Genomic DNA, 115,343 nt, shown 5'->3' on the forward strand with positions numbered 1-115,343 from the left:
TTTGGTTGATAACCACGCGTTGGGCGAGGGACATAATGGCAAGGATACCGCCCTCACCATTATGGTCCGCCCGCATGATCAGGATGACGTATTTAACCGTGACAATCAGGATCAGCGTCCAGAAAATCAGGCTGGCAACGCCCAGAATTTCCCACGGGGCTACCTGATGGTGGCCCGAAATAACTTCGACCGTAGAGCGGAAGGCGTAAAGTGGGCTGGTGCCGATATCACCATACACAACGCCCAACACACCCAGCAGAGCGGCAAAGCCAACAGGGGCGGCAGCGTGCTGCGGTTGGTCGGCGTCAAATTCCGTAATGCGCCGCGGTTCCGGCGCTGAAGCCACATGCGGCTGATCTCCTGTAGGGGGAGAACCAGCCGATTTGTTGGCGGGGTCAGTCATGGTGTCTCTGGCTCCACGTCAGTCTTGCAGGGGCACGTTGCCCCGTTCGCCCTGCATAAAGGGCGCAGATAGGTGGAAGCAAGGCATACTGGCCTCCACCCAGAAAATGAAAATCAGGGAGAAGGTGGCCGCGGACCGAAAATTGCGGTGCCAACACGCACAAGAGTTGCCCCTTCGGCAATGGCCTGCGGGTAATCGGCAGACATTCCCATGGAAATAACAGGGAGCCCATGTTCCTGCGCCATGCTGCGCAAAAGCCTGAAATGCGGCACAGGGTCTTGCATGGCGGGCGGAATGCACATCAGGCCTTGCAGTTTGTCCCCAAACTGTTGGCGGCAGGTGCGGATAAAGCTATCTGCTTTTTCACGCGGGACACCAAATTTCTGGGGTTCATCACCTGTGTTGACCTCAATCAACAGCTTAGGCAGGCGGCCTTCTTTATCCGCTGCTTTGAGCAGGGCTTCTGCCAGTTCTGGCCGATCCAGGCTTTCTATCACGTCTGCAATGCGCACCGCATCACGCGCTTTGTTTGTTTGCAGGCCGCCAATTAGGTGCAATCGGAGGTCAGGATAAGTTGCCCGCAGGGCGGGAAACTTGCTGGCGGCTTCCTGCACCCGGTTTTCTCCAAACACACGCTGGCCTGCGGCAAGGGCTTCCTGCACGCTTTCAAGCGGATGGAATTTGGAAACGGCAACCAGCGTAACAGAGGCGGGATCCCGGCCTGCTGCGTGTGCTGATGCGTCAATATTCTGGCGAACGGCAGCAAGCCGGTCCGCCAGAACAGATGAGGGAAGGGTGGATGGTGTTTCCATGAGGCGTCAAAATTCTTGAAGATGTGCACTTGGTCAAGTGCCGCAAACGCCGCATACCTATGTTGAGGTGGGAAGATAGTCTTTTCAGGCGCCTAGAAGGTCTTGGCCTAAAGCGCCTGAAGGATGCCTAGTATAAAAGCAATTTTATACTGCAAGAGAATCGACTGTTAAGATAATTTTACCCAAATGGTGTCCATCTTCCATTGCCTGATGCGCTGCCGCAGCCTGTGCCAATGGGAAAGTTTGATGGATAAGTGGGCGTATTGTGCGGTTGGTCAGCAAAGGCCAGACTTTTGCTTTCAGGTCTTGTGCAATGCGGGCTTTGCTGGCGCTGTCACGTGGGCGCAACGTGCTGCCTGTTACAATAAGCCGGTGCGTCATAATCCGCACCAGATTGGCCTGTTCGGCCTTTGCGCCACCTTGCAGTGCGATAATGATGAGCTTGCCATCGAAGGCAAGGCTTTTGAGATTTCGCTCAAAATAAGGGCCACCCACCATATCAAGAATAACGTTTACGCCTTCGCCTTTGGTGAGCTCCGCAATGCGTTCGGCAAAATCTTCCGTCTTGTAGTTAATGGCCTGCGCACCCAGTTGTTCGCACAAAGCGCATTTTTCATCCGTTCCGGCCGTTGCAAAAGGTGTGCCACCAAAAGCTTTAACAAGCTGAATAGCAGTTGTGCCAATGCCGCTACTGCCACCATGGATCAATACCCGTGCATTTTTAGGCAGCATGGTGGGCATGAAAAGATTGGACCACACGGTAAAAAAGGTTTCCGGCAGGGCCGCGGCCTCTATGGCGTTAAAGCCCTCTGGCCAAGGTAGACACTGCCCGGCAGGCACAAGGCAATATTCTGCATATCCGCCCCCATTGGCCAAAGCGCATATGCGGCTCCCTATAGCGGGCATTGTAACGCCTTCTTGCGGCAGACCGTGTGCAACAACTTCTCCAGCTATTTCCAGCCCCAACCTTGGGCTGGCTCCGGGCGGAGGTGGATAAAGCCCTTTGCGCTGCATGATATCCGGCCGGTTTACGCCAGCAGCCATCACGCGTACCAGCACTTCTCCTCGGCCGGGTTGCGGAACCTGAATGGTTTCCAGGTGCAGGACATCGGGTGCGCCTGCCTGCGTAAAGCAGATGGCTTTCATGGTGGAAGGCAGAAGGGTGGGAGCAGGCATAGATAATTCCGCCGTCTGTAGTGGTTAACCAAAAGCATTTAACGTGGCTGCATACCGTATGGATAACGTATGCAACTTCACGTCCACGCTATAATTAACAGTTTTCTCTGGTTTGTGATGTGCTAGCGCCGGTGTTTTTCTCCGGCGAGCTCTCGGCGGGTGCGTTCCAGTTCTTCTGCATAGCGGCGCAAAACATAGCGTTCACTCAGTATGCCAAGCACATTGTGGTCTGTGTCTGTCACAGCCAAAGCGGGCAAGCCTGTGCGTTCAAATGCAGCCAAAGCGCAGGAGAGACTGTCTTCCGGCGCCAGAACCATGCTGTCTGGCGGCAGCAGGTTTTGTAAGGGCTGATTGGCTGGTGTTATCATGGACTGGACTTGCGCATACTCAACCAGCCCCATGCAATGGTGCTGTCTATCCAGCACAACAATGTAACGGGGTGCGCGGCCCGTAAACGCAGTGCGCGCTTGGGCCACGGGGGTTTCAGCCGGTAGGGTATCGACCTGCGTGCGCATCATTTGCCCCACGGTGAGCGTACGCATCCAGCCAACATCTACGCCAGAGCGAATGTTTTCTCCACGCAGGTGAAAGCGCCATGTGGTGAAGGAGTAACCAAAAATACGCCGTGTGGTGAGGGAGGATGTAATGGCTGCCAGCGCTACTGCTGCTGTCATGTTGGCGCTGTGAGTTGTTTCCAGCGCCAATAGAATCATGGTGAAGGGGCCACCAATAATGGTTGTTGCCAGCGCACACATGCCAGCAACGGTGCAAAGCGTAATGGGCAGAGAAAGAAGAGGTGCTGTAAGCCCCGTAAAAGCTGCTCCCGATAGAACGCCCAGATAAAGCGATGCAAAAAAGAGACCACCACGAAAGCCACTGCCAATGGAAATGGTGGAGGCCAGAGCTTTTAGCAGAAGTAGACCTATGGCCAGCCATAATGTAGGGGGCATAATCAGCCCTTCCCGCATGGCCATGTGCCCAGAAGACAACACAGATGGGGAAATCAGAGCCAGTAACCCAACCAGTAATCCACCTACTGCCGGACGCAACCAAAGAGGGGGCAGAATACGACGGAAAAGGGATTCCGTCAGTGTCACACTTTTCATCAGCCCAACGCCGATAAAAGCTGTGGCAATGCCCAGCAGTATGAGGAACGGGTATGCCAGCGGTGGAATGGTTTGTGGCAATATAAGAGAAAGTTCTGGCAGATTGGCTCCGGCAAGATGCACAACAGCCAAAGCGCAGAGAGATGCGCATGCGACAGGTGCAAGTAAGGGAAAGGCGTAAGAGCCAATAACCAGTTCAAATGCGTAAAAAGCTCCTGCCAGAGGGGCATCAAACGCAGCGCCAATAGCGCCTGCTGCACCACACCCTACCAACAGGCGTATATCTGCACGGTGCATGCGGAGGTTTCGCCCAATGCGAGAGCCAAACGCGGCACCAATCTGGCTGAAACCGGCCTCTAACCCAATAGACGCACCGCAACCGTTTGAAAGAACAGTTTGCCCGGCAACAATCAGGCTGTCTTTCAGGTTCATGCGGCCGCCATGCAGGGCATTGGCCTCAATAGGGTCTACAGGCCGATGGCGTTGGCGTGTAAGGGCGAGATTCCATAATCCAAGTAACAATCCCCCAAAGATGGGAACCAGCAGGGCGTGCAAAGGCGTAATGTGTTGCAGGCCAGAAAGCCGGGAATGACCGGGAGCCAGAATCTGATGAACCAGAAAGGTTGCTTTGGTCATAAGGCTGACGGCAGCGCCAGCCAACAGACCAATAAGAACAGCCAGCACAACAAGCCATAGAGAGTCCGTACGCACCAAGGCACGTAAGGTCAGCAAAAGGCGTGCAGGTGTTTTATGAGTGCGCAGGTGGTCCAGCAATCCTGTCATGGATCGGACATAACAGGACGGCTGAGCAACGTCCAACACATCACATAAGTGTCATGCACTTTTATGAGATATGATGCATGTAGGTTATGGAGCAGGCGGTTTTCCTGCCAAAATAAGATCAGCTTCCTGATCTGTTAACGGATAATGAAAGAACTTGCGATAGAAGACCTGTGTGGCCTTGTGCATATCGGTATCTGTAAAAAGATCTGGGTGCAGTTTTTGTGCAACCCATTGGAGTTGCAGCAGTTCCTCTGCTCCGTATCTGTCCCACGCAAATACGCCCCGTGGGTTTATCCATGCCCGTCCGTTTTTGAAAGCAGCCAGAGATCTTAGGGGAGAAGCCGCATCTGGCATGCCTGCGGAGGCTCCGATAATAATGACATCCGGGTTCCACACAGCAATCTGCTCAAAAGAAACAGGGCGGTGGTTACCGCTGACCGTAGCGGCATTTTGCCCACCAGCGGTTTGTATCCAAGCGTCTATCAGCGTGTCTGTGCCATCAATCTGCAACGGGTTCAGGCGCGCAATATGCAAAACGCGCGGGCGATCTTTGGTGGGTACATTGGCTAAACGGGTGCTTAATTGCTTAAGCGTTGCTTCCATATCCTGCCTGTACGACTGAGCCGCGCTGGAGGCTTCTGGCGTATCCAGTGCTTGGGCTGTCATGTCTATGGATTTTAGCATTTGCGGCAGAGTTGTATATTCCGCACATAAAGTGGGCACACCCATTCTGCGTAATTCTTCGGCCTTTGCGGCTGTTGGCACAAAAGCCAGACCGATGTTGAGAGCCAGCAGATTTTCTGCACTGGCGGTATCTGGCCGCACACCCGTATGGGCGTTTTTCATGACAGGTGCGACCTTGAACAGCCAAGGGCTATCTACCGGGTTTTCAGCAGAAACCCGGATGCGGTCTGCTGCCCCCAGCATGACGGAAATTTCGTTATGGGCAAACCATAGGTCTGCAATGGGTGGGTGGTCATCCTTGATCTCAACGGTATGACCGCTCATATCCGTAACGCTGCGTGCCATGGCGGCAGGGGCAATAAAAGAGCCTAACCCCGTAATCAGCAGGGTGGAGCAGCAAAGACGTGTCAGCAATGAAGCCATGGAATGTATCCTATTTTTATATACGATAGGATACAGATAAATGCACCACAAGCACCATGTTGACGCGGATATGGTGAAGCATTGGAGGAAAGAGCGTGCGGAAGCACAAGGTTATGCTGGGGGATAAACTGCTTTATCAGGCATCTCAGCTTTCACATGCTCAACGCTTTGCAAAGGCACGGCAGGCCGAAGGTGTGCCATGCCACGTTGTGCCAGATGAAACGCCTAAACCACCCCGTAAGGTGAGAATCAATAGCCTCACCGGTAAACCGTACCGCAAGGTGACATCGGAAAAAGCAGAGCGTTAGCTGCTGCGCTCCGTGCAAAAATTATACAAGCACCGAGCGGTTGTTGCGCCATGCCTCTTCCAGCGCATCTGCCGGGTCTGCATGAGGGGCACTCCAGCTTCCTTCCTTATCCGGTGCGTGTGTGAGCGCGCGCCATGTGGCTTCATCAGTCTGACGTTCCAAAGCAATATGCCAGCCCGGTGGAATACGTGTGAGCAAGCGCTCCATTTTCTGCCCGGATGTAAGCGGTTTAGCGTAATTATGTCCCACTATCTTCTCCCGTAGCGTTTACATATTGGAGGGAAGAGTTCTCAAGCGCGTTAGAATTTCAGCAATCACCTCGGCAGGTTCAGGCAGCACGGAAAAAGTGAGAGCCTGTTCATCTGCCTGTGGTGGCTCCAATGTTTGTAGCTGGCTGGGTAGTAAGGAGGCTGGCATAAAGTGGTCGGGCCGTGTTTTTAGCCTTTGTGCCAGAATAGATGTATCTGCGCTTAAATAGATAAATAAAGGTTTTACACCATCTTGCCGAAGTTGATCACGATAAGTGCGGCGGAGGGCAGAACAGGCAAGAATACCGCCTGTTCCGGCTTTTTGTTTTTCTGCCAACCAAGCATGGCAGCGTGTTAGCCAGCCTTGGCGATCTTCATCTGTAAGTGGGATGCCGTGAGCCATTTTTTCAATGCTGGAAGGAGCATGCAGGCTGTCTGCATCCAGCCACGGCCATCCCAACTCATTATGCAGGCCTTCGGCCACAGTGCTTTTGCCAGACCCGCATACACCCATAACAACCAGCAGGTGCCGGGTGATGCCCTGCGCCGCCGGTTGGGTAGGGAGTGTGCTGTCTGTGGGGTAGGCAGAAGCATTCTGTGGCATGGGTGATATTTTAATCCTGTTGCGGGGTGAGGATGCGTATGCCTTCTGGCCCTGCGGTGATGGTCTGGCATGCCATATGCAGGAACAGCCCGTGCTCAACTACGCCAACAATTTCCAGAATGGAGCGGCCCAGTTTTTCTGGTTCCATCATGGGGCCAAATACGCAATCCATGATCAGGTTTTTTTCATCGGTCAGATAGAAAGATCCATCACGGTTACGCCGTGGTGTGACGTGTGCGCCCAATTCACCCAACTGGCGTGCAACGTTTTCCCAACCAAAAGGAATAACCTCTACGGGCAGGGGGCATTTTGCACCCAGATGATCCACGTATTTGCTGGCGTCGGCCACCACAACAAACTGCTTTGCGGCAGAGGCAACAATTTTTTCCCACAACAGAGCGCCCCCCAGACCTTTAATCAGGTTGAGGGTGCGGGGTTCAATTTCATCTGCCCCGTCTATGGCGATATCCAGCTCAGGCTGCTCCCCAAAAGTCGTAAGGGGAATCCCTTCTTCTTTGGCCTGTTTTTCCGTAACACTGGATGTGGGAATGGCACGGATACGCAGCCCGTCTTCCCGCACACGGCGGCCGAGTTCAGCAACAACAAATTTGGCGGTAGAACCCGTGCCAAGGCCAACGGCCATGCCATCCTGCACAAGGGATGCGGCCTTGATGGCAGCCTGCTGTTTAAAGGCGGCGGCGGGATCGGGCGGTGTTGCGGTCATGCCTGTTTGTATCCTGTTAGTTCTGCGGTGCTGAGGCGGCTGGCTGATCTAAAAACCAGATCAGATCTCCTGCACTGGTAATGGCACTGGCGGGGCAGGCGGGGTCTTGCGCTCTCACGCGGGCAACGGCTTCTTTTTTGTCCGCCCCTTCTACCAGAAAAATAACATGCCGGCTGGCATGAATGGCTGGGTATGTCAGTGTCAGGCGTGTGTGTGGGGCAACGGGCGGCACGCAAGGGGCAACCCATGCGGTACGTTCCTGCAATACCGGCTGGCCGGGGAAAAGTGAGGCTGTATGGCCATCAGTGCCCAACCCCAGCAGGTTCACGTCAAAAAGTGGTTTGTCTGCCTGTAGCGCATCTCCCTGATAGATCTGTTTCAAGGTTGCTTCATATTCCTTGGCAGCCTGCTCTGCTGTCCCTTTGTCGGGCATGGGAAAAATGTTTTCTGCAGGCACAGGCACGCGGGAAAACAGTAGGCGGCGCATCATGCCATAATTGCTATCTGCATGATCGTGCGGCACAAATCTGTCATCACCCAAGAAAAACTGCATGCGCTGCCACGGAAAGCGGCTGACATAGGGTTCTTCTGTCATTAGGCGGTAAAGGTGCTGCGGTGTGCTGCCTCCGCTAAGTGCGATGCGGAAGGGTGCTTCCGGGCGCTGGAGTGTCTGTTTTACAAGCCAATCAGCCAGATCATGCATCAGGCTGTCTCGTGTTGCAGAAATGTGCAGGGCACCGTTGGCGGTATTCTGTTCTGTCACGATACTGTCTTTCCTGCCGTGTCTGAGATAGGAGCCACGCGGGGCAATACAAACTGTTCCATAGCTTTGGCCCAGCCATCTTCCGAATTAGGGGCGGTTACGAAATGCGCTGTTTCTGCCACTTCCGGTTTTGACTGCCCCATGGCGATAGAAAGCCCACCAATGGAGAGCATGGGCACATCGTTGTTCATGTCCCCAATGCAGGCCACTTCTTCTATGGAAATATTATAAAAGCTGGCCAATTGGCGCAGGGCATAGCCCTTGTTGGCATCTTTGGGGGTGATATCCAAAAAGCATTGGCAGGAGCGGGCTACGCTGGCGCGGCCTTCAAGCAACTGCCCGATCTCCAGTTCCTGACGCATCAGGGCTTCATAATCGGCGGAAGATCCGGTCACCTTGCCAACATCCTGCCGGTAATCATCAAAGGATGGCACGGCGGTAGGTGTCATGCGCACGGCTTTTGCTTCGGGTTCTACGTAAGCGCCGGTTGCATTGGTTACCAACCATTCGTGCCCACGGAACAGCCAAGCATCAATGTCGTGCACCTTGAGCATATCCAGTGTTTCCTGAACAGCTTCCGGGTCTAATGAAAGGCGAGAGCGAATTGTGCGGTCTGCATTAAAAATGGTGCCACCGTTTAACGCGCCATAAGGCGTGTGCAGGCCCAGCACATCAAAATACATTTCCATGCCACCTGGAGGGCGGCTGCTGACAAGACAAACAGGCACACCGGCCTGTTTGAGAGTTTGGATAGCGGCAATGCTATGGCGTGTGACCTGTTTTTCAGGCGTAAGCAGCGTGCCATCCATATCAGACACAACAAGGCGGATGCGGGAGGCAGGCGGACGGCCCGGGTTGAGTCCGTTCTGTCCGTTATCTGTCATACTTCCCGACTCCTACCTTGTGTCTAAAATGTTATTTTAGTTCTTGTTTTCTACGTGGCCACCAAAGCCAAAGCGCATGGCAGATAGCACTTTTTCTGCAAATGTGTTGCCACTGCGTGAACGGAAGCGCGTGAACAGTGCAGCTGTCATCACCGGCACAGGCACGGATTCTTCAATAGCGGCTTCAATTGTCCAGCGGCCTTCACCAGAATCACTGACTTCACCACTGAATTCAGAAAGCTCACCATTTTTGGCCAGAGCCTGAGCGGTAAGATCCAGCAACCAGGAAGATACCACGCTGCCACGGCGCCAAACTTCGGCAATGTCCGCCATGTTGAGGGAGAAGCGTTCATCTTCTGCCAGCAGTGGGGAATCCTTGCGGTACATCACGTCAAAGCCTTCAGCAAAGGCCTGCATCATGCCGTATTCAATGCCGTTATGAACCATTTTAACAAAATGGCCTGACCCGGCTGGGCCGCAATAGAGGTAGCCCTGTTCTGCACGGGGGTCGAGATCAGCGCGGTCACGGCCCGGCGTGCGCGGGATATCACCAATGCCCGGCGCCAGAGAGGTAAGAATGGGGTCAATATAATCAGCGGCTTCACGCGGGCCGCCATACATCATGCAGTAGCCGCGGTCCAAACCCCACACACCGCCAGATGTGCCAACATCAATGTAATCAATGCCTTTTTCAGCCAGCACTTTGGCGCGGCGGATATCGTCCTTGTAGTAGGTGTTGCCACCATCAATAACGATATCACCTTTTTGCATCAGGCCAGCCAAAGCCATTACGGTTTCTTCCGTAATGGCACCAGCCGGAAGCATGGACCACACAATCTTTTTGGGTCCGTTCAGCTTTTCTACCACATCGGCAAGGTTGCTGGCGGCAACAGCACGACCGGCTTCTGCGCGGGCAACGGTTTTTTCCACCATTGCGGTATCGCGGTCATAAACGACAACGTCGTGCCCGTGCCGTGTCAGGCGGACGGCAATGTTGCCGCCCATTCTGCCCAGTCCAACAATGCCAATCTGCATCATGTTCTCCTGTTTAATATTTTACAGGGCGTCATGCAGGGCAGAAGCAAGCGCTGCAAGGCCTTCTTTGAGATTTCCTTTAATATGCACCCGCAGGGCACGGCGCTTGCGTTCGGCCAGCACATCAAAATCACCACGTGCCTGAGCGGCTTTTACAACGCCAAAGGAATAGCCAGTGCCGGGCACGGGTAGGTCTCGCGCATCATCCGCTGTAATTTGCAGGAACACCCCTGTGTTGGGCCCGCCTTTGTAAGCCTGACCGGTGGAGTGCAGAAAGCGCGGCCCGAACTCTGCCGCCGTGGCAATGGTTTTGGCATCACGCACATGCAGGCGCGCATGCTGGATCCATTCCAGTGTTTCACGGTTGCGTTCAATATAAGCCAGAAGCCCCACGTAATCCCCAGCTTTTACGCGGTCAAAATGTGCTTTCAGGATAGCTGTGGCCGTATCTCCCTTAAGGGCGGCTGCATTTGCCTGATCTGCAAAAAACACCAGCGAGCCGTGCTGCGCAAAGGGTTCTTCTGCGGGCAGTTTGCCAGTTTTTTCGTAAGCTTCCATCAGCTTGCGTGTCTCGATCTTGGTGGATTCAACATCCGGCTGATCGAACGGATCAATATTCAGGAAAGCACCAGCAACAGCGGTGGCAATCTCCCAACGGAAGAATTCCTGCGCAATCTGGCGCTTATTGTGGAAATTGATGGTGATAACAGGTTGCCCGGCATCAATCAGGGTTGAAATGGCTTCGTCCTGCTCATGCCGATGTTCTGTTGCAAGGCGCAGATAAACAAACAACCTATCCTTGCCGTAGCGCTTGGGGCCGCCCAGCGTTTCATCATCAATGGGGATGATGCCTTTGCCATGCTTGCCGGTGGATTCAGCAATAAGCTGTTCCATCCAAGCGCCAAAATCCATGATCTGTGGCGTGGCAATAATTGTGAGCTTATCCCGCCCGAACTGTGTGGCGGCAACACCCATAATAGTGCCGAGCAGCACGCCGGGGTTGGATACGGGCGGCACGCTGCCATCGCACATGCGTACACCACGCAGCGCGTCTTCAAGGAACAGGCGTAGCGGCACACCGGCTGCGGCTGCGGGCACCATACCAAAGTTGGAAAGCACCGAATAACGGCCACCAATTTGCGGGTCACCAGCAAAAATCTTCCAGAATCCTTCAGCCTTGGCATAGGCCTCCAGCTTGGATCCGGGGTCTGTAATGGCTACAAAATGAGAGCCCGCTTTTTCTTTCAGCGCCCGTTTGGCCAGATCCTGAAAATAGGCCAGCATGATATTGGGCTCTAGCGTGCTGCCGGATTTGGAAGCCACAATAAACAGCGTGTGGTGCGGATCTATCTTTTTCTCAAAAGCGGCAACCTGCTGCGGGTCTGTGCTGTCCAGCACGTAAAGATGGCCAAAGCCTTCGTGCTTGCCAAAGGTCATGGCCAGCACTTCTGGCCCAAGGCTAGAACCACCCATGCCCATTAACAGAACCTGATGGAAGCCGCGGGCCTTCACTTCAGCCTGAAAGGCTTCCAGTTCCCCAATATGGTTCAGGCGGTCATCTACCGTGTTCAGCCAGTTCAGCCATTTGGCTTCTGGGCCATTGGTCCAGACAGAGGCATCCTTGGCCCATAGACGGCGAATGGAGCCATCCTTACGCCAAGCGTTTAAGCCTTTATTTACGGCTTCCTGAAAATCAGCTGGCAGGCTTGTTTTCAGGGTGGTGAGCTTATCTCCCAGAAGGGTTGCCTGTTTGGCGGCAACAGAACCCAGCAGACCATCAAAGGCATCTGCAAAGGACTGCACACCTTCATCTACAAGGGTTTTGGTAATACCTTCCAGATCCAATCCAAGGCGCTGTGTATCTTCCATCACCTGTCGGGCGTTGGCGATATCTGTGCCCAGTGTTTCTGCCACGGTGCCGTGGTCACGGAAGGCATCCATGGTGGCGGGCGGCAGGGTGTTAACGGTCTGCGGGCCGATCAGGCTCTCAACATACAGCACATCGCTATAGGCTTTATCTTTGGTACCGGTAGAGGCCCACAGAAGGCGCTGGGTTTGGGCTCCTGCATCTTCCAGCGCTTTCCAGCGCGGTGTCTGCATAATTTCCTGCCAGTACACATAGGCCATCTTGGCATTGGCAATGGCAACTTTACCGCGCAGGGCCTTTAGGGCTGCGGCGTCTTTATCCCCCGCAGCAACGCGCCGCTCAATTTCTGCATCAATTTTGCTGTCAATCCGGCTGACAAAGAAGGAAGCAACGGATGCAACGCGAGACAGATCTCCGCCTTTGGCTTTCAGGTCTTCCAGACCGCTGAGCCATGCGTCCACCACGTCTTTATAAGCATTCAGAGAGAAAATAAGCGTGACGTTGACGTTAATGCCCGCAGCAATGCTTGCCCGAATAGCCGGAATGCTTTCTGGCGTTGCGGGAATTTTAACCATCAGGTTGGGCTCGGCCACATCTGCCCACAGGCGGGCAGCTTCATGTGCTGTGCCTTCCATATCCCGCGCCAGATACGGAGAAACTTCCAGGCTTACAAAGCCATCCTTGCCATGAGCCTGTTCATAAACAGGGGCCAGCACATGGGCCGCTGCCTTAATATCGGCAACTGCCAGCTTTTCGTAAAGCACGCCCGGGGCAACAATTTCATGCGCCAGAATATCACGCATTTGGGTATCATATTCCGTGCCTTCTCCCATTGCTTTTTGGAAGATGGCCGGGTTGGAGGTGACACCACGAATGTCATCATCCTGCACGAGGCGCGCCAGTGAACCATCCTCCACAAAGGAACGACGGATGAAGTCCAGCCAAGGGGACTGGTGGGCTTTTGCAAGTGCCCGTAGCGGATTTGCGCTTGGCGAGGCGGAGGATGTCATTGGTGGTTATCCTTTCTCCATCCTGCCCGATCAAAAACCGGGCAGGCCGATGTCATATAACGCGCGGTGAAAGATCAGGTTTGTTTAGCCTGCCTGCCGCTTGGCAGCTGCCAACACGGCTTCTGGCGTGAAACCAAATTTTTCAAGCAGTTTGCCCGCTGGAGCCGAGGCACCAAAGCCGTGCATGGCAATGATTTCACCCTTCGGTCCGGCATAGCGATCCCAGCCAATGGCGGAGCCTGCTTCTATAACCACACGTCCTGTTACAGCGGCGGGTAGCACGCTCTCACGGTAAGATTGTGGCTGCGCTTCAAAAAGTTCCCAACTGGGCATGGAAACAACGCGGGCCGGAACACCTTCTGCGCTCAGGGCTTCATACGCCCCTACAGCCAGAGAAACTTCGCTGCCCGATGCAATCAGGATAACCTTTGGTGTCTGCTCACTGCTTGCAAGAACATAAGCCCCTTTTGTGAGGCCAGAAGCCGGCGCGTAACGGGTCCGATCAAGCGTAGGCAGATTCTGGCGGCTTAGGGCAAGAGCGGTGGGGCCATTGCGATGCTGGATCAGAAAACGCCATGCTTCGGCCACTTCATTGGCATCGGCTGGGCGTAGCGTTACCAAGCCCGGCGTAGCACGTAGCTGCACTAGTTGTTCGATGGGCTGATGTGTGGGGCCATCTTCGCCCACCCCGATGGAATCATGGGTGAAGATATAAGTGACAGGCAGGCCCATAATGGAAGAAAGGCGGATAGGGGGCTTCATGTAATCTGAAAAAATCAGAAAGCCAGCCGCATAGGGGCGCAGGCCATACAGGGCCATACCATTTACAATGGCCCCCATGGCATGCTCACGCACCCCAAAGTGGAAATTGCGCCCAGCATAGCTCCCACCCCATTGTGCGGGTTGGAAGCTTTTTTCACCTTTTAGCAGTGTTTTGGTGGATGGTGCCAGATCCGCAGATCCGCCCAGCAGCCAAGGCAGACGGCCAGCTACAGCGTTAAGCACTGCACCAGAGCTGGCGCGGGAGGCCTCACCTTTTGCGCTGGTTTCATAAACTGGAATATCAGCATCCCAGCCTTCTGGCAGAGTGCCGTTGAAAATGGCATCCAGTTCTGCAGCCAAAGTGGGGTGCGAGGAATGGTAACTGGCAAACAGTTTGTTCCATGCAGCACTGGCGGCGGCCCCACGGGCACCTAAACCATCCTGGATATGTTGCAGTGCTTCTTCTGGAACAAGGAAGCTGCTGTCTTCCGGCCAGCCGAAAAACTTTTTGGTTTCACGCACTTCTTCTGCGCCCAAAGGTTCCCCGTGGGCGGAGGCCATGCCAGCTTTATTGGGTGCACCCCATGCAATAACCGAATGTGCAATAATAATGCTGGGGCGGCTGGTTTCAGCCTTGGCTTGAGCGATTAGCTGAGTGAAGGCGGCGGTATCATTGGCATCATTCAATTCCAGAACCTGCCAGCCATAGGCGGCAAAGCGTTCTGCCACATTTTCTGTAAATGCAATGTTGGTGCCGCCCTCAATGGAGATACGGTTGGAATCGTAAATCCAGATCAGGTTGCCAAGCTGAAGATGACCGGCAAGGGAGGCTGCTTCGCTGCTGACGCCTTCCATCATGTCACCATCACCACACAGGGTGTAAACATGATGGTTAAACAGCTCGAAACCCGGTTGGTTGAAGCGTGCAGCCAACCATTTTTCTGCCATGGCCATGCCAACGGAGTTACCGCAGCCAGCACCCAGCGGGCCGGTTGTGGTTTCTACGCCGGTTGTGTGCCCATGTTCTGGATGGCCTGGGGTTTTGGAGCCAAGCTGGCGGAACTGCTCTAAATCAGCCGTTGTAAGGGCCGGAGCATTCGTAACCTTGCCATTTGTAACCTGCCGGATGCCGGACAGATGAATCATGGAATACAGCAGGGCAGAGGCATGCCCAATAGAAAGTACAAACCGATCCCGATTGGGCCACAACGGGTTGGTCGGGTCATAGTTTAAGAGGTTTTGCCATAGAGTATAGGTCAGCGGCGCCATGGACATGGCCGCCCCCGGATGGCCAGAATTGGCCTTCTGCACAGTGTCCATGACAAGTGCGCGAATGGTGTTGATGCACAGCGTATCAAGGCTGGATGCGCCACTGCCCTGCGTTTGTGCAGGTGCGCGAACAGGAGTGGGAAGAGAAACGCGCATGCAGACCTATCCTCCAGACTGGGCCGTAATTACGAATTATGGCCGGAAAGTTATGAGCACCCCTAAGCGGTGTGCCTTGTAAGAGTTCCGCACAATTCCACGGTTAGGCGTTTTTCGGCAAGAGATGATGACGCTTGGGCAGCTTTTTATGTTCAACAAGCCTGCTGTCATAACTCTGTGATTTTGTGCCTGAAATGCTCTTTTTGCCTAAGCAGGGAGCAGGCGTGCCACTTGTGCGTTTGCGGTATGGACAAAGGGGCTGATATGGTTCTTTTTCTTAATAACGCGGCAGCGTAAGATAACCGTTGTTGCAAAACCATTCTTTTCCGGAGGTCAGTCATGACAGAAGTTTCTTCCCGGACTCCGTCCGAGCAGGGAACAGCCGCCCCGGCAACCGGTGGTGGCGCACAGGGCTTTACGCGTGAACAGATTGAAGCACTTTTCCTGAACGCTGCGCGGGAAGGGGATGCAGATATGCTGGCCCGCTTTTTACAGGCGGGTATGGACCCGAATCTGCGGGCTGAAAAAGGCTATACGCCGCTTATCCTGGCTTCTTACAATGGGCATAAGGACGCCGTGAGCGTGCTGTTGTCTCATGGTGCCAAACCCGATTTGCAAGATGAAAAAGGGGCAACGGCGCTGGCCGGTGTGGCATTTAAAGGTGATATGCCTATTGCCACCATGTTGCTGGAAGCTGGAGCAGGGGTGGATATTCCCAACGCGGTTGGGCGCACCCCTCTCATTTTTGCCGTGATGTTTGGGCGGGATGACATGGCGCTGTTGTTGCTGAAAGCTGGCGCTAACCCCACAGTGCGAGACGGTGAAGGCCTAAACGCCATAGATCTGGCCCGTAGGCAGGGCAAACCCGCACTTGAAGAAGCACTGAAAGCAGTGGCCGCCAGCCTCTCCTGAAAAAGGAGTGGCGGAATATTTTGGTTTTACACCTTCAGATAAGAAGGGATAAAGCGGCCTGACATCAGGCTGCTTTTGTTTTTTGGATATAGATAGCATGAGTCGTTTCTGGAGCCCGCTTGTTCATAAGCTGACACCGTATGTTCCCGGTGAGCAGCCCAAAATGACCGATCTGATCAAGTTGAACACCAACGAATCGCCTTATGGTCCATCTCCGCGTGCGTTGGAGGCTATTCGTGCTGCGGATAATGACACATTGCGTCTGTATCCAGACCCCGAAGCCTTGGCTTTGCGCACAGCTTTGGGGGCGCGTGTTGGTCTGGGGCCGGAATATGTGTTTGTAGGCAATGGTTCGGACGAGGTTCTGGCCCATGCGTTTCAGGCATTTTTTGCGCATGGTGAACCGTTGCTGTTCCCGGATGTAACTTACAGCTTTTACCACGTGTATTGCGGCCTTTATTCCCTGCCGTTCCGTACGGTTCCGCTTACGGATGATATGCAGGTAAATATTGCAGATTACGCAGGCCCATGCAGTGGGGTTGTGGTGGCCAACCCGAATGCCCCTACAGGCATTGCCCTGAGCTTGGCAGAGGTGCGCAAGCTTCTGGAACTCCAGCCAGACCGTGTTGTGCTGATTGATGAAGCCTATGTGGATTTTGGTGCAGAAAGCGCCGTTTCCTTAATTAAAGATTATCCTAATCTCTTGGTTGTGCAGACTTTCTCTAAATCACGCGCACTTGCTGGCTTGCGGGTTGGTTTTGCATTTGGGCAACCTGAACTCATTGAAGGTTTGGTGCGCATAAAGGATAGTTTTAATTCCTATCCGCTGGATCGTCTGGCGCAGGTAGGGGCAACGGCTGCGGTGGAGGATGAGGCATGGTTTGCCTCCAGCGTGCAGAAGGTTGTTGCCAGCAGAACGGCATTGGCAGAAGGGCTACAAAAACTCGGTTTTGATGTCTTGCCGTCCAAAGCCAATTTTGTTTACACTCGGCACCCGAACCGGAACGCAGCAGAACTGGCCACCCAACTCAGAGAGCGTGCCATTATTGTCAGGCACTTAAGGGGTGAGCGCACAGCTGCGTGGTTGCGCATTACGGTCGGCACAGATCAGCAGTGTGAAAATTTGCTTTCAGCACTGCGGGATATTCTGTGCAGCAATTCGCTTTAACCAGACCTTAAAAGTCTGCTTTTCTTACGCGTATAAAGGGCTTGCCTGCCGCTTTTTGCGGTGGGTGAACGTCTATGTGCGTTTGGCGCAGGTTTTCAACGGGTCATTTCTGCACTGTGCAGGCAGCGCGGCCATAACGTTGGCCGCGCCTTATTTTGTTGTAATGAGGTTCAGCTCATGCGTGCTTATCGTGGCCAGATGTCTGACAACCAGCCTATTCGTCGTTCTCTGCCAGAAAAACAGAAGCAGCTGCGCGATCTGAAGGAAACGCTGGGGGCAATGAAGGCTCATACCTCTCCGGCACTTAAGGAAAGCATACGTAAACGTATTGCTCAGCTAGAAGCCGAGCTTACAGCAGCACCCGTTCTTAAAGCTGTACGTAAGCAGCAGGATGGCACGCGCTCTGCGCGCCCGGCTGGTGGGGGTGCGGGCCGTCGTTCCGGCGGTTTGCAGACGCGATCATAAGTTAAGCATTGGCAAAAGGTGGTTTCCCTGCCTTTTGCCAATTTCTGGCCCATGTTATGCAACCTGACTGGCGCTGGCGCCAAGAACAGGTTTTATTACGCAGCCCGCTTGGGGATATGCCCGTAAGAAAGCAGGGAGACCAGTGATGCCCAACCCACCATCAGCCGGAGCCCTGCCTGATCTTCTTTCTGAAGGAGGCACCCTTTTGCGGGATGGCTTGGTATGGGCCATTTTCTGCCGCCCGGGTAAGGAACCGGTAGAACTGGGGCGTGATGTTGTTACGCAGCGCCTTACCACCGGCAGCTTCCCCCCGGAACTGATGCAAGAGAATGGGTGGGCCTGGTTCCATTTTGATATCGTCCATACCCTTTCTCGCGCGCAGATTGAAAGCATACCTTCGTTACCTGAAGAAGTGCGTCAGGTTCTGACCAACCTGGAACGCAGCACCCGCCTGGAAAGTGAAGGCGATATTGTTTTTGGTGCGCTACCAGCGTTTGATGACACATCGACCGATGATGAAAGAAATGTCAGCACGTGGCGGTTTGCGCTGGAACCTGATCTGCTGCTGACCACACGCAGGCACCCCATTCCGGCATTGGGTGTGGTGTACCACGAACTACAGCGCGGGCTTGTACCCCGTTCTCCTGCCAAGGTGGTGGATAGAGCTCTTCTGGAATTTGCAGATACATTGCGGCGTGATTTTGCCCGGCTGGATGATCAACTGGATCGTGCAGAAGATGTGCTGCTCATGCTGGACCGCGATACAGATCTGGGCCGTATGAGCGGTCTGTTAGGTGTTGCCCGCCGTCGCTCTACGGAATTGCGGCGTGTTCTGGCTCCGGTAGATCGTATTTTCCGTGATGAAGAACTGGAACTGCCTGAATGGGCTGAGGATGATTTGCGAGATCGTTCCCAACGTCAGGTTCATGCAGCACTGGATGACCTTTTGGCCTTGCAGGACCGCGCGCGTTCTTTGCAGGATGAACTCACATCCAATCAGGCGGAAGAAACCAACCGGCGTCTGTATATCGTTTCTGTTGGCACAACCTTGATGCTGCCTGCCACGTTTGTAACCGGGTTTTTTGGTATGAACACGGGCGGCATGTTTCTATCAGGCGGTGCGTGGGACACGGTTATTGCCGGCATTCTGTGTTTTGGCATTATGCTTGGCACATGGTTTGTGCTGAAGCTGACAAAGCTGCTTTAAAAATTATCCGTGCCGTGGGGCCAACAGAATAACGCCAGCACCTAGCAGGCAGATAAGGGCTCCGGTGATTTCCCATTTATCTGGTGTCCGGCCTTCTACACAGCGCATCCATATAAGTGATGCCGTAATATAAATACCGCCATAAGCGGCATAGGCGCGGCTTGCGCTTTCTTCATCTATACGCGTGAGCAAAAGGGCAAACACACATAAGCTGATAAGACCGGGAATAGTCAGCCAGCCTGAGCGGCCTTCCTTGATCCAGAGCCAGACAGCAAAGCAACCTGCAATTTCGGCAAAACCGGCAAGAAGATAGATCCCGAAAGAACGCAGCAGAAAAATAAGTGTATTCATCATTCAGGACCGGTCTTTCTAGGCGTTTTGTTCAGATTCTGTCCGGTATGCATCCATCACAGATTTTACAGGTCCATCCATCCGTATTTGGCCATGCTCCATCCAGATCAGCCGGGTGCACCATTTTTCCAGCACACCCAAGGCATGTGAGGTAATAACCAGAATATCTGTGGAATCCACTACAGAAGCCAAGCGCTTTTCAGCGCGTTCCTGAAAGTGAAAGTCTCCTGCCATAAACCATTCATCCATCAGAAGGATTTGTGGGGTAATGGAGGTGGCAAGGCCAAAACCCAGACGTATGGTCATGCCTGTGGAGTAAAGCCTTACGGGCAAGTCCAAAAAATCATCCAACTGCGCAAAAGCTTCCACGTCTTTTTCAAGCTGGTTGATTTGTGCGGAGTTAAAGCCTTTTTGGTGGCCAAACAGACTTATGTTTTCTCGGCCTGTAAGCTGTGGGTTCATGCCAGAAAGTAAGTCCAGCAACGGGGCTACTTTGCCATGAATATGCACGTTTGGCGCTTCCGGCATGTAAATACCCGCCATGACACGCAATAAAGTAGATTTGCCGGCACCATTATGCCCGATAAGCCCTACACGTTCCCCAGCTTTGATGCTGAGAGAAACATCTCGGAGGGCCTCTACATAAACAGTGCCTGTTTCACCTTGCCCGAGGGTGACAGAGCCACCTGTCTGAAGCCCACGTGCGCTGGCCAGCAGCGATTTGCCGCGTTTGAGCAGCATTTTCTTAAGTGAGCGTGCGCCCCCATGAAAAATGGGAAAGCTGAGCGAAAGGTCTGTGATGCTGATGGAAGCGGGTTCAACCGTAGTTTTTGTGCTCGTAGGCGCAGAAGAACTTGTCATATCCAGAACGCCAGTCTGCTACGGGAGCGGGAGAAGGTGAAGAGCGCCAGAATCCATAAAGTGAGGCTGAAGCCTCCGGCAATCATCCATAGCGTTGGTTCTGGAGCCTGCCCCAAAAACGGACGGCGTACAATTTCCAGCAATGCGTAAAATGGGTTGAAGTATAGCCAGAAAGTTGTGTTCCCGAGCTGTTTGGGCTCCCAGATAACTGGGGTAATGTAAAACATAATTTGGAGAATACTGCCCACAATGGGGGGGATGTCTCTAAAACGGGCGCAGGCACTGCCCAGTAACAGGCAAAGGGCTACGTTGTTGGCGAGCCATATTGCAATGGCCGGTATGGCCAAAAGCATTGTAAGACCCGACCATACGCCCAATACCAGAAACACCACAATAGGCACGATTATGTTGTAACCAAACATAATCCCGCACCGCACCATAGTGCGGAACGCCTGCACGGAATATGGCATATTAACTGAGCGCAGAGTTTCTGCTGCACGCGTGAAGGTGGAGCAGCTTTCCTGAATAAGAGAGGAGAGCCCCGCCTGCCATAGAATAAGCGAAATTGCCAAGTATGGCAGGTAATCGTGCAGAACCAGATGGAAGAGCTGAGAATAGATCAGCCCCATGGAGCCAACCATGACACCGGTAGTGAGTGTAAGCCAGAAAGGGCCGATGCGTGACCCGTTGAATTGTAGCCGGATATCTAGCCAGCCCAATGAAAGGGCCAACCGCCACAGGCGCAGCCCGCCCGCAATATCATTGCAGGCAGAAACAAGGCGAGAGCGCGAAGCCCGGCCTGGTTGTGTGGGTAACCCAGACCCTGAAAACTGCGCGGAAGAACCGGATGTGGCCGTCATGCTTTATGGCCTATCCGATCAATTCGGTCTCTGCAACAGGCAGTATAATGGGGAGAGAACAACAGCAGCGATTTCTTGCATGAGAAACATCCGAGGTATAAATACCAGCATGAGTTTTATGCCAGATCGTCAGGAAATTTTCCCGACAAGCCGGTGCCTTGCCTTCCATGAATGGGATGACCAGATAGCATGACATCCAGACAGATCAGCCAGCATAAGCGGTGTTCTGTGGCATGGCGAGGCAAAAGGCTGGCCCATGCTGCCAAAGGTTCAGTTATTCTGGGGCTTCTGGCTTTGCTTTCTGCCTGTGCAAATCAGCCCAGTGGGGATGATATTACCATGCCTGTGGCAGAAGAAGCTGCACGGTATCGGGCACACGCGCGTTCCTATTACGCACCTCCGGGCACGGCGGAAGATCCTTGGGGCCCCTATATTCAGGAAGCCTCAAAGCGCTTTGATGTGCCGGATGAATGGATACGTGCAGTTATCCAGCAGGAATCGGGTGGGCGGCTTTTCCATAATGGCCAGCTTGTTACATCCGGGCCGGGCGCTATGGGCCTGATGCAGTTGATGCCACCTACATATGATGAAATGCGCCAAGCCTATAATCTGGGTGACGATGCGTTTGATCCGCATGATAATATCATGGCGGGCACAGGCTATATTCGCCAGTTGTATGATGTGTATGGTTCTCCGGGCTTTCTGGCCGCTTACAATGCAGGCCCCGGAAGGCTTGAAGATTTTCTAACGCGCAACCGCACACTCCCGCGTGAGACACGTAACTATGTTGCCTCTATTGGCCGCAGAATTGTTGGTATCTCACCCACTAATCGCTCTCAGGCAGATCTGCTGGTGGCCAGCCATGATAGCATGGCCCAATCTTATCAGCCCATTCAGTCTGTGGGGGAAGTGAACTCCGTTAAGTCCGCATGGGCGCAGCGGAGCGGAAATAGTGGCGCACAGCCCGTGCAATTGGCTGAAGTTGTGGGCAGTGATGGGGATTCTGCAACCACCTCTTACACGCCAGAATGGCAGCCAGTTGCCCGTAAAGGCCGCATTAATGGGCTGACAGAAAGCCCGGCAGATGTACGTGCTGCTTGGGCGCAGCGATTGGGATCTTCTGAAACAGCAGCTTCAACTGCGCCGGTGCAGGTGGCGGATGCGTCTGATCCCATTCCAAACCCGCCAGAACAACCTACAGCACCATCTCGCCTTGTATTGGGGAACACATCTGCCCAACGGCGCATGCAGATGTTTCCTGCCGCACATGCAGAACCGGCACCGTTACTGACACACCGCACACGCGGCGATGAATCAAAAACATGGGCTATTCAGGTGGGTGCTTTTGGCACGCAGTCCATGGCTCAGAGTGCAACCGGGCAGGCCCGTAATCGGGCGGCTCTTTCTGGCGCTCGTGCGCAAATTGCAAGCGTTCAGGCCAAAACGGGCAAATTGTATCGGGCCCGGCTGACCAATCTTTCGCACGAAGAAGCATTGGATGCCTGCCGCAAGCTTAGCGGTTGTGTGGTGATTTCCCCGGGTTCGCGCTCATAAGGTTTCTATTTCTCTGCCTATCTTGAGGGACAAGCAGAGAAATAGATTCATTTTTCTTATGGTAATGCAGAAGGTGCCGGTTGATTGGGCTGGGCTGGGGTCGCAGCACTGCTTGTGCTGTTAGCAGCCTGTGTTGGCTGCGGCTGTTTTGTGCTGGCTTCCGCTAATGGTGCGTTATCCCGTCCAGAATAGCGGCCGATAATCTGTTTAACGGCAGCGGCAGCTTCCTGCGCAGCAGCAACGGCAACATCCCCCCAATAATTATCTAGGGAATGTGCATCAATATCATGCAGCTGTGTTGCTGCTCCGGCTTCCTTGCCGTCCTTGTCCACAACGCGCCAGACAATTTCGATATGTTGCTGAGGGTGCCCAAGTGTCCCTACGGGGCCGGGTGTGATTTTGACGGTGGAGCTGACTGTGAAATCAGCATTTTCCTTTGAATTCTGGATTGTATCTTCACTGTCCCGGAAAGAGGCGGTGAAGGCACGAGCCAAAGATATATTACCATCGCCAGGCGCACCGGTTACACCGGTAAAGTAAACCCGTGCAGCACGATGCTTCAGGCTGTGTGGGTCTTTTTCCATATCATCTGCCTGAATACCCGTCAGCACAGAGGAAATGCGTGGTGCTGCATCCTGCGCAACCAGCGTGAAGAAAGGGGCGTCTCCGGCAGACCACTGTGCAGCAGGCACGGCTTGCCCTTCCTGCGTAGCGCGAATCTGGTTTTTGGGCGTCATGATTGTGTAAATTGGCACAACCTGATCCCCTCTCAATTCCGCCCGCATTTTCAGCCACCAATCTCCGGGCCGTGTGGGTTGGGCAATGGCCGGAATGGTTTGCTGAAGCAGTTCTGATGCAACATCCTTGGCCCATATCTGGGCAGACGCATCCGGCAGCAAGGAATCCGTAGGGGTGGGGATATCTAGGCGGGAAGGGGGCGCATTGGCCGCCAGTTTTGAAGCCCCTTTGCCTGGGTTGGAAAACGGATGTGGCACATCCAAACATCCTGCCAAAAGCAGTAGAGTGGAAAGTGGCAGGGCAGTATGGCGTAAAAGGCGGTTCATCCGTTCCGAGGTCCTGTAGCAATCGCTGAAATCTGGTGTCCAATTTGTCCACCACCCGCCAGAGTGCGGCGGCGATGGCTAAAAAAGCGTTTTTCGTCAGAGAGTGTATCAACGCCTAATGCGGCAGCATTGCGCACACCGGCTTGCTGCAGCCTAAAAACACACCAACCTGCCAGATCAAACTGATAATGGCCGGGGCGTATGCCCGGTGCAAAAAAGCGTGCGGCCTGTTTGTCTGCGGTAGTAATGGCTGTGTGCATATCTTCAGCCGTTTCGTAGCTTTCCTGAGCAATGCAGGGGCCAACAACAGCGCTAATACTTTCTGCGTTGGCGCCAAGGGCCTCCATGGCTTCCAAGGTAGATTCCAAAACACCGGCCAAGGCTCCGCGCCAGCCAGCATGGGCAGCGCCAACAACGGTGCCTTCTGCGTTGGCAAACAGCACAGGTGCGCAGTCTGCGGTAATAACACCAATGGCGATATCTGGCTGATTGGTAACAAGCGCATCGGCTGGCGCGCCGGAGCCGGGCGGCCAAGGTGCTGTGGCGGTAACCACCCCACGGCCATGCACTTGTGTAACGCCTAACAAGTGGTCTGCCTGAACGCCCAGATGGGCTGCAACCCGCCTGCGGTTTTCAGCCAGATTCTGTGGGTTATCGCCAGATTTTGTCGAGCAGTTGAGGCTGGCATAGGGGCCGGTGGAAACACCACCTTCCCGCGTAAAAAATCCGTGGCGTGTGTGCCCGAGCAAAGGGCTGGTGAGAGGTGAGAGCGTTGTGGTCATACGTCCGCTCCTTTCATGAAGCCGGGAGGTGAGGGCAGGCCGGGAGAGGCAAGGGCCATAACACGGAACAGATGCCCCATTTTTTCAGGGGCTGCTAGCCGATGTGCGGCACTGCGCAATATGGCAGCCTCTTCTGTAGTCGCACGTGTGGCCAGTTGTTCGGTACGTTCCATAAGGCCTAATGTGCGCAAAAAAGCACCTTGCGTTTCTGCGCCATAAATATGGGCACCAGCCTGTTGGGCAGTAGCTCCAAAGGCGGTGAAATCAACATGCGCTGTCAGATCGGCCTCTCCGGCAGCTTCCAACGGGTGTGCCGGACGAGCATGACGTAAGGCTTGCAGGGAATCACCCGTTAGGGTGGAATGGTGGCCGTAATCAATAAACAGTGCCACGCCCAGCTGTGCTGCAAAACGTTGCCCCAGATAGCGCGCAACTTCCAGCGCGGGCTCGCATAGTTCTACAATAGTGTCTGGTTCCAGTTTTCTGCCATCTGGCATTACCGGAGCATCACATGGAACAAGGTGAAATGCCTCATCCATAACGTAGCGTTCGTGCCAGCCCGAAGGTGTTTGCACGAACTGGCGGATGGGAAGGGCATCCAGAAATTCATTGCCCAATAGAATAAGCGGGCCAGAAGGAAGGTCTTCTATCCGGTTATGCCATATGGGTTGCACATAAGGCGCAAGGGCCTGCTTTTGTGCCTGCCGCATAAGTGGGGATGTTTCTACCAGATGCACATTCAGCGCACGTGCAAAATCTGGAGCGCAACGTGTAATCAGGCGCAGTGCATCTGCCATAAGTGTGCCGCGGCCTGGCCCTGCTTCAGCGAGAATAACCTGCGCAGGGCAGCCCATATTCAGCCAGACCGTGGCAGCCCAAGCCCCTAGCAGCTCTCCAAAAACCTGAGAGATTTCGGGGGCGGTAATAAAGTCTGAAAGTAAAGGTTTGGATGCATAATAGCGCGCATTGGCGCGCGCCATAAATGCATCTAGCCTTTCAGCTTTTGGAGACAAAGGGGAAGGCATGCGCGTGCTTATGGCTTGGCTTCTGCTTCTGGGGGAATGCCTTCGTAAACAGGGTGGCGGTTGGCATACACCATAAGCGCAATACCGGCTGCCAGCATGGGGCAGCACAACAGTTGCCCCATTGTGATACCACCGGGAAGAAACCCAAGGAATGAATCCGGTTCACGAAAGAATTCGCAAAAGCTGCGGGCGCAGGCATATCCGGCAAGAAACAGGCCAGCAAGAAAACCGGGATGTTGACGGATAGAGAGTTTACGAGAGGCCACAAACATAATCAAAAAGAGCAGGAGCCCTTCTGTAAGTGCCTCGTAAATCTGAGAGGGATGGCGCGGGATTGGCCCGCCATCGGGAAAGATCATTGCCCATGGCAGAGAGGCCGGAGCCTCACGCCCCCAGAGTTCACCATTGATAAAGTTGGCTACGCGGCCCAGCCCCAAACCAATAGGCACGGCAATGGTGACGCGGTCTGCAAAGGCCAGAAAGTTTAGCTTGTGCCGCCATGTAAACAGCATCATGGCGATAATTACGCCAAGTGCGCCACCATGGAAGGACATGCCCCCGTGCCATACTTCCAGCATGGCCAGCGGGTGCGTAATGTAATAGCCGGGCTGGTAAAACAGCACATATCCTAGTCGGCCACCCATCAGAATGCCAAGGGTTACCCAAGCCAGAAAGTCATCTGCCAGTTCTGGTGTGCCTGCACGCGGAGGGAGGTTAACCAACCGCCGCAGCAGCGTAATGCCCAGCACAATGCCGATGATGTAGGAGAGCGCATACCACCGTATGGCAAATGGCCCGACATGCACCAGCACCGGGTTAAACTGAGGAAACATCAGAACAGGAAGCATGATGGGTGATCCGGTATGGCTGGGTCAGAGATAGGGATTATCCGTGGCAAGATAATCTTGCACGTAGCGTTTAACGCCCTCTTCCAGCGGTGTGAACTGGCCAGTGTAACCAGCAGCCCGCAGGCGGGAAAGATCTGCCTGTGTGTAGGATTGATACTGCCCATGCAAGCTTTGGGGCATATCAATAAATTCTACCCGGCGTTCGCAGCCAAGGGCATCACACACGGCATGGACCATATCCAGATAGGTGCGTGCGGTGCCTGTACCGCAATTAAACAGATCTGATACCTCCGGGTTATCATACAGCCAGAGCATAACGTTTACGACATCACCCACCCATATGAAGTCACGGGCCTGCATGCCATCTTCAATATCTGGCCTGTCAGACCGGAACAGACGTGCTGGCTGGCCAGATTTCACTTCATCATATTTTACTTTAACCACAGAGATCATTTTGCCTTTGTGGTATTCGTTCGGCCCGTAAACGTTAAAAAACTTTAGCCCGGCCCATTGCGGTGGCCGTGGTGTGTGCTGATCCAGTGTGGTGGTAACGTGCTGATCAAACACGTGTTTGGACCAGCCGTACAAATTAAGTGGTCTCAGTTGTGAAAGATTGCCCGGATCATCGTTGAACAGTTCTGGTCTGTCAGCCGCGCCATATGTGGCGGCGGAAGACGCATAGATAAATCTTGCGCGGTTGCGTGTGCACCAGTCCCATAGTGTTTGTGAGAGCTCCACATTGGTGCGCCATACCAGATCACCATCTGTTGCGGTGGTTTCACTAATAGCGCCCATATGGAAGATGGTGTCTATTTTTGGGGTTGTGGCCAAAAAGGCTTCCAGATTTTCTGGGGCAATCAGGCGCGTGGGTGCATGTTGGGACACATTGCGCCATTTGCCTTCCTGCCCAAGCCAATCAACAATTATTGTTTCCAGCCCTCTGGCGGCCAACGCAGCCTGTAGGCATGAGCCGATAAAACCGGCTCCCCCTGTAATTACTATCATAGCGCGGGAGTATAAAGGGCGGCATCGCGCACTCCAAGCTGTCAAATGCCTGATGTGCTCAGAAGTGGGGTTTCATCCCGTAGTCAGGGGGAAACATATTGCCTACTATTCCTTCGTGATCGCAATTTAGCAGGAAAGAGGCGCATAGCATGAGCGAAGAAATTACAGTTGTTGCTCTTTTGAAGGCAAAGCCGGGCGCAGAGGAAAAAGTGGCACAGGCCATGGTGGCGTGCATCAAGCCATCTCGTGCAGAAAGCACCAACAGCCAGTATGTGCCTAACCGTGATCTGGATGACCCGCAGACATTTGTTTTTGTAGAGCGTTGGGCAAGCCGCAAGGCATTGCAGGATCATATGGAAACGCCGCACTTTAAAACACTTGCAGCAGAACTGAACACGCTGTTGGAAGCGCCTATTCAGCTTCATATCCTGCAGCCTCTACCCGGTGCCTGAGTGCACGTAGTGAAAACTGCATAAAAAAACGGCCCCACCTAGGTGGGGCCGTTTTTGTTTTCCGTAACTGGATGGCAGTAAACCGGCTATCGCAGCACGAACTGCTGAAAGACAACAACCAGCCCGATACAGAAGGTTAAAAACAGGCTGTGCTTGAAGGTGCGCGCTAGCACTGTCCCTTCCTGACCTTTGAGGGATGTCACAGATACGCCGGTGGTGATGTTCTGGGGCGAGATCATCTTACCCATCACACCACCTGATGAGTTTGCAGATGCAAACAGCACCGGGTCTAGTGAAAGCTGATGCGCTGCGGCCACCTGCAGGTTACCGAAAAGAGCGTTGCCAGAGGTGTCACTCCCAGTCAGGAATACGGCAATCCAGCCAAGGAAAACAGAAACCAGCGGGAAGACCATACCAGCAGAAGAAACCGCATATCCTAAAGTATAGGTCATGCCGGAATAGTTCATCAAAAACGCCAGCCCGATTGTGAGTGCAACAGTCACAACGGCCAACCACCCCTGTTTGAGTGTGGTGCGGGCTGCTGCGCCAAACTGCTGTAGTGTTGTGCGGGTAAACAGGGCTGTCAGAATGGTGGCAACCAGAATGGCCGTGCCGGTGCCCAAGGGTTCAAACTTCCACACGGCGGCATAAGGCGTTTTATACAAAGAGATAAACACCGCATTATCCAGTCCCGGCCAATGAATGGGCAGGGTGCCAATTTTGGCAATATGCAGCGCATCCCATGCAATCACCACAGCAATAACCGTAATCCACGGAATCCACCCTTGCCAGCGGGGGACAGGAACTGCACTTGCTTGCTGGTTGTTTAGATGGGTGAGATCAATAGCGTATTGTGGGTCTGATGCGGGTTTCCAAAAGCGCAGGAACCCAATGGTCGCTACAAGTGCCACGCTGGAAGAAAGCACGTTGCTCAGGCTGTAAAGCCCGGCACCAGAGATAATCAGCAATGTCAGGGCAAAGCTGCCACCGGCCACTAGCAGCACAGGCCATGTCTGCCGGACAGAGCGCCACCCGCCGTAAAGCGCCATAACGTAAAAAGGAATAAGCAGTGCAAACGGGGTAAGCTGCCGCCCAATGGTTGCCCCCAGCACATCTGCCGGTAGCCCTGTAATAGAGCCCAGAACGGTAACGGGAATACCCAAGCCACCAAATGCTACCGGTGCGGAGTTAAAGATCAGCACATAGGTAAGGGCATCCAATGCCGGAAAACCGAGCATGATCAGCAACGCACTGGTAATGGCTACAGGTGTGCCAAACCCAGCCACGCCTTCTAGTGCAGCGCTAAAGCAGAAGCCCAGAACAACAAGCATGATGCGCCTGTCATTGGGAACGTGCTGGATAATCCAGTCTCGGAAAGCATCAAATCGTCCGTTCTGCACAGCCACGTTGAACAGAAAGAGTGCCGAAAGAGCAATCCACATCACTGGCAGAAGGGAAAACACAACACCGTTGCTAATGCTGGCAACAGCCAATTTGGCAGGCAGCCCCCAAATTGTGGTGGCTACCAGCAACCCTACAATCAAGCCGCCCAGAGTGGCCTGCCATGCCGGGCGGCGCAGAATACCCATAACAAAGAGTGTAACGATAATAGGTGAGGCCGCGAGCAGAAATGACAGCACAAGGCTGTGTCCCGCCGGAACAAGTGGCTGTATGAACATGGCAGTTCCTGAATAGGCGTTAATTCCCCTTCTTACGTGGGGGATAAAACAATCTTAAGGGAACGGTTGCGGCCCGATGCAAGAAAAAATGTCGTTATAACAATATGTTGTGATGGGGGAACTTTTAGAAAGGCAGCTAAACAGCCATCTTTCATGAAAATGACATATTGGTAATAGATGTGGGGAAGCCCCGTAATCCGTGCTTTTTGTCGCAAGTTTATGGGACAAGCCTTATTGGCAAAAGTTCATGCGGAAGGGGACGGCAGGTGTCTTTTCGGATTCAGCAACGGCAAACGGTATGTGCCGCGCTACTTTTGGGGGTGACGGGGTGCGCTACACCTGCTGTCAGGCCCGGAGGGTATGCATCCTCTCAAGCGTATTATCAGGCGGCATATGAAAGATCAGAAGCCAACCCGGCAGCCTATAGGCCTGTAGGCCCGGCAGAAGATCCGTGGGGGCCATATATCAAGGAAGCAGCACAGCGTTTTTCCATACCGGAAAGCTGGATACGTGCCGTGATGCAGCAGGAATCGGGTGGGCATCAGTATCTGGATGGTCAACTTACAACGTCATCCGCCGGGGCAATGGGGCTGATGCAGCTTATGCCTGCTACCTATGCAGATATGCAAAGCCAGTTCAATCTGGGGGGAGACCCATATAACCCCCATGATAATATTATGGCGGGGGCAGGGTATATCCGCCAGATGTATGATCATTACGGTGCGCCCGGATTTTTGGCAGCCTATAATGCAGGCCCACAACGCGTAGATGACTATTTAACGTCTGGGCGGCCTTTGCCGGATGAAACGGTGAATTACGTTGCATCCATTACGCCTCATCTGGGTACAGAATCCGCGCCAGCGGGCAGTTTTGCCCCGGCACCTTCCCCTGTAATGGTTGCCAGTGCTGGTTCACCCGTAGCGGCAGCTCCTGTAGCAGAATACGCACGGGCAGATCTTTCGCGCACGGCCGATGGCTGTTTGCGTGACCCTGATGCAGCATATGATCCCTCAACCCCTTGCTTGATGGATAGAGATACACCTCATCCAGACCCGCAACCGGTTGAAGAAGCCGCTCCTATAGAAGTTGCACAGGCGCAACCAGCCGGTATTTCAGATCAGGCGGTAACGGCGACACCGCTTGCAGTGGCACCGGCAGGATCCGACAGCCCACCGGTGCAAACCGCAGCGTATAATGTTCCTTCAGAACAAAGCCGATATGCGCGTTCCAGCTCGGCGCATGTTCTCGCGCTGCCTTCATCATCTTTGTCAGCAAGATCATCTGGAGCGGTACAGGTGGGAGCTTTTGCATCTTATGCCGAGGCACAGCATACGCTGGAATCTGTAAATCGTCTGCTAACAGCACATGCCTTATCTGTGCGTCCTACCGTTACGCAGGCTTCTGTAGCAGGTCGGTCTTATTATCGGGCGCAGTTTATTACGGCTCAGAATACTGGCCCGGCTGATGTTTGTCAGGTGCTGCGGGCACGCGCGCTCCCTTGTATTCAGGTGCGTGGAGGATAAGAGGAGAAAGTCTTTTCCCTTTTGAGCCAATTACCTGTAAAGCCTCTGCGTCTTCCAGAAAAACAAAGTGGAACAATAAATGGAAAACGCAGCAATGCCTGAGAAGGGAGCAGAAAGTACTGTCCCCATAAAGGTTGTGGTTGTTGGTGTTCTGGCTGCAACGGCTGGACTCATGTCCGGGTTGGATATTGGCGTTATTTCCGGGGCGCTAGATTTTCTGGCGCGGGATTTCAACGCATCTACTCTGGCGCAGGAATGGATTGTCAGCGCCATGATGGCAGGGGCGGCCGTTGGGGCTGTAGGTGCTGGGTGGATTACCCGGCATACCGGGCGCAAATGGTCTTTGGTTTTTGGGGGCGGCGTTTTTATTGCCGGCTCCTTACTGTGTGCTCTGGCATGGTCTGTGCCTGTGCTTATAGCCGGGCGCGTGCTGATGGGGCTGGCCATTGGTGTGGCTGCTTTTGCCGCTCCCCTGTATCTTTCCGAGGTATCAGATCAATCCAGCCGCGGTGCCATGATTTCCACCTATCAGCTTATGATTACGATAGGTATTTTTCTGGCGTTTTTAAGCGATACGTTTTTTAGCTACCACGGGCAATGGCGCTGGATGTTCGGCATTATTGCCATTCCCGGGATTGTTTACGTTATTGGGGTTTTGTTTCTACCCTATAGCCCGCGCTGGCTCATGATGCGTGGCCGGAGGGCGGAGGCGCTGGAAGTGCTGACAAGCCTGCGTGCAACCCCGCAGGAAGCCCGGGCCGAAATAAAGGCTATTCATAACCAGTTACAGGCCCGGCAGAATGGCTGGAGCTTATTGCGCGCAAACGGCAATTTCCGCCGTTCGGTTGGCTTGGGCATGTTGTTGCAAGTTATGCAACAGTTCGCGGGCATTAATGTGGTGATGTATTACGCCCCGCGTATTTTCCAGCTGGCAGGTTTTGTAGGCACTGCACAGATGTGGTGCACTGCCATGATCGGGCTGGTAAATGTGATGGCAACATTCCTGGCCATCAGCCTGGTGGATAAATGGGGGCGCAGGCCGGTTCTGTATTGTGGCTTTGCCATTATGGTGCTGAGCATGGCGAGCCTATCCTTGCTGCTCCATGGCAGCATGGTGGAGCAGGCATCCCGCATGGCATGCGTCTTTATGGTTATGGTTTTTATTGTAGCTCATGCCATGTCTGCCGGGCCGATTGTGTGGGTTCTGTGTTCGGAAATTCAGCCAATGCAGGGCAGGGATCTGGGCATTATGCTTTCCACCCTTACAAACTGGATTGCCAACATGATTGTTGGTGCTTCTTTTTTAAGCGTGCTGGCATGGTTAGGGGGTTCTGCTACCTTTGGAATGATTGCCGCATTGAATGCCTGCTTTTTGGGGCTGACATATTTGTTTGTGCCAGAAACCAAAGGCATCAGTTTGGAGCAGATTGAGCGGAATCTGATGTCTGGCAAAAAACTACGGGATATCGGAATTTCTTGAGCAAAGGCATAGGAACGGGCGCAGATTGACTGCGTCCGTTCAGAATACAAAAAACACAAATTTATATGCAAAATCATGCATATAAAGTATTTTAAATTTTTTTGAGAAAATGTGGTGCACCCGAAGAGACTCGAACTCCTAACCCCCAGATTCGTAGTCTGGTGCTCTATCCAGTTGAGCTACGGGTGCGCCGTGAGCAGGTGTTTAGCCGAGCACGGTGGGGTCGGCAACCCCTAAAATGCAAAAAAGTGAAATTTTTTTGTCAGTCATTGCCCAAGAAGTTTTTCCAACTGCGGTTTTCTGGGCGATGGAGCGTAACATGCGCCCGACATTCGGGGGTTCCGTATACACCTTCAAACGTGTCACCTGCCGGATGGGCTTCAAATACCATGGGAAGCGGCTGGTTTTTGGCGTCCTTTAAAACGAGCTGAGCATGATAATGCTGCTTACTCTTATCAGGCGTGCCGCGCAGAATAAGCGTGCCCATTTCAGGCACAAAGATCATGCGTTTGGGTTCAATCTGCATGAGTGATGTGCCGTTAACGGGGCAATTTTCACCTTTGTCTTGCACAAGGGTGCCAATCCATTCGCCATACGGGTCATCTGCGGCAGATGCTGGTTGCGTGGCGGCGTGGGCGGATGTGCAAAAAAAGCCAAGGCCGCCTAACGCCAGTGCGCCATATTTCAGCCAACAGGAAAAACGTGTGTGCTTCATGCAAAAACTCCTGATTTCGTTGGCAATCTGTACCTTGTGTATGGCACAGGCAAGGCAGGTATCAGGCGGAATAGGTGTGCACCTTTCTGGTTTTTAGGGTGACGCCATGACAGCATGGCTTTATATCCGCCTGTAAGAGAGCCCGTGCAGCCTTATATGTGGCTGCACATCCTTAGGAAAAGCCAGTTCTGGCACTGAAATCAGAAAGACCTGCAGTTCATGTCTGTTGATGCCACCCCGCCTGTTTCGTCTTCCAAGCTGGATGAATCCTTGCACCATGACCGTATTCTGATTCTGGATTTCGGAAGTCAGGTTACGCAGCTTATTGCCCGCCGTGTGCGCGAAAGTGGTGTGTATTGTGAAATCTGGCCGTTTACGGCAGATGCTGAACGGATTCGTCAGTTTTCACCCCGTGGTATTATTCTTTCTGGTGGCCCTGCCAGTGTAAACAACCCGGATGCCCCACGCGTGCCGGATGTGGTGTTTGAAATGGCCGTGCCTGTGCTGGGTATCTGCTATGGTCAGCAGGCCATGTGCAAGCAGTTGGGCGGGCAGGTTGAAAGCGGGGATCACCGTGAATTTGGCCGCGCTTTTGTTGATATTGTAGAAGATTGCGCACTGTTCCGTGGTGCATGGGCACGTGGTGGCCGTGAACAGGTATGGATGAGCCACGGTGACCGCGTAGTGGAGCTTCCCCCCGGTTTCCGTACCGTTGCCGTGAGTGAAGGTGCACCGTTTGCTGTTATCGCAGATGAAGGTCGCCGCCTATATGGTGTGCAGTTCCACCCGGAAGTGGTGCACACGCCGCATGGGGCAGCACTGCTTAAGAACTTCACCCATAATGTTGCAGGCTGCTCCGGCACATGGACGATGGCTGGTTTCCGTGAAATGGAAATTGCTCGGATTCGTGAACAGGTGGGTGATGGCAAGGTTATCTGTGGCCTTTCCGGTGGCGTGGATTCTTCCGTGGCTGCGGTTCTGATTCATGAAGCCATTGGCGATCAGCTTACCTGTATTTTTGTTGATCACGGTATGCTGCGTGCTGGCGAAGCCGATGATGTGATCAAAACATTCCGCGGCCAGTTTAACATCCAGCTCGTGCACCGTGATGCTTCAGACATCTTCCTGAAAGAATTGGAAGGGGTCACAGACCCGGAAATCAAGCGGAAAACTATTGGCCGCTTATTTGTTGAAGTGTTTGAAGAAGAAGCCACAAAACTGGGTGGGGCGCAGTTCCTTGCGCAGGGCACGCTTTATCCAGATGTGATCGAGAGTGTCAGCTTTACGGGTGGCCCTTCCGTTACCATCAAGTCTCACCACAATGTGGGTGGCTTGCCGGATCGGATGAACATGAAGCTGGTCGAACCGCTGCGCGAGCTCTTTAAGGATGAAGTCCGCGATCTGGGGCGTGAACTGGGGATTCCCGAAATTATTGTTGGGCGTCATCCGTTCCCAGGGCCGGGTCTGGCTATTCGTATTCCGGGCAATATCACGCGGGAAAAACTGGATCTGCTTCGTAAGGTGGATTCCGTGTTCCTGGAAGAAATTCGGGCTGCTGGACTGTATGATGCCATCTGGCAGGCCTTTGCCGTGTTGCTGCCAGTGCGCACCGTTGGTGTGATGGGTGATGGCCGCACGTATGATCAGGCCTGCGCCCTGCGTGCTGTCACCAGCACAGATGGCATGACAGCAGATGTTTACCCGTTTGACATGGGCTTCCTGACCCGTGTTGCTGGGCGTATCGTGAACGAAGTGCGTGGGATTAACCGCGTAACGTATGACATCACGTCCAAGCCACCGGGCACGATTGAGTGGGAATAAGTTTCCCGTCATAAAAAAGGCCGGGTGGCTGTAAAGCCCCCGGCCTTTTTTATTGGCTTCTTGCCAAAGGTCTTACTTGTTCAGCCAAGGTGCGATTGGCAGATTTTTTGCCCGTAGGAACTCAGGGTTGAACAGTTTGGATTCATAACGGGCACCACCATCGCAAAGAATGGTAACAATCCGATGCCCCGGGCCGAGTTTGCGCGCAGTGCGGATTGCAGAGGCCACGTTGATGCCAGAAGATCCACCGACGGAAAGGCCTTCTTCACCTAGCAGGCTATAAATAATTTCTAGCGCTTCCGGGTCTGGAATCCGCTCAGCGTCATCAATAGGTGCGCCTTCCAGGTTGCCTGTTACGCGGGACTGGCCAATGCCTTCTGTAATGGAAGATCCAGAAACAGACAGATCATTGCTTTTTACCCAGCCATATAGTCCAGAGCCTTCTGGGTCTGCCAGCACAATACGTGGGGCTGTTACGCCATCGCGTTTGGCAGCATCATGCAGCCCCAAGGCTACGCCAGCTAACGTGCCGCCTGTGCCGCAGGCGCAGGTAAAGGCATCTACCTTACCGCCCATCTGCTGCCAGATTTCTGGTGCCGTAGTGGCACGGTGGCCTTCACGGTTGGCAACATTGTCGAACTGGTTGGCCCATACCCATCCGTTTTCTTCGGAAAGACGGCGTGAAACGTGCACGTAATTGCCAGGATCACGGTAAGGCTTGGCTGGCACAAGGCGAAGGTCTGCCCCAATCATGCGCAGGAAGCCGATTTTTTCCTGGCTCTGAGTTTCGGGCATGACAATAACGCATTTATATCCACGCGCATTGGCAACCAGTGTAAGCCCAATGCCGGTGTTGCCGGCCGTGCCTTCAACAATGGTGCCGCCAGGCTTAAGCACACCACGGCGTTCTGCATCTTCAATAATAGCCAGTGCCGCACGATCCTTGACGGAACCGCCCGGATTCATGAACTCGGCCTTGCCGTAAATATCGCACCCTGTGGCTTCAGACGCTTTGCGCAGGCGTACCAGAGGGGTTCCGCCCACCGCGCCCGGCATGTCGGCAGAAAGCGTGGTCCAGCCGGGATGAGGGGTGGAAACGGCGTTTTCAGTCATTTGGTTACACCTTATGCTGTCACGTTATAATGCGTTGGTCAGACTACCATGCTCCATCCGAAAATTCTGCCCCAAGGGCAAACAGATAAAACATGGAAGCTTATGCGGCTTCTTTACTGGCCTGCTGTGGGTTCTTGTTCTGCATCGTACAGTACTTCCAGAATTGCCGCCCACGGATAGCGTGAATCATAGCTTTGGCCATCGGGGGAGGCGAGGCGCCCCTGCGTGTCTGTTGGCACGTGTGTCAGAGCAACGGCATCATCAATATTGCCGCCGACAATGCTGATCTGTCGGCCAAAAGGCTGTCCATTCTGACCAACAGCAACAACAAAGCCACAATGCGCAGGAAACCCATAAGAGGTGGGTAGGCTGGAGAATCGGATCGTGTCTTTGCTACGGCCACGAGCAACGCAGATCAGGTCACCCGGTTTGGGGGTGTAGTTTGCCGGATCCTGCGCCCGCAGAATGGGAGACTGCCCAGAAGCGGCAGCGTTGATATAAGTGGAATGATTGGGAGAATAGGGGAAGCGGCTGTTAGCCCCAGCTACGCGCATAACGTAGGAAATAAAGGCAGCAGACCACGCATAAGATCCATCATGCACAAAGTCGGTTAGCCGCCCGTTGGCATCGTGTTTGCCGGTCCATGATGTTTCGGTCATGTCCGGGTCCATACCAATCCACCAGTATTCTCCTACACGTTCCCACAGGCCGGGGGCGCGTTCTGGCTTAACAGAGGCAACTTCTGGTTCGGGGCGCTGCTCCGGGTCATCATCATTTACCGGGCTTCCAAACAGGCGCCATTCACGCATGGCAATGCCCACAACATCCTGCCGGTTAAAAGGCTCAAAATTGCGGGTGGCAAAATCTGGCACATGGCCACCATAGCCGTAGCCACCACTGGCTGTGTTCCACGTATTCGTGCTGGAAGCACTAGGGGTGGGGCGTGCACCTGGCTGTGGTTGCTGTGTGGCGCACGCTGCCAGACACAAAGGGGCCAGCAGGGCAACGGTAAGCTTGCGTGACAATCTCGTCTCCATACCAGAACAACTCTCCGGCAGATCCGGAGCGCGAGACAACCATTGGTCGGAAGTCTGAATGCTATAGCAATAAGCGCCTGTTGTTCTGGGTGGAAGAGGGTTTGTGTTTTTGTGCTGCGTCTGTTTCTTTTTTGTGTCTGTATGATCAGGCGTCAGGAACGGTCACATCTGCCGTGCGGGCATTCACGCACTGGATGGCATCTGCCGGTTTAAGGGCCACCACCAAGCCTCTGCCGCCGCCGTTAATATAAAGTGTATCCAGTTTGAGAACGCTTTCGTCTAACACCACCGGCACTTGCGTGCGAGCGCCAAAGGGGCTGATACCTCCCACCTTAAAACCGGTCAGGGCTTCAGCTTTTTCTGCTCCCAGCATACGTGCATTGCGTCCACCAAACAGGGCTGCAACTTTTTTCAGGTCCATTTTTTTATGAACAGGAATGGCTACACAAACAATCTGCTTTTTATCAATTTCAACCATCAGGGTTTTGAAAACCTTATTTTGGTCGATACCAATACCAGCAGCGGCATGTAAGCCAATTTTGCCGGGATCAGACACGTAGTCATAATCCTGCAGGGTAAAGGCAATGCCATGGGCAGTCAGAAACTGCGTTGTTGGTGTTTCAATGGTTTCTGACATGGTAGCCCTTTCTGGAAAATCCATGAAGCATGGGGCCTTTTGCAAGGCGTGTACATGGTTTCGCTTATTCAATAGTTACTCTTAGCGTCAAGCCATGAAGGCTGCATACCGCCATGCAGCATGACGGTATGCAGAAAGGCCTTTACGTATGGTTGGGAAAAAGGCTGAGGAGGCCGCTTTCTGTGGCTGGGCAGCAGCCTTTTTCTGTAATCAACCCCGTTACGAGTCTGGACGGTGTCACATCAAAAGCTGGGTTAGCTGCTAGGCTATGATCCGGAGTAATTTGCACGGAGCCTATTTTTCCGTCTGACATACGCCCCTGGACATGTGTGACTTCGGATGCTGCGCGTTCTTCAATAGGAATATCACGGATACCATCTGCAATGCGCCAATCTATGGTTGTAGAAGGCAATGCAACCCAGAATGGTATTTTATTGTCCTGTGCAGCTAAAGCTTTCAGATAAGTGCCAATTTTGTTTGCCACGTCTCCGTTGCGTGTGACGCGATCTGTCCCAACAATAACAATATCAACTTGGCCATGCTGCATCATATGGCCACCTGCATTGTCTGTAATAACAGTATGAGGAACGCCGTGACTGCCCAGCTCCCATGCAGTAAGGGCGGCACCTTGGTTGCGTGGGCGTGTTTCATCCACCCATACATGTACGTTCAGGCCTAGATCATGCGCCATGTAGATAGGGGCCAATGCTGTGCCCCAATCTACCGTGGCAATCCATCCGGCGTTGCAGTGGGTTAGAATATTCAGGCGCTGGCCTTGTTCTTTTTTGGCGGCGAGGTCCTGCAAAAGTTTAAGGCCATGCTTGCCAATAGCTTCATTTTGGGCGGCGTCTTCATCGCAGATATGCAGGGCTTCTGCATAAGCAGCGGATACCCGATTTTCTGGCGGAATGGGCCGGAGGGTATTTAGCATTCTTTCAAGCGCCCAACGCAAATTTATAGCGGTGGGGCGGGTTGCAGCAAGCATTGCTGCGTTTTGTTCAAGGCTGATATCACTGTTGTCTGTGCGTAATGCCAGCGCCAGACCATAGGCAGCAACAGCACCAATAAGCGGAGCGCCGCGTACCTGCATGCTGGTAATGGCATGAGCGACATCTTGAACAGTTGTAAGCCGTAGGATGTCCAATGAAAAAGGAAGGCGTGTCTGATCGAAAATATGAATAGACCATTGGTCTTTTTCATCAACCCATACACTGCGGAAAGAGGTGCCATTGATTTTCATGAAGCATGTTCCGTGAGAAGGAGAGGTCTGCATTGAGGATATAAGGATGATTGCCTGTTTTGAGCAATATGCCGCAAGCACATGAAATTTTTGAGAACGTATTTAGAACATTTTTAAGGTAAATAGATCAGAAGAATGAAATATATCTTTAAATGCGGAAGTATTTTTTTGCATTTTCTATAGCATTTGTTATGTAGAATGAAAATCTAAGGCTATACCTGTTCTTGTAGGTATATGCTTCAGTTGAAGAAGTTTTGAAGTTTAAAAATTTTGTTTCTATATCTCCTTATTTTTAAAGGGGGTTGAGAAGGAGTTAAAATGAGTGAGACAAGAACCCGCCGAAAACCTGCTGCGGGTAAAACGGTTTCTAAGCGCAAGGTTGTTGCTGTGGCCCCCAAAAAGCGTGCACCTCGCGCAAAAGTTGTCGAAGTAGAAGAGCTTTTTGATTTTGAAGCAGAGCCAGAGACCCCTAAGCCGCGTCGGGCTTATGTGCGTAAGGCGGCTCCTCGTAAACCGGCTGAAGAAAAAACCGTAGCACCTAAAACAACAGCACGTAAAAAAACAGTAGCTGCCAAGGCCGAGACCAAAGCTGCCCCCAAGGTAACGCGGCGTGCTAAAGCTAAAACAGAAGATGTTGTAGAAAAGCCTGTGCGCGCAACCAAAGCAACACGTGCAGCCAAAGCCCCGGTTGCTGCAACAGCACGTAAAACTGCAAAACCAGCCAAAGTTGAAGCAGCAAAACCGGCGCGTGCCACACGCGCTCCAAAGGCCACCACTGCCAGCAAGGTTGCAAAGCCAGCAGCACCAGCAACCCGTAAGCGGGCTGTGCGTGCAGTAGAACCCGCAGCTAAAAAGAAACTTTCTGCTGTGGAAAAGCTGCGTATTGTGCAGGAAGAGCGCCGTCGTAAGCGGTATGAACGTTTGGCAGCCGCTGCAGAAGCTGAAAAAACTGCTGCAAAGGCACCAGCAGCACGGAAAACAAAGGCTAAAACAACCCGCCGCACCCGTGCATCCTAAATATAACGGTATTTTATCTGGTTTAGATATTTATCAGTAAAATAATGCTGTTTTAAAATGAGCCCATTCCGGTAACACGGGATGGGCTTTTTTATTTAAACATCTTAGTTGCTATTGTATTTTTCGGGATTTCTTGAATTTTCTGACAGATAAATTCTGTAAGCAGAGTATTCTTGATTTGTATGTAAAGAGATTCAGGGTGCCCATGCAGATGGTGTGCGAAAATAGAGTGGCCTTTTTAGGTCATCGTGCAATTAAAGTTGCCGCTTAACAGATAGCAGTTACTTGCAAATTCTGCCGTATGATCGGGGTCAGGCTCAAGTGCATCTTCTACCATTGCACGGCGTAACCGTAGGATAACGGCTTTTTCGGAAGCATTGCCCTGAATGTATTCTGATATTTTTGCTAGCCAGGCACTAATGCCATTCTGCTCTGTCAGCATAAGGGGATGATGTTTATTGAGGGGAAGCCCTTTTTGTAACAACGCAGAAGCCACGGGAGCATCGGTAATATGATACAAAAAATTGCCTTCCTTCCCGGTATGTGTGGCTGCCAAGGAAGGTATGCGTGTCAAACGGATTTCCTCTGGCAAAAAGTGTGTCCGTAACGGAGGAAGAAGCGGAAGCGAGAATAAGTCCGTTTGTATGTCTTCTGCGCAGGTTGGGCGCTTCTGTGAGGCATGATGTTGTTTTAAATGGGGTGTGCGTCGTCTTTCTTGCGCTAGGGGAGGTGACAATCCGGGAAGCGCATTTTGTAAAGAAGAAAGATGACGATTACCCATCATATACCTTGGTGCGGAAGCTCTTTTGTGGGGTGTTTGGATGCGCAATCTGCACATAGCCCTTCTACCTCAACCGAAGTGCTCTGAATTACAAAATTCTCATTTTTGCAAATATGTTTCAGGGTTTCCAGAACGGTTGTATCGGCTATTTCCGTTACGGTTTTGCAGTCACGGCAGATCAGAAACTGTGCAGTATGTAGGCATGCTTCTGAATGTTCATGCGTATGGGAGCAGTGGCGCAGATTTGTGCAGGGAATAAAAGCGGACAGACGTTCAATACGGTGGATCAGGCCATGTTCAAGCAGAAAATCCAGTGCCCGATATACTGTAGGGGGAGCGGGGCGCCGTTCTGCTGTTTTAAGTTCTTCCAGCAGATCATATGCTCCAACCGGACGTGCATGCATAAGAATAAGCCCAAGCACGTCACGGCGTTGGGCCGTCATTCGTGCGCCTTGTTGGGTGCATAGTGCAGTCGCCTTATCCAGCTGGTGCTCAATATGCGCGGGAAAGGTATGGGCCGGTGTTGCTGTGGAAGAAGACGTAGGGTGGGGCATGTTCATCATCCGTTCTCTGTATTTCTTAGCGTAACTGATCTGAGAGGTGAAGGCCAAATTTGCGCGTGTGAGATAGTGACGTGCCGCTGAGAAAATGTAATAGTATTACATTGCGTTCAGGCATGGCAGGATAATGGGTATGGAATTGAGAAAAACAAAAGGCACTTCACGCCGGATGTTGTTTGGTATGGTGGCTGTGCTTGGTGTTGCAACCATGGGCACGGGTTCTGCGGCTGCGCGCCCTTTGTCTGTTGTGGCGGCAGAAAACACATGGGGGGATCTGGCTGCGCAGATTGCTGAGCCAGACATGCACGTTACATCCATACTTGTATCACCAGCGGTGGATCCGCATTTATATGCTCCTACACCGGATGATGCGCGTCGTGTCGCAGATGCCACGTTGGTTGTGGCCAATGGTGCGGGATACGATGCATGGATGGACCATCTGGCGCAGGCTTCTGCTTTGCCACAGGCGCGGTATGTGCGTGCAGATACATGGTCAGGCTGGCACGAAGGCGGGAATGCCCATTTATGGTATGACCTCAACGCGGTAGCAGATTTTGCGCAAAGGTTTGAAAAAGCGTGTGAACAGGCAGATCCGGCACATGCATCAGCATATGCTGCACGGGGTCAGAAGTTGCAGGCTGATATTGCCAGAGTGCAGGCGCAGGCCGCAGCATTGCGCCCACATGTGCAAGGTATGGCTGTGGCAGCAACAGAACCATTGTTTACGCCTTTGGCCAACTACCTCGGTTTGGACATGAAGGAAAATGCTTTCCAGATTGCTATCATGAATGATGTTGAGCCACCACCTGTTGCGGTTGCCACGTTTGAACAGGATCTTAAGCAAAAAAAGTTGCGACTACTTGCCTATAATGTGCAGGTAGAAGAACCAGCCAGCAAACACCTGCTTGATCTGGCACATAACGCAGGTATACCCATTCTGCCGTTGGCGGAAATTATGCCGCAGAATACACATTGGCAGATATGGATCGGCTCAACTCTTACGCAAGTGGCGCACCTACTGGGTGTAGCGCAATAATGCCATCTTCTGCTGTGCAAGTGGCTGGCGTAACTCTGTTGCGCCAGAAAAAAGCAGTTCTGGATAATATCAGTTTTATAGTTCCCGCAGGCAGTTTTGTGGCTGTTCTGGGTGGAAATGGGGCTGGAAAAACAACCCTGTTTAGAACTCTTTTGGGGCTGGAAAAGCCCTCGGCTGGCCAGATATGGATAGAAGGTCAGCCAGTGCAAAAGGGCCGCATGCCCATAGGGTATATGCCGCAGGTACGCGCTATGGTGGCCGCACAACTTAGCGGTTGGAGCACCGTTGCCGCAGCACAGCAGGGCTGGAAATGGGGCCTGCCATTTTACGGCAAACAGGCTAGAGCGGATATTGATGCAGCTTTGGCCGCAGTAGATGCGCAGGCGCTGGCGCAGCGGCCGGTCGGCTCCCTTTCAGGGGGGGAAAGGCAGCGGCTGATGCTGGCGCAGGCATTGTTGGATAATCCGCATATTTTGCTGCTTGATGAGCCTTTGGCCAGTCTGGATCCCGCCCGTATGCGTGAAACAGCAGAACGCATTCATGCCTTGGCACGCGATAGGAATATGACGGTGCTGATGTCTACCCATGATATCAATCCGCTTATGGGGTTGATGGACCATGTTCTTTACATGGCACATGGCAAGGCGGTGCTGGGGCGCGTGGAAGATGTGATGACAACCCAAACGCTCAGCGCACTTTACGGGGCACCGGTTGAGGTGATTAAGGCGGGAAACAGATTGTTTGTTGTAGCAGAAGGCGGTGGGGCATCACTCCAGTCCTGTATGTGCGTGGGACATGGTGCTTGATGCTTGAGTATGAATTTATGCGCACTGCCTTTCTGGCAGCGTTTTTAGCGGCTTTGGTGTGTGGGCCTGTGGGCTGGTTTCTTGTTCTGCGTGGTCAGAGCTTTGCGAGCCATGCGCTTTCACATGTGGGATTTGCAGGAGCCGCTGCAGCTCTTCTGTTGGGGCAGCCCGCCTTGCTTGGGCTTGGGCTTGGCGCGGTTGGCGGCGGTGTTGCCATAGGGCTGGCGGGAGACAGGCTTGTAGGCCGGGATGTAACAATCGGGCTAGTGCTTTCTGTTGCCATGGGTTTTGGGGCATTGTGCCTACATTTTTTAACCCACTCTGCCAGTTCGGCTACCGCGCTGCTTTTTGGGGATATTCTGGGTATTGGGCCTTCAATGCTGGGTTGGCTGGGTGCTCTTTCAGTAACCTGTTTGATGGCGTTGGCGTTTGTGGCAAGGCCGCTTCTTTTTGCGTCACTCCAGCCTGAACAAGCCGAGGCGCGCGGCGTGAATATGCGCCTGCTTGATATTCTTTTTCTCATGATTGTTGCTGTAGCTACCGCACAATGCGCCCAGATTACGGGTGTCTTGCTGGTGTTTACGCTTATGATCGCGCCTGCCGCAGCAAGTTTGCGGATGGGCTTTTCGCCCTTGTTGGGAATGGGCGTTGCAACATTACTTGCGTTGTTGGAGGCTTGGCTGGGTTTGGTGTTGGCGTGGTACACCAATTGCCCCACAGCATTTTGGATTGCTGCCTTGGGTGGCAGTGTGTTTATAGCCGCTAGCCTGTTTTGCCGTGTGCGAGGAAGTTAAAAGACTATGGCTTAGCCCTTTACTGGGGCAGGGACCAATCCAACCAAGACCATAAAGCGATGGCGATTAACAGCACAACATGTAAGATGATGAGCCCTTTTACTGTAAGGAAAGGGACGTAATCATCATCCCCTTTTACTGGGTAATCATCATGATGGTTCTGCGACATGATTCAGCGCCTTGGTGTTATGGTTAAAGCCCTTAGGGCTTTAACGGGGGAGTATGGGGCAGAGCGTGGTACATTCTGTTGAAATAAACAAGCCCATGTGCCGTTGCATGCGTGCGTAACGCCTGCACAATACCAAACATCACGCTGTGCGTGCCCACTTCTACAATCTGGCTGATCTTGCAGTCAAACGAGGCCACAGCCTCTTCCAGCACAGGAGCGCCAGTTGCCAAGGTTGTCCAGTGCCCGGTGGCAAACCGTTCCTGCATGGAGTTGGGGCTGGCAAAATGGTTAGAAAGATGCTGCTGGGTAGATGCCAGCACGTTTACGCATAATGCGCTACCTTCATGAAAAGCTTGTCGGGCACGGCTTCCACGGTTCAGGCAGACCAGCAGCGTAGGTGGGGTATCTGTTACAGAACACACAGCGGATGCGGTAAAACCAACGGGGTTTTCCAGCGTTCCTGTTGTAACAATGTTCACAGCTGCGCCAAGTCGGGCCATGGCATCGCGGTAGGCGCTGGTCTCCGGAGCCAACATCTGCTCTCCTTTAATCAATCAAAAACGGTCTGTGCGTGTTTGTGCATGAAATAAAGAGGAAAGCAATGACAGAGCAAACTCTTTCCACCGTATCTGGCGTAAGAATGCAGCAAGAAGGGCATTTGGGGCGTATTATTTTAGACCGTCCCAAACGGTTGAATGCTGTGGATATTAGTATGGCCAGTGGCATAAAGGCCGCTTTACAGACATGGCGGAATGATCCGTCTATTCACACTATTCTTCTGGAAAGCAGCAGCACGCGTGCCTTTTGCGCCGGGGGAGACCTACGCGCTATTCATGATTGCCTAAAAGCTCAAGGGGCATTAGCAGCATATGAACTTATGAAGCGTGTGTATGATGTTATGCTGCTGTTGGCAGATTACAAAAAACCCATTGTTTCCTTTTTAGATGGCGTAGCTATGGGCGGCGGTATCGGCTTGGGTGGTCATGTACGATATCGAGTAGTTACGGAAACATCTGTGCTGGCTATGCCTGAAACTGCTATTGGTCTGGCCCCGGATGCTGGGGGAAGCTGGCTGTTAGCCCGCGCTCCTGGTTTTTCTGGCTTACGGCGTGCGGTTACCGGTGGGCGCATGAACGGGGCAGAGGCTGTGGCCATGGGGTTTGCAGATGTTTTGGTTCCATCGGCTTCTCTTGCAGATTTAAGAGAGACGTTGAGTATTGAAAGTGCAGAACATGTATTTGCACGCCTCCATTCCCAGCCCGAAAGCCTGGACGTGCAAAATCTGGATTCCTGTTACAATGCGCCAGATATCTTGCGGGTTATTGAAAACCTGAAAGCAGAAGGATCAGAAGATGCGCAAGAGGACCTTGAAGCGTTATCACGTGCCTGTCCGTTTTCTGTGCAGGTAGCATGGTCTGGGTGGCACCGGGCGCGTGCTGCTTCCTCATTACATGAGGCTTTTACACTTGAGGAAAACATGGTGCGCCATATGGTAGCCCGGCCCGATTTTGCAGAAGGTATTCGAGCCCGCTTGATTGATAAAGATAATAGCCCTGCGTGGGGGCCTCCTGCTTTAGCGGAAGTGAATGAGCAGGAAGTTCAAAATTGTTTTGATAAGTAATTAAACATGTCGCCCCGGAGCATTTTGTGCTGCGGGGCATGATGTGCGTTGGGTAGTTAAGCGGCTGCGGTTCGGAAAGATACGGAGGTTGGGGCAGGTTTGCCAATTGGCAGCACTGCATATCCATAGGCTTCTTCCAGAATTTCAGCTGCAGCCAGATAGATGGCGGAAAAACCGCAGAACAACCCTTCATAGCCAGCAAACTGGGTAACAACCGGCATGGCCAGCATATCACCCGCGGCAAGCAGGCCGAAAAGAATAGTCAGGCTCAGGAAAATAACCTGATGCGCCCGCGTGGCACGTAGTGTGGCAATAAACATAATAAATGTGAACAATCCCCACGCAAGCAGGTAGCTTCCTACAAGGTTGGGGCTGCTAGCATCTACAATACCAGTATGCGGCAATCCAATAAGTGCCACGAATGACAGCCAGAAAGCACCGTAAGCGGTAAAAGCTGTCATGCCAAAGGTGTTGCCATTACCATATTCCAGCATTCCCGCCAGAATTTGGGCTACACCTCCAAATGTTAGCCCCATGGCCAGAATGGCAGACCCCATAGGCACCAGGTCTGCATTATGTAAATTGAGAAGAACGGTTGTGAGCCCAAATCCCATTAAGCCTAACGGGGCTGGGTTGGCTCTGCGGTATGTCACCGGAGGCGATGTTTCGGAGTATGCCATGCCAGATACTTCTTTTTATGAGTGATGACTTAAACACTAAGCATCTGGATGGGGAGAAGTTCTCTATAAATAGAAAAATTCTGATAAAATTAAATTCATCATCGTGGCTTTTATTTTAGGAAACTTTCTTCTTTATTTTATCCTGCAGAACCCGCACTGACCAACGTAGAAACCGGCGCAGTTGCACCTACCTCATCTACAGAGCGATGGATGGGGCCGTATTTATCATAAAACCCTGGAATAGCCCGGATAATGCCTGCGGCTTGCGTCAGGCAGGAGATGGTTCTGTCCCGCATAAGGTTGGCCCCTTCCTGATCTGTGGTGGTGGCATGAATAACTGCTGCAGCCTGTTCCAAAGCCTCTGCAGTAGATAACGGCGCATGACGCAACATAGAGAAGGCTTTTAAGGCACTTTCAAGAGCAGTGCGGGCCTGCGCATTGAGTTGAACGTGTTCTGCATTCCAGCGTAAGCGTAAGATAAGCCGTCCCAGAGAAAGTGTTGCAAAAGCTGCATCGGTATATCCCTGCCGGTCTATGCCGGAAGGAATAAAGGAAAGGCGCATCATCAACCGTGTGATCTTTTGAAGCTGGAGGCCTTCCCACGCAATCCATTGCACTGGCTTGCGGCTATGGGAAAGAGCCAGTTGTTGCAAACTGCGCGTAAGGGAAGAAACCAGCCGTGCAGCATCTAACCGATGATCTGGTGGTAAAATAACCCGGAAAACCAGTACTAACAGCACGCAGGCAGCCACCATAGTTAGCCAATTATTGGTGAGTGCCAGGTCATTATAAACAATGGGATTGTTGATAGAGAGCAGCATGGTGAAAAACACCGCATACCCAAATGCGCCAATGCTGTAGCGTGGGTGAAACTGCAGCCATACACCGGGTAGCAGAAACAGGCAGAGAGTCAGCCATAAAAGCGGGTAGCCATCTATGCGGGGCAAGAAAAGGGAATGGCATAAAAACCCCATAGGCACTGCCAACATAGTGCCTGTTGCCATCATGGGGCTAGCTTTACCAGCGGAGGGAGCAGTTGAAAGCAGGCTTGAAGCTGCCACCACATACAGGATCAGCATAGGGCCTGCGCTCCAATGGAACACATACCATAACATGCCAGCCAGAAGCGCAATAAACATGCCACGCACGCCATTGCGCAAGGCAACGGGCCATTCCAGATACTGGCGTGTGTAGGAGGATTCACGATCACGGCGCAGGCTTGTCAGATCGTATAGGGCCAGATCTATTTGTACCAGAATATCACGCGTATTATCCAGCGTTGCCAGCAAGCTGGGTGCCGGGTTGTTGCGTGAAAGTTGCTCCAGGTTTTTCAGGCAGTCATGCAGGCAGGCAGATACTGGTGTGGGGTTTTCTAACCAGCCAGGTTGCTCTGTAAGATGCAGAATTTGCTCTAAGGTTTCGGCAACATATTGATGCACAGGGCGTGATTGTGCATCCACTAAAGAGAGATTTAACCAATAAGGATGATAACTGACAATTAGCCCGGTTAAACGATTAAGTGCCAGACGCAGGTTAGAAATACGGGCCTGCATATCGGGGTCATCTGCGGCGGCAAATTCTATGGCAGGAGTTAAGCCTGCCATGCCAGCCAGAAGGCGGCTGCGGCTATCATAAAGGGGCTGTGGCAAACTACGGAATGCTGTGCCCGTGGTTGTGGTATCTGTTATTTCGGAAGGGTTGTTTTCTTCTGCGGCATGTTCTTCCGGTGCAGAAGAAAGGCCTTCCTGCGCATGAAAGTTTTTTGCGTGGAGAATGGTATCACGAAAAGCATTTCCCAGTTTTTCCAAAACGGCGCTGGGCTTGCGAGGGCTTGTTACCATAAACACGCAGGCCGTTACCACCACGCCTGTTACCACGGCAGACAGGCGCCCCATTGCAGACAGAAAAATATTGTCTGGGTCTGCAAAAGCGGGTGCAGCAATAATAACAATTGTATAACCGGTCAGCACAGCAGCATAGGCACGAAAGAAGCGCAGAAACGTGGCAACCATGCAGGCTATGCCTACAAAGACAGAAAGAGCCGCAAAATACAGAACGGGAGACTGCACAAATACAGCCATAATGCCAATGCTGATAACGGCCCCAATAACTGTGCCAATAACACGCCAGACACTTTTGGAAACCATGGCCCCTACAGTTGGGTTTGCCACAATAAGAACAGTTGTGGCTGCACTGAGGGGAGAGTGGAGCTGGAACATAAACGCCAGAAAAACGGCGATGCCGATGCATAAAAACACGCGGGCAGAATAGCCTGCGGTGGCCTTAAAAGTATTCCATTGGGCTTCATCAGAAAAAAAGCCCGGTAAGCAGCGAGACAGCGCAGCGCTAAAGGAAAAGAGCGTATGACTGCTTTGCTCAGATCTAGCGCTCATGATGTGTTTCCAGCATGCAGGAAAGATCATGAATTAAGCTACGCACCTGATCTTCATTAAGGTTCTGGCGAACGTTCTGTTCAAGTTGTGCTGCAATGGTATGGAACAGCGCACATCTTTCCTGCCCAGCAGAAGTGAGCACAAGTTTTTTGGCACGTCGGTCCCGCGTATCCTGCAGGCGTGTGATCAGCTTTTGTTTTTCTAATAAATCAAGAATACGCACCAGTGCAGAGCAATCCACATTCATGGCGGCGGCAAGGTCACTTTGTGTGGCCCCGTCGGGCATCATCATCAAATAAGCCATGGGGCGCATGCTGGCCAATGTCATGCCATGCGGGCGTAAGGCCCGGTCCAGTTGCGTGCGCCAGACTGTGGCTAACCGCATGATGCGGAAAGTAAGTGCCATGTCTGAAAAACGCGTTTCATCCAGCGTGGGCAGAACGCGTGGGGAGGTCATGGAATCCTCATTAGTTAGCGAAAGAATATTTGATATATAAAGTATATTCATACGAATATAACATAGCTGTTTTGCGCGTCAATAATGGAAATAGGGCTGCAAAGCACAGGAACATTAGCGTGAAGCCTAAATCCTGTTTCAGATCAGCAGGCTTTAAAGTTGCAGGATTAAAACTGCGGGTTGAAAGCAAAGGCAGCTTATGCGCATTGTGCGCGGGCTAATGGTGTCCTTTACGGGATGAAAAGGGAAGAACGGTGCAAGGCCGTCGCTGCCCCCGCAACTGTAAGTTACCCATGGTGTTCCGTATGGGCTTTAGGGTCCAATATGCCACTGGCCTTCGTGCAGGCTGGGAAGGTAGGGAGCGCTGATTTATGTTCTGGCCTGTAAGGCAGGGCATATGTGGGTACAAGCCAGGAAACCTGCCATTGGTGCCTGTATGCGTAAGCACGCAGGTAGGCCTTATTTATTAAGTTCTGGCGTTGCTGCTGGCGGGGTGCCCGGCAGGCATAGATGTACCATGGGGTATATTTCCTCTGCTATCTCTGAGGTAGGGGCGCCGGGTTACTGCACCCCTTCAAGTAGCTGTTCTTTTAGAATGGCAGTTCTTTCAGGGATACAGCATGGCCGAAGCATCCGATTCTTCTCAAAAATCACCTCAGAATCGTCCTGTTTTGCATGTGTGCGTTACGTGTCGGCGTGGTGGACCTGCTATGGATCAGCCGCCGGGTGCTCAGTTGTATGCACGCTTGCAGGCTTTGGTGCAGGAAGCAGAAGTTAATGGGCAGGAAGCTCCGGTTCTGTTGCGTCAGGTTCAGTGTCTGGCCGCCTGTGATCGCGGATGCACGGCAGCCATTGCCATGCCAGAGCGTTGGACATGGTTATTAGGGCATCTGGGTGCCGAAAAAGCAGAAGATCTTCTGGCGTATGCCCAGCTCTATGCAAAATCCGCGCGGGGAACAGTTATGCCTTCGCGCCGTCCGGCATCTCTTTCCAATATGGTGCTGGGGCGTGTTCCCGCACAACTTTATGATGAACAGGAGCCTTCATGACAATCGCATCTCGCGTGCCTGTAACCATTATCACTGGTTTTTTAGGGGCAGGTAAAACAACCCTTTTGCGCAATCTTCTTCAACGTGCAGCAGGGCACCGCATTGCCGTAGTGGTGAACGAATTTGGTTCTCTCGGCATTGATGGAGAAATCCTGCGCGGGTGTGGCGTGGAAGGCTGCAAGGAAGATGATATTGTCGAACTGACCAATGGCTGCCTGTGCTGCACGGTAGCAGATGATTTTCTGCCAACTATGGAAGCCCTGTTAGATCGGGCCGACCCGCCTGAGCATGTGGTTATTGAAACATCCGGTTTGGCGTTACCCAAGCCATTGCTCAAGGCTTTTGGCTGGCCAACGGTGCGTAACCGTATGACTGTGGATGGCGTGATAACCGTAGTGGATGCACCTGCAGTATCCACTGGCCGTTTCGCAGATGACCCGGAAGCTATTGCCCAGCAACGTGCGGCAGATCCTTCTCTGGATCATGACAATCCATTGGCGGAGGTTTTTGAAGATCAGATCAACGCCGCAGATCTTGTGGTGTTGAACAAGACAGATCTGCTGGATGCAGATGCGCTCGCACGTGTTGAAGATGAAATCCGCCGTACAGCACCGCGGCCTGTGCAGATTGTACGTGCCACGGAAGGCAAGGTGGACCCCGCCATATTGCTTGGTATTGGCGCTGCGGCAGAAGCAGACCTGGCCGCTCGTCCTTCTCATCATGATGCAGAAGATGGCGAACACGAACATGATGACTTCGAAAGCTTTGTGGTGCGTGTGCCCGAGCAGCAGAGTGTGGAACAGTTTTTAACGCTCTTGCAAGATACAGCACGCCGTTATGATGTGCTGCGCATGAAAGGTTTTGCCGCAGTGACAGGTAAGGCCATGCGTTTGGCTGTGCAGGGTGTAGGAACGCGTTTTCGGCACGAATTTGATCGGCCTCTTTCTGTCAACGATGGGCGGGAAGGCCGCATTGTCGTGATTGGGCAAAAAGGGCTGGAGGCTTCGGCCATAGCCAAGGCTCTTGGCGGCACATTGGTAACGGCCTGATTAGGGGCGGAGTAAGCTTATGCATCTTTTGGTGCGGGAAAACCGGACGCTTGATGAACAGGAAGTGGCAGAGGATCTCAATCTTCCTTCTGCCGATCTTGTTGTTCTTTCTTTTACAGAAAGCGATCTTCTGGCCCTGCGCCATGCAGAAGCCTTGCTGCGCGCTCAAACTGAAGGAAGCGTATTGCTTCCCACCTTGCAGGTTACAAGCCTTGCACGGTTACGCCACCCTATGTCGATTGATCTGTATATTGAAACCACATTGCAAAAAGCACGCTGCGTTGTAGTGCGGCTATTGGGTGGTTTGGATTACTGGCGTTATGGAGCAGAAGAACTAGCGGCATGGAGCCGTGAAACAGGCGTGCCGCTGGTTTTGTTGCCTGGCGATACGTTACAAAGCCATAGCTCTGATGTGCAGCAACAGGAAGCACATACCGGGGATGATGTGCGGCTAGCAGAACTTTCCACTGTTTCCGCAGAACATTACACTCGGTTAAACGGTTTTTTTCAGCAAGGTGGGCCGGATAACATTTGCGCTGCATTGGCGCTCATGTCTGCACTTGCGGGTATGCAGGAAGATAAGGGAACGCGCCCTAAAGCATTGCCAGCATGGGGTGTATATCGTTCTTATTCTCCTGCTGCTGCCTTAGCTCAAATACAGATAAAGGCAGTGATACTCCTTTACCGTGCGCATTTGCTGGTAGGGGATGTAGCTGGGCCAGAATGTTTGGCACAAGAATTGGCGCAACGTGGCTGCACCGTAGATATTGTGTACGTTACATCTTTAAAAGATCCATCTGTTTCTAAAGATATAAGCCTTTATCTGCAATCTGCAAAACCTGATGTGGTTCTGGATGCTACGTGCTTTTCTGCACGAAGCCAGAATGGTTTTTCACCATTGGATGTGGCTAATGCACCCATTCTGCAACTTTTGCAGCCTGGATGCACACAGGCTTTGTGGGCAGAAAGCCCACGCGGTCTGGCGCGGGCCGATATGGCCATGCAAGTGGTATTGCCAGAACTTGATGGCACAATTGCAACTTTTCCAATTTCTTTCAGAAAGGATGCTCAGCCCGGACAGCCTGCGTTTAGAGAACCCTATAAACCGGGCATAAAACTGGTGGCGGGCCGTGCAATCGCATGGGCCAAATTGCGGAAGATTCCGCAAGAAAACAAAAAAATATCTATTGTTCTGTCTGATTATCCGGGAGCGGGACTAGAAAAATCTGGAGCGCATATAGCCCATGCTGTGGGGTTAGATGGTTTTGCATCTACATCTTCCATTCTCACCCTCTTGCAGAATGCAGGCTATAATACAGGTGCAGAAGATATTCCTGATGCCAAGGCTCTTGCTGCAACACTTGTTGGGGGCGGTTTAAAGCCTGTTCTTGATATAAAGCTATATCATCAGCTTTTAACAAATTTAGATTCGGGTTTTGTACAATCTGTTTTTGCAGCGTGGGGTGAACCCGAGCAGGATGCCACAGTAAAAGAGGACATTTTTTGTCTGCGTTACATCCAGTTGGGCAATATTTCTCTGGCTGTGCAACCAGATAGAGGGGCCGCGGCTGACCGTAAAGCCTTGTATCATGATCCGGATACACCGCCATGCCATGCGTATGTTGCGTTTTACCTGTGGTTGCAGCATGTGAAAAAGCTGGATGCCATGGTGCATTTAGGCACGCATGGCACGTTGGAATGGCTGCCTGGTAAGGCTGTAGCGTTATCTCCATCTTGCGGGCCAGCCGTGCTGATGGGTGATGTACCAGTTATTTACCCGTTTATTGTCAATAATCCGGGCGAAGCCGCGGCAGCACGGCGGCGTTTGGGTGCTGTTATTATCGGCCATATGACACCACCTGTTATGCAGGCTGAACTTTCGGCAGAGGCGCAGGAACTCGAACGTCTGATTGATGAATACGCTGAAGCAGATGGTCTGGACCCTCGCCGGGGTGCTTTGCTGCGTGCTGATATTCTGGATAAAGCCGTAAGCACAGGAATGTTGGCTGAAAGTGGCGTGCGGCCCGGAGAACTGGATGAGGCAGAAGCACTCGCACGGCTTGATGCATATTTGTGCGATGTAAAAGATCTGCAAATTCGTGATGGTCTACATGTTTTTGGTAAACCAGCCACACATTGCAAAAAACTGGTGCAGATTATTGCGCAGGCATGTGGGCGTCAGGAAGATGCAGCATTTGTTGCTGATATAGCCCGTAAAATCATGCAAAGCGGGCAAGCGGAGGCTCAGGCGCTCCTAGCTGCATTGAACGGGCGTTTTGTAACACCTGGTCCAGCAGGTGCACCCACCCGCGGGCGAGTGGATGTACTGCCAACTGGGCGCAACCTGTTTACGGTGGACCCACGTGCATTGCCCACACCTTCTGCCATGGTGCTGGCTGAGAAGATGGAAAAATTGTTGCTGACAAGGCATTTGCAGGAACAGGGTGAACATCTGACATATATCGTCATGGATATGTGGGGTTCTGCCAGTTTACGTACGGGCGGCGAGGATATGGCGCTTGCCTTGCGCCTTATGGGAGTGGAAGTGCAGCGCACAGCAGGCACTGGGCATGTTTGTGGGTTTGAGATTATTCCCTTGCCATTGCTAGACAGGCCAAGAGTGGATGTAACTCTACGTGTATCTGGTCTGTTTCGTGATGCTTTTGCAGATCAGATCGCCCTGTTTGATCAAGCCGTGACGGCTGTAGCGGAACGGAACGAACCGATTGAATGGAACCCTCTGGCTGCTTCTGTCAAAGGGCTGGAAGGAGAAGCCCGAAAGCGTGCAACAGCCCGTATTTTTGGGGCTGCGGCTGGTAATTACGGCACAGGTGTTGAGGAACGCCTGAATACAGGGGCTTGGGATAACAAGCAGGAGCTCGGAACAGCTTGGCTGGAAGGTTCATCCTGGACATATGGTGGCGGGAGAGATGGCCAGCAGGATATGCAGGCACTTTCCAATTTGGTTGGTCAGGCAGAAGCTGTGCTGCATGTGCAGGACAATGCAGAAACCGATATTTTAGAAAGTCCAGATATCGCTGCGCATGAAGGTGGTCTTTTCGCTGCGGCTGCTACGCTAGGTGCAACGCCAACTGTATTGCATGGTGATACATCTCGGCCTGATATGCCACGCTTGCGTACAGCAGAGCAGGAAGTGGCGCGTATTGTGCGCGGACGGTTGGCTAATCCACAATGGATCAAAGGGATGCAGCAGCATGGATACGCGGGGGCTGCAGAAATGGCGCGCGGGCTGGATGCGTTGCACGGATTTGCGGCCACGTTACCCCAACGCTTTGATAGACAATTTGATCTGGTTTTTGACCAAACCTTGGGTAATGCCGTGTGTGATGAATTCTTGAAACAGGAAAACCCGGCAGCACGGGAAGCAATGCGCATGCGTTTTGCCGATGCATGGCGGAGAGGCTTGTGGCATCCACGGGGAAATAGCGTAGCCTGTGTTTTGGATGAGGAAAACAAGGCATGAAAGCGCCTCGTATTATTATGGTTGCAGCCCCTCGCTCTGGTGGTGGCAAAACAACGGTTACACTCGCATTGCTGGCCGCGTTCCAGCGCCGTGGGTTACGGGTTGGGGCCGTTAAAACTGGCCCAGATTATATAGATCCCGCTTTTCATGCAGCTATCACCCATCGGCCACCTCTTAACTTAGATAGCTGGTGCATGCCCGCAGATTTGCTGGCTGGGATTATGGATGCCGCTGCCAAAGATGTAGATGTGGTTGTGGTGGAATCTGCAATGGGGTTGTTTGATGGATTAATGGCCCCAGAGGGTGCACGCGGTGCGCCTTCTGATATTGCAGCTTTATTTGCTATTCCGGTTTTGCTGGTGCTGGATGTTTCTGGGCAGGGGCAATCTGTCGGGCCAATTGCACAGGGTTTTGCTCGGTGGTCCGATACTGTGCAGGTGCATGGTGTTGTACTAAACCGCGTTGCATCTGAACGGCATGAGCGCTTGGCACGTTCTGCTGTGGATATGGCAGACCTGCCTGTTTGTGGTGCCCTCATGCGCCAAAAGGGTGAGGTATTGCCAGAACGGCACTTAGGACTGGTGCAGGCACGTGAACACGGTAATCTGGCTGGGTGGTTATCTGACCTTGCAGATAAGGCAGAACGTGAACTGGATTTGGATGCCATTTTAGAAGCGGCAGCGCCTTTGGCTGAGCGGAAAGTGGATCCGGTATCTATGGCAAAGGCGTGTATTCCTCCTCCGGGTCAACGTATTGCCGTGGCGGATGATGCCGCTTTTTCGTTTTTATATGGGCATCTTTCTTTATTCTGGCGGCAGGCGGGGGCGGAATTGGTTCCATTTTCTCCCTTGGCCAATCAGGCGCCAGATGCTTCTTGCGATGCCTGTTGGTTACCCGGCGGGTATCCGGAACTTTACGCAGGCCAGATTGCGCAAGCAGACCGTTTTAAAAAAGGCCTGCAGGATTTCGCGCTAAATCACCCAGTGCATGGAGAATGCGGGGGCTACATGGTTTTGGGGCGTGCGTTAGAAGATGCGCAGGGGCAGACACATTCCATGGCAGGCTTGTTGGGGCACGTTACGTCCTTCGCGCGTCGAAAGCTGCATCTGGGCTACCGTGAAGCCACATTACTGGCAGACAATGTGCTGGGCTGTGCAGGTACGCGCTTGCGCGGGCACGAATTTCATTATGCCACAGTCACGGAACCTGGTGATGATGCACCACTGGCTGATCTGGCAGCGGGGGATGGTGCACCGCTTGGTACATGTGGTGGCCAGCGTGGGTTGGTATCTGGTTCATTTTTTCATGTTCTGGCACGGTGTTCCAATCAGAATATTTTGAACTCTTCCTCTTTATGAAAAGAGCATATGCAAAAACGAACGCGGAAACTTGTGTGATAACAAGGTATGCACAAAGTGTTCTGCCGTCCTGATAAAGCTGGGGCAGGCGGTGAGAAGGAGATATTGAAATGCGATCTTTTCCCGTGTTGCTGGTAAGGCATGCTCCTGTTCAGGTTGCGCAGGGCATTTGTTATGGAAGGCAAGATGTCGCTCTCAGCCCAGGGTGGGAGAGTATTGTTTCTGGGCTTTCCGTCCTTGCAAAAGGGGCAGTCTGCCAAGTGTTATATAGCTCTCCCGCGCAAAGATGCTGGCAGATGGCGCAACGTTTGGCGCAAAGCGCGGGTATGGAACTGCGTGTGGATCACCGGTTGGCAGAATTGAATTTCGGTAAGTGGGAAGGGGTGCGCTGGCAGGATATAGACCGCACATTGCTGGATGAATGGGCTCAAAATCCAGCAGGTTTTGCTCCGCCAGAAGGTGAAAGCGGACAAGACCTGTATCAGAGAATTCAGAGCTTCTGGCATGAAGTACGGCAGCGCGAAGAAAATGTGTGTGTCTTGTCGCATGGCGGACCACTAAGGCTATTGAGTGCTTTTGCCGGTGGGTACCAACCACAGCTTCTTGCGCCTTCCATGCCACAGGGTTTTGCACGCCTGTTTATGGTGGGAGAAAAGAACGAATGCGTTTCAACAGAAACAGATTTTTCAAAGCATCATAAAAAGGAAGAACCGTGTCAGGTATGATAGATTCGCAAAAGCCAGCATCAGCACAGGATGCAGAGCATCATCGTACCAAAATGCAAAAACGCAAAGCTGTGCAAGATAAAGAAGTTGCCAGCAAAACAGTGGAAAAGGGCCTGTTAATTGTAAATACAGGTGCCGGAAAAGGAAAATCTACTGCAGCGTTTGGTCTGGCTTTACGGATGCTCGGCTATGGGCGGCGTGTTGTTGTAATCCAGTTTATCAAAGGGGCTTGGCATACGGGGGAGCGCAAGGCGCTGGAGAGCTTTGACGATCTGGTGGAATGGCACGCTCTGGGTGAAGGTTTTACGTGGGAAACGCAGGATAAAGCGCGAGATATTGCTGCGTGCCAGCGTGCATGGCGCGTTGCACAGCAAGCACTGGCAAACCCGGATATTGGGCTGGTTATTCTGGATGAGCTAAACATTGCACTAAGGTATGATTACCTGTCTATGGAACAGGTTCTGGCCGATATTGCTGCTCGCCCAGAAAGCCAGCATGTTGCGGTAACAGGGCGCAATGCCAAGGAAGCCATGCTGGAAGCAGCAGATTTGGTAACAGAAATGACATTGGTGAAGCATCATTTCAAAGCAGGTGTCAAAGCGCAGGAAGGTATAGAGTTTTGAGTGCCCGCGTTCTGATGGTGCAGGGCACAGGGTCCAGCGTAGGAAAATCAACACTTGTTGCAGGCCTTGCGCGGGCTTTTACGCGGCGTGGGTTACGGGTTTTGCCATTCAAACCTCAGAATATGTCCAATAATGCTGCCGTAACATGGGATGGTGGTGAAATTGGCCGTGCTCAGGCTTTGCAAGCGCGTGCCTGTGGTGTGCCTGCTAGCGTGGATATGAACCCTGTCTTGCTCAAACCACAAGGAGAAACAGGTGCACAGCTTGTTGTGCAAGGTCGCATTGAAGAAACAGTGCAAGCGCGAGATTATCAGGGCCGAAAAGCACTTTTAATGCCGTCTGTTTTGCAAAGCTTTTCCAAACTTGCCGCACAGGCAGACTTGGTTTTGGTAGAAGGTGCGGGATCTGCTTCGGAAGTCAATTTACGAGCACATGATATTGCCAATATGGGGTTTGCAGAAGCTGTAAACGCTCCGGTTGTGCTTGTGGGAGATATAGATAGAGGTGGAGTTATTGCCAGCCTTGTGGGCACACAGGTTGTTGTAAGCGAGAAAGATGCACAGCGTATTAAAGGGTTTATTGTAAACCGTATGCGGGGTGATCCAACATTGTTTACTGATGGCATGCAGTTTGTTGCAGAACGTACAGGTTGGCAACCGTTAGGGCTTGTGCCGGATTTGCCAGAGGTGAGAAGCCTGCCAGCAGAAGATGCCGCTGATCTGGATGAAAAACTTACGTATGCAGTAAAGCATTCAAAAGCAAAATTAGATCAGAATGCTCCGTTGCGTATTGTTGTGCCTCTTTTGCCGATGATTGCGAATTTTGATGATCTGGACCCACTTTATGCAGAACCCGGTGTGCATCTTATGCTGGTTAAGCGTGGTCAGCCTTTGCCAGAATGTGATCTGATTATATTGCCCGGATCAAAAGCAACGCTATCTGATCTTGCTTGTTTGAAAGAGCAGGGATGGGACAAACAGATTGCAGAACATGTTGCCAATGGTGGCTATGTGATGGGTATTTGTGGTGGCTACCAAATGCTGGGGGCTACTGTGGCGGATCCTTATGGAACAGAAGGTGCCGCCGGACAGACGGTAGGGTTAGGGCTGTTAAAAATTGATACAGTTTTAAGCCGGAATAAAAGCCTGGAGCACAAAGAAGGAAAACTGGCGGCAGAAGGCAGTAAGGTCGCTGGATACGAAATGCATGTGGGGCAAACCATAGGAGCAGATTGTCAAAACCCATTGATTTATCTGGACAATGCCCCTGAAGGTGCCGTTTCTGCAAATGGGCGTGTATGGGGCACCTATTTGCACGGAATTTTTAACCACCGGGCTGCACGCATGGCGTTGCTTGCACGTGTAGGTGGAACTGCATTTCAGCCAGATGGCGTATGGGATACAGCCGGAGCAGAGTTACCTGTGTGCCATGATCAGAGCGTAGAACACGCGCTGGATACGCTGGCCAACCATCTGGAACAGCATATTGATTTAGATGCTTTGTTGCAGTTGGCTGCTGTGCCAGCGGGTATTTAAAGCAACATATACTTTAACGTTGAATCCAGCGCCTTCTGGCAGGATTACGCTTTTCCCACCCACGGCGTTCAAGCTCTGGCGTGTTGGCTTGCTGTTCAGGAAAGCCAACACATAAATAGGCCAGAAACTGCCAGTTGGGTTCTACACTTAAAGCGGCGTGTGCTTCCTGTGGGTTAAGGATGGAAACCCATCCCACCCCAACGCCCCGTGCCGTGGCTGCCAGCCAAAAAGTGTGAATGGCCATAACAGCAGACCATGTTGTGGTTTGTGGCATGGTAGCTCGGCCAAGCCCGCGGCCCTGTTGGGGGTTGGTTTCACAAAATACGGCAATATGGTGGGGGGCATCATCCAGCCCGGCAAGTTTTAGGCGTGCATAACGCTGCGCGTCTTTTCCTTCTCGCCCTTCCAGTTCCTGCGTATTGCTGCGCATAAAGTTCTGGCGGATGGCATCACGGCGGTTCGCATCATTTACCAGCACAAAGCGCCATGGTTCGCTCAACCCGACTGAAGGTGCCAAGCAAGCCGTTTCCAGCAGTTCATCCAACACAGATGTTGGCACCGGTGTTGTACGAAAATGTCGCACATCCCGTCGCCATATCAACAGTTGCTCTAATTGGTTCTGAAAAGAAGGTGAGAAAAAAGGTGCTGTCATGCCTTTATCATGCAGCCAATAGCGGCCAGCAGCAACCCACCTATCAGAATACCACAAGCCCTGCGGTAAAGGGTTAGTCCGCGTTCCAGATCATGCAGGGTGGCAGTTGTGGTGCCTTCTCCAATCCACCCATCATCAACCACAGTTCCTGCATAATTACGGGGGCCACCAAACTTTACGCCAAGAGCAGTGGCTAGAGCTGTTTCTGGCCACCCCGCATTGGGTGAACGGTGACGTTTGGCATCTCGCCAGATGGTAGACCAAATCATGCGCCACTGTGAGGGAGGGGTAGATAGTAAGATACATACAGCGGCCAGGCGGGAAGCAGGCAGGTTGATCAGGTCATCCATTTTAGCAGCCGCCATGCCGAATGCTGCATAACGAGGGTTAAGGTGGCCGATCATGCTGTCTGCCGTGTTGACGGCTTTATAAAAGACAGTTCCGGGCAAACCGAGTAATGCCGTCCAGAATAAAGGGGCAACAATGCCATCGGAGAAGTTTTCTGCCAGACTTTCCAAGGCGGCACGCACCACGCCGGTTTCATCGAGCACAGATGTGTCTCGCCCCACAATTTGGCTTACAGCTTTGCGTCCACCTTCTAATCCAGACTGTTGAAGCGCTGTGGCTACGGCTTTGACATGCACCCATAAGGACTTCTGCGCCACCAACGTACAGGCGGCTACAGCCTGCATACAAAGCATGATGGCCGGAGGCAGAAACACAGAACCAATATGGAGTATAAATACCGTAAGCCCGACCGGAATACCGATAAGCAGCAACAGCGTGAAAAAACCAGATACCCGGCGTGCGGTATCTGACCATTCAGGTCGGTTGAACGTCTGCTCCAGCCTGTTTATCAAGAAGCCAATCCACACCACAGGGTGGCTTATTGCAGCAAACAGCGGTGCAGGATATCCGCATAAGGCTTCTAGCCCCGCAGCCATGGCGGCAACGGGCAGGGTTATAGAAAAAGGATAAAGCAGCATGGCAGATGCAGGCGTGCGGGAAAAGCGGCAAGAAGGCAAGGGGTATCCGCTGCAACAGGCACCTGCAGTTTCTGTGTTGCCTTCAAAAACGTCATCAGCACCACCCTACATTCCGGCACATGGCGGGCAGGTGCAAAAAATTATGCAGATGTTTGCAGATGCACCGCAACCGTTTGTAGACCTTTCTACAGGTATCAGTCCCTTTGCTTATCCAGCAAAATTGCCTGATTTATCTGCTTTGCACACATTGCCCGAAGAAGTAGAAGAAGCGGCGTTACAGCATGCCGCCGCTATGGCATATGGAATTTCTGATGCCAGCATGGTGGTTGCAGGCGGAGGAAGCCAGAGCCTGATTGCTTTGTTGCCAAGGGTGCTGAAGGCAGAACGGGCGTGCATACTGGGGCCAACGTATTCCGGGCATGTGCAGGCATGGAAACAGAATGGCATTTCAGTTTCAGAAGTATTTGCTTTTGCTGATCTACAATCGGCAGCACAGCAAAAAAATACGGTCTGCATTGTGTGTAACCCCAATAATCCTGATGGGCGTTTGATACAGGCTTCGCATCTGCTTGATCTGGCCAATACCTGTCAGGCTGCGGGAAGCTGGTTGGTGGTGGATGAGGCCTTTGCAGATATAACTGGCCAGAGTGTTGTGCCTGCCTTGCCACATCCTGCTTTGCTTGTTTTGCGTTCTTTTGGCAAAACATATGGATTGCCCGGAATAAGGCTGGGGTTTTTGTTGGCTCAACCTAGTATGGCCGCATATGCGCGGGATCTGTTGGGCTCATGGCCTGTTAGCACCATTGGGTTGTCTGTTGGATGCCAAGCCTTGCAGGATAGGGAATGGTTAAGGCAGGCTTCAACCAAACTGTGTGCTGCAAGTTCTCGTTTAAAAAAATTGCTGACTAAATCAGGATTAGACCACAAAGGCCAAGCTGTTTTGTTTGAGCTGGTAGAATGTGAACGGGCCACAGATTTATGGCAGCATCTTTGCCAGAAAGGTATTGTAACCCGGATTTTTCCGTACAATGCCCATTGGCTGCGTATGGGCTTGCCTGCCTCCGAACAGCAATGGCACAGGTTGGAAGAAGCTTTGCTGGATTGGTGTGCACTTTAATAAAAAAGTGCTGATAATACCGTCATAATTACACATTCTGTAATAACGGCACAGGCTCCTAGAATATCACCTGTATAGCCACCAAGTTTACGTTTTGCGTATTTGGCTATTAGTAAGGCAATAGCTAAAGCCAGCAAAAGAGGAAGCACTATAAGTGTTAGTAAACATGCCGGTGTAAGTGGTGCGGGTATTAAAAATACTGTCAGCAAAGTGCCAAGACAGATTGCGCCTATTAAAGCGATTGTTAGATTTTGCTGTGGCAAAGGGTAAAGCGATCGCGCCAGACCATCAGGCCGGGCTGGTGGAACTGTTTTTGTAACAACCAAAAATGCGCCACGTGCCAAGCATCCTGCAAGCCCACATATCAGGCAAGACAACGCGATGGAATGTATGGATAAAAGCACGCCCGCGCGTATCAAAATTGCCAAACACAAAGCCAGCACACCGTAACTGCCAATGCGGCTGTCACGCATGATTTCAAGTTTGCGCTCAGGGGTGATGCCACCAGAACTATCGGCGGTATCGGCTAATCCATCTTCATGTAGGCCGCCTGTTACAAGAATTTGTGCCGCTAAAGCTATGCCTGCTGCTGCAAGGGGTGGAATATGGCTAAACTGTAATGTTGCGGACAGTCCCCCGGTAAATACTCCAATGCCAGCGCCAATAAGTGGCCAGCACCAGATGGATTGTGCCAGGGGCCAGGAAGCGGAACTATTTTTGTAAGCAGCAGGTAACAGCCAGCTCACAGGTATGCGGGTAAGAAGCCCAACCCCACAGGCCAGATGCAGCCGTAATCTATCTAATATGGAGAGGGAGCCAGAAGATGTCATGCTTTCTGGCTTACGGCGGCTTCTGCAAAAGTAGCCATACCTGTGTGGCAGGCAAGTGCAGCGCGTAAGATACCAACCGCAAGGGCGGCACCAGAGCCTTCACCTAACCTGAGCCCTAACCCTAACAGAGGTTCCAGACCAAGATAGGAAGCAAGGCGATGTGTTTGCCCTGTTGTGGTAGCGCAATGTGACAGGCAGGTATGGGCCAGCCCATCGGGGTGTAACCGTGCAAGAGGTGCAGCGGCTGCCGTACAAACAAAGCCATCTAGCAGCACAGGTACATTCTTGTGTCTGGCAGCTAATGTGGCACCTAATGTGGCTGCCAGTTCGTATCCGCCAACACTACGAGCAGCTTCCAATGGGTCAGAACATACTTGCTGATGCAGGCTAAGTGCTGCGTCAATAACAGTTGCCTTACGCTTTAATCCTGCATCATCTGCACCAGTTCCGCGCCCAGCCCAGATAGTACCGCTTTCCTTAAACAGGGCTGCGGCTAAAGCTGCGGCGGCTGTGGTGTTCCCAATACCCATTTCACCCAGGCACAGTAGATCGCAGTCAGATGAAACGGCACTGTAGCCAAGCGTGACAGCTTGCAAAAAATCTTGCTCTGTCATGGCAGGCGCATGTGTAAAATCTGCCGTTGGTTGTAGATCATGCACAGGAATAACGTGTAAGGATGCGTCAACCGTTCTGGCTATCTGGTTGATGGCAGCCCCTCCGTTACGAAAATTGCTGACCATTTGTGCCGTAACGTCAGAAGGCCAAGGGGAGATACCCTGCTGTGTTACCCCGTGGTTTCCGGCAAAAACTAAAACCTGAACATTTTCCAGCTTTGGTGTGGCACGTTGTTGCCAACTGCCGAGCCAGCTTGTGAGTTCTTCAAGCTGGCCAAGGCTACCTTCTGGCTTGGTAAGTTGCTGTTCACGCTGTGCAATGGCGTTTTGGGCAGCCTTGTCTGCTTGCGGCAAATTACTACACAGGCTTCTCAGTTCCTGCATGGAACCAAGGCAGAGTGGCGCGTTAGAAAAAGAAGGAGATGATGGCATGCCGTTGATTTTGTGCTGTTATAAGGATGTAAGCAAACAAAAATAGTGAGGCGCATATACCATGAGTGTCCTATCTCTCAATCCAACAGAAACAGGGGCGCAGGGCACTGTTCTTATTTTGGGGGGCGCACGCTCAGGAAAGAGTGGTCTGGCCGAAGCAATGCTGACAGCCTTGCCATCCCCCTGGATCTATCTGGCCACTGGTCGGGCATTTGATGCAGAAATGCAGGAACGGATTGAACACCACAAGGCCAGTCGAACAGAACAGGGGTGGCAAACGGTTGAAGAGCCATTTGACATTGCATGGGTGTTAAAAACCTATGCGCATCTGCCTGTGTTGGTAGATTGCCTGACCTTGTGGGTGACCAACATGTTGCTGGATGACCAGAACATTGAGGAAGCAACACACCGCCTGTTGGAAGTGTTGCCAGAGCGCTTGGCCCCCACCATTCTTGTAGGCAATGAAGTAGGGCTGGGGATTGTGCCAGAAAATGCTTTGGCCCGCCGCTTTAGGGATGAAGCCGGGCGCCTGCACCAGCGGATAGCGGCGCAGGCAGGGCAGGTTGTTTTTGTGGCAGCAGGGCTGCCATTAGTGCTTAAGGGGAAAGCCTTATAACCATCAGCCCTATATCAACTTTCGGATTCTGAGTGATCATGCAGCACACGTGGGAAGGCAACGGGGCTGCATAGTCCTAATGCAGTGGCCATTATAACAATACCAACGGCCATGGGCGGCAGGACGGAAAGCCCAGCGGTATTTAAAATCATACCCCCTGCGGCAGACCCAAACAGTATACCCACATTGCTGCTGGCGTTTACGGCTGCACCGGCAATATCAGCCGTGGTGGCACGGCTGCGAATAGCCCCAGACATAATAACCGGAATAAGTGCGGCATACCCAGCACACCACAGGCCAACAGCAGCAACTGCGCTCCACCCACTGAGGAGGGAACCACAAAGTGAACCCATACCGCATGCGGTAATCAGGCCAGCCACTAGCAACCCGAGTGCTGGCTTGGAATCCACCATCTGCCCAGCCGCCCATAATCCAAGAATACTCACGCCACCTGTAATCAACAGGGCGATGCTCAGCGCGCTTTCTGGCAATCCATGAGACATCAGCAATGGTGAAACATAGGTGTAGAGAAGGTTATGCCCCAGAAAGAACAATGTGTTTACGGCAATCACCACCGCAAATACGCGCGCAACACCCGGCGTGCGAAATGAAGGTAGATGCACGGAACTGGAAGATGCTTCCACCTTGGGCAGAAAAAATGCGATGCATACGGTTAGAATAGCGGCCAGCCCAGTTACCACCATCATGGAAACGCGCCAGCCTGCCAGTTGTCCAATGGCAGCAGTGCCGGGAACCCCCAGAACAGACCCCAAAGATGTGCCACCGAACACAAAGGAAATGGCACGCCCTGTCATACGAGGGGGCACCAGATGCGCGGCATAGGCAGAAACAATGGACATCATAAGCGCATGGGCAGCCCCGCCCACGGCACGGCCTAAGCACAAAATGGCAAACGTGGGGGCCAAAGCGGCAATGAGGTTAGAGGCGATATAGCCTATCAGAGCCCACAGCATGAGTGTCTTGCGGTTGATTTTAGCTGTAAGAATGGTGAGCGGCACCGCCGCCAGCGCCACAACCAGCGCATATGCACTGACTGCCAGACCAGCTTTACCTTCCGTAATGTGGAAGGAATTTGCCATATCTATCAGCAACCCTACGGGGGCAACTTCGCTGGTAATGGCCGTAAAAGTGGCAGCAAACAAGGCGCACAGCCCGATGATTGTCTGACCGGACAGGGTTTTGAAAAGCATGGGCTTTCTACTGATACAACTGAGGGTTTGAAGGATAATAGCCCTGCCGGATGGAACTGAACCGGGCAGGAAGCCATTATGCGCTGGGGTGTATAGACCTCTTTTTTCTTGCATGGCAGTACATAAAATGGTGTCAGCAAAAAAAATCCGGACAAAGGCTCCATGGTGGATGTCTGCCCGTTCTGCTTGAGAGATGTAGATGTCAGAAAAAGAAATACGCACGCAGCTATTGGTGGCCGGGAAATGGCAAGATGCGGCAGATGGTCGTACCATTCCAGTAACCAATCCGGCTACGGGTCAGGTTATTGGGCAGGTGGCTCATGCTTCCAAGGCTGATCTGGAAAAAGTGGTTGCGGGTGCGCAGATAGGTTACCAGGCATGGCGTAACCTTACGGCGTGGGATCGCTTTGTGATTATGCGCAAGGCGGCAGATCTTCTGCGTGAACGGGCAGAGCAGATCGGCCGTATTATGAGTGAGGAGCAGGGTAAACCCCTTGCTCAGGCAATTATCGAAATTCAGGGTGCTGCCGGTGTTATTGAATATTTTGGTGAAGAAGGCCGCCGCCTGAACGATGAGCTCGTGCCACCGCGTGCGCCTTATGTAGAACAGCGCGTGTTGCACCGCCCTGTAGGTGTTGTGGCTGCCTTTACGCCGTGGAACTTCCCCATTAACCAGATTGCTCGCAAGCTGGGTGCCGCTTTGGGCGCAGGGTGTGGGGTTATTGTAAAGGCTCCGGAAGATACGCCTGCTTCTCCGGCAGAGCTGATCCGGTGTTTCTGTGATGCCGGCATTCCGGCGGGTGCAGTTTCTCTGGTGTATGGTGTGCCGGCAGAAATTTCTGAATATCTGATTGCTCATCCGGTTGTGCGTAAAATTTCCTTCACGGGGTCTACGCCTGTAGGCAAGCATCTGGCCGCATTGGCTGGTGCGCAGATGAAGCCAGTAACCATGGAGCTCGGCGGCCACGGTCCGGTTATTGTGTGCCCGGATGCAGATCTGGATGCCGCTGCCGAACGTCTGGCAGCAGCTAAGTTCCGTAATGCCGGGCAGGTGTGCATTGCTCCCACACGTTTCCTTTTACACAAGGAAATTGCAGCGCCATTTATTGAAAAATTCAAAGCCCAGATGAGCGCGCTCAAGATTGGCGATGGTTTGGATGAAGGCGTTACCATGGGGCCATTGGTGAATGAGCGTCGCGTAAAAGCCTTGACCGAACTGGTGGATGATGCCCGTCAGAAAGGTGCAGAACTGTGGCAGCCTGATATTTCCATGCCGAATGATGGGTGCTTCTTCCCACCCACATTGGTGCTGAAGCCAACGCTGGAAATGCGGGTGATGCAGGAAGAACCTTTTGGCCCGATTGCCATTATGGATGAGTATTCTGATCTGGCTGATGCAGTAACGGAAGCCAACCGTCTGCCATATGGCTTGGCAGCTTATGTTTACACACGTTGTGAACGTACGGAACGCTTGCTGGGTGAAAAGCTGGAAGCCGGCATGGTTGCTGTTAATCACCACGGTATTGGCGTGCCGGAAGTGCCCTTTGGTGGCATGAAAGATTCCGGTTATGGCACGGAAGGTGGGCCAGAAGCCCTAAAGGCACATACCATTACACGTCTGGTATCTGCTCTTCACGAAAAGCCTTCTTTCTAAGGTTTCAGTCTTCGTTCTGAAGATCATGTAAAAAAGGGCGGAGGGGTTTAAATCCCTCCGCCCTTTTTGTTGTGTGGTTCAACCACCTTGTATGTGGGTGGCTGTTATTTGTCTTTATGGAACTGCGCAACCTGATCTGCTGTTACGTGTGGGTCTCCACTACCAAAGGTTGCCATCACATAATTCACGATCTTGGCAATTTCAGCATCGCTCAAACGCTGCACGTCTGAATGCCCACTAAAGTCAGGCATGGATACATCGCCTGCTTCGGTTTTACGCTGTACCCCGTGCAGAATGGTCATGATAAGGTTGTCTGGCCGTGCACTGCCAACAGTGGAGTTGTGGAACAATGAAGGTGCGTATTGGTCCTTTGTGCCCATACCAGTCTGGCCGTGGCAGGCTGCGCAGTTGGCATCATACGCATGTTGCCCGTCCATCTCGGTCAGATCATCAATCCGGGTAAGGGCGCTTTGGCGGATGTCCAACGCTTCGGTGGCTTGGCCAAAGCTATCTCGTGCCTGATGTTCCATATCATCATCCATAGCAGGCACTTGATGAATATAAGTGGCTATGGCGTGCAGGTCCTGATCTGTCAGATGGCTGGTGCTATGTTCCACGGCTTCTGCCATAGGGCCTGCTGCCTGCGCGTGGCCATTGGCGTGGCCGGTTTTCAGGTAGGCAACAATATCGTCTTCGCTCCAGTTGCCAATACCGCCGGTTTTGCTGGAGGTGATGTTGGGAGCGTACCATCCATCCAGCGAAGTGCCAGCCAGATATCTGTCCTGCTTTTCACTTAGCATGAAGTTACGGGGTGTATGGCAGGTGCCGCAATGTTCTAGCGCATTGGTAAGATACTTACCCCGGCGTAGCGGATCATATGTGCTGGAATCCCCGCTTTCGGGTTCTTCCTTGGTGGTTACAAAGTTCCATGCTGCCATTGCGCTACGCATATTGGCAGGGAACACCAGTGTTGTTTCTGCTGGGGCGCTGGCTACCGGTTTTACGCTGTGCATGAACCACACATAAAGTGCATGCACATCCTGGTCCGTCATACCTGCGTAAGAAACATAAGGCATAACAGGGTACAGGTAAGCACCATCTTTGCGCACACCGTGGCGGACAGCCTGCTCAAAGTCCTGCTCTGTGTATTTGCCAATGCCGTGGTCTGGGTCTGGCGTAATGTTGGTGGAAATCACATCACCCATAGGTGTTGCAATTTTCAGGCCACCAGCAAAAGGCTGCGAACCGGGTTTGGTGTGGCAGGCAATACAATCTGACGCAGTGGCAATATAGGCACCACGATCCAACACTGCCTGATCTGGAACTGCATCTTCTGCATGCACAGGTGTCTGGCTCAGGGCACAGACACCAATTACCGTGCTTGCTGAAAGAAGGACGCGCAAGGTTTTGGAAAAATCAGGCATGAGCAAGTTCTTTTTTCAGCGTATCGGCAACACGTAGCGCCAAGGCGGCTACAGTCAGGGTGATGTTGCCGGTGCCAACGGTTGAGAAAACCGAGGAACTGGCAATAAACAGGTTGTCGTGGTCATGCGTCCGGCAATGGCCATCCACTACGGAATCCTTGGGGTCCGTGCCCATAATGGTGCTGCCTGCGGGATGATCCTGCGGGAAGTAGCCTGGGGTCCACTGTTCATCTGTGCCATGCATCAGCTTGATAAGGTCACGGAAAACATAGCGTGTATGTTCACAACTGCGCACGGTATATTCGGGCAGTTTGTAGTACACTTCCGGGTGCGGGATCCCCAGAATATCCTTATGATCCTTGCTGAGTGTGAGGCGGTTATTGGGGTCTGGCAGGGCTTCGTTATGGCTGAACAGGCGCACTGTGTGCGAAGCCAGATAGCGGATCTGTTCTTCCAGTTCCCGGCCAACGTAACCTTTGGAAATTGCCAACTGCGTGGCCAGATCCACTTGGTTATCATCCACCATATGCACAAGGTAGGCACCACGATCCGTACGCCAGTTTCCATCACGGAAATTGTCAATCACGTTCGTTTCTAACGGTCCACGGCCCGGCCACAGGGCTTGGTCACCACTAATGAAGGTTACCTGCACACCTGTATGGTCCATCATGTTGCGGCCGACATGGCCGGAACTGTTGGCAACGCCATCGGGACTTTGTTCATCGGCAGAAAGCAGCAGTAGTTTGGCTGTTTCAATGCAGTGCGCGGCAATAACAAAGTACTTGCCCGTAACGCGGTGAGATCCTTTGTCCGGGTCAAAGTAATGCACGGCGGTTACGCGCTTGTTCGCGCTGTCTCGCTCAATCTTATACACCACAGCATTGGGGATAAACTTAGCCCCGGCGGCTTCTGCATGGTAAACGGAATAGCTGCCGTTATACATGGCCCCAATAGGGCAGATTGGCATGCAGTTATTATGCCCTTCACACGTTGGGCGACTATCATACGGGCGCGTGTTGCGCGCCTGTGGTTCGTGCACCACGCGCCACGGTGTTTTTTCCTGAATCAGCTTGCGGAACTGCTGCGCAGCGTAGGAAATGGGCAGTGCATCCATAGGATAAGGCTGCTTGCGGGGGGAGCCAAGGTCTTCCACCGCAGGATCTGGCCCGCAAACCCCCATCATGACTTCTGCCTGATAGTAAAAGGGTTCCAGATCATCATATGTCAAAGCCCAATCGCGACCCTGACCGTAACGTGTTTTCAGTTCAAAGTCTGATGGCAGGTAGCGCCAGGCACAACCAGCCCAGTGCCATGTAGTGCCACCCATCATGCGCAGGTAAACCTGTTGATAGGCTTCGGCATTCGGGCCGGTGGTGTGTAGGTAATCGTTCGGGGTTTGCTGATCAGGCGGATGCCGTGCCCAAGGGACAGCCGGAAATGGCCCCTGATAGGAAGGCTTGTTTTCCAGATTGCGGAAGTTTTCTACAAAATGCTGGCGGTCAACGCGCGGGCCAGCTTCTAGCACAATGACGGAAATACCGGCACGCGCCAGTTCATTAGCAATAGAACTACCTGCAACGCCTGATCCTACGATCACAACGTCGGCTGAAAGATTTTCTTCGGAGGGCATAAGGCGGGGTATCCGGTAAGATCAGGTCGGTTCGATAACAAGGGCGGAAGCAGAAAGTGCAGGGTGCCCTTTGGGGCGTGCAACTTCTGGTGGCTTACTTGTCCAGTAGAATGGGCCGCCCGTTGCGTAGGTTTTGGGGTAAACGGCATCCTTGGTGATGTCGAACATCAGGGCAGAGCGGTAAACAACCACCTGGCCATCCGCAATGCCCCGGTACCAGCCGGTTAGAATTTCGTGGATGACATCTTTAAGCTTTGGATCAGATTTTTCCGCAGCATGAGCAAAAGCTGATGCTGTTGTAAATTTTTCCCGCTCCAGCAGGGCATGCAGGGCATTGAGTTTATCTTGCCGATCTGCATTGGCATGCACGATGTTGGCATACAGAGCAGCACCAATCTGGGGGTTCAGCGTATCTCTATCTGTCAGGCGCTGGGATACCTGCATAAAACCGGACAGGTCTTCATTGTTTGGGGTGGCAGGAGAGGTATCCGCAGCAAGGGCTGCCCCCGTTGTGCTTGCAACAGAAAGACCAATGCCGCCTAAAAGCACATCTCGCCGGGACATGCGTAAAAGCTTGTTCAGGCGCATGGCGTTAGGGGATGCACACCATTCCGCTACAGGCTGCCCCTTGTGCGTTTGTCTCATTCTTCGGGTTCTCCCTACAAAGCCGGGCTCCGCTCTGTTGGAATGAAACATTGCGGAGAAATATTGAATTCCAAATTCTGAATGGTTTTATAGAGAAGGCCTGAGCTTGCAACCTGTTATAACGGCATAATACCTATTTCATGGCCTGTTGAGGCAGGTATGCTCAAGAGTTAATGCGGCAGTTATTGCCTATATGGCCATGAAACGGCTGCCACGTATCTGTTCTGCCAAAGAGTTCCAAACCTAAAAAACCATGCAGTTTCAGGGAGCCGTCTTCCGCCACCCATATAATGGCATCGTAAGTATTTTTGCTTTGAGGGTCAAAAATATGGCCTTTCCAATGGTCATGCCGGCCTTCCATGGGGTGGAAGCCTTTGAGCATTTGAAGGTTACATTCTGTTTTTCTGCGGCCAGAAGCCTCTTCATCCTGTGTTAGGTTTAACCCGACAAGATTCCCGCACATCTTATCGCCACATGTATGGATATCGAACACGCCTTTGCCGTCTTCTGTAATCCATTGTCCTGTTATAGTTGGTGTAGAGGCGCTTTGTGCATAAGCATGAGAAGGTATGCTGCCCCATGCAAAAAGCAGTGCTGTTATAAATGAGCTAAAGGCATGTTTGTACATTTTACTGCCTTGTCCTGCCGCTATCGGTTCATCCCGCCCGGTGTGATGTGCCTGATGGAGGCAGGTCTCCTGGCTTGGGAATATGGTGTTATCAGACCTTTTGCCTTCCCAGCCGCTTTACTGGCCAGTGGCTAGCCGCAACCGGCAGCAGGTCCAACCTCCCCTTACAGTTGCGGGAGCAGCTGCCGACTATAAGTTTCTGCTTCAATATGAGGCAGAAACCCGTGCACGGCATTCCCTTTCAAGCTGCTTGCGCAGCACCATCCATCTGTTCAAGCGTGTATTCTAGCAATAAGAGGGCTTGGTGCCAGTATGGGAAAAGCAGTGCAGGTGAGATGTTTTTGCGCCTCGCTTTGCCTTACAGGGCAGCAATAACTTTAAGCCCTGCCAGAATCGCATTGGGAATAACCGAGGTTTCTCCGGGGCGCATCATATATTCAAACTCCGGTGTCACAACCAGGCCCGGTGTGACGGGAATGCCGTAATACGCTTCCAGAATCGCGGAATGCGTTTGTGGTCCATTGATATAAGGGCCAAGCGGAACGCCAGCGGCTTCCTGCATGCGTTGCCCGTAGGCCAAACGGGGGCTGAGCTGGTAATAGGAATACATTACGCCCAGACGATCCAATGGCCGGTGAGGGATAATGCCCAGAAGGGAAGCTCCAGCATAAAATTCGTTTGAGAATGTAGAGTTACTTGGCGTGTTATGAATGAACCCGGCCAATACATATCCACCAGCCATTTGGTGTTCGCCATGGCTGCGATATACCATCTGATCTGCCTCTATATAAAATGTATCACGCGGTTTGAGTTTATGTGGATGCACCGATCCCGCAAAAGCGGCGGGAATGGTGCCAACCATGTCAGGGTAAGGTGACGTATCGTGGCCAAAGCCGATTTTGTAATGACCGGGAAGCTTGCGCCTGCCAAAAAATGGTTCCCACGTTAATTCAATAGGCGTTTGGATGCCCGTATAAGGCTCATCGCCCCATGCCCAACCTGTGTTATCGCGTGCTTTAGGGCCGATGCGATAAATACCAGTGCGCAGGATAAGATCATGCGTTGGCCGAAAGCGTACTGTGCCACCCCATGATGTTTTGGGGTAAACGCTCCAACCCGCCGGTTCTCTTATAGCCATAGGCGCAGAACACATGGTCATGAACGTACACAGCAAAATAGAAGTAGAATATGTGTGCGTAAGTGAAATGCGCCCTACATTGATATTGATGCGGTTATTGAGGAAAGATTTTTCCAGATACAGATCTGCCAGACGAGCCGCTGCAGGGCCATGGATGCTCCATACTTCTGTAAGAAGTACATTTCTTTCCCCAACATGATCCCAACCAACCTGCCGGCCTTCACGGTTCATCACAATGCCATGCAGGTACCAGCCCTGTAGCGGATTCCAACCGGTTAACTTACCCAGATCAAACAGCATGCTGGCACGTATTTCGTGCGTGTAATCCATACCTTTTGAAAGGCCGCCGGCAAGATTGGCCATGCCTTCACCTTTATAGGTTAACTCAAAGGTAAAGCCGTGCTCACTTAACCTGTCGCGCCAAGGTTTAAGGCCGGGGGCCAGATTGCCAAAAGCCTGTTCAGCAACAAAATAGCCTGCGCTGATATCCTGCCTACGTAACGCTGTATTGTTGTGGTTTAACAGATAGGAAAGACTTTCTGTATTAAACAAAGCCTCCAGACGTTCTTCTGCTATTGGGCGCTTGTGTTTTTTCGGTATTTCAGCGTTGATAATAGGTTTTGAAGATAGTTCAGGTTTCTCAAGAGATTTGGCGGGTTCATTCTGCTGGGCGTATGCAGTGGAAGCTTTAAGAGCAATATCTAATGTGAAAAGAACTGTTCCGGCGTAGAGTAAACGGGCAATGAATAAAAAATCCTGCCGATAGCATGATCTTTTTTGTTCTGAATTTGAAATGATATCAGTTAAGGGCATCGCCCGATCCTCATGGCGCAAGAATGGCCATTGCCTGCGGTTAGCATGAAGCAACGGCGTATTTCTGAAGCAAGGGGAAGAAATACAGAGATTAAAGCGAAAGGTGGCTGGCAACTTTCTCTTTAAAAAACAGGATTTATAATTTCTGCAAACATTTTCTCGTTTCCGCGTTTGTTTTTGTTTTTATTATTACGAATTATGGAAACTAAATTACGAATAGAAAGATTCAAGGATTTTTTTCTGTTATAACGAATATTCAAGAAAAAGTTTACGAAGTTACAATGTTACAACAAGGTTTGTTCCAAAATACGCATGCAAGAAATCCGTAGGAAGCTAGGAGAGCTTCCCACGGAAAATAATAATCAGGTCGAAGGTGTTTTGGTAATTTGTGGTTGCGCGTGCAGGGCATCATGAAGTTGCGTATCATCCAGCGCATTCTCCCAGCGTGAGACAACAATAGCAGCAACAGCGTTTCCAACCAGATTGGTGAGGGAACGACATTCAGACATAAAACGGTCAATACCCAGAATCAGGGCCATGCCCCCAACAGGTACACTGGGCACAACAGAAAGTGTTGCAGCCAGAGTAATAAAGCCCGCTCCCGTCACACCAGCAGCACCTTTAGAACTCACCATAGCCACCAGAAGCAGGGCAAGCTGCTCCTGAAAGCTAAGGTGCACATCAGTTGCTTGCGCAATAAATAGTGCGGCAAGTGTCATATAAATATTGGTTCCATCCAGATTAAAGGAATAGCCCATGGGAACAACCAGCCCTACAATTCCTTGGGAACAGCCTGCCCGTTCCAATTTGGCAATCAGACCGGGCAGGGCAGATTCGGAAGAACTGGTGCCCAATACAATCAGCAGCTCTTCTTTTAAAAAGACCAACAGCCGCAGAATGCTAAAGCCAGCTAATCTTGCCACAACCCCCAGAACAACGCCAACAAACAGAATGGCAGTGAGGTAAAATGTCAGCACCAAGGCGAGAAGGTGCAGAATGGAATGCAGGCCAAACTTACCAACGGTAAAGGCCATGGCACCAAAAGCCCCAATAGGGGCCAGATACATCACCAAACGCACAACCCCAAAAACAAGTTCTGTCAGGCTGTAAAACAGGTTGAGAACGGTTTCACCCGCTTTGCCCATTTTGGCCAGGCTGATGCCAAACAGGATGGCAACCAGCAGAACCTGTAAAATTTCACCAGATGTAAACGCACCAGCGGTTGTGGAGGGAATGATTTGTAGCAAAAAATCTGAAAAGGAATGATGTTGCGCAGCAGCACTTACAAACTGTGTAACAGAACTTGTATCAAGGCTTTCTGGCCTAATGTGTAGGCCAGCACCGGGTTGCAGAACGTTGGCCACAAGCATGCCAATAGCCAGCGCCAAAGTTGAAAAGCACAAAAAATATAGCATGGCTTTACCTGCTACGCGGCCTGTTTGCTTAAGGTCCGCCATGCCTGCAATGCCTGTACACACTGTTAGAAAAATAACAGGTGCAATGACCATTTTGATAAGTTTAACAAACCCATCTCCCAGCGGTTTAAGTGCCGTAGCAACAGAGGGAAACATTGCACCTACGGCAATGCCTGCACCCACAGCCACCAGAACCTGAAGGTAAAGGAAGCGTTGGTGTGAACTGGAAAGGGGAGCAGATGATGGAAGCACGCCTAAAACTTTCTGTTCTTGTTTTTGTGCCTGTGGTGCATCCTGATGAAATATATAGTGTTATATCAAGAATATACGCGCAGACTCACGTAAGGTAACGCGTGTTTATATCGTTTGGGAAGAGAGGGTATATCTCTTTTTCTTGAGTTTTCCGGGGTCAAACAGTGTGTAAGGTGAATATTCAGCGCGAAGAGCCTAGATTACAGCGATATAATTACATGAATGTAATGAGGTGGGGTTTGACCATATTTTTATTTTGAATGCTAGCAATTCAGGGTAGGTAAGCTTGCTTCTTTGTTCACATGAAAGCGGCGCTGGTTTAACCAGCGCCGCTTTCATGGAAGAAGGGCAGTTATGATTGTATCTTTTTAGGCGGTGAAGAACTGGCTTAAGCCAATGTTGCGTAAGGCACGCCGATAGGCAATGGAGCTGCGGTCTGCCACCACATGCACTTCCAGGGAAGGGTCAAGCGGCAGATTTTCAGGCTTTTGGGCTTCCACCAAGGCACGGTCTTCTTCAAAGACTTTCAGGTTGAAATCATAAACATCCTGCAAAGGCAGATCGGTATCAAAGTTGCGGCACATGGGTGCAAACATGCGTGTTTTTTTTGCGGAAACAGGAGAAGCTGCATTCATGATGACCAGCCTCCCGTTGTCGGGGAAATGAATTTCCAGTGTGGCAGTAAAGGGAACATGCACCCGAAAATGGCGCAGCCATTCAAAATCCGGCCGTCCGCGTTCTGATTGCCCAATAGGGTAATTGCCTACATTGCTGCGGTATTCTGCCTCAAACCCATAGGGTGTCATTTTGGGCATATAAGCTGGCACAACAGGGTTGTCTGGGTCTGCAAAAGTTTCTGTATGAACAAATGCAAAATGGGCAACATCTATAAAGCCCTCAACCTGCCTGCCAGCAAAACCGGCAATGTCTATCCATGGGCAGTTGATCTGTTGAAAGCCCGCTTCATCCCAATGTGGCATGGAAGGAATGGAGATATCTTCATTGTCCTGTGGGCGTAGGCACGTCCAGATCAAGCCATATCTTTCTACCACAGGATAAGTGCGCAGATTCAGTCGGGAAGGAATGGCGCTATCCGGGTGGGCGGGAATACGTACACACTGGCCTTGATGGCCAAACTGGAAACCGTGATAGGCGCAGGCAACTGTCTGGCCGTTACCCTTGCCCATGCTGAGTGGCACGCCACGGTGCGGGCACAGATCATCTGCCACAACAATGTCTTCACCTGCCCGATAAATAACCAATGGTGCATCAAGTAACGTAACGCCTAAAGGTTTGTCTTCCAGTTCACGTACAAGGGCAATGGGATGCCAGTATGAGGCGAGAATAAGCCAGTCATCAGCATCAAAACTGAGCTCGCGGGGCAATCTGCTCTCGGTGGGGCGGGCACAGGTTGGGGGCGTCACAGCTTCATCTCCTAAATGGGAAAGGTTTCCCGTTCCTTTAGGAGGTAGTGTTTCATCAAGCGTATATTATCGGATATATCTATTTCATGCAGTATGCATTCTCAAACTGAGAACAGGCAAATGAACCCATTTTCGCGCTTTCTGATCTATTTTTTGGCTGTGGCACGGCATGGCTCCATCCGCAAAGCGTCGGAAGACCTGCATATTGCGGCTTCGGCAATTGATAGACACATTCTTCTGGGTGAGCAGGCGCTTGAGACACCACTATTTGAGCGTCTTTCTTCCGGCATGCGTTTAACTGCGGTGGGCGAGTTATTTTATGCACATGCCAACAGGTGGGCGAAGGATTTTGAAAGCCTGAACCGTCAGATTGATGATCTAAAAGGTATGCGCCGTGGACGCATAGATATTTTGGCGCCAGAGGCTTTGGCGCGCGTATTTTTACCCAGCATTGCTGCGCGCCTTAAAGAACAATACCCCGGAATTGTTTTGAATATGCATATCCACGATAATGCAGAACTGGGAGAACGTCTTTTTGCGGGAGAGGGAGATCTGGCATTTCTGTTAGACCCTGCAGATTTGCGAGATTTGCAAGTGCGTTCAATGCTTTCTTTCCCGCTAGGAGTAGTGAGCCTTCCGAAGCACCCAGTTACGCAACATTCTTCTGCTCGGTTTTCGGTATGTGCTGAATATCCTGTTATTGTGCCAGAAAAGCCATTGGCACTTGCATCTGTTTTTGCAAAACTGGAAGCAGATACTCTGGTAAATCCAAATGTGATTTCTGGAGCCAATAATGTGCAGATGATAAAGTCATTGGTGAAGGCTGGTTTGGGTATTACCATTCTCAGTTATCTGGACGTGATGGATGAGGTTCAGAATGGAGACATGGCTTTTACCCCTTTGGCAGGAGCGCATATTCCTCCTTTCCGACTGGCGCTTGCGCATGATCGTGCGCGGCCTTTATCTGCTGTGGCACGGCGCGTTGCAGATAACGTAGAGGCAGAATGGGCGCTCTTGCGTCAAAAAATGGTATGAAGGAAAAATATTTCCTTATGCTCTGTGAAAATATTATTGGCCTAGGCAGGATTTCTAATCCTGTGCGTGTTCCATATAAAATTCGATGGGCACGGTGAGTGTAATAGAATCACCTGCCACACTATCGGGTGGGCTAGGCAATGGCTCAGCACGCCGCACCAGTGCCAAAGCTTCACTATCCAACAATGAATGGCCTGAGCTTTTTTCAATATGGGCAGAAAGCACACGCCCTTTCCGGTCCATGGTAAAATGCAGATTTGGCGTACCTTCCTGATGAGCAGACATGGCTTCTGCCGGGTAACGTTTATATTTCTCTAAACGAGCAAGCAAAGCTCCCTGCCATGTGGTGGGGCTTTGGGAAGCATGAGAGGAAGATGACCCTTCAATAGGTGCGGCTTGTGTTTGAGCCGGTGGTGCTTTGGATGTGGGAGGAGCCGTTGTTTTTTCTGCCGGTGGTGTTTTGTCAGGAACTGGTTTTTTAAGATTTACTGTAGGTTTATTCTTTTTCACAATTTTATGTAGTTTTTCAGGTTTGGGAACAGGAATAGGTGGATGCGGAACTGGCGCAGGAGGGGCTTCCAGTTTGGCGGGATCAACGGGAGAAGGATCTGATTCTGAAATTGTTTGCTGAGGGCCGGGAGGTGCATCTGTAGGTGGAGAAGGAGTGGCAACAGGTTCTGGTGCCATATCAATGGCAATGGCTGCTGGTGGAGGCTCCGGTATGGCGGGAGCTGTATGCGGCATGTGCAGGAAAGATAAAGTAGCCGCACCCGTTGCAACTACGACAATTAAAAAAGATACGCCCCAACGGAAGGTATCTTCTTGCCGGGCTTTCCGTATTTGTTGAATTTTCCAATCAGAAAAAGCTGTTGAATGCACTTTTCCTGCTATATTTTTATATGTTGTTGCGTTCATGGCTCGGTCTTTGCCGCTGGAGCAGAGCCCTCTTCTTGTCCTTGCAAATTAACAAGAGCAACCTTGAGATAACCGGCAGAGCGAAGTTTATCCATCACCCCCATGAGTGTTCCGTAATCTACCGTTTTATCAGCACGCAGGAAAATACGTTCATCTTTGTTTCCCTTGGTTGCTGTTTCTAACGCTTGGGGGAGGTTTTCAGCCGATATACTGTCTTCACCAAGGGCTAGTGCGTGATCAGCTTTCACTGTTAGAAAAACAGGATTTTCTGGTCGTGGTGTCGGTTTTTCTGTTGATGAAGGCAGATCTACAGGCACGTTAACTGTGGTGAGGGGAGCCGTAACCATAAAGATTACCAAAAGCACCAACATAACATCAATGAATGGCGTTACATTGATCTCACTTGCTTCGTGTGGATTTTCATCTGCATGCTGGATGCGGCGCATATGGCTTATTCCCCAGCCATTCGGTTGATATCAAAAGGGGTAATCTGAGCACTGGTTGCCAGTACATGCGTTCGACCCAGATCACGAGAAACCAGTCGCATGACAAGGGATGTCAGATCCGCCACTTGTGCTCTGCAAGATGCAGATTGTCGTGCAAGATGATTATAGATGACCACCGCGGGAATGGCAGCTACAAGCCCGAGCGCGGTGGCCAACAGGGCTTCCGCAATGCCCGGAGCCACCACAGCAAGGCTGGTGGCTTTGCTGGCGGCAATACCTGTAAAGGATGTCATAATCCCCCACACAGTACCGAACAGCCCAATAAAAGGTGATGTTGCACCAATGGTGGCCAGCAGACCTGTGCCACGCATGAGCCGACGCCCCTCGGATGCTTCCAGACGTTCAAGGTGTAAAACAATACGTTCCTTAAGGCCTTCGTTGTCATTGGGAATATCGTGCGAAACAGCTTTTTCAGTTTCTGCTGCCATCACCAGTGTGTGGGCAATACTGTTTTGGCGTGTGCCTTTTTCACCCAAGGCTAATGTGCCAGCTTCTTCCAAAGTTTTTTCTGCTGTTCTCAGCTTTCTACGAACACTCAAAAACTCAACAGATTTGGCGATAAAGATGGTCCATGTCAGAAGCGAGGCCAATGCGAGAAGTGCCATGACGCATTGCACAACAGAACCCGCATTCAGGAACATTTCCCATGGAGAAAAAGAAAGAGGGATCTGAAGAGATGATTCTGATGAGGCCATAAGAAACCAAGTACTTTCGCAATACATATAATGAAGCGATACGCAGGAGAACCTGTAAGGAACAACCGATGGCGTAATTGGAAAACAGGTGCCTTATGCTTTCTCACGCGAGGCATATCTCAAGCAGCAGATAACAAAGCACTCACAAATACGCAAGTGCGAATCACTATCATCTAAGTGTGAATATCTTAATATTTTGCAAAAACCCCGTATGGTCTGGTTGGTCAAAGATCGTTTGTAGATAGGAATGTCTTGATAACACATTGAAAAATTAAAATTTATTTTATCGAATCTGGTTTGTAGGTAATCTCTGGTCAACAATAACCTGTTGCGGCAAAACCACACCTCATGCGATTTGATAATATATGATATTGATAATCATTTGCCTCATAAGATGAGAATGATTATCAGGTAGCCGTTTCGTCCCTATTATTTAGTTAAGGTGAACCGGAAACTGGGGTTCATCAGGAGTGCGGCAAATGAGTCGATCAGAGTTGTCTCACCCGAGTTCACAAGGCAAGGGCCTGCGTGTGGCTGTTGCCTTGGGGGTGTCTGTTGGATTGGGTGTTACAGAAAGCAAAGCGCAGGCAGAAGATGCGGCGCAACCGCCTCAGCCTTCCTCTTCCGATACCTCTATTAAACTTTCCGCAGTAAGGGTGGGAGGACATGCTGAATCTAAAAATGAATCTTATGAGGCAGGGAATACAAACAGTAAAATACTAAATATTTCACGTATGCCCGCTTCCGTGCGTGATACTCCTCAAACCATTAACGTTGTGCCACAGGAACTCATGAAGCAACAGCGTGCTTTCACGCTGGATCAGGCGCTGAGCAATGTTCCGGGTATTACACTTTCAACGGGGGAAGGAGCTGGGGGCCTGAATGGTGACCAGTTTCGTATCCGCGGCTTGCAGGCCAGACAGGATATTTACACTGATGGGCTGCGTGATTTTGGCACATATACACGAGATGTTTTCAATACGGAAAGCGTTGAAGTTATTAAAGGGCCATCAGGCGAATACTTTGGTGCAGGCAACGTTGGTGGGGTTATCAACCAAAGCCAAAAACATGCACATGCTGGCAACAGCTACAGTTATGATCAGTCCTTTGGAAGTGGCCCGCTCTTCCGCGGTGTGGGTGATATCAATTATCAGATCAATGATGATATGGCCATTCGTGTCAACGGAATGTTCAATAAACAGGATGTTGTTGACCGTAATAATATCACTTCAAATAGGTACGGTGCTGCGGTAGATTTTGGCGTTGGTTTGCGTAGCAAAACATCCTGGCATTTAACGTGGCAGTGGCTCAACAGTGATAGCAAGCCCGATTATGGTGTAAGTATGATCCAGGTGAATGGGATTTACCGTCCCATTACGGAATATGGTCTGTCTCGAAACACCAGCTATACACGTAATTTCGACTTCGATCGTTCCAACATTCATTCTTTGACATCATCTCTTAAATCCGAGATTTCACGCTGGTTTACGCTCACGAATGATACGCGTTTAAGTATGTATAATCGTGATTATACAGCTACAACGCCTGCGGCATGTTCTGGTGCTTGTGCAACAGCTTTTCTGGCTGGTGGTAACTACGCATTACCTTATGGTGCCGGTGGTGGTGCTGCTTACCGTCAGGAAGGATGGGGTGTGCAAAACATCCTGATGGGACGCTCACAATTTAAAACAGGATTTGTACATCACGATATTAAAGCTGGTGTAGATATAAACTACGCAAGTGATTCCCGTTGGCCCGGTAGTTTTACCAACCGGGTGAATAACCAGACCATTCGTAATCCACAATATTCTTATTCTGGCACGTCAGTTAGTTTTCCATCTTCTGGTTACGGAAATGCAAATGCCAGAGATGTTGGCTTGTTCTTTTCTGATCGTATTCAGTTAACCAGACAGCTTTCTCTTTTTGGAACTGGGCGTTGGGATTCCTTCAGCAGCACATATTACGCGCGCTCCAAGGCTGCGCAGGGACGTGCAGAGCAGAAATCTGACCGCTGGAGTCCATCTGCCAGCATTATGTATTCTCCTTTGAAGAATGCCTCTTTCTACTTTACGTTTGCACGTTCCTATAAGCCAGTAGGAACTGATGTATCCTCTCTGGTTACAATCAAGCCACAAGCGGGGGATGTTGCGCAAAAAGGTGTGAATCTTTCACCGCAGCGGAGTGATTTGTTTGAATTTGGTAGTAAGGCAGATTTTCTACATAAGCGGCTGGGAACAACAGTTGCTTTCTTCCAGATCAGTGAAAACAATTCCCGTTACTATGATGTAAACGGTGATATGGAAACAGGGTTTGCAGATTCTGGAAGTGGCCGACGTATCCGTGGCGTAGAACTGAGCGCCAATGGTAAGCTTACACGGGATTGGCAGATTTTTGCATCCTATTCCTATATGGATGGGCGTGTAACCCATAGCAGCACCGGAGATAACGGGAAAACTGCTCCACAGGTGCCACATAATACAATGTCTGTCTGGAGTTCGTATGATCTTTCCAGGCAACTACTGAACCCAGAATGGGGTACCCTAAAAATTGGTGGTGGTGTACAATACTCATCTGGATATTGGGCAGGCCCGGATACGGCTAATACGGCACGCATCCCCAATACGTTTCTGCTGAATGGCATGTTATCTTGGGATTACAAGCATTACCGCGTGTCGTTTAATGCCAACAATATCACCAATAAGCTGAATTATGCTTCTTCTTTCTCTGGTTCACGCGCAGTCCCTGCATCAGGTCGGTACTTTATCGGAAACATTGGCGTGACATTCTAATAATATATCAGAGGATATAAGAAAGTTATGATGCATGCTTTGTCTTTGTGGTGCGAATTATGAAGCCTGCTATAGGTGTTGATACGCTTGATAAAGATTCCCCGGAAGACAAAGCATGTCATTCTGTATCCACAGTGAATGTGCAACTCATGCTTGGGCAGATTTATCTGAATAACGGTAAATTTTCTGATGCTTTTAGCATGTTTGAAGTTGCAGCACGCTCTGGAGATCCTCGTGCGTTAAACATGCTTGGGCGTGCGTATGAGCGCGGCTGGGGCGTTGCGTGCAATGCATCTGTTGCAGCAATGTATTTTTCTCATGCTGCGAGCATGGGGGAGGGGTGGGCCATGTTTAATCTGGCAGATCTTTATTTGGCTGGAAAAGGCGTAAAAAAAGACCCACAAAAGGCATATAATTTGTATGTTATGTCTGCGCAGCATGGTGTTTCTAAAGCGTTTAATATGCTTGGTCTTATTATTGAGGATGGGCTTATTCCTGAAATTGACCGGAGACAATCCATTGCTTTTTTTAGAGCCGCCATAAATTCTGGAGATTGCTGGGGATATCTCAATATGGCCCGTTACCACCTTTTGTATGGAGAAAAAGAAGCGGCTTTAAAGTGCCTTGAAGGAGCGCTTGATCTTGGGTTTAGGGATGTTTTTTTGGCCATAGAACAATTTCTCTGTGGAGTGACAGACGCACGCTTTTGCAAAATCGTAGAAAGAGCAAAAGAACGCTTTTTTCATTCTTGTGAGAATGTTTAGGATAAACACTACGTTTTATTACTATTTCTGTTTGAACAGGGTATGTTTTCGATGAATATCGTTATAAAGAAATATTCCACTCCGTTGATCACCGGTTTGTTTATTGTTTCAGCTGTTTCTGGAACAGCCCTGTTTTTCCATTGGATGCCAGGCATGTTCCATTCCATGCATACATGGCTTAGCATGGTATTATTGCTACCCTTTTTTATGCATATGTGGCGTAACTGGTCTCAGTTCCTGCTCTACTTTCGTAATAAAACAATGATAGTTGCGTGTATGGCATCTTTAGTAGCGGCTGGAGCCTTTATGCTAACAACCGGCCATAAGGGGGGTAACCCGGCCGCTCGGGTTTTCCCTGTTTTAACGCATGCTCCGCTTACAGATTTGGCACCTTTACTGCACGTCTCGCCAGATGAATTAGATGCACGTTTAACGCAAGATGGTTATGCCGTACATTCTACATCAGAAACATTGGAGCAAATTGCTTCACGATCAAGCCAGTCTGCTTCGGATGTGCTGCTGAAAATTTTGCCTCAGCATTCTGGCAATGATCGCAAACATTCTCACGCAAAACCTAGCTGAACGGTAAGAACAGTTATGCTTGTTCATATTCCTAATGTGCTAACTGCCGAAGAAATTTCCTATTGCCGTAAAACACTGGAAAAATCGCAATGGGTTGACGGCAAGGTTACAGCAGGGGATCAATCTGCAAAAGCAAAGTTTAATCTTCAGATCCCCCAGGAAAGTACAGAAAGCCAAGAATTGGGAGAGATTATTTTACAAGCGTTAGGGCGCAATCCGACGTTTAACAGTGCAGCGCTGCCGTTACGCGTTTTTCCACCATTGTTTAACCGGTATGATGTGGGAATGTGTTTTCATACCCATGTGGATAATGCCATTCGTCATTTGCCAGGAACAGGTTTTCGTATTCGTACAGATGTTTCCTCCACATTATTTTTAAGTGATCTGGAAGAGTATGACGGTGGCGAACTTGTTATACAGGATACGTATGGCAATCAAAAAATCCGCTGCCCCGCAGGGGATATGGTTATCTATCCCTCTACCAGTTTGCATAGTGTGGCAAAGGTAACACGTGGTAGTCGTTGGGCTTCTTTTTTCTGGTCTCAATCCATGGTGGCGGACGATACACAGCGCACGCTTTTATACCAATTTGACCAATCAATTATGGATATCAGGAAGCAGCTACCGGATGATCACGCCGCTGTTCTTGGTTTGACGTCTACATATCATAACTTGTTACGGCAATGGGCTGTGCTTTAGATTTTTGAATTAACAGTATAATATGGGATTTTCATTATATTATTTGAATGTAGATCTGTAATATTTCAAATCCGGACGTAGTTATGAAATTCCATTCTAGGAATTATTTTTTACGTCCGGTATGATCGATAATATATCAATTTATATTTAAGTGAATACTTTAGAAAGACCAGGTTGCATCACAACTGAACCAGAGCATGTTGTTTGTGCCGTTATTGACGGTTGGGTTCTGCACGGTTCCAGCCTGATTGAATGGGTGCGTGCCGTTAAGGGATTTATCCAGCCGGATTTCAGGCCGGATGGTAAAGCCCCCCAGAGACAGCCTTTTGTTCACGAACTCTGGCCGATAGGAGACACCCACCGTCAGTTCCCCATAGGTGGTCGGCAACGCGTTGTAATAGGGGAATGGCTGGTTGCTGAGTGCCTGCGTGAGCGAGTTGAAGCTGGAATATTCCGTAATCACCCCACCCGTGTTGTCACGGAAAATTTCGCCACGCGCATTGAATGTCAGCCAGGGGTGGATATCGTAGGAAAAGTAGGTTGTCACACCATAGGCATCATCGCGCAGGGAATCATCGTGCAGATAGGTGCCATCCACGGAAACGGTCATCTTGTCATTGATATGATACGTAGCCATGACATCCGCATTATACTGCATGAGGCTGTTGGCCTGCTTGCCAATGCCCGCACTCACCCACCCTGTGGGGGAGACAATGGTGCGGCCATTGTTGCCCTGCGGCCCAAAATGCCCGATGGCATGCACATCCAGCTTGCCATCCATCAGCTTGTTCCACGCCAGACCAAAATAGCCCTTGGGCTTGTTGTTGTTGCCCGAGGCGCCAAAGGTTGTGGAGTTGCCTGCATCCACCCCCAAAATCCAGTCCATGTGGCGGGTCAGATGCATGGTGGCCAGAATACCCACCGTCTGGAACGGCACGATATAATCGGATGCGTAGTTGTAGGTGTAGAATGGGCGCGCCAGAGCAGGTGTGCCTTCCGCCCCCATAATGCCGTACATCTGGCCGATCTGCACATCAATGCCGCGCTTGAAGATCCACGGCAGATGCACATCCAGATGCGCCTGTGTGGGCGCCCACTGATATAGACCGTGCAAGGAGCCAGAACCCATGCCGATTGTGGGATCAAACCGCGCATCGGAACCATACATGGCTTCGAGCACAAAGCCGATGCCATACCCACTGCCCACCGATGTGACCGGATGGGACAGAGAGCCAATGATCTGGTTCAGCGTAACTGTATTGGCGCGATCTGAATAATACTGTGCAAAGTTGCGGCCAGAGCGTGTCCAGGGGTTGCCTGAAATCCCCGCTTCAATGGAAACATGCCCTTCCAGCCCTTCCCAGTATGTGGGGGTATGGCCGGGTTTGACATGGAACAGATTGCCCGCCTTGGGCTTCATGGCCTCTTCTTCTTCAGAAAGAGAGGTGGCAGGCGGTTCTTCCCCATCTGTTGGTGTGCCTGCACCCTTTTCTGCCTCTTCGGGCTTGAGGGTTTTGGCTATGTCTCCCACCTGAACCTGGGCAGGTGCAGATGTCTGGGCGTGGGCTGTTGGCGTACCTGTTTCACACAAAAATGCAGCGCAACATGATAGCAATACAAATTTGAAGGCACTTCGATCGGTCAGGGTCTGTCGCATGTATCACCTACTTTGCACAAAAAATAATAACGATAACGAAACGCAATAGGCAAAAAAAATCTAAACCTCATCGACATGGACAGAATGAAACGGTTCATTCTTGCCCATGTAAACAGATTACATCAGGACAGAGGCGGCTTTCCTTGTCGTGGCGAGATAAGCCATGCATCGGCGTAACCTGTTGTGCCGTTCAGATGTGGACGGCGGAGTGCCAGGTAAGCCAGGGCAGTGGAGATAACGGCTGCTAGTCCGATCCACATGCTGTAGTTGATGTACCATGGGGCATCAGGTGTGCGTGGCCAAAGAATATTGATAATTGCCAGCACGCCATAAACCAACGCACCAATATTAATAACCATACCCCAGCTGCCTAGCCGGAAATCACCACTAGGGTGCCACCCACGCAGGCGTGCATAAAGTGCTCCAGCTACAACCATCTGGAACGCAACATAGATGCCCACAACTGCAAAACTTACAATTGAGGTAAGGGCATCTGCTGCGAAGAGGCCCAGTAACGCAATGAGGCTAGGCACCAGGCCAGCCACAAACAATGCTGTTGTAGGGACATGACTATTGGGGGAAATGCGCGAGAGCACTTCTGCGCCCGGAATCATGCGGTCTCGGGCAAAGGAATAGATCAAGCGGCTTACGGCAGCTTGAAGGCTGAGCACGCAAGACATGAATGAGATCATGACAATGGCAGCGACCCCTTTGGTGCCGACTGAACCAAACGCGTTGAATAATACGTCACTTAAAGCATTGGGGGCTTGCCCTGAGATAACGGCTGGAATGTCGGGAACTGCTAACAGCAGAGCCGCGCAGGCAAAGATAGACGCACCAACACCGATATAGATTGTCATGCGCATAGCTTTGGGAATTTGTTTTCCGGGATTGGGAATTTCTTCGGCAACGTCACCGCAGGCTTCAAAACCATAGCAGGAGAACAGGCCTAGAAGAGAAGCCGCCAGAAAAGCAGGTAGATAGCTGCCGTTGGTCGGGGCTGCATTCATTGGATCAAGAAGGGATGCCAATGAATTGACACGGTGAAAGGCCAAAAGATACCCGCCAACAAAAAGGGCACCAACCAGTTCGCATACAAAGCCAAACATCGCAACGCGCGCAAGCAGTTTGGTGCCTACAAGGTTACAGGCAGTGGAAAATATAATAAGCCCCAGCGCGATGGCCGTAGTGATAAGCGGTGTGCTTGGTGCACCTGTTAATAGAGCCAGAAAGGGCGCAGCGCCTGTAGCAACAGCTGCAATGGTGGTGAATAACGCCCAGACATAGACCCAAGCTGTAACCCATGACCATTTGCGCCCAACCAAGCGACGTGACCATGGGTAGATACCGCCTGAAATGGGAAATTGTGAGACAACTTCACCAAAAACAAGAGCCACAAGAAACTGGCCAATACCAGCAATTACATAAGACCAGATCATCGGGCTGCCACCGGTGTGCAGGCTGGCATCAAAAAGTGTGTACACCCCTACAACCGGAGAAAGATAGGTAAAGCCGAGAGCAAAATTCTCCAGCATTGACATGGAACGATCGAAATCGGATGTGACGCCAAGAGCAGCCAGACGCGCATCATCTTCGGCGGAACTGATATGGGGATGGTCCATGAACGGGAATCTCTCCGTAGTTAGTGTGCTCAGGCGGGGCAGGGGGTAAAAGGAAGCATCTGCAGGTCTGGGCCAATACCGGACGAAGTGGGGGCTCCATCATCATATGCGGCTAAATGTGCAACAGCCGTGGGTAAAAAAAACAGGCAAACCCTTTGTAAGTAGCAAGTTTGTGAGCAAGGTCACGCAGAACGCAGTGCAAGCGAGAACCCAATTTTGGTGCGCGGCATAGATCATCAGAGCAGTTCGCACCATAGGATGGATAGTAGTAGGTCAATGGGCTGGCTACGTATCGAAGGAAAAGATGTCATGACATCACTCTCCTCAAGAGAGGTTGTGAGAACCGTAGTCTACCAAGAATACCTGTTGTGAAGGCACCAGCAGATTCGTGGCAGTCCATAAGCAGTGCTGTATCGTAGGTATATGTTACGGTATCGCACCAGTCGATAATATTGTCTTTCTGATATCGAAATAACCGATAAGACTGAATGATCTGCTTAGATGTGAGGCTGATGGATCTTTGCGCAGGTGTGTTCAGCCGGACCAAAGGAGGCTCAAGACATAGGATTTTCACGTTTGATCATTTTTCCACCAGTCAAATCATGAAAAAAATAAGATTTTCAAATGGTTTATAGTCATATCTATCTTTCCGATACCTTGTGCAGCTATTATTTATTGGTTTGATATCGTAACGTATGCCACGGTTTCTCTGAACGATAAGCCCCGGCCTGGTCGGGGAACAGGAGTAGAGAGATATGTTCACCAAAATGCTCATCGGTGGCGGTTTCGTTAACGGTACGGGGGCTGAAGAAACAGTGTATGCCCCCGTTACAGGTGATGTGATTACGAACATTGCAGAGGCATCGGCTGAACAGGTTGATGCGGCTGTTGCCGCAGCTCTAGCCGCTTTTCCAGCGTGGGCTATGACTCCTCCGGCGGAACGCGCCGTTTGCCTGCTGAAAATTGCAGATGCCATTGAGGCCCAGGCTGATAACCTTGCAACTATTGAAGCTCAGAATACTGGCAAGCCTCGCCATTTAGTGCTGAGTGATGAAATCCCAGCTATTGTAGACGGTTTTCGGTTTTTTGCTGGAGCTGCGCGTAATGTGCAAGGGCCTGTTGCTGGGGAATACATGGTTGGTTACACCTCCATGCTCCGGCGGGCACCAGTAGGTGTGGTTGCGGCCATTGTTCCATGGAATTATCCTTTGCTGATGGCGGCATGGAAGCTTGCTCCGGCAATAGCTGCTGGTAATAGCTGCGTTATTAAACCTTCTGAAAACACACCCCTAAGCCTGCTTTATCTTGGACAAGTTATTAGTGAGTGTCTGCCTTCGGGCGTGATAAACATTGTGACAGGCCGGGGCGCCAGTGTTGGACAGCAACTTTTGGATCATCCCGATGTTGCTATGGTTTCTTTGACTGGTGATATCGCTACTGGGCGAAAGGTAATTACAGCGGCTGCGCGTTCAGTAAAGCGTACGCATCTTGAACTGGGCGGGAAAGCTCCCGTTCTTGTTTATGATGATGCCGATCTTGAAGCTGTTGTTCAGGGCTTGCGGACCTTTGGTTATTATAATGCCGGACAGGATTGCACGGCAGCTTGCCGCGTTTATGCAGATGCGCGGATATATGATCGCTTGGTAGCAGATCTTACAACTGCAGTAGCATCTATCCGTTTTGGTCAGGCCGATGATTCCCAGAATGAAATTCCGCCACTTGTCTCTTCACGGCAGCGTTCACGGGTAGCTGCATTTGTTGAGCGTGCAGCTGAGCTTCCGCATGTTGAAATTACAACAGGTGGAAAAATGGCTGAAGGTAAAGGTTTCTTTTATGAGCCAACTGTTGTGGCTGGTGCGCGGTCAGGAGATGAGATTGTAGAACGCGAGGTGTTTGGTCCGGTGGTCTCAGTGACGCGCTGCACTGATATGGATGCTGTGATCTCAGATGTGAATACATCTATTTACGGTCTCGCATCATCCGTATGGACGCGTGATACTGGGCGCGGCATGGCTGCGGCTGCCCGGCTGCGTTATGGATGCACGTGGGTTAATACACATTTCATGCTGGTGAATGAAATGCCACATGCTGGCTTCCGTCATTCTGGATACGGAAGTGACATGAGCCTTGGTTCTCTTGAAGATTATACCATTCCCCGTCACGTCATGGTGAAATGGAGCTAATGAACACATGAAGGATAACCCGGCTATGGGCGTACCAGCAGTCAGCCTAAGCGGCCTGATAAAATCCTATGGTCAAGGAAAACCTGTTCTCAAAGGGATTGATCTTGAAATCCAGCCGGGTGAGTTCTTTACGATGCTTGGCCCGTCTGGTTCGGGCAAGACGACAACACTGCGCCTGATTGGTGGTTTTGAACTGCCCAATGCCGGGCAGATCAAACTATCAGGGCAGGATGTAACAGGGCTGCCCCCGTACAAACGTGATGTGAACACGATGTTTCAGGATTATGCTCTGTTTCCTCATATGAGCCTATGTGACAATGTTGCATATGGTATGAAAATGAGCGGTGTACCGGCAGCTGAGCGTGCGGAACGTGCGCGTCAGGCTTTGGCGATGGTCCACCTTGATGCTGTTTCTGACCGTAGACCCTCCCAGTTGTCAGGAGGGCAACGTCAACGCGTGGCACTGGCACGTGCCTTGGTGAACAAACCAGCGCTCATCTTGCTTGATGAACCTCTGGGAGCACTTGATCTTAAGCTTCGGCGTGAAATGCAGATCGAACTTAAGCGTATTCAGAAACAAACTGGAATTACCTTTGTTTATGTCACGCATGATCAGGAAGAAGCCTTGAGCATGAGTGACCGGATTGCTGTGTTTTCTGAAGGGGTTATTGAACAGATTGGTACCCCACAAGAACTATATGAACGCCCGGCGAGCAGTTTTGTCGCGCGCTTTCTAGGGTCATCAAGTATTCTAGAGGGTGAAGATGGCCGCGCCATCTTACTGCGGCCTGAGGATGTTCGTGTAGAGACACAAGGTTATCAGAAAACGCCAAATGAGGTGATATTTCCAGGTGTTATTGAGGAAATTTCTTATCTCGGACCCGTTACACGGTGTCACGTCAGGGGCGAGGGAAACGGCACCAATGTGACAGCCATGTTGCCATCACGCACTGCGCGCAATCTTAGAGAAAATACGGCAGTTGTGGCTGTATGGACGAAGGATGTGGCTTATCCTCTGCCCCGATAAGGGGTGGTAACAGTTTAAGTATCATCAAGGAAGGATAAGGATATGAAGGGTTTTACTGCACTGCTTATGGCTTCCTGCTGTACCGCGCTGGTAGCGCAGGCGCATGCTGCTGATCTTCCAAGCACCATTGGTAAAGGTGAAGGAGATCTGAATGTGGTGGCGTGGGAAGGTTATGCTGATGATGCATGGGTTAAGCCGTTTGAACAGCAAACAGGCTGTAAGGTTCATCGCAAATATGTTGGCTCTTCCGATGAAATGGTGGCGTTAACACGTATGGGGGGCGGCAAAGGTTTTGATATTGTTTCTGCCTCCGGTGATGCGGCGTTAAGGCTTATTTTTGGGCATAATGTACAGCCTCTCAATATGAGCCTGATCCCGGCATATAATGATCTCATGCCGGAACTTAAGGAACCTTCCTTTAACACAGTCAAGGGTGTGCATTACGGTATATCTTATGAATGGGGACCGAATATCCTTATGTGGAACACCAAGGTGTTTCCGCAGGCACCCACCAGTTGGGGCGTAATTTATGATAAAGCCCATGCTGGCGTTGTGACAGTGCCAGATAATCCGATTCAGATTGCAGATGCCGCTCTTTATCTTTCACATACAAAACCAGACCTTGGAATTACCGATCCTTATGAGTTAACGCAGTTGCAAATGGATGCTGTGGTAGCACTTCTTAAGGAACAGCGTGCACTGGTTAAAAAATACTGGGCACTTGCTTCTGATGAAGTCGATCTTTTCAAAAGTGGTGATGCCCAGGTAGGTTCGGCATGGCCGTATCAGGCAAACACGTTACGGGCTGCTGGTGTGCCGGTGCAAGATACAATTCCTGTCGAGGGTGCAACGGGTTGGGCTGATAGTTGGATGATCAGCGCACATGCAGAACACCCCAATTGTGCATATCTATGGATCAACCATGTAATGACGCCAAAAGTGCAGGCTCAACAGGCGCTTTCGTTTGGTGAAACCCCAGGAAATACAAAAGCCTGTGCAGAAATGGATGCGCAACAACCGGGTGCGTGCAAACAGTATCATGCTGATGCGTCTTCTGCATATTTCGCAAGTATAAAATTTTGGAAAACACCTGTAAAATCGTGTGGGAACGGGCAGAATAATTGTTTGAATTACGGTGCATGGCAACGTGCATGGCAGCAGGTTAAACAGTAATGAAGGGCGGCAGAAAGCTTTGGGGGCATGTGGCTCTTTTGCTGCCGCCTTTTGGATGGCTGACAGTCTTCTATTTGGGTAGCTTGTTTATCTTGCTGCTTTCAGCCTTCTGGCAGGTGGATTCCATGTCTGGCGAAATTGTCCATGATTGGACGTTGGATAATTTCCGCCAGCTGATATCGGATGCAACTTACCGGATTGTTGCACAACGCACGATTGGAATTGCCGCACTGGTTACAGTAACGGATATTATTCTGGCATGGCCGCTTGCATATGTCATTGCCCGCAAAGTGGGACCACGCCTAAAGCTGACTTTGCTTGTTTTGGTCGCATTACCCTTATGGTCGAGTATGTTGGCACGTATTTATGCGTGGCGGTTAATTCTGGGTCATGATGGTGTGTTGAACTGGTTTTTGCGTGCGATTGGTCTGCCAGAACAGTCTTTTGCTTTTACAAATGTAGCGTTGTGGCTAGTATTTTCCTATTTGTGGTTGCCGTTTATGTTGATGCCGTTGGTTTCTGCCCTTGAGCGTATTCCAGCTTCTTTGGTGGATGCCGCAGGAGATATGGGGGCCACCCCTTGGCAAACTTTCCGCACGGTCATTTTTCCGTTGGCTATTCCCGGTATGGCGGCAGGCTCCGTGTTCACTTTTGCTGTCACGTTAGGGGAATATGTTACGCCCATGCTTGTTGGAGGGGCCGGGTCGGAATTTATCGGTAACGTTGTTTATTCCAATGTAGGGGTTTCAGGAAATGTACCGTTTGCAGCGGCTTTTTCCATGGTGCTTCTGGTGGTGATTGGCGCTTACATGCTGGTGGCCCGTAAGTTTGGAGCGTTTGACGGAGCATGAACGTATCTGTGCGCAATCTTGCCCTATGGGGGGCAGCTCTGGCGGTACTTGCGTTTCTGCTTTTGCCGCTATTACTCGTTTTGATGTTCGCTTTTGATGCCTCGTCTGTACAAGTCTGGCCCATACACAGTCTTTCTTTAAAATGGTTTGCGGCTACTTGGGCTGATGAAGAGGTGCGACACGCATTTTTTATCTCGCTCGAGGTTGCTGGATTAGCTACGGCATTGGCTACTGTGCTGGGTACATTGGCGGCAGTGGGTATGAATGGTCTTTCTTCACGCGTGGTGCAGATTGGTTCATTCTTTCTTACGTTGCCAATTGCGCTGCCCGGTGTGCTTACCGGTATTGCAATGAACAGTTTTTTCACAGCGTTTGACATACCCTTTACATTGGTTACGCTTGTGATTGCCCATACAACTTTCTGCACGGTTATTATCTTCAGCAATGTTATGGCACGATTGCGGCGTTTGCCTCCTTCATTAACAGAAGCAGCACAAGATATGGGGGCAACGCCTCTGCAAGGGTTTGTTACGATTACTCTGCCGCTCCTGAGTGGGGCGATCGCATCTGGAATGTTGCTGGCATTTGCTTTGTCCTTTGATGAAGTTATTGTTTCAACTTTTACAGCAGGCACGCAAACAACGCTGCCGTTGTGGATTTTTGGTGCAATCAGGCTGGGGCAGCATATGCCAGAGGTAAATGTGGTGGTGTTTGTAGTGGTGGCGGTTACACTTGTGCCAATTATCATGGGGCAGAAACTCGCTGCTTCAATTTCGCGCGAATAAGTTGGAGTAGTGGTTGCATGGCTCTGACATTGCGCCAATTGCGTTATTTTGCCTCGGTTGCAGAAGTGGGGTCCATTTCTGGTGCAGCCATGGTTCTGCTTGTCTCACAGTCCACAGTAACTGAGGCGCTTCGTACCCTGGAAGCCGAGATGGGCTTTCGGCTGTTTGATCGTCATGCACGCGGCGTTACGCTTACGCGGCGTGGGCAGCAGTTTCATTTGCGTGTGCAGCGTATTCTTGATGATGTGGCAGATGCACAGCGTATGCAGGATGAGGGTGAGGACGCTCTGGAAGGCACGCTGGTGCTTGGCGTAACGCCAATAGTGGCAGGTTATGTGCTGCCAGATTTGCTTACGCGCTTTCGTCGTGCTTTTCCGCGCGTTGAAGTCATATTGGTAGAGGATCAAGCCGAATATCTAGATCATATGCTTATTGGAGGTGAACTGGATCTGGCAATCATGTTGCGGCTGGGTGATGCAGTGCCGAGTGCTTGTGGTGCGCGGGTGATGGGTGTTTCCCTCCATAATGTATGGTTACCGCAGGGGCATCCATTGGCTGCGGATAAACAGGTAAGCTTAGGGCAATTACGTGCTGAACCTTACATTGCATTAACTGCAAACGTGCTTGAGTGCCGAATGGGCGCTGTGTGGGAACGGTTTTCTTTTCGACCAAATATCTATTTTCGCTCATCCTCTATTGAAGCTGTGCGTAGTCTGGTTGGGGCGGGGCACGGTATCGCGCTATTGCCACAGTTAATTTACCGTCCCTGGTCGCTTGAGGGCGAAAAAATTGAATGCCGGCCTGTGCAGGAAGATTTGCCCACAGCAGAACTGTTAGTCATGTGGCGGCGAGGGCTTTCATTAGGGGTGCAAGCTCAATATTTCATGGATATGGCATTACAGAGCACACCTGGTGTAGCGCATGATGGGCATTCAGAACGTGCACGGTTTCAAGATTTTTTGGATATGTAGCGAGAGATGTCTGCGAGATTGTATAAACGCAGACACTCGCAGTGTTTGGTTTGTAGAGGAATCTCAGGCACTTAATCGGCACAAGTATATATCTTATAATTGATGCCTGATTCCTCTACTGGTAACTATCTTCTAATGGCTTAATAATAACAGTAAAAATTCCTTAAAATATAAATAATTTTTACTGTTCAAATGTTCATTTATCTTCATCCATTAAAAATGAGCGTGAGGGAATGCTTTCTGCCCAATTTTTGGGTAGGGGAGATATAAAAACATTTTCCGTGCGTGTCCGGCTGATTTTCCAAACTCCATTTTCTTTACGGAAAAGATTATTAAGGCGGCTAGATCGTAATAATGAACTTCCATCATTGAAAATCCATGGCTGACAATGCACCCATTGTCCATCGCCAGTATTGCCGTGCACATGGATTTGTTCCGATGTGAGGTAATGCACATTGAGAATAAGTGCAGGATCGCGTTTTTGAAGCCAAAAATTTTCAAAATGCGTGCGAATAGCTGCTTTGCCAATACAGCGGCCGAATTGGTTGGTGTAGTATTCACCTACACCTTCCCAAATGGCATCTTCTGTATAGAGATCCATAATGCGATCTATACGGTCTTTATCCGTTTGAATGCCAAATTCAGGGCAGGGAGTATCACACAAAAACATGTAACGCGCCTGTAAACGCCTTATCGCGGCTTCACCTTCCAGTTCCTCTACGCGCTGAACAAGGGCTTCAAGTTTATTTTCTAGATTTAGGTCATGCGTCATGTTTCTTTTTCCGATAAACTGATTCTAAATACGACTTGTTTTCATAATATTTGTGGGCAAGTCAGATGTATAAGAAACCTTGGTGTTAGCCGTGGAGCATAAAAGTTTGTAAGATGGAATACTTGCGAAAAGCAGCAAGGCTCCTAAAAAACTTGCCGTGCCAGAAACAATAGCCATTGATGTGCCAATAGCTAATGGCGAATGGAAAAAATGATCGTTTAACGTGCCAATAAGTAGCGACCCGCCTGATAGCCCCCCGATAGCATTACAAAACAACATGGCCGCAGAAAAACGTGCACGCATAGTGGTTGGTACGGCAATTTGTAAAATAGTAGCTGAGGGGGGCATTGGAAAAGATGCAAAATAAAAGGCAACCGCAAATGCTGCGACAGCAAGGTACGTATTAGAAGTTGTTACACTTATAACAAGCGGGGCAGTAGCACATAGAGCAGCAAGCGCTGCCACAAGTTGGGGTGCATACCATATGCCACGAGCACTCAGTATATCAATAAGGCGCCCGCTGGTATAAACCCCGGTACAACCACAAATAATAACAATGCTACCTAACGTAATTCCCAGATCAGCATGTGAAAAATGATGGATACGCATCATCTGAGCGGGCATCCAGCTGAAGAGAGAAAAGAGCGTTACTGCCAAAAGCGTATAGCTTAACATATGGAGACTAAAGAAAGCTGGGTGCATTCTGAAAAATTCAATTGTTTTTTGAGCAGAAACAGGTTTTACAATAGATTTTCTGTGTGGAACCTCATGCACAAGCATGGCGATAATGCCGCCTAAGAGCAGGCCAGGAAAGCCAACAATTATAAAACATATTTGCCAAGCGTGCAGGCCAGCAAAATTATGCTGTTGCACAATATGCAGAAGTGGGCCGCCAAAAAGAAACGCACAGCCTGACCCTAAAAAAGATCCAAGAAAGAAAATAGCGAGTGTGCCAGAAAGTTTTTCCTTAGGTACACTATCCGCCAAGAAAGAATAAGCTGCAGGAGCCAAAGCAGCTTCCCCCAACCCAACCAGAACACGACATAGGAACAGAGACCAGAAACTGTGTGAAAGCCCACAAGCCATGGTGGCGAGGCTCCATAAAATAACGCCTCCCGCAATAATAGGCGGTCGTGGATATCTGTCACTCAGGGATGCAAGTGGGAAACCCAAAATGGCATATAGCAAAGAGAAGGCAAGACCATTCAAAAATGCAAATTGCGTATCTGTTATCAGTAGATCCGATTGGATGGGACCTATAAGAAGAGCTAGTATCTGCCTATCAATGTAGGAAAACAGATAAGCCAACATAAAGAGAAAAATAGTTGTAACCGGGCGGACAGGAGACATGGATTTTTCCTCAAAACTTTTTTGAGAAGCAGAAATTATGGCGTCTTTTTGCCTTCTAGAGATTGGTAACTGCTTGTGGCTCGTTGCAGCAGAAAGTTTCTGATATCTTCCACCTGTTCGGGAGAAATTTCTTTACTAAAGCTGACCATTCCGTATTCGGAGAGAACACCTTTATTCACAACATCGCTGAAAGACTGGGTCGAATTGATAAATGCAGACCACCGCAAATCTGGCAGTACGCCCCCGCCTACGGCGTTATCTCCGTGGCATGCCAAACAATATTGTTGATATTTCTGGTAACCCAGTTTTGCCTTTTCGGGCGAGAATGTTCCTGTAGGCGCTATAGGCTGAGGTGCTGAATTTTGCACTGGTGGGAGGTTTGCAGTGCCATCCAGTGCAAAAACCAAGATACGGGAATGGTTTATGCTACTATTATGCAAACGCGCCAAAGCACCACCCATAAGTGGGAAAACACCGCCCCAACCGGCTTCTACGGCTATATATTGTTTGCCGTCCACCATATAGGAAATGGGTGGCGCAACAATGCCTGTTTGTGCATCAAATGAAAAAAGCGTGTGTCCATCTGTTGCGCGATAAGCTTCAAATAAACCTGTTGAAAGCCCCTGAAAAACCAGATTACCCGCAGTTGTTAGAACGCCACCATTCCAAGGTGCTAAATGGGGAATGGTAAAGGCGGCTTTTTGTTCGGCGGGGTTCCATGCCAGTAACCAACCTTTTACAGTTTTACTTACCTCTGTTAGAACTTTTGGATCATCCGGTAGGCCGGTCATATCCATACCCATATTAACGCCCTGTTTGTGCATATGCCATTTAGGGTCAGACAAAAAGGGTTCAGGGAGTTGTTGGGCAGGAATATATACCAATTTGGTTTGGGGGTTATAAGCCATAGGGGCCCAGTTATGCCCGCCTAGGGAACCGGGGATACTAAACCACGGCTTATTGGTAAGAGACCATAAAGCATCTGGGTTAATATCTGGGCGACCTGTTTTGGAATCTATGCTGCGTGCCCAGTTTTGAAACGTGTAAGGAACAGCAGAAAGAAATTCACCTGTTTGCGCATCCAGAATATAGAAAAAACCATTTTTTGGCGCTTGCACAATAACATGCCGTTGCTCGCCATGAATGGGTAAATCCATTACCATAATAGGCTGCGAGGCGGTGAAATCCCACTGATCTTTTGGTGTTTCCTGAAAATGCCATACATATTCGCCAGTTTCAGGTTTTATGGCAACAATGCTGGCTAGAAATAGATTGTCACCAACCCCGTCAGAACGGAATTTGTAATTCCATGGCGCACCGTTGCCAACGCCAAGATAAACTAGATCTGTTTTTGGATCATAAACAATGCTGTCCCATACGGTTCCCCCACCGCCAGATTTGGTCCAGCCGCCTTTTGGGCTCCATGTAGGATAGGCAATATCATGCAATGCTTTGTCGGATGCCGCATGGTCAGGTTTGTTAGATGGTGCTGGAACAGTAAAAAAGCGCCAGCGTAACGCGCCTGTTTTTGCATCAAAACCAGAGACAAATCCGCGCGCACCAAACTCAGCACCGCCATTGCCAATAATAACAATGCCTTTAACAATGCGCGGAGCCCCATCCACCGTGTAGGAGCGAATGTCTCCTAACGTTGCATCATGTGGAATGGTGTGAACACTCCATACCACATGGCCTGTTTTGGCATCTAAGGCAATCAGGCGGCCATCAAATGTTCCAACGTAAATACGGCCTTGCCAGTAAGCAACACCACGATTAACCGTGTCACAGCAGCCTTTTACCGCAACATTCCCCGGAACTTTGGGGTCGTACTTCCATAAAACGTGGCCTGTGGCTGCATCCAGAGCTTCAACATGGCTCCAATTTGTACTGATGTACATAACACCATCAATGACAAGAGGAGTGGCCTCTTGCCCGCGGTTTGTATCCAGATCCTGATACCATGCCAAATGCAGGTTCTGAACATTATGATCCGTAATTTGAGCAAGCGGACTATACCGCTGCTCAGCATAAGTGCGACCATAGGTTGGCCAGTCTTCAGGATGACTGTCAGCCTGTTCAACAATGGGGTCTGTTTCCGTTGCATAAACAGACGGAGAGAGAAAAGATGCGGCAAGTAACGCCAGAACAAGAGGGCGAGGGGACATAAGCATTCTCTTTAATGGCGAATACAGATGGATTTCTGGATAGTGAAGCTATCCAACCAGTCAGATCCAAAGTCTGCTCCAGATCCGGATTGTTTCAGCCCACCAAATGGCATGTTGGGATCAATCATGACGTGGCTGTTAACCCATACGGTTCCGGCTTCCAGTTGTGCGGGTAGGGTCATGGCGGCTTGTAGGTTTTGCGTCCACACGCTGGCGGCTAGCCCAAAAGAAGAGGCATTTGCCAGTTGCAGTGCTTCGTTTGCATCTGATGTACGCGTTAAGGTCAGAACGGGTCCAAAAATTTCTTCCGTTACGCAGACGGCTTCAGGAGATGGATTTATGATGAGCGTAGGGGGAACGTAATATCCCTCTGCATTGGGGCCGTTTTGGCCAATAATAACCTGTTCAGCTTCAGTATCAGCGTTTTGAACGTAAGAAAGAATTTTCTTTTGTTGGGCTGCTGAGACCACAGGATTGATTTGTGCTTGAAGATTCATGCCTGCGCCAACAGTCATGTTTTGAATGGCTTGCGTAAGGGCATTCCTTAAAGGTTCAAACATTTTATCGGTGACATAAATGCGCGAGCATGCAGCACAAACCTGCCCCTGATTAAGGAATGATGCCAGCATAAGCCCTTGGACGGTTTGCTCCAGATCTGCATCATCCAAAACGATGGCAGGGTTTTTACCGCCCAATTCTAATGAGAACCGTTTCAGGCTATCCGCACAACTGCGGGCAATGGCTTTGCCGACAGGAGTGGAGCCCGTAAAACTGATTTTGCTGACAAGAGGATGGTTAACAAGCTGACTGCCCGCAACGGTGCCGCGACCTGTAACCACATTAAAAACGCCATCAGGCACACCGGCTTCTGTTGCTAGGCGCGCAAGATATAGAAGCGTTAAAGGGGTGGTTTCGGCTGGCTTGGCAACAACAGAGCAACCTGCAGCCAAGGCAGGAAGAACCTTCCATACACCGATTAGCAGAGGGAAGTTCCACGGAATAATGCCAGCTACAACGCCTATAGGTGTGCGCCGTGTATAGGATGTATAACGCGCATCTGGCGGAAAGGGGATAGAGACATCAAATGTCTTGCCAGTAATTGTTGTAGCCAGACCAGCTACGTATCGTATCCAGGTTTGTGCACCACCTGCTTCTAGTGCACGTGAGATGGCAAGTGATTTGCCTTGTTCCAATGTTTCAAGCTGAGCCAATATTTCAGCATCACGTTCTACAAGGTCAGCCAAGCGTAAAAGAATGCGTTCCCTTTCAGCGGGGCGCATATCTTTCCAGATACCAGATTTGAAACTGTTGAAAGCAGACGTAACAGCGCGATCTACATCCTGCGCAGTAGCATCGACTGTTGATGCAATTTGCATGCCGGTAGAGGGATCATAAATAGGTAAGCGTGCATCACCGCTAGAGGGAACAGCTCCACCATTTATGTATAATTCATGTGATATGGAAACAAAATTGGCGACGGATGCCAGCAAAGAGTCCATGACCAATACCTTTGTATGTTTCGATAACGAAATGGGACAGATTCATTCCGTATATGTCAACAGAATTTTATGACGGAAAGAAATTATTGTTCTGACAATTTATCTTAGAAAACTTATTAAAAATAAAAGAATTTCTAAAATAATACGAAATTATTTCCGTGATATGCCGCAGCCATATATAAATTTTTCATGATAGAGAACACATAAAACCCGCACCAAAAGCAGCATCGGGAACGCATATTTTTTCGGCATTGATCTGCACGTTGTGATTAATTTTTAAGCATATTCATTTTGATATAAAAATAATGATCCTGAGAAATATTTTTTAGTGGAAATTTCACTTTCATATTGTCCTAATAAAAGGGTGATGGCGCGCTAGATTCAGGCAGGCCAATAGACCAAGCAACCATCAAAAGGATAATCATCATGAGAAACATCGGCGTAAGGACAAAAAGAGTCGTTTGTGAGCTCATGCTGCAACATGACAAAACCCGTTTTCAGGATTCCGGTTTCTGAGCGGAAGGAAGAACTGTTTTTTGTCTATAACATTGCGATTCCGGAATGAAAAAATGCGTGTTTCTGTCCAATATCAAGGAAAGTGGCGGGGAGCTTTCTGTTGCATGTCACACCATTTGAACAAGGCCTGTAATACGCTTAGCGTATTCTTCATGCTCTCTTGTGGTGCTGTTGTTGTGGAAAGTGGCACAGCAAGGGCCCAATCTGCGCCAGGTGCCACAGCTCAACCAGCTCTATTGCAAGAACATGCCGCAACATCCCAAATAGAGAGCGGGATTGCCGATTCATCTGCCACCTCGGATCTCTTAAAAAAATCTCGTGAGTTAACAGTTACAGGTAAGAAGCGGGTAGATGATGATAGTGATTCTATGTCAGCCCCGAACAATATCAGCACGAAAATCATGCCGGCTGTTCCTGTAGCGGTTGCAAGCAATAAGCCTAAAAAAGGTATTTTTTACAATGCACTTAAACCGTTAAAAGATCATGGCATTACATTTCATCTGCTTCTGATCGATAATTTTGTCAGCAATGTTGTGGGGGGTGTTCGCCCCGGTACAAGGTTGCAAAACTCTTTGGGGGTTATTGAAACCCAATTCGATCTGGAAAAGTTAATTGGCTGGAAAGGGGCGCAAATCAACTTTGGGGAAGATATCTTTTTCCTGCGCAATAATGATAAGCACTGGTCTCAGCAGGTAGGCGATAACATTATCGGCTATCAGCCTCCGCATCTATTCCGTGGTAATTATCTCAGTGAGCTCACGCTTGATCAAAAGCTCATGAATAACAAACTGGAAATTGAAGGCGGCCGTGCAAATATTTCACGGTATTTCTTAATTCCAAACTGTAATCAGATTCTAACCTGCTTTAAGGATATTTGGTCTCAAGATGCTGGGGTCAGTACGTTTGTGTATGCCACATGGTCTGGTCACATTATGTACCATATTACACCTTCTTTGTACATTCAGGCTGCCGCTACAGAGGTGAATAAAACAACGTTTTTCACAAATGGCTGGAAGTGGGATACGGGCACATCCAATGGGGCCACCGGGGTGGGTGAGATTGGATACCTGCGCGGGTTTGATAAAACGGCTTATCCATCCATGTATGAGTTCTTGGGGTATTATAACTCCTCAACCGTGCAAGATCCTATTCGCACTGTGCGTGGCACCTCTCAGTTGTATGATAAAAGCTCTGCAGCGCAGATGCATACAGGTATGTCGGGTATTTTCTTTAGTGGGCAACAATATGTGTGGCGTAAGGACCATGGTGCAACCAAAGACCCACACGGTATGGCATTAGCCGTTTATGGTGGTGCAGGTACAGATTTTGAAAGTTATGCTCCTATACAAGCAGAAGCATATTTGGGGGCATTTGTTCAGGCTCCGTTTGCCTCGCATCCTTTGGATAGTTACGGCATCCAATTCCACTGGAGCAAGCTAGGCACGCGGGAGCAGGACTTTCTTGGCCAAGCTAACAAAATAAGTGGGGGTGATGGAAAACGCCCAGGTGCAGATCATCTTGTTGCAGATATTCATGCACATACGTTTTTGTTCCCGAATGTGGCATTGGAACCAAGCCTACAGTACGTCATCAATCCCAACACCTATTACGCTCCAATGACTGCCAAGCACCCCCATAATGCGCTGGAGGTGGGTGCAACACTCTTTGTTTATCTCGATAAAATGGCAGAGTTCCCCTGATAAAAAGCGCGTGGCACCCAGTCATACTTGGCTTTGGATTTAGGGAAAATATTTTTTGAGAAAAATGAGAAAAATAAGTGGAAATGTAAACTAATTAAGGTTACGTTTTCGATATAAACAAACTGCAGGAGATTCGGGAGGTTAAGAAATAATCTCCATCTCTGGGCAGAAAGGACGCGAAGCCCGCATCAGTGGCATCGGCCTTGAAACGTGAAGGGGAGAAACATTCATGTTGATCCAGACGCCAGAATGCAAAGCTGATCTGGCCAAAGGGCCTGCTTTTGATGCTCTGATTGAGGACATCAGTTCCCGTGCTCTTGAGTTCCGGGAAAATCGCAGGATCACCAAAGATATCATTGAAAAATTTCAAGAAATTGGCGTGTATCGTGCATTGGTTGCGCGTCAATTTGGGGGAATGGAAGTGTCCCCCATGTCTTTCCTTGAATTGATAGAACGCATTGGCTGGGCCGATGCCTCAGCCGGTTGGGTTGCCAGCTTTGGTGTTTCTGCAACTTATCTGGTTGCATTGCCCCTTGAAACACTCAAGAAATTATATGCCAACGGGCCTGATATTGTTTTTGCTGGCGCCATTTTCCCGGCTCAACCTGTGCAGGTTAAAAATGACCATTTTGTTGTAAAAGGTCGTTGGCCATTTGCCAGTGGGTGCACTGGGGCATCTTTTATTGGTGTTGGTATTGCCGTTGCAGATGAAAAGTGCGGTTTACCCCGTACAGCAGTTCTGCCAGCTACTGATGTAACCATTGATGAAACTTGGAACACCATTGGCCTTTCTGGCACAGGTAGCCACGATGTGGTGGTGAGTGATGTAGAAGTTGCGCCGGAATGGACGTTTATCCGAGGTGGTGCCCCATCTCTGGATTTGCCTCTCTATCGCTATCCTTCCCTATGTTTCGCCGCACAGGTTCTTTCTGTTGTTGGTTTGGGTTGTGCGCAGCGGGCTATTGATGAAGTTGTCAAAATGGCAGCTGGGCGTAAATCCATCACTGGCGCCCCTACAATGGCTGATCGTGCTCAGGTTCAGGCCGCGGTTGGTGAGGTTTCTGCTCAGCTTTCCGCTGCGCGTGCTGCTTTTTATGGTGTTACAGCAGAAGCGTGGGATGTCCTGAGCGATGGTGGCACTGTTACGGAAGATCTTGCAAACCGTATTCGGCTGGCTGCAACCCATGCTGCACAAACATGTGCCGAGGTAGCCCGAACCTGTTTTGCTCTGGGTGGCATTGCTGCCGTTCATAAAGACCACATTCTGGCACGTTGTTTGCAAGACTGCGTTGTTGTTGCGCAACATGCCTTTATGGGGCGCGGAAATTACGAAGCTGCAGGCCGTGTCATGCTTGGTCGTGGCGGGCGTCCTGGTTATCCATAATTTATAAGTGAGAAAAACAATGTCAAATCCAGACAAAAAGCCATTGCGTGTTCTGTTTTGTATTGGTGTAACACAGACATTTTTTGATTTGCCTGCATCTGGCATCAAAACAGTATGGGCAGGGGTAGGTGAAATGCTGAAAGGCATGAACTCCCTGCCAGGGCTGACAATTCTGGGAACGATGGATGATGATCAGGTTATGGTCGGTGCATCTCATGCTTTCCCGTGGACCTGCTATATTCTTGCAGATGTTGATAGCGTGGAAACCGTTACCGCTGCTTGCAACCTGTTCCGTGTAACAGAAGTGGGAGAGCATCGGCTCTGGCGTTACCTCAGAGTGGAAGCCCGCATGGGCCGCGTGCTTGAAGTTCCAGCCTAAAACATATGCCTCGTTCTGTGTCTGAAAAAGGCATGCAAGGTCTCCGCCCGTAATAGGCGAACAATATTTTTTGATCCTTCATAAAGAGGATTTGCGTTCATGACAGCTTTTCCTGATGTCAAACAGCTTCTCGCAGAAGATCGTGCTGATGGGTCCATTTACAGCAATTCTGATCTGTATGACATGGAAATGGACCGTATTTTCATGCATAACTGGATATGGGTTGCTCATCGGAGTGAGCTTCCTGAACCAGGTGAATTTATTACCACTTTTGTTGGTAGCCACCCTGTTATTGTTTCACGGGATAGGCAGGGTGTGGTGCATGTTATGCTTAACCGCTGCCGCCACCGTGGGGCGACTGTGTGTGAGCAAAAGCACGGTAAAGCCGCCAGTTTTGTATGCCCATATCATGGATGGGCCTATGGGTTGGATGGCGCGTTACGTGGTGTGCCGCATCAGGACGGCTATACCGGTCAACTTGATAAATCCAAGCTTCCTCTCGTAAATCTGAGAGTGGAAGAATATAATGGATTAATTTTTGCCACTTTTGATAAATCCATTATGTCTTTGGAAGACTGGCTTGGCCGGGCCAAACCGTGGATTGATCTGTTCATGAAGCAGGGTGCTTATTGGCCCATCAAAACCATGGGTGAGCATAAATTTACTTTTCCAGGAAACTGGAAAATCCAGCTCGAAAATACAACAGATGCTTACCACTTCCCTATAGTTCATAAGCCATACCTTGATTCTGTTGATAAGGAGACAGAAGATACATTCTCCTTCCTAGATGGAGAGGGATATGTAGAAGACTTGGGGCATGGCCACTCTGTTATGGTCATGATTCCAGATTTGGTGGATCTTGAAGAAGATCTGGATCGTCCCATTCCCATGCGCTTTGAAAAATTGGCTGAAGATCTAAGTAAGGATCACACACCTCAAGAAGTCAGACGCATTGTGCGTGCTGTTGGTGGAACGGGTTTCAATCTCAATCTGTTTCCAAATCTTGCGTGTTCAATGGCATTTTTCCGTGTTCTACGGCCTTTGTCTGTAAACGAAACAGAAATACGGCATATTGCTATTGGAATGGATGGTGGCCCAGCTATCGCCAATCAGGCTCGGTTGCGCCTTCATGAACACTTTCAAGGGCCAATGGGTTTTGGCACGCCTGATGATGCAGAAGCATGGGATCGTGTGCAGCGCGGTTCACTTGCAGGGCGCGATATTCCCATTTTGTTAAATCGAGGTATCGGGCACGAAGCAAAGCGTGAAAACGGTAATCTCTATAGTGATGTCAGTGCAGAAACAGGAATGCGCGCTGCGTACCGGCAGTGGTTTGCAGATATGACCGAGGAGAATGAAGCATGAGCATTTCTCTGAATGATGCCGTAGAGCTTGTAACGTTAGAAGCTGATCTGCTGGATGATGGGCAGTTTACTGAATGGCTCAAGCTTTATACGCAATCAGGTTTTTATATTATTCCTATTGATCCTGATGCAGACGATTACGCCGATACACTGAACTATGCGTATGATGATGCTGAAATGCGTCAAAAACGCGTTGAACGTTTGATTGGGGGGCGCGCTATTTCAGCAGCTCCTCCAGCACAGACAATCCGGTTGCTTTCACGCTACAGGCTTCTGGAATCTGATGATCAGCGATGTGTGCTCCGTTGCGCCCAGTTGTTAACGGAGCTTCGGCAAGGGCGGGAGCGTTCTTATGCAGCCAATGTGATATTTACGTTGGTGAAAGAAGAAGATTCTCTAAAAATCGATCAGAAAGTCATTAAGATTTTAGGATCAACAGAGGCTCTAACAGCCGTGAGTTATATCCTGTAATGCGGACGGCTTTGGTAACAGGCGGAGCGCAGGGGCTTGGTGCTATTATAGTGTCAAGCCTCGTGCAGGCGGGCTATCGGGTTGCAATTGCGGATATCAACCCAGATGTGGCTCAACATTTGGTAAAGGAACATGGCGAGGAGAAGGTTGCTGTTTTCGGGCTGGATGTAAGCAATGAAAACTCGGTCGAACAGGTTCTGGACCAGGTTGAAGAACGCTTTGGCTTACCATGGCTCTTGGTAAATAACGCGGCAGTTATGAAGGCACAGCCTGTGCTGGAAATTGATATGCCAACGTTTGAGCGCATTATATCGGTTAACCTGTGTGGGACTTTCCTGTGTAGCCAGCGGTTTGCACGGCGTCTTGTCGCAGCCAAGCAGAGCGGACGAATTGTAAATATCGGCTCGTTGGCGGGGCAAAATGGTGGATCTGCTACAGGGGCACATTATGCAGCCTCAAAAGGGGGGATTCATACCCTTACCAAAGTGTTTGCGCGGGATCTGGCGCCGTTAGGGATTACCGTTAATGCAATAGCGCCAGGTCCGTTAGATCTGCCATCTGTTGCAGCAACAATTGGTGTAGATCGTTTGCCTGCTCTTAAAGCTGCATTGCCAACAGGTAAGCTAGGCCGCCCCATTACGGTGGCGCGCATGGTTGTGGAAATGGCGCGTGAAGATGCTGATGGGCTAACGGGATCTACAATTGATATTAACAGTGGATTGTATTTGCGATGACCAGACAATCTCATTTGTTGAATGTTACAGTAGATGCATGTAAATTGCGCGGATCTGTCCTTTGCTTTGATCTCAAAGCCTCTAATGGAGCAGATCTGCCGGTGTGGGAAGCTGGTGCCCATATTGACCTGTATCTTGAAGAAGGGTTGATCCGCCAATACTCCTTGTGCGGGAACCCGGCTGATCGGAAGCGGTATTCTTTAGCTGTGCTGTTGGACCCTAAATCTCGAGGAGGGTCCATTGCTGTGCATCGTCTTGTGCGTGATGGGGCACAACTTCAGATCAGCCTACCACGTAATTTGTTTCCATTGGATTGTGATGCAGAAAGCAGTTTGCTTATTGGTGGTGGCATAGGCGTTACGCCGATGATCGCAATGGCATATGAACTGTATGACAAAGCGCAAAACTTTGCTCTACACTATGTTGCGCGTGATCCGGTTTTTGCGCCTGTTTTACAGGCTCTTCCTTTTGTCGCCCATGTTGTTATTCATGATCACAGTCAGGCAGAACGGCCACGCTTTAACGTGCAGAATACGCTTGCCCAATGGATAGATCAAAATGGATCCGGGGTTCATGTGTATGTGTGTGGTCCAGAAGGGTTGATGCAGGCCGTTGCGCAGGCAGGTAGCGCTTGTGGATTGCCAGAAGAGCATGTGCATCAGGAAGCCTTTTCTGCCCAACCCGTAGAAGGTGGGGCTGGATTTGAAGTGCTGGCTGCCAAAAGCGGGGTGCGTGTTCAGGTTGCAGAAGATGAAACCATAGCAGCAGCTTTTGCTCGTTCTGGTGTGCGTGTGCCTGTAAGTTGTGAGCAAGGTATCTGTGGCACGTGTGTTGTATCTGTTCTGGAAGGTGAGCCAGACCATCGTGACGAATATCTGACAGACGAAGAAAAAACGGATCAGATTGCTCTTTGTTGCTCACGATCCAAAACACCTTTGCTTGTAGTAGACCTATGAACAAAATGCCTCGTGTTTGTATTGCCGGTATGGGAGGAATGGGTGGAACCTTTGCATCCATTCTTTCATCCAGACCAGTCATGCTATCTGTTGTTGCACGGGGCAGCACTTTACAAGCCTTACGCGAGAATGGATTGGTTTGTCAGAATGGATCAGAAATTACGCGGCATTCTCTTAGAGTAAATGATCGCGCACCTTCTGAAATACAGGATCTGATCATTCTTTCTGGTAAATCCTACCAACTGCCTGATCTGTTCAAAACTGTTAGCCATGCCGTAGGCCCGAACACACTTATTATACCCGTTCTGAATGGCCTACCATGGTGGATGATTGCACAGACAAATACAGCACGAAGTGTTGTTAAAAAGATTACCCATACTTTGGACCCAGAAGGTAATCTTGGAAGTATTCCAACCGAGAATATTATAGGGTGTGTTGCTTATGCTTTTGCTCAGGTAACTGCACCAGGGAAAGTAAATATTTCTGGCTCTTCTCGATTTATATTGGGGAATGCACTACCCGGTCAGAATACTGTTGATAGGGTTTTGACGTGGCTGGAAGGTGGAGAAGGGAATTTTGCAGAAACACCTGATATTAAAAAGGAAATCTGGAATAAACTTTCTTTGAATGTTGCAACAAATTTTTTATCAGTTTTATGTGAGGGAACTTTAAAAATTCTCTCTTCCAATCCAGATCTTTGCGTATTGGTTAGGCGGTGTCTTGTAGAAATTCAGGTTCTTGGTCAGGACTGTGGAATTGGCGGCTTACTTTCCATTGATGAGTTAATGAGCAAAGTGGAACAAGGGGGAAATCATCCCACATCTATGTTGCAAGATTATCTTCGGAATAAGCCATTGGAATTAGCTGCCATGGGGGATGTTATTATACGCCTTGCGCACCATCATGGGCTTGTTCTTCCTACTACAGAAGCACTTGTAGGCCTGACACGTAACAAAGCATCAAGACGTTATTAAGCTTGCAAAAGGAAGTAAAAATGTCGGACTTGTGGAGTGCTGATGAAACAAAGCTCCGTATTCAATTAGCGGAATGTTATCATCTCATTGATTATTTTGGATGGACTGAAATGATTTTTAATCATATTTCAGTCCGCCTTCCGGGTGAACCAAAGCGTTATTTGGTAAATGCTTTTGGTTTAAATTATGATGAAGTCACGCCAGAAAACTTACTGATTGTGGATGCTGATGGCCATATTATCAGTAACAGTGCAAATAAACCTAATCCGGCAGGGTTTGCGTTACATGGCTCTATTCATGGTGCCCGAGATGACATTCATTGTGTTATTCACACACATACCAATGCTGTCTGTGCGGTTGCCATGAAAGAGCAAGGCTTTAGCCACGATAATTTTTACGGGGCGCAGCTTTTTGAACGCGTTGGGTATCATGATTTTGAAGGTATCACCCTTTATGATGATGAACGCCCACGTATGCTTGCCAGCTTGGGCAACAAGCATGTTCTGGTTTTGCGGAATCATGGTGTTGCTGTTGGTGGGGCAGATGTACCACGTGCCTTTTTCCTGCTTTGGATTGTGCAAAGAGCGGCCGAAATTCAGTGCCAGACAGGTATGATTCCCGGAAAAGACATTACTCTTTCAGATGAAATACGCCGGCGCTGTGCGCAAGATGCAGAAGGCGTGATTGCAAATTCACAAGCTGCCCAAAAGATGTTTGATGCAGCAGTGCGCAAAATACGTAAAGAACGAGGCCCCCTGTGGGCAGGAGATCAAGTATGAATGCTAACACCACAATGCGAGATGATTTTCGCAAAGCAATGTCGCATTTTGCAACAGGGGTAGCCGTTGTAACTGCCCAAGGAGAGCAGGGGGCACAGGGGGCTACTATTAGTGCGCTAAGTTCTGTTTCCTTGGATCCTGTTTTACTGTTAGTTTGCCTCAACCGCAAAAGTTCAACTTATAAGGCCATTGCGGAAAGTGGACGTTTTGCACTGAGCATTCTCTCCAAAAATCAGGAAGATAAAGCTTATTTCTTTGCATCTCCAGCATTGGATAAAAATGTAGAGACAGAAACACTTTGTCATGAAAATGGTAGTTTGTTTGTAAAGGATGCTCTTGTGCATATTTCCTGTTCTGTACAAGAAACTTTAACAGGTGGCTCTCACGAAATCTTTCTAGGAAGCCCAGACTACGTGAAAGTAACAGGTACAGAACCTTTGTTGTATTTCAAAGGTGGTTTCAATTTGTTCTAAAAATAACATGTAAATACGAACCTACCTAAAGTTCTGCAAAGGAATGGTTATGCTGCCAGATCCCACGGTTATTGCTGAAAACCTTATTGATACAATTAACAAGCATGAAGGTAAGATTCATGCATTTACGCAGTACAATCCCGAACAGATACGGCGGGATGCAGCCTATCTTTCTGCTGGGCCTCTGACAGGGATGAGCGTTGGCGTAAAAGATATTGTAGAAACTGAAGCATATTTCACCGAGTATGGGTCCGGCATCTACAAGAACAATCAATCTCGTGCAGATGCAGCCTGTGTTACATTGCTAAAGCAGGCAGGTGCATTGGTGGCTGGTAAAACAGTCACAACGGAATTTGCTTTTTTTCAACCCGGCCCAACAGTAAATCCATATGATACAGCACGCACACCGGGAGGTTCATCTAGTGGATCTGCTGCGGCTGTAGCATGTGGTATGGTGGATATAGGTATTGCGTCTCAAACAGCTGCGTCTCTTACACGTCCGGCATCTTATTGCGGTATTGTTGGTTTTAAACCTTCTTATGCACGCTACAATGCAGCAGGGGTGAAATATCTGGCCCCATCATTTGATGCGCTGGGTGTTGTTACGCGAGATGTAACTTCGTCAATTAAAGCTGATAATGTATTAAAAGGGCCAAAATCAGCAAGCGTTGAACTGCCCTTGCAAAAGCCCAAACGCATCGGGTTTTGCAAAACCCCATGGTGGAGCCAAGGAGATGCAGACATGCATCAGGCTCTGCAAAGTGCTGCGGATTTGTTCGGGCAACATACATCTCTTGACGAAGTAGATTTGGCAGATTTTGAAGAAGGCGCGGATCTGCATCTGACCATTATGAGTTATGAAGCAGCTCAGTCTCTCGCATGGGAATATACAGCAAAGCGTGAACAAATAAGCCCACAGGTAGCCGCGTTGATTAAAGCTGGTCAGGCTATTACCCGACAGGATTATGAGGAGGCGCTAGCAAAAGCACAAAATCTACGGCAAAAAGCAGATATCCTGTTTGAAACGTACGATGTGCTTCTTGCTCCCGCAGCACCGGGGGTTGCACCTTTACTGGAAGAGGGTACAGGTAGCCCACTTTTTAGCCGTTTGTGGACACTTTTGTACCTGCCTTCTCTTACTTTGCCGGGTATGGTGAACAAGGCCGGTTTGCCTATTGGCGTGCAATTTCTAGGACGCTATGGAGCGGATGAAGCCCTGTTATCTTATGGCTTATGGGCAGAACAGATTTTGCCAGACCGTCCGCTTTGTTCTGGTTAATTTTATCATAATGGTAACCGGAGGATACAAATCCTCCGGTTACCGATTAATAAATATTCTGATATATTTTACTGCATGTATTTATTAATGTGCGGATTTCATGATCGTCAAAATTATGGAAAGCTCGGCCAAAAATAAGAGAGGCAATGGCGCGCACTTCTGTAAATACTTGCATACCTTTTTCTGTAAGACGAACGTCCGTAACCCGTGCATCGTGTTCTGAAACAGAGGTGCTGATGAGATCTTCGTTTTCCATACGATAGATCAATTTGGTCATGGTAGAAATACGGATAACGGCCAAGTCTGCAATCCGGCCAATGGGCGCGTATTCGTGCTCGTGTAAAATAGCAAGCACACGCCATCGGGGAATATCCATGCCAATAGGCTTAAGATGTGCGTCCATGCGTATCTGGTAGAGGCTGACAAGACGGGTCAGGTGGAAAAAAGGCGAGGCATCGGAGGAAAAAAGTTGATCTTTAGGATCTGCCTGACGCCACACCTTGCCACTACGTGATTTTACCACAATCTCATTCCTCATGATGCACTGTAGAATGCTCTAGCCTTTTTGTATTGGCCTGTGAAGTAATCTGCTGCGCATATGCCGTGTGCCGACTTTGTGGGAATGTTTTTTATCGGCTTAAACTTCACTATGACAAAATAAGCCGAGGCTCGCTTCGAAATATTTTGAAGCCTAACGAATGGCCAGAATAAGACGCGGTAAAAACACTTTCTGTTCAATCAGTTATACGTGATGCCCGTATCTGCGTAATCCGATCTATCGTGAGGAGAAACAACGCGGAGAAATCTTCATGATTCAAAATTCTGTTGCCCCAGAATTCAGGGAAGCTCTGAAAGTCCTGCCATCCTTTGATGGTCTTTCGGATCAAAACCTCGCAGCAACCCGCAAGGCGTTTATCGCGGCTATTCGTAATGTGCCGGTTACCGAATATCCAGATGTCACTCTCGAAGAGTGTCATGTGCCCGGGCCTTCTGGCGCTCCAGATGTTCCGGTCGTGATTTACCGGCCCAAAGATAAACATCCACATGCACCAGCACTGGTTTACATTCATAGCGGCGGCATTGTCAGCGGTACGCCAGAAGTGGATGATGCCAGATGCCGACAGCTTGTGAACGAACTGGGCTTGGTGATCTTTTCAGTTGATTACCGTCTGGCGCCCGAGGCTCCATACCCAGCAGCGATAGAGGATTGTTATGCTGTTCTGAAGTGGGTTCATGAGCAATCCGCTCATTTGGGAATTGATCGTGATCGTCTGGTCATTGGTGGGGATAGTGCTGGGGGTGGTTTAACTGCCTGTCTTGCCTTGCTGGCACGAGACAGAGCAGAAGTGAAAGTTCTTTTCCAGTTGCTCATCTACCCCATGCTGGATGATCGAACGGGCACCACTGTCATGCCCTCGCCGGAACTGGGGCAGTATATATGGACCCGTTCTGCCAATCACTATGCATGGAATGCTTATTTGGGTAAGGCGCCTGGAAGCGCAGACGTTTCTGCATATGCAGCGGCGTTTCGCGCGAAAGATCTGGCAGGGCTGCCGCCAGCTTATATCGGGGTTGGGTCGCTAGACTTGTTTCTGGATGAGGATCTCGAATATGCACGGCGCTTGATGGCAGCAGGTGTGCCAACAGAAGTCTGTGTCGTTCCCGGTGCTTATCACGTGTTTGATGTATTCATTCCTGATGCACCATTGAGCATACAGTTCAGACACTCCTATTTTGCTGCTCTAAAACGCGTACTTTTCGTTTAGAAGCATCATTTTTCTGTTTTACAAAACCTAGGGCACATCATGATCTTCTGATCCATCAGACTTAATACGGGCATGCATGTGTTCAATGTGCTCAAAGTCAAAGCTATCGGATGGAAGACATCACCGAATGAGGTGATCATGATGGGGGTTTCCGTTATTATTTTCCGCAGTGAGTTCCGTTAGGTGTAGCAATACCTGCAGCAGAACGGTCCCGTGCGTGACCGTACCTCGGATCGTCGAGGAGCCGTTCTTGCTCTCGGCATTTGTGACGCAAGCTCGATAGGGGAATCGAGCCTGTAAAGAACGGAGTGCCTGTATTTTTGAAAGGAAAGGCAGATTGCTGAGTCTGCTGACCTCAAGCCACCCGAAACGAAACCTGAAGGTTTTTAGTTTTGAGCAAAAGTGGCGTCCCGTACGGGATTCGAACCCGTGTTGCCGCCGTGAAAGGGCGGTGTCCTAGGCCTCTAGACGAACGGGACAAGAGGCTGATGCGGCTTCCTACGAGAAAAACATCTTGAGCACAAGAAGATTCTTTAAGGTGCATATGCGTTTGGTAGGAAAATGCAGGCAAATGCTCAATTTGTGGCGGAATACGGACAGATGCATGGATAGGAGTAACGGAAAAAGACTGTTTTCAGCTGCAATAACGATGGTCAGGAATGATGAAGCAACGGTAATGCTGGTGCACGGGCTCAACAACAAACTGCGGAGAATATAAATTTCTCAAATGTTTTTTGGGCGTAAGCTAGACTTTGTTAGTAACATTCATACATTCTCTGGTTGCTTTTCGCCCCAAAAGTCAGGCGCTGGAAATCTTTTTTGTATTTAAGGTATCTGGACCCTTGCATCTGGAGCAGAAGCCTGCTTGCAGAGGCAGTATGCAAGGTTTGTCAGAAAATACAGGTTGGTTTCCCGTCGTGTTTCGCATGGAAGGCGAGCGGGTTCTTGTTGTGGGCGGCGGAAATGTAGCCGCCAGCAAGGTGCAGCTTCTTGTATCTACAGGTGCGCGGGTGGAAGTGCTTTCGGCTTCCTTGTGTTCCGAACTTGAGCGTATGGTGGATAAAGGTGCCATACACCATTTTGCGCAGGATACATCTGCGCAGGATTTGCAGCCGCGTCTTTCAGGCTGCCGTCTGGTTTATCTGGCAACCAATGACCGAGATCTGAATCAAACACTCGCAACTCTATGTAAGGCCCATAATGTGCCGGTTTGTGCGGTGGATGATCCGGCTATTTCCACATTTATTACGCCTGCATTGGTCACACGGGGGAAGGTGCAGGTAGCCATTTCTACCGGAGGTGCTGCGCCTGTTCTGGCCCGTAGGCTAAGAACAATGGTGGAGCGCGTTCTCCCGGAAGGGTTGCACCGTCTGGCGGACTTTATGTCCACCATGCGGGATGAACTGCGCCAACGTATTCCAGATACCTCTGAACGTCGGCAGCTATGGGAGCATTTTCTTGATGGAGAAGGTGCACGCGCGGCTTTGGCTGGAGATAAGGCTGAAGCCACACGCAACCTGCAGGAGTTGGAAGAGGGAAATGCTGCACGGGGCGAGGTCTGGTTGGTAGGAGCCGGGCCGGGTAATCCTGATTTGCTCACTCTGGCGGCTTTGCGGCTTATGCAGGATGCAGATGTTATTCTGTATGACAATCTGGTTGGCCCAGAAATTCTGAATTACGTGCGGCGAGATGCCGAACGTGTTTTTGTAGGCAAAAAGCGTAATCGCCATACATTGCCGCAAGAAGATATCAACCATGAACTGGTGCGTCGTGCGCAGGCTGGCCAACGGGTTTTGCGCCTGAAAGGCGGAGATCCCTTTATATTTGGCAGGGGCGGGGAAGAACTGGAAACACTGGTAGAGGCTGGTGTGCCTTTTCGGATTGTTCCAGGTATTTCTGCTGCCAATGGATGTGCCGCGTATGCCGGTATTCCCCTCACTCATCGTGATTGTGCACAGGCATGTCTGTTTATTACGGGGCATGCACGTGCAGATGGTGTGCTGAATTTGGAATGGGAAACTATTGCCCTAACAAATCAGACAGTGGTGATTTACATGGGGCTGACAATGATTTCTCAGCTTTGTGCCCAGCTTG

At 50.6% G+C, this 115,343-nt stretch carries 105 protein-coding genes, 2 tRNA genes and 2 riboswitches (2 of these 109 cut by a window edge); of the genes, 49 read left to right on the forward strand and 58 right to left on the reverse strand.

All coding sequences use genetic code 11. The features are described 5' to 3' along the window. From FCN51_RS20690 to FCN51_RS20710, 5 genes are all read right to left on the reverse strand, one after another. Window positions 1-403 carry the start of a potassium transporter Kup gene (locus FCN51_RS20690; RefSeq protein WP_003623543.1) on the reverse strand. It extends 1,580 nt beyond the left edge of the window, so the window shows 403 of its 1,983 coding nt (coding positions 1-403); its start codon is at window positions 401-403; the stop codon falls past the left edge of the window. Between the two features lie 113 nt (window positions 404-516). Next, a complete protein-coding gene (locus FCN51_RS20695) occupies window positions 517-1,215 on the reverse strand; it encodes a YggS family pyridoxal phosphate-dependent enzyme (RefSeq protein ID WP_003629308.1) in 699 nt (232 codons plus the stop codon). Between the two features lie 144 nt (window positions 1,216-1,359). Then, window positions 1,360-2,391, reverse strand: a complete 1,032-nt coding sequence (locus FCN51_RS20700; RefSeq protein ID WP_003623546.1) for an NAD(P)H-quinone oxidoreductase — start codon at window positions 2,389-2,391, stop codon at window positions 1,360-1,362. A 122-nt stretch (window positions 2,392-2,513) separates the two neighbouring features. Beyond that, window positions 2,514-4,280, reverse strand: a complete 1,767-nt coding sequence (locus FCN51_RS20705) for a chloride channel protein (RefSeq protein ID WP_160256731.1) — start codon at window positions 4,278-4,280, stop codon at window positions 2,514-2,516. Window positions 4,281-4,364: 84 nt separating this feature from the next. Then, complete coding sequence (locus FCN51_RS20710; protein WP_160256732.1) at window positions 4,365-5,387, reverse strand: ABC transporter substrate-binding protein; 1,023 nt, start codon at window positions 5,385-5,387, stop codon at window positions 4,365-4,367. 95 nt (window positions 5,388-5,482) lie between these two features. On the opposite strand from FCN51_RS20710, the gene FCN51_RS20715 reads away from it, so the two are divergent. Beyond that, entirely contained in the window at window positions 5,483-5,695 is a 213-nt protein-coding gene (locus tag FCN51_RS20715; protein ID WP_014457453.1) for a hypothetical protein, read from the forward strand. Window positions 5,696-5,716: 21 nt separating this feature from the next. On the opposite strand, the gene FCN51_RS20720 is transcribed toward FCN51_RS20715, so the two are convergent. The 8 genes from FCN51_RS20720 to tkt all read right to left on the reverse strand — a co-directional run bounded on the left by FCN51_RS20720 (window position 5,717) and on the right by tkt (window position 15,017). Further along, window positions 5,717-5,944: a hypothetical protein gene (locus FCN51_RS20720; protein ID WP_160256733.1), complete on the reverse strand. Its 228-nt coding sequence runs from the start codon at window positions 5,942-5,944 to the stop codon at window positions 5,717-5,719. Window positions 5,945-5,962: 18 nt separating this feature from the next. Further along, window positions 5,963-6,547 (reverse strand): gluconokinase, encoded by a 585-nt coding sequence (locus FCN51_RS20725; RefSeq protein WP_160256734.1) that lies wholly within the window; start codon window positions 6,545-6,547, stop codon window positions 5,963-5,965. 10 nt (window positions 6,548-6,557) lie between these two features. Next, window positions 6,558-7,271, reverse strand: coding sequence for a ribose-5-phosphate isomerase RpiA (rpiA, locus tag FCN51_RS20730; RefSeq protein ID WP_160256735.1), 714 nt, complete (start codon window positions 7,269-7,271; stop codon window positions 6,558-6,560). A gap of 16 nt (window positions 7,272-7,287) precedes the next feature. Next, on the reverse strand, window positions 7,288-8,034 hold the full coding sequence (pgl, locus tag FCN51_RS20735; RefSeq protein WP_160256736.1) for a 6-phosphogluconolactonase: 747 nt from the start codon (window positions 8,032-8,034) through the stop codon (window positions 7,288-7,290). Next, window positions 8,031-8,918 carry an HAD family hydrolase gene (locus tag FCN51_RS20740; RefSeq protein WP_014457451.1) on the reverse strand — a complete coding sequence of 296 codons (888 nt, stop codon included), beginning with the start codon at window positions 8,916-8,918 and terminating at the stop codon, window positions 8,031-8,033. Before FCN51_RS20740 ends, pgl begins: the two co-directional genes overlap by 4 nt. Window positions 8,919-8,954: 36 nt before the next feature. Further along, the gene (gene gnd, locus FCN51_RS20745) at window positions 8,955-9,953 is read right to left on the reverse strand and encodes a phosphogluconate dehydrogenase (NAD(+)-dependent, decarboxylating) (protein WP_014457450.1); all 999 of its coding nucleotides are present in this window, start codon (window positions 9,951-9,953) and stop codon (window positions 8,955-8,957) included. A gap of 21 nt (window positions 9,954-9,974) precedes the next feature. Then, a complete protein-coding gene (locus FCN51_RS20750; protein ID WP_160256737.1) occupies window positions 9,975-12,830 on the reverse strand; it encodes a bifunctional transaldolase/phosoglucose isomerase in 2,856 nt (951 codons plus the stop codon). Between the two features lie 84 nt (window positions 12,831-12,914). Continuing rightward, entirely contained in the window at window positions 12,915-15,017 is a 2,103-nt protein-coding gene (gene tkt / locus FCN51_RS20755; RefSeq protein ID WP_160256738.1) for a transketolase, read from the reverse strand. A gap of 339 nt (window positions 15,018-15,356) precedes the next feature. Between tkt and FCN51_RS20760 the strand changes: the two genes are divergently transcribed. The 4 genes from FCN51_RS20760 (at window position 15,357) to FCN51_RS20775 (ending at window position 18,769) form a co-directional block, all read left to right on the forward strand. Further along, window positions 15,357-15,929 (forward strand): ankyrin repeat domain-containing protein, encoded by a 573-nt coding sequence (locus FCN51_RS20760; RefSeq protein WP_003623570.1) that lies wholly within the window; start codon window positions 15,357-15,359, stop codon window positions 15,927-15,929. A gap of 97 nt (window positions 15,930-16,026) precedes the next feature. Continuing rightward, window positions 16,027-17,097, forward strand: coding sequence for a histidinol-phosphate transaminase (hisC, locus tag FCN51_RS20765; protein WP_003623572.1), 1,071 nt, complete (start codon window positions 16,027-16,029; stop codon window positions 17,095-17,097). A gap of 177 nt (window positions 17,098-17,274) precedes the next feature. Beyond that, a complete protein-coding gene (locus FCN51_RS20770) occupies window positions 17,275-17,562 on the forward strand; it encodes a hypothetical protein (protein WP_160256739.1) in 288 nt (95 codons plus the stop codon). 145 nt (window positions 17,563-17,707) lie between these two features. After that, window positions 17,708-18,769 (forward strand): transporter, encoded by a 1,062-nt coding sequence (locus tag FCN51_RS20775; RefSeq protein WP_160256740.1) that lies wholly within the window; start codon window positions 17,708-17,710, stop codon window positions 18,767-18,769. Window positions 18,770-18,772: 3 nt separating this feature from the next. Here FCN51_RS20775 and FCN51_RS20780 read toward each other — a convergent pair whose 3' ends face one another. The 3 genes from FCN51_RS20780 to FCN51_RS20790 are packed head-to-tail and all read right to left on the reverse strand — an operon-like array spanning window position 18,773 to window position 20,841. After that, window positions 18,773-19,123, reverse strand: coding sequence for a YnfA family protein (locus tag FCN51_RS20780; protein ID WP_003623579.1), 351 nt, complete (start codon window positions 19,121-19,123; stop codon window positions 18,773-18,775). Between the two features lie 15 nt (window positions 19,124-19,138). Then, complete coding sequence (locus FCN51_RS20785) at window positions 19,139-19,981, reverse strand: ABC transporter ATP-binding protein (protein ID WP_160256741.1); 843 nt, start codon at window positions 19,979-19,981, stop codon at window positions 19,139-19,141. Further along, window positions 19,978-20,841, reverse strand: a complete 864-nt coding sequence (locus tag FCN51_RS20790; protein ID WP_160256742.1) for an ABC transporter permease — start codon at window positions 20,839-20,841, stop codon at window positions 19,978-19,980. Before FCN51_RS20790 ends, FCN51_RS20785 begins: the two co-directional genes overlap by 4 nt. A 189-nt stretch (window positions 20,842-21,030) precedes the next feature. Here FCN51_RS20790 and FCN51_RS20795 point away from each other — a divergent pair, with 189 nt between their 5' ends. Beyond that, window positions 21,031-22,395, forward strand: a complete 1,365-nt coding sequence (locus tag FCN51_RS20795) for a transglycosylase SLT domain-containing protein (protein WP_014457443.1) — start codon at window positions 21,031-21,033, stop codon at window positions 22,393-22,395. A gap of 56 nt (window positions 22,396-22,451) precedes the next feature. On the opposite strand, the gene FCN51_RS20800 is transcribed toward FCN51_RS20795, so the two are convergent. Genes FCN51_RS20800 through rfaD form a run of 5 tightly spaced genes read right to left on the reverse strand, consistent with a single transcriptional unit; the run spans window position 22,452 to window position 27,119 of the window. Further along, the gene (locus FCN51_RS20800) at window positions 22,452-23,459 is read right to left on the reverse strand and encodes a hypothetical protein (RefSeq protein ID WP_160256743.1); all 1,008 of its coding nucleotides are present in this window, start codon (window positions 23,457-23,459) and stop codon (window positions 22,452-22,454) included. Then, complete coding sequence (gene pgeF, locus FCN51_RS20805; protein WP_160256744.1) at window positions 23,456-24,241, reverse strand: peptidoglycan editing factor PgeF; 786 nt, start codon at window positions 24,239-24,241, stop codon at window positions 23,456-23,458. Before pgeF ends, FCN51_RS20800 begins: the two co-directional genes overlap by 4 nt. Then, a complete protein-coding gene (locus FCN51_RS20810; RefSeq protein ID WP_160256745.1) occupies window positions 24,238-25,266 on the reverse strand; it encodes a class I SAM-dependent methyltransferase in 1,029 nt (342 codons plus the stop codon). Before FCN51_RS20810 ends, pgeF begins: the two co-directional genes overlap by 4 nt. An 8-nt stretch (window positions 25,267-25,274) precedes the next feature. Further along, window positions 25,275-26,114 (reverse strand): prolipoprotein diacylglyceryl transferase, encoded by an 840-nt coding sequence (gene lgt / locus FCN51_RS20815; protein ID WP_160256746.1) that lies wholly within the window; start codon window positions 26,112-26,114, stop codon window positions 25,275-25,277. Between the two features lie 24 nt (window positions 26,115-26,138). Continuing rightward, complete coding sequence (gene rfaD / locus FCN51_RS20820) at window positions 26,139-27,119, reverse strand: ADP-glyceromanno-heptose 6-epimerase (RefSeq protein WP_160256747.1); 981 nt, start codon at window positions 27,117-27,119, stop codon at window positions 26,139-26,141. Window positions 27,120-27,268: 149 nt separating this feature from the next. Between rfaD and FCN51_RS20825 the strand changes: the two genes are divergently transcribed. Next, window positions 27,269-27,571, forward strand: coding sequence for a putative quinol monooxygenase (locus tag FCN51_RS20825; protein ID WP_003623595.1), 303 nt, complete (start codon window positions 27,269-27,271; stop codon window positions 27,569-27,571). Between the two features lie 86 nt (window positions 27,572-27,657). Here the strand turns inward: FCN51_RS20825 and FCN51_RS20830 are convergent, their stop codons facing one another. Next, on the reverse strand, window positions 27,658-29,250 hold the full coding sequence (locus FCN51_RS20830) for an L-lactate permease (protein ID WP_014457438.1): 1,593 nt from the start codon (window positions 29,248-29,250) through the stop codon (window positions 27,658-27,660). Between the two features lie 179 nt (window positions 29,251-29,429). Here FCN51_RS20830 and FCN51_RS20835 point away from each other — a divergent pair, with 179 nt between their 5' ends. Continuing rightward, window positions 29,430-30,773: a lytic transglycosylase domain-containing protein gene (locus FCN51_RS20835; RefSeq protein WP_201762555.1), complete on the forward strand. Its 1,344-nt coding sequence runs from the start codon at window positions 29,430-29,432 to the stop codon at window positions 30,771-30,773. A 79-nt stretch (window positions 30,774-30,852) separates the two neighbouring features. After that, window positions 30,853-32,253: a sugar porter family MFS transporter gene (locus FCN51_RS20840; protein ID WP_160256749.1), complete on the forward strand. Its 1,401-nt coding sequence runs from the start codon at window positions 30,853-30,855 to the stop codon at window positions 32,251-32,253. 112 nt (window positions 32,254-32,365) lie between these two features. Here FCN51_RS20840 and FCN51_RS20845 read toward each other — a convergent pair. Continuing rightward, window positions 32,366-32,442, reverse strand: a tRNA-Arg gene (locus tag FCN51_RS20845). A 73-nt stretch (window positions 32,443-32,515) separates the two neighbouring features. Then, complete coding sequence (locus FCN51_RS20850) at window positions 32,516-32,968, reverse strand: hypothetical protein (protein ID WP_003629274.1); 453 nt, start codon at window positions 32,966-32,968, stop codon at window positions 32,516-32,518. A gap of 219 nt (window positions 32,969-33,187) precedes the next feature. On the opposite strand from FCN51_RS20850, the gene guaA reads away from it, so the two are divergent. Next, window positions 33,188-34,789: a glutamine-hydrolyzing GMP synthase gene (guaA, locus tag FCN51_RS20855; protein ID WP_160256750.1), complete on the forward strand. Its 1,602-nt coding sequence runs from the start codon at window positions 33,188-33,190 to the stop codon at window positions 34,787-34,789. Between the two features lie 72 nt (window positions 34,790-34,861). Here guaA and FCN51_RS20860 read toward each other — a convergent pair whose 3' ends face one another. The 4 genes from FCN51_RS20860 to mtnA form a co-directional block, all read right to left on the reverse strand. Next, window positions 34,862-35,902: a cysteine synthase A gene (locus FCN51_RS20860; protein ID WP_003623602.1), complete on the reverse strand. Its 1,041-nt coding sequence runs from the start codon at window positions 35,900-35,902 to the stop codon at window positions 34,862-34,864. Window positions 35,903-36,015: 113 nt separating this feature from the next. Next, window positions 36,016-36,939 (reverse strand): DUF2272 domain-containing protein, encoded by a 924-nt coding sequence (locus tag FCN51_RS20865; protein ID WP_020944439.1) that lies wholly within the window; start codon window positions 36,937-36,939, stop codon window positions 36,016-36,018. 145 nt (window positions 36,940-37,084) lie between these two features. Beyond that, window positions 37,085-37,600, reverse strand: a complete 516-nt coding sequence (gene ybaK, locus FCN51_RS20870) for a Cys-tRNA(Pro) deacylase (RefSeq protein WP_003623605.1) — start codon at window positions 37,598-37,600, stop codon at window positions 37,085-37,087. 118 nt (window positions 37,601-37,718) lie between these two features. Then, entirely contained in the window at window positions 37,719-38,849 is a 1,131-nt protein-coding gene (mtnA, locus tag FCN51_RS20875; protein WP_160256751.1) for an S-methyl-5-thioribose-1-phosphate isomerase, read from the reverse strand. Between the two features lie 285 nt (window positions 38,850-39,134). On the opposite strand from mtnA, the gene FCN51_RS20880 reads away from it, so the two are divergent. Continuing rightward, window positions 39,135-39,833 (forward strand): histone, encoded by a 699-nt coding sequence (locus tag FCN51_RS20880; RefSeq protein ID WP_160256752.1) that lies wholly within the window; start codon window positions 39,135-39,137, stop codon window positions 39,831-39,833. A 238-nt stretch (window positions 39,834-40,071) separates the two neighbouring features. Here FCN51_RS20880 and FCN51_RS20885 read toward each other — a convergent pair whose 3' ends face one another. Together FCN51_RS20885 and FCN51_RS20890 are read right to left on the reverse strand one after the other, a co-directional pair. Next, on the reverse strand, window positions 40,072-40,407 hold the full coding sequence (locus tag FCN51_RS20885) for a hypothetical protein (RefSeq protein ID WP_231862502.1): 336 nt from the start codon (window positions 40,405-40,407) through the stop codon (window positions 40,072-40,074). Between the two features lie 206 nt (window positions 40,408-40,613). Continuing rightward, window positions 40,614-41,177, reverse strand: a complete 564-nt coding sequence (locus FCN51_RS20890) for a Fur family transcriptional regulator (protein ID WP_160256753.1) — start codon at window positions 41,175-41,177, stop codon at window positions 40,614-40,616. A gap of 124 nt (window positions 41,178-41,301) precedes the next feature. Here FCN51_RS20890 and FCN51_RS20895 point away from each other — a divergent pair, with 124 nt between their 5' ends. The 3 genes from FCN51_RS20895 to FCN51_RS20905 are packed head-to-tail and all read left to right on the forward strand — an operon-like array spanning window position 41,302 to window position 43,810. Further along, window positions 41,302-42,210 carry a metal ABC transporter solute-binding protein, Zn/Mn family gene (locus tag FCN51_RS20895; RefSeq protein WP_003623610.1) on the forward strand — a complete coding sequence of 303 codons (909 nt, stop codon included), beginning with the start codon at window positions 41,302-41,304 and terminating at the stop codon, window positions 42,208-42,210. Further along, a complete protein-coding gene (locus FCN51_RS20900) occupies window positions 42,210-43,016 on the forward strand; it encodes a metal ABC transporter ATP-binding protein (RefSeq protein ID WP_160256754.1) in 807 nt (268 codons plus the stop codon). The genes FCN51_RS20895 and FCN51_RS20900 overlap by 1 nt, the downstream gene beginning before the upstream one ends. Next, on the forward strand, window positions 43,016-43,810 hold the full coding sequence (locus FCN51_RS20905; protein ID WP_014457408.1) for a metal ABC transporter permease: 795 nt from the start codon (window positions 43,016-43,018) through the stop codon (window positions 43,808-43,810). The genes FCN51_RS20900 and FCN51_RS20905 overlap by 1 nt, the downstream gene beginning before the upstream one ends. A 19-nt stretch (window positions 43,811-43,829) precedes the next feature. Here the strand turns inward: FCN51_RS20905 and FCN51_RS20910 are convergent, their stop codons facing one another. Beyond that, entirely contained in the window at window positions 43,830-43,979 is a 150-nt protein-coding gene (locus FCN51_RS20910) for a hypothetical protein (RefSeq protein ID WP_003623615.1), read from the reverse strand. A 32-nt stretch (window positions 43,980-44,011) separates the two neighbouring features. Continuing rightward, on the reverse strand, window positions 44,012-44,515 hold the full coding sequence (locus FCN51_RS20915) for a flavin reductase (protein WP_003623618.1): 504 nt from the start codon (window positions 44,513-44,515) through the stop codon (window positions 44,012-44,014). Between the two features lie 65 nt (window positions 44,516-44,580). On the opposite strand from FCN51_RS20915, the gene FCN51_RS20920 reads away from it, so the two are divergent. Next, window positions 44,581-45,600 carry an enoyl-CoA hydratase/isomerase family protein gene (locus tag FCN51_RS20920; RefSeq protein ID WP_160256755.1) on the forward strand — a complete coding sequence of 340 codons (1,020 nt, stop codon included), beginning with the start codon at window positions 44,581-44,583 and terminating at the stop codon, window positions 45,598-45,600. Between the two features lie 56 nt (window positions 45,601-45,656). Here FCN51_RS20920 and FCN51_RS20925 read toward each other — a convergent pair whose 3' ends face one another. The 3 genes from FCN51_RS20925 to FCN51_RS20935 all read right to left on the reverse strand — a co-directional run bounded on the left by FCN51_RS20925 (window position 45,657) and on the right by FCN51_RS20935 (window position 49,181). Next, a complete protein-coding gene (locus tag FCN51_RS20925) occupies window positions 45,657-46,280 on the reverse strand; it encodes an acetate uptake transporter (protein WP_160256756.1) in 624 nt (207 codons plus the stop codon). Window positions 46,281-46,417: 137 nt separating this feature from the next. Then, complete coding sequence (locus tag FCN51_RS20930; RefSeq protein WP_160256757.1) at window positions 46,418-48,673, reverse strand: FUSC family protein; 2,256 nt, start codon at window positions 48,671-48,673, stop codon at window positions 46,418-46,420. Further along, a complete protein-coding gene (locus FCN51_RS20935) occupies window positions 48,663-49,181 on the reverse strand; it encodes a MarR family winged helix-turn-helix transcriptional regulator (protein WP_160256758.1) in 519 nt (172 codons plus the stop codon). Before FCN51_RS20935 ends, FCN51_RS20930 begins: the two co-directional genes overlap by 11 nt. A 153-nt stretch (window positions 49,182-49,334) precedes the next feature. Next, window positions 49,335-49,571, forward strand: a riboswitch (cobalamin riboswitch). A gap of 179 nt (window positions 49,572-49,750) precedes the next feature. Here FCN51_RS20935 and FCN51_RS20940 point away from each other — a divergent pair. The 7 genes from FCN51_RS20940 (at window position 49,751) to FCN51_RS20970 (ending at window position 58,953) form a co-directional block, all read left to right on the forward strand. After that, window positions 49,751-50,179, forward strand: a complete 429-nt coding sequence (locus FCN51_RS20940; RefSeq protein ID WP_003623631.1) for a DUF1636 family protein — start codon at window positions 49,751-49,753, stop codon at window positions 50,177-50,179. Continuing rightward, window positions 50,176-51,228: a cobalamin biosynthesis protein CobW gene (gene cobW / locus FCN51_RS20945; RefSeq protein WP_160256759.1), complete on the forward strand. Its 1,053-nt coding sequence runs from the start codon at window positions 50,176-50,178 to the stop codon at window positions 51,226-51,228. The genes FCN51_RS20940 and cobW overlap by 4 nt, the downstream gene beginning before the upstream one ends. Window positions 51,229-51,247: 19 nt before the next feature. Beyond that, complete coding sequence (gene cobN / locus FCN51_RS20950) at window positions 51,248-54,712, forward strand: cobaltochelatase subunit CobN (protein WP_160256760.1); 3,465 nt, start codon at window positions 51,248-51,250, stop codon at window positions 54,710-54,712. Further along, entirely contained in the window at window positions 54,709-56,070 is a 1,362-nt protein-coding gene (locus FCN51_RS20955) for a cobyrinate a,c-diamide synthase (RefSeq protein ID WP_160256761.1), read from the forward strand. The genes cobN and FCN51_RS20955 overlap by 4 nt, the downstream gene beginning before the upstream one ends. A gap of 110 nt (window positions 56,071-56,180) precedes the next feature. Next, a complete protein-coding gene (locus tag FCN51_RS20960) occupies window positions 56,181-56,795 on the forward strand; it encodes a histidine phosphatase family protein (protein ID WP_035365769.1) in 615 nt (204 codons plus the stop codon). Continuing rightward, window positions 56,792-57,418, forward strand: coding sequence for a cob(I)yrinic acid a,c-diamide adenosyltransferase (gene cobO / locus FCN51_RS20965; protein ID WP_160256762.1), 627 nt, complete (start codon window positions 56,792-56,794; stop codon window positions 57,416-57,418). Before FCN51_RS20960 ends, cobO begins: the two co-directional genes overlap by 4 nt. A gap of 14 nt (window positions 57,419-57,432) precedes the next feature. Continuing rightward, entirely contained in the window at window positions 57,433-58,953 is a 1,521-nt protein-coding gene (locus FCN51_RS20970; RefSeq protein WP_160257171.1) for a cobyric acid synthase, read from the forward strand. A gap of 13 nt (window positions 58,954-58,966) precedes the next feature. Here the strand turns inward: FCN51_RS20970 and bluB are convergent, their stop codons facing one another. After that, window positions 58,967-59,605: a 5,6-dimethylbenzimidazole synthase gene (gene bluB / locus FCN51_RS20975; protein WP_003623638.1), complete on the reverse strand. Its 639-nt coding sequence runs from the start codon at window positions 59,603-59,605 to the stop codon at window positions 58,967-58,969. Continuing rightward, on the reverse strand, window positions 59,602-60,591 hold the full coding sequence (gene cbiB / locus FCN51_RS20980; RefSeq protein WP_160256763.1) for an adenosylcobinamide-phosphate synthase CbiB: 990 nt from the start codon (window positions 60,589-60,591) through the stop codon (window positions 59,602-59,604). Before cbiB ends, bluB begins: the two co-directional genes overlap by 4 nt. Between cbiB and cobD the strand changes: the two genes are divergently transcribed. After that, window positions 60,590-61,708, forward strand: coding sequence for a threonine-phosphate decarboxylase CobD (cobD, locus tag FCN51_RS20985; protein WP_160256764.1), 1,119 nt, complete (start codon window positions 60,590-60,592; stop codon window positions 61,706-61,708). The genes cbiB and cobD overlap by 2 nt on opposite strands. On the opposite strand, the gene cobS is transcribed toward cobD, so the two are convergent. Both cobS and cobT read right to left on the reverse strand, forming a co-directional pair. Continuing rightward, window positions 61,705-62,538, reverse strand: coding sequence for an adenosylcobinamide-GDP ribazoletransferase (gene cobS / locus FCN51_RS20990; RefSeq protein ID WP_160256765.1), 834 nt, complete (start codon window positions 62,536-62,538; stop codon window positions 61,705-61,707). The two genes, cobD and cobS, sit on opposite strands and share 4 nt — an antisense overlap. After that, window positions 62,535-63,584, reverse strand: a complete 1,050-nt coding sequence (cobT, locus tag FCN51_RS20995) for a nicotinate-nucleotide--dimethylbenzimidazole phosphoribosyltransferase (RefSeq protein WP_160256766.1) — start codon at window positions 63,582-63,584, stop codon at window positions 62,535-62,537. Before cobT ends, cobS begins: the two co-directional genes overlap by 4 nt. 61 nt (window positions 63,585-63,645) lie before the next feature. Here cobT and cobU point away from each other — a divergent pair, with 61 nt between their 5' ends. After that, complete coding sequence (gene cobU / locus FCN51_RS21000; protein WP_003623645.1) at window positions 63,646-64,200, forward strand: bifunctional adenosylcobinamide kinase/adenosylcobinamide-phosphate guanylyltransferase; 555 nt, start codon at window positions 63,646-63,648, stop codon at window positions 64,198-64,200. 14 nt (window positions 64,201-64,214) lie between these two features. Here cobU and FCN51_RS21005 read toward each other — a convergent pair whose 3' ends face one another. After that, a complete protein-coding gene (locus FCN51_RS21005; RefSeq protein WP_173402430.1) occupies window positions 64,215-65,525 on the reverse strand; it encodes an MFS transporter in 1,311 nt (436 codons plus the stop codon). Window positions 65,526-65,610: 85 nt separating this feature from the next. Here FCN51_RS21005 and FCN51_RS21010 point away from each other — a divergent pair, with 85 nt between their 5' ends. Further along, entirely contained in the window at window positions 65,611-67,065 is a 1,455-nt protein-coding gene (locus FCN51_RS21010) for an NAD-dependent succinate-semialdehyde dehydrogenase (RefSeq protein ID WP_160256767.1), read from the forward strand. Window positions 67,066-67,169: 104 nt separating this feature from the next. Here the strand turns inward: FCN51_RS21010 and FCN51_RS21015 are convergent, their stop codons facing one another. The 7 genes from FCN51_RS21015 to FCN51_RS21045 all read right to left on the reverse strand — a co-directional run bounded on the left by FCN51_RS21015 (window position 67,170) and on the right by FCN51_RS21045 (window position 76,434). Further along, a complete protein-coding gene (locus tag FCN51_RS21015) occupies window positions 67,170-68,489 on the reverse strand; it encodes a c-type cytochrome (RefSeq protein WP_160256768.1) in 1,320 nt (439 codons plus the stop codon). After that, on the reverse strand, window positions 68,482-70,119 hold the full coding sequence (locus FCN51_RS21020) for a GMC family oxidoreductase (RefSeq protein ID WP_003623652.1): 1,638 nt from the start codon (window positions 70,117-70,119) through the stop codon (window positions 68,482-68,484). The genes FCN51_RS21015 and FCN51_RS21020 overlap by 8 nt, the downstream gene beginning before the upstream one ends. A gap of 21 nt (window positions 70,120-70,140) precedes the next feature. Further along, window positions 70,141-70,815, reverse strand: coding sequence for a sorbitol dehydrogenase family protein (locus FCN51_RS21025; RefSeq protein ID WP_160256769.1), 675 nt, complete (start codon window positions 70,813-70,815; stop codon window positions 70,141-70,143). Window positions 70,816-70,927: 112 nt separating this feature from the next. After that, complete coding sequence (locus tag FCN51_RS21030) at window positions 70,928-71,392, reverse strand: DUF2147 domain-containing protein (protein WP_160256770.1); 465 nt, start codon at window positions 71,390-71,392, stop codon at window positions 70,928-70,930. A 42-nt stretch (window positions 71,393-71,434) separates the two neighbouring features. Then, window positions 71,435-71,673, reverse strand: a riboswitch (cobalamin riboswitch). A gap of 77 nt (window positions 71,674-71,750) precedes the next feature. Then, complete coding sequence (locus tag FCN51_RS21035) at window positions 71,751-73,343, reverse strand: carbohydrate porin (protein WP_160256771.1); 1,593 nt, start codon at window positions 73,341-73,343, stop codon at window positions 71,751-71,753. A 362-nt stretch (window positions 73,344-73,705) separates the two neighbouring features. Beyond that, window positions 73,706-75,010, reverse strand: coding sequence for a C4-dicarboxylate transporter DctA (gene dctA / locus FCN51_RS21040; protein ID WP_160256772.1), 1,305 nt, complete (start codon window positions 75,008-75,010; stop codon window positions 73,706-73,708). Between the two features lie 368 nt (window positions 75,011-75,378). After that, window positions 75,379-76,434, reverse strand: a complete 1,056-nt coding sequence (locus FCN51_RS21045) for an aromatic ring-hydroxylating dioxygenase subunit alpha (RefSeq protein ID WP_014457383.1) — start codon at window positions 76,432-76,434, stop codon at window positions 75,379-75,381. A gap of 93 nt (window positions 76,435-76,527) precedes the next feature. Here FCN51_RS21045 and FCN51_RS21050 point away from each other — a divergent pair, with 93 nt between their 5' ends. Continuing rightward, complete coding sequence (locus FCN51_RS21050; RefSeq protein ID WP_124306510.1) at window positions 76,528-77,469, forward strand: LysR family transcriptional regulator; 942 nt, start codon at window positions 76,528-76,530, stop codon at window positions 77,467-77,469. 54 nt (window positions 77,470-77,523) lie between these two features. On the opposite strand, the gene FCN51_RS21055 is transcribed toward FCN51_RS21050, so the two are convergent. Genes FCN51_RS21055 through exbB form a run of 3 tightly spaced genes read right to left on the reverse strand, consistent with a single transcriptional unit; the run spans window position 77,524 to window position 79,612 of the window. After that, window positions 77,524-78,384 carry an energy transducer TonB family protein gene (locus FCN51_RS21055; RefSeq protein WP_160256773.1) on the reverse strand — a complete coding sequence of 287 codons (861 nt, stop codon included), beginning with the start codon at window positions 78,382-78,384 and terminating at the stop codon, window positions 77,524-77,526. Continuing rightward, entirely contained in the window at window positions 78,381-78,830 is a 450-nt protein-coding gene (gene exbD, locus FCN51_RS21060; RefSeq protein WP_003623670.1) for a TonB system transport protein ExbD, read from the reverse strand. Before exbD ends, FCN51_RS21055 begins: the two co-directional genes overlap by 4 nt. A 5-nt stretch (window positions 78,831-78,835) precedes the next feature. Further along, entirely contained in the window at window positions 78,836-79,612 is a 777-nt protein-coding gene (gene exbB, locus FCN51_RS21065; protein ID WP_201762557.1) for a tonB-system energizer ExbB, read from the reverse strand. 452 nt (window positions 79,613-80,064) lie between these two features. Here exbB and FCN51_RS21070 point away from each other — a divergent pair, with 452 nt between their 5' ends. The 4 genes from FCN51_RS21070 to FCN51_RS21085 are packed head-to-tail and all read left to right on the forward strand — an operon-like array spanning window position 80,065 to window position 84,419. Then, entirely contained in the window at window positions 80,065-82,374 is a 2,310-nt protein-coding gene (locus FCN51_RS21070) for a TonB-dependent receptor (protein WP_160256775.1), read from the forward strand. A gap of 47 nt (window positions 82,375-82,421) precedes the next feature. Next, window positions 82,422-83,138, forward strand: a complete 717-nt coding sequence (locus tag FCN51_RS21075) for a tetratricopeptide repeat protein (RefSeq protein ID WP_201762558.1) — start codon at window positions 82,422-82,424, stop codon at window positions 83,136-83,138. A 42-nt stretch (window positions 83,139-83,180) separates the two neighbouring features. Further along, window positions 83,181-83,720 carry a hypothetical protein gene (locus FCN51_RS21080; RefSeq protein WP_160256777.1) on the forward strand — a complete coding sequence of 180 codons (540 nt, stop codon included), beginning with the start codon at window positions 83,181-83,183 and terminating at the stop codon, window positions 83,718-83,720. A 15-nt stretch (window positions 83,721-83,735) separates the two neighbouring features. Beyond that, window positions 83,736-84,419 carry a Fe2+-dependent dioxygenase gene (locus tag FCN51_RS21085; RefSeq protein ID WP_160256778.1) on the forward strand — a complete coding sequence of 228 codons (684 nt, stop codon included), beginning with the start codon at window positions 83,736-83,738 and terminating at the stop codon, window positions 84,417-84,419. Between the two features lie 160 nt (window positions 84,420-84,579). Here the strand turns inward: FCN51_RS21085 and FCN51_RS21090 are convergent, their stop codons facing one another. Together FCN51_RS21090 and FCN51_RS21095 are read right to left on the reverse strand one after the other, a co-directional pair. Beyond that, window positions 84,580-86,076, reverse strand: a complete 1,497-nt coding sequence (locus FCN51_RS21090) for an outer membrane beta-barrel protein (RefSeq protein ID WP_012813046.1) — start codon at window positions 86,074-86,076, stop codon at window positions 84,580-84,582. Window positions 86,077-86,198: 122 nt separating this feature from the next. Continuing rightward, the gene (locus tag FCN51_RS21095) at window positions 86,199-87,698 is read right to left on the reverse strand and encodes an APC family permease (protein ID WP_160256779.1); all 1,500 of its coding nucleotides are present in this window, start codon (window positions 87,696-87,698) and stop codon (window positions 86,199-86,201) included. Between the two features lie 755 nt (window positions 87,699-88,453). Here FCN51_RS21095 and FCN51_RS21100 point away from each other — a divergent pair. From FCN51_RS21100 to FCN51_RS21125, 6 genes are read left to right on the forward strand one after another with little or no spacing between them, the layout of a single operon-like run. Next, window positions 88,454-89,881, forward strand: coding sequence for a gamma-aminobutyraldehyde dehydrogenase (locus tag FCN51_RS21100; protein ID WP_160256780.1), 1,428 nt, complete (start codon window positions 88,454-88,456; stop codon window positions 89,879-89,881). Between the two features lie 7 nt (window positions 89,882-89,888). Further along, complete coding sequence (locus FCN51_RS21105) at window positions 89,889-90,908, forward strand: ABC transporter ATP-binding protein (RefSeq protein WP_003625905.1); 1,020 nt, start codon at window positions 89,889-89,891, stop codon at window positions 90,906-90,908. Between the two features lie 42 nt (window positions 90,909-90,950). Further along, entirely contained in the window at window positions 90,951-92,081 is a 1,131-nt protein-coding gene (locus FCN51_RS21110; RefSeq protein WP_160256781.1) for an ABC transporter substrate-binding protein, read from the forward strand. Continuing rightward, window positions 92,081-92,932, forward strand: coding sequence for an ABC transporter permease (locus FCN51_RS21115; RefSeq protein WP_003625901.1), 852 nt, complete (start codon window positions 92,081-92,083; stop codon window positions 92,930-92,932). The genes FCN51_RS21110 and FCN51_RS21115 overlap by 1 nt, the downstream gene beginning before the upstream one ends. Beyond that, window positions 92,929-93,717 carry an ABC transporter permease gene (locus tag FCN51_RS21120; protein ID WP_160256782.1) on the forward strand — a complete coding sequence of 263 codons (789 nt, stop codon included), beginning with the start codon at window positions 92,929-92,931 and terminating at the stop codon, window positions 93,715-93,717. The genes FCN51_RS21115 and FCN51_RS21120 overlap by 4 nt, the downstream gene beginning before the upstream one ends. Window positions 93,718-93,734: 17 nt before the next feature. Continuing rightward, window positions 93,735-94,688: a LysR family transcriptional regulator gene (locus FCN51_RS21125; RefSeq protein ID WP_003625896.1), complete on the forward strand. Its 954-nt coding sequence runs from the start codon at window positions 93,735-93,737 to the stop codon at window positions 94,686-94,688. A gap of 196 nt (window positions 94,689-94,884) precedes the next feature. On the opposite strand, the gene FCN51_RS21130 is transcribed toward FCN51_RS21125, so the two are convergent. From FCN51_RS21130 to FCN51_RS21145, 4 genes are all read right to left on the reverse strand, one after another. Continuing rightward, window positions 94,885-95,460: a nuclear transport factor 2 family protein gene (locus FCN51_RS21130; RefSeq protein WP_003625894.1), complete on the reverse strand. Its 576-nt coding sequence runs from the start codon at window positions 95,458-95,460 to the stop codon at window positions 94,885-94,887. 24 nt (window positions 95,461-95,484) lie between these two features. Next, window positions 95,485-96,771: an MFS transporter gene (locus FCN51_RS21135; protein ID WP_310255393.1), complete on the reverse strand. Its 1,287-nt coding sequence runs from the start codon at window positions 96,769-96,771 to the stop codon at window positions 95,485-95,487. Window positions 96,772-96,845: 74 nt separating this feature from the next. Then, a complete protein-coding gene (locus FCN51_RS21140) occupies window positions 96,846-98,981 on the reverse strand; it encodes a PQQ-dependent dehydrogenase, methanol/ethanol family (RefSeq protein ID WP_003625891.1) in 2,136 nt (711 codons plus the stop codon). A 5-nt stretch (window positions 98,982-98,986) separates the two neighbouring features. Further along, window positions 98,987-100,474 (reverse strand): aldehyde dehydrogenase family protein, encoded by a 1,488-nt coding sequence (locus tag FCN51_RS21145; protein ID WP_003625890.1) that lies wholly within the window; start codon window positions 100,472-100,474, stop codon window positions 98,987-98,989. A 620-nt stretch (window positions 100,475-101,094) separates the two neighbouring features. On the opposite strand from FCN51_RS21145, the gene FCN51_RS21150 reads away from it, so the two are divergent. The 11 genes from FCN51_RS21150 (at window position 101,095) to FCN51_RS21200 (ending at window position 111,483) form a co-directional block, all read left to right on the forward strand. After that, on the forward strand, window positions 101,095-102,690 hold the full coding sequence (locus tag FCN51_RS21150) for a carbohydrate porin (RefSeq protein WP_236661199.1): 1,596 nt from the start codon (window positions 101,095-101,097) through the stop codon (window positions 102,688-102,690). Between the two features lie 229 nt (window positions 102,691-102,919). Continuing rightward, window positions 102,920-104,074 carry an acyl-CoA dehydrogenase family protein gene (locus FCN51_RS21155; RefSeq protein ID WP_003625886.1) on the forward strand — a complete coding sequence of 385 codons (1,155 nt, stop codon included), beginning with the start codon at window positions 102,920-102,922 and terminating at the stop codon, window positions 104,072-104,074. A gap of 19 nt (window positions 104,075-104,093) precedes the next feature. Continuing rightward, on the forward strand, window positions 104,094-104,453 hold the full coding sequence (locus FCN51_RS21160) for a hypothetical protein (protein ID WP_003625884.1): 360 nt from the start codon (window positions 104,094-104,096) through the stop codon (window positions 104,451-104,453). Window positions 104,454-104,552: 99 nt separating this feature from the next. Then, on the forward strand, window positions 104,553-105,818 hold the full coding sequence (locus tag FCN51_RS21165) for an aromatic ring-hydroxylating oxygenase subunit alpha (protein ID WP_003625882.1): 1,266 nt from the start codon (window positions 104,553-104,555) through the stop codon (window positions 105,816-105,818). Beyond that, on the forward strand, window positions 105,815-106,288 hold the full coding sequence (locus FCN51_RS21170) for an aromatic-ring-hydroxylating dioxygenase subunit beta (RefSeq protein WP_014457357.1): 474 nt from the start codon (window positions 105,815-105,817) through the stop codon (window positions 106,286-106,288). The genes FCN51_RS21165 and FCN51_RS21170 overlap by 4 nt, the downstream gene beginning before the upstream one ends. After that, window positions 106,288-107,022, forward strand: coding sequence for an SDR family NAD(P)-dependent oxidoreductase (locus tag FCN51_RS21175; protein WP_160256785.1), 735 nt, complete (start codon window positions 106,288-106,290; stop codon window positions 107,020-107,022). The genes FCN51_RS21170 and FCN51_RS21175 overlap by 1 nt, the downstream gene beginning before the upstream one ends. Continuing rightward, window positions 107,019-107,978, forward strand: coding sequence for a PDR/VanB family oxidoreductase (locus FCN51_RS21180; RefSeq protein ID WP_160256786.1), 960 nt, complete (start codon window positions 107,019-107,021; stop codon window positions 107,976-107,978). Before FCN51_RS21175 ends, FCN51_RS21180 begins: the two co-directional genes overlap by 4 nt. Next, entirely contained in the window at window positions 107,975-108,952 is a 978-nt protein-coding gene (locus FCN51_RS21185; protein ID WP_236661201.1) for a ketopantoate reductase family protein, read from the forward strand. The genes FCN51_RS21180 and FCN51_RS21185 overlap by 4 nt, the downstream gene beginning before the upstream one ends. A 20-nt stretch (window positions 108,953-108,972) precedes the next feature. Further along, window positions 108,973-109,731, forward strand: coding sequence for a class II aldolase/adducin family protein (locus FCN51_RS21190; protein WP_020944421.1), 759 nt, complete (start codon window positions 108,973-108,975; stop codon window positions 109,729-109,731). After that, window positions 109,728-110,204, forward strand: coding sequence for a flavin reductase family protein (locus tag FCN51_RS21195; protein ID WP_014457352.1), 477 nt, complete (start codon window positions 109,728-109,730; stop codon window positions 110,202-110,204). Before FCN51_RS21190 ends, FCN51_RS21195 begins: the two co-directional genes overlap by 4 nt. Before the next feature lie 49 nt (window positions 110,205-110,253). Beyond that, complete coding sequence (locus FCN51_RS21200) at window positions 110,254-111,483, forward strand: amidase (protein WP_236661204.1); 1,230 nt, start codon at window positions 110,254-110,256, stop codon at window positions 111,481-111,483. Window positions 111,484-111,529: 46 nt separating this feature from the next. Here the strand turns inward: FCN51_RS21200 and FCN51_RS21205 are convergent, their stop codons facing one another. Next, a complete protein-coding gene (locus tag FCN51_RS21205) occupies window positions 111,530-112,006 on the reverse strand; it encodes a MarR family winged helix-turn-helix transcriptional regulator (RefSeq protein ID WP_236661206.1) in 477 nt (158 codons plus the stop codon). 286 nt (window positions 112,007-112,292) lie between these two features. Between FCN51_RS21205 and FCN51_RS21210 the strand changes: the two genes are divergently transcribed. Then, a complete protein-coding gene (locus FCN51_RS21210) occupies window positions 112,293-113,249 on the forward strand; it encodes an alpha/beta hydrolase (RefSeq protein WP_160256789.1) in 957 nt (318 codons plus the stop codon). Between the two features lie 403 nt (window positions 113,250-113,652). On the opposite strand, the gene FCN51_RS21215 is transcribed toward FCN51_RS21210, so the two are convergent. Further along, window positions 113,653-113,728, reverse strand: a tRNA-Glu gene (locus FCN51_RS21215). A 399-nt stretch (window positions 113,729-114,127) separates the two neighbouring features. Between FCN51_RS21215 and cysG the strand changes: the two genes are divergently transcribed. Further along, on the forward strand, window positions 114,128-115,343 hold the 5' portion of the coding sequence (cysG, locus tag FCN51_RS21220) for a siroheme synthase CysG (RefSeq protein ID WP_160256790.1). 188 nt of this gene lie beyond the right edge of the window; only the first 1,216 of its 1,404 coding nucleotides appear in the window; its start codon is at window positions 114,128-114,130; its stop codon lies beyond the right edge, outside the window.

The sequence above is a fragment of the Acetobacter pasteurianus genome (genome assembly GCF_009914215.2).
Lineage (GTDB): Bacteria > Pseudomonadota > Alphaproteobacteria > Acetobacterales > Acetobacteraceae > Acetobacter > Acetobacter pasteurianus.

Bases quoted from the DNA above. Each gene is read 5' to 3' on its own strand.
- FCN51_RS20695 (WP_003629308.1), bottom strand. From the start codon at position 1,215: ATGGAAACACCATCCACCCTTCCCTCATCTGTTCTGGCGGACCGGCTT.
- FCN51_RS20700 (WP_003623546.1), bottom strand. From the start codon at position 2,391: ATGCCTGCTCCCACCCTTCTGCCTTCCACCATGAAAGCCATCTGCTTT.
- FCN51_RS20705 (WP_160256731.1), bottom strand. From the start codon at position 4,280: ATGACAGGATTGCTGGACCACCTGCGCACTCATAAAACACCTGCACGC.
- FCN51_RS20710 (WP_160256732.1), bottom strand. From the start codon at position 5,387: ATGGCTTCATTGCTGACACGTCTTTGCTGCTCCACCCTGCTGATTACG.
- FCN51_RS20725 (WP_160256734.1), bottom strand. From the start codon at position 6,547: ATGCCACAGAATGCTTCTGCCTACCCCACAGACAGCACACTCCCTACC.
- rpiA (WP_160256735.1), bottom strand. From the start codon at position 7,271: ATGACCGCAACACCGCCCGATCCCGCCGCCGCCTTTAAACAGCAGGCT.
- FCN51_RS20740 (WP_014457451.1), bottom strand. From the start codon at position 8,918: ATGACAGATAACGGACAGAACGGACTCAACCCGGGCCGTCCGCCTGCC.
- gnd (WP_014457450.1), bottom strand. From the start codon at position 9,953: ATGCAGATTGGCATTGTTGGACTGGGCAGAATGGGCGGCAACATTGCC.
- FCN51_RS20750 (WP_160256737.1), bottom strand. From the start codon at position 12,830: ATGACATCCTCCGCCTCGCCAAGCGCAAATCCGCTACGGGCACTTGCA.
- tkt (WP_160256738.1), bottom strand. From the start codon at position 15,017: ATGCGCGTTTCTCTTCCCACTCCTGTTCGCGCACCTGCACAAACGCAG.
- FCN51_RS20760 (WP_003623570.1), top strand. From the start codon at position 15,357: ATGACAGAAGTTTCTTCCCGGACTCCGTCCGAGCAGGGAACAGCCGCC.
- hisC (WP_003623572.1), top strand. From the start codon at position 16,027: ATGAGTCGTTTCTGGAGCCCGCTTGTTCATAAGCTGACACCGTATGTT.
- FCN51_RS20770 (WP_160256739.1), top strand. From the start codon at position 17,275: ATGCGTGCTTATCGTGGCCAGATGTCTGACAACCAGCCTATTCGTCGT.
- FCN51_RS20775 (WP_160256740.1), top strand. From the start codon at position 17,708: ATGCCCAACCCACCATCAGCCGGAGCCCTGCCTGATCTTCTTTCTGAA.
- FCN51_RS20780 (WP_003623579.1), bottom strand. From the start codon at position 19,123: ATGATGAATACACTTATTTTTCTGCTGCGTTCTTTCGGGATCTATCTT.
- FCN51_RS20785 (WP_160256741.1), bottom strand. From the start codon at position 19,981: ATGACAAGTTCTTCTGCGCCTACGAGCACAAAAACTACGGTTGAACCC.
- FCN51_RS20790 (WP_160256742.1), bottom strand. From the start codon at position 20,841: ATGACGGCCACATCCGGTTCTTCCGCGCAGTTTTCAGGGTCTGGGTTA.
- FCN51_RS20795 (WP_014457443.1), top strand. From the start codon at position 21,031: ATGACATCCAGACAGATCAGCCAGCATAAGCGGTGTTCTGTGGCATGG.
- FCN51_RS20800 (WP_160256743.1), bottom strand. From the start codon at position 23,459: ATGAACCGCCTTTTACGCCATACTGCCCTGCCACTTTCCACTCTACTG.
- pgeF (WP_160256744.1), bottom strand. From the start codon at position 24,241: ATGACCACAACGCTCTCACCTCTCACCAGCCCTTTGCTCGGGCACACA.
- FCN51_RS20810 (WP_160256745.1), bottom strand. From the start codon at position 25,266: ATGCCTTCCCCTTTGTCTCCAAAAGCTGAAAGGCTAGATGCATTTATG.
- lgt (WP_160256746.1), bottom strand. From the start codon at position 26,114: ATGCTTCCTGTTCTGATGTTTCCTCAGTTTAACCCGGTGCTGGTGCAT.
- rfaD (WP_160256747.1), bottom strand. From the start codon at position 27,119: ATGATAGTAATTACAGGGGGAGCCGGTTTTATCGGCTCATGCCTACAG.
- FCN51_RS20825 (WP_003623595.1), top strand. From the start codon at position 27,269: ATGAGCGAAGAAATTACAGTTGTTGCTCTTTTGAAGGCAAAGCCGGGC.
- FCN51_RS20830 (WP_014457438.1), bottom strand. From the start codon at position 29,250: ATGTTCATACAGCCACTTGTTCCGGCGGGACACAGCCTTGTGCTGTCA.
- FCN51_RS20840 (WP_160256749.1), top strand. From the start codon at position 30,853: ATGGAAAACGCAGCAATGCCTGAGAAGGGAGCAGAAAGTACTGTCCCC.
- FCN51_RS20850 (WP_003629274.1), bottom strand. From the start codon at position 32,968: ATGAAGCACACACGTTTTTCCTGTTGGCTGAAATATGGCGCACTGGCG.
- guaA (WP_160256750.1), top strand. From the start codon at position 33,188: ATGTCTGTTGATGCCACCCCGCCTGTTTCGTCTTCCAAGCTGGATGAA.
- FCN51_RS20860 (WP_003623602.1), bottom strand. From the start codon at position 35,902: ATGACTGAAAACGCCGTTTCCACCCCTCATCCCGGCTGGACCACGCTT.
- FCN51_RS20865 (WP_020944439.1), bottom strand. From the start codon at position 36,939: ATGGAGACGAGATTGTCACGCAAGCTTACCGTTGCCCTGCTGGCCCCT.
- ybaK (WP_003623605.1), bottom strand. From the start codon at position 37,600: ATGGATTTTCCAGAAAGGGCTACCATGTCAGAAACCATTGAAACACCA.
- mtnA (WP_160256751.1), bottom strand. From the start codon at position 38,849: ATGCAGACCTCTCCTTCTCACGGAACATGCTTCATGAAAATCAATGGC.
- FCN51_RS20880 (WP_160256752.1), top strand. From the start codon at position 39,135: ATGAGTGAGACAAGAACCCGCCGAAAACCTGCTGCGGGTAAAACGGTT.
- FCN51_RS20890 (WP_160256753.1), bottom strand. From the start codon at position 41,177: ATGATGAACATGCCCCACCCTACGTCTTCTTCCACAGCAACACCGGCC.
- FCN51_RS20895 (WP_003623610.1), top strand. From the start codon at position 41,302: ATGGGTATGGAATTGAGAAAAACAAAAGGCACTTCACGCCGGATGTTG.
- FCN51_RS20900 (WP_160256754.1), top strand. From the start codon at position 42,210: ATGCCATCTTCTGCTGTGCAAGTGGCTGGCGTAACTCTGTTGCGCCAG.
- FCN51_RS20905 (WP_014457408.1), top strand. From the start codon at position 43,016: ATGCTTGAGTATGAATTTATGCGCACTGCCTTTCTGGCAGCGTTTTTA.
- FCN51_RS20910 (WP_003623615.1), bottom strand. From the start codon at position 43,979: ATGTCGCAGAACCATCATGATGATTACCCAGTAAAAGGGGATGATGAT.
- FCN51_RS20915 (WP_003623618.1), bottom strand. From the start codon at position 44,515: ATGTTGGCTCCGGAGACCAGCGCCTACCGCGATGCCATGGCCCGACTT.
- FCN51_RS20920 (WP_160256755.1), top strand. From the start codon at position 44,581: ATGACAGAGCAAACTCTTTCCACCGTATCTGGCGTAAGAATGCAGCAA.
- FCN51_RS20925 (WP_160256756.1), bottom strand. From the start codon at position 46,280: ATGGCATACTCCGAAACATCGCCTCCGGTGACATACCGCAGAGCCAAC.
- FCN51_RS20930 (WP_160256757.1), bottom strand. From the start codon at position 48,673: ATGAGCGCTAGATCTGAGCAAAGCAGTCATACGCTCTTTTCCTTTAGC.
- FCN51_RS20935 (WP_160256758.1), bottom strand. From the start codon at position 49,181: ATGAATATACTTTATATATCAAATATTCTTTCGCTAACTAATGAGGAT.
- FCN51_RS20940 (WP_003623631.1), top strand. From the start codon at position 49,751: ATGGCCGAAGCATCCGATTCTTCTCAAAAATCACCTCAGAATCGTCCT.
- cobW (WP_160256759.1), top strand. From the start codon at position 50,176: ATGACAATCGCATCTCGCGTGCCTGTAACCATTATCACTGGTTTTTTA.
- cobN (WP_160256760.1), top strand. From the start codon at position 51,248: ATGCATCTTTTGGTGCGGGAAAACCGGACGCTTGATGAACAGGAAGTG.
- FCN51_RS20955 (WP_160256761.1), top strand. From the start codon at position 54,709: ATGAAAGCGCCTCGTATTATTATGGTTGCAGCCCCTCGCTCTGGTGGT.
- FCN51_RS20960 (WP_035365769.1), top strand. From the start codon at position 56,181: ATGCGATCTTTTCCCGTGTTGCTGGTAAGGCATGCTCCTGTTCAGGTT.
- cobO (WP_160256762.1), top strand. From the start codon at position 56,792: ATGATAGATTCGCAAAAGCCAGCATCAGCACAGGATGCAGAGCATCAT.
- FCN51_RS20970 (WP_160257171.1), top strand. From the start codon at position 57,433: ATGGTGCAGGGCACAGGGTCCAGCGTAGGAAAATCAACACTTGTTGCA.
- bluB (WP_003623638.1), bottom strand. From the start codon at position 59,605: ATGACAGCACCTTTTTTCTCACCTTCTTTTCAGAACCAATTAGAGCAA.
- cobD (WP_160256764.1), top strand. From the start codon at position 60,590: ATGGCAGATGCAGGCGTGCGGGAAAAGCGGCAAGAAGGCAAGGGGTAT.
- cbiB (WP_160256763.1), bottom strand. From the start codon at position 60,591: ATGCTGCTTTATCCTTTTTCTATAACCCTGCCCGTTGCCGCCATGGCT.
- cobS (WP_160256765.1), bottom strand. From the start codon at position 62,538: ATGACATCTTCTGGCTCCCTCTCCATATTAGATAGATTACGGCTGCAT.
- cobT (WP_160256766.1), bottom strand. From the start codon at position 63,584: ATGCCATCATCTCCTTCTTTTTCTAACGCGCCACTCTGCCTTGGTTCC.
- cobU (WP_003623645.1), top strand. From the start codon at position 63,646: ATGAGTGTCCTATCTCTCAATCCAACAGAAACAGGGGCGCAGGGCACT.
- FCN51_RS21005 (WP_173402430.1), bottom strand. From the start codon at position 65,525: ATGCAAGAAAAAAGAGGTCTATACACCCCAGCGCATAATGGCTTCCTG.
- FCN51_RS21010 (WP_160256767.1), top strand. From the start codon at position 65,611: ATGTCAGAAAAAGAAATACGCACGCAGCTATTGGTGGCCGGGAAATGG.
- FCN51_RS21015 (WP_160256768.1), bottom strand. From the start codon at position 68,489: ATGCCTGATTTTTCCAAAACCTTGCGCGTCCTTCTTTCAGCAAGCACG.
- FCN51_RS21020 (WP_003623652.1), bottom strand. From the start codon at position 70,119: ATGCCCTCCGAAGAAAATCTTTCAGCCGACGTTGTGATCGTAGGATCA.
- FCN51_RS21025 (WP_160256769.1), bottom strand. From the start codon at position 70,815: ATGTTTCATTCCAACAGAGCGGAGCCCGGCTTTGTAGGGAGAACCCGA.
- FCN51_RS21030 (WP_160256770.1), bottom strand. From the start codon at position 71,392: ATGTACAAACATGCCTTTAGCTCATTTATAACAGCACTGCTTTTTGCA.
- FCN51_RS21035 (WP_160256771.1), bottom strand. From the start codon at position 73,343: ATGCCCTTAACTGATATCATTTCAAATTCAGAACAAAAAAGATCATGC.
- FCN51_RS21050 (WP_124306510.1), top strand. From the start codon at position 76,528: ATGCATTCTCAAACTGAGAACAGGCAAATGAACCCATTTTCGCGCTTT.
- FCN51_RS21055 (WP_160256773.1), bottom strand. From the start codon at position 78,384: ATGAACGCAACAACATATAAAAATATAGCAGGAAAAGTGCATTCAACA.
- exbD (WP_003623670.1), bottom strand. From the start codon at position 78,830: ATGCGCCGCATCCAGCATGCAGATGAAAATCCACACGAAGCAAGTGAG.
- exbB (WP_201762557.1), bottom strand. From the start codon at position 79,612: ATGTATTGCGAAAGTACTTGGTTTCTTATGGCCTCATCAGAATCATCT.
- FCN51_RS21070 (WP_160256775.1), top strand. From the start codon at position 80,065: ATGAGTCGATCAGAGTTGTCTCACCCGAGTTCACAAGGCAAGGGCCTG.
- FCN51_RS21080 (WP_160256777.1), top strand. From the start codon at position 83,181: ATGTTTTCGATGAATATCGTTATAAAGAAATATTCCACTCCGTTGATC.
- FCN51_RS21085 (WP_160256778.1), top strand. From the start codon at position 83,736: ATGCTTGTTCATATTCCTAATGTGCTAACTGCCGAAGAAATTTCCTAT.
- FCN51_RS21090 (WP_012813046.1), bottom strand. From the start codon at position 86,076: ATGCGACAGACCCTGACCGATCGAAGTGCCTTCAAATTTGTATTGCTA.
- FCN51_RS21095 (WP_160256779.1), bottom strand. From the start codon at position 87,698: ATGGACCATCCCCATATCAGTTCCGCCGAAGATGATGCGCGTCTGGCT.
- FCN51_RS21100 (WP_160256780.1), top strand. From the start codon at position 88,454: ATGTTCACCAAAATGCTCATCGGTGGCGGTTTCGTTAACGGTACGGGG.
- FCN51_RS21105 (WP_003625905.1), top strand. From the start codon at position 89,889: ATGAAGGATAACCCGGCTATGGGCGTACCAGCAGTCAGCCTAAGCGGC.
- FCN51_RS21110 (WP_160256781.1), top strand. From the start codon at position 90,951: ATGAAGGGTTTTACTGCACTGCTTATGGCTTCCTGCTGTACCGCGCTG.
- FCN51_RS21115 (WP_003625901.1), top strand. From the start codon at position 92,081: ATGAAGGGCGGCAGAAAGCTTTGGGGGCATGTGGCTCTTTTGCTGCCG.
- FCN51_RS21120 (WP_160256782.1), top strand. From the start codon at position 92,929: ATGAACGTATCTGTGCGCAATCTTGCCCTATGGGGGGCAGCTCTGGCG.
- FCN51_RS21125 (WP_003625896.1), top strand. From the start codon at position 93,735: ATGGCTCTGACATTGCGCCAATTGCGTTATTTTGCCTCGGTTGCAGAA.
- FCN51_RS21130 (WP_003625894.1), bottom strand. From the start codon at position 95,460: ATGACGCATGACCTAAATCTAGAAAATAAACTTGAAGCCCTTGTTCAG.
- FCN51_RS21135 (WP_310255393.1), bottom strand. From the start codon at position 96,771: ATGTTGGCTTATCTGTTTTCCTACATTGATAGGCAGATACTAGCTCTT.
- FCN51_RS21140 (WP_003625891.1), bottom strand. From the start codon at position 98,981: ATGCTTATGTCCCCTCGCCCTCTTGTTCTGGCGTTACTTGCCGCATCT.
- FCN51_RS21145 (WP_003625890.1), bottom strand. From the start codon at position 100,474: ATGGACTCTTTGCTGGCATCCGTCGCCAATTTTGTTTCCATATCACAT.
- FCN51_RS21150 (WP_236661199.1), top strand. From the start codon at position 101,095: ATGTCACACCATTTGAACAAGGCCTGTAATACGCTTAGCGTATTCTTC.
- FCN51_RS21155 (WP_003625886.1), top strand. From the start codon at position 102,920: ATGTTGATCCAGACGCCAGAATGCAAAGCTGATCTGGCCAAAGGGCCT.
- FCN51_RS21160 (WP_003625884.1), top strand. From the start codon at position 104,094: ATGTCAAATCCAGACAAAAAGCCATTGCGTGTTCTGTTTTGTATTGGT.
- FCN51_RS21165 (WP_003625882.1), top strand. From the start codon at position 104,553: ATGACAGCTTTTCCTGATGTCAAACAGCTTCTCGCAGAAGATCGTGCT.
- FCN51_RS21170 (WP_014457357.1), top strand. From the start codon at position 105,815: ATGAGCATTTCTCTGAATGATGCCGTAGAGCTTGTAACGTTAGAAGCT.
- FCN51_RS21175 (WP_160256785.1), top strand. From the start codon at position 106,288: ATGCGGACGGCTTTGGTAACAGGCGGAGCGCAGGGGCTTGGTGCTATT.
- FCN51_RS21180 (WP_160256786.1), top strand. From the start codon at position 107,019: ATGACCAGACAATCTCATTTGTTGAATGTTACAGTAGATGCATGTAAA.
- FCN51_RS21185 (WP_236661201.1), top strand. From the start codon at position 107,975: ATGAACAAAATGCCTCGTGTTTGTATTGCCGGTATGGGAGGAATGGGT.
- FCN51_RS21190 (WP_020944421.1), top strand. From the start codon at position 108,973: ATGTCGGACTTGTGGAGTGCTGATGAAACAAAGCTCCGTATTCAATTA.
- FCN51_RS21195 (WP_014457352.1), top strand. From the start codon at position 109,728: ATGAATGCTAACACCACAATGCGAGATGATTTTCGCAAAGCAATGTCG.
- FCN51_RS21200 (WP_236661204.1), top strand. From the start codon at position 110,254: ATGCTGCCAGATCCCACGGTTATTGCTGAAAACCTTATTGATACAATT.
- FCN51_RS21210 (WP_160256789.1), top strand. From the start codon at position 112,293: ATGATTCAAAATTCTGTTGCCCCAGAATTCAGGGAAGCTCTGAAAGTC.